General features: G+C 71.0%; 72 protein-coding genes, 2 tRNA genes and 1 pseudogene (1 of these 75 only partly in view). 35 read left to right on the forward strand and 40 right to left on the reverse strand.

The window, feature by feature from the left end; translation table 11 throughout:
• The 7 genes from MNY60_RS02440 to MNY60_RS02470 form a co-directional block, all read left to right on the forward strand.
• On the forward strand, positions 1 to 896 hold the 3' portion of the coding sequence (locus MNY60_RS02440) for a NapC/NirT family cytochrome c (RefSeq protein ID WP_242359969.1). Its footprint begins 157 nt before the window's first position; only the last 896 of its 1,053 coding nucleotides appear in the window; the start codon falls outside the window, past its left edge; its stop codon occupies positions 894 to 896.
• A gap of 126 nt (positions 897 to 1,022) precedes the next feature.
• Entirely contained in the window at positions 1,023 to 1,673 is a 651-nt protein-coding gene (locus MNY60_RS02445) for a hypothetical protein (protein ID WP_242359970.1), read from the forward strand.
• Positions 1,670 to 2,674, forward strand: a complete 1,005-nt coding sequence (locus MNY60_RS02450; protein WP_242359971.1) for an extracellular solute-binding protein — start codon at positions 1,670 to 1,672, stop codon at positions 2,672 to 2,674. Before MNY60_RS02445 ends, MNY60_RS02450 begins: the two co-directional genes overlap by 4 nt.
• The gene (locus MNY60_RS02455) at positions 2,647 to 4,233 is read left to right on the forward strand and encodes an iron ABC transporter permease (RefSeq protein ID WP_242359972.1); all 1,587 of its coding nucleotides are present in this window, start codon (positions 2,647 to 2,649) and stop codon (positions 4,231 to 4,233) included. The genes MNY60_RS02450 and MNY60_RS02455 overlap by 28 nt, the downstream gene beginning before the upstream one ends.
• On the forward strand, positions 4,230 to 4,964 hold the full coding sequence (locus tag MNY60_RS02460; RefSeq protein WP_242359973.1) for an ABC transporter ATP-binding protein: 735 nt from the start codon (positions 4,230 to 4,232) through the stop codon (positions 4,962 to 4,964). Before MNY60_RS02455 ends, MNY60_RS02460 begins: the two co-directional genes overlap by 4 nt.
• A gap of 186 nt (positions 4,965 to 5,150) precedes the next feature.
• The gene (locus MNY60_RS02465) at positions 5,151 to 6,302 is read left to right on the forward strand and encodes a dipeptidase (protein WP_242359974.1); all 1,152 of its coding nucleotides are present in this window, start codon (positions 5,151 to 5,153) and stop codon (positions 6,300 to 6,302) included.
• Positions 6,303 to 7,075: 773 nt separating this feature from the next.
• On the forward strand, positions 7,076 to 9,706 hold the full coding sequence (locus tag MNY60_RS02470; RefSeq protein ID WP_242359975.1) for a DUF4062 domain-containing protein: 2,631 nt from the start codon (positions 7,076 to 7,078) through the stop codon (positions 9,704 to 9,706).
• 42 nt (positions 9,707 to 9,748) lie between these two features.
• Here the strand turns inward: MNY60_RS02470 and MNY60_RS02475 are convergent, their stop codons facing one another.
• The 5 genes from MNY60_RS02475 to MNY60_RS02495 all read right to left on the reverse strand — a co-directional run bounded on the left by MNY60_RS02475 (position 9,749) and on the right by MNY60_RS02495 (position 15,452).
• Positions 9,749 to 11,077: a hypothetical protein gene (locus MNY60_RS02475; protein WP_242359976.1), complete on the reverse strand. Its 1,329-nt coding sequence runs from the start codon at positions 11,075 to 11,077 to the stop codon at positions 9,749 to 9,751.
• A gap of 11 nt (positions 11,078 to 11,088) precedes the next feature.
• Positions 11,089 to 12,696, reverse strand: coding sequence for a hypothetical protein (locus tag MNY60_RS02480; RefSeq protein ID WP_242359977.1), 1,608 nt, complete (start codon positions 12,694 to 12,696; stop codon positions 11,089 to 11,091).
• A 390-nt stretch (positions 12,697 to 13,086) separates the two neighbouring features.
• Positions 13,087 to 14,310 (reverse strand): RNA polymerase sigma factor, encoded by a 1,224-nt coding sequence (locus tag MNY60_RS02485; protein WP_277956811.1) that lies wholly within the window; start codon positions 14,308 to 14,310, stop codon positions 13,087 to 13,089.
• Between the two features lies 1 nt (position 14,311).
• On the reverse strand, positions 14,312 to 14,647 hold the full coding sequence (locus MNY60_RS02490; protein WP_242359979.1) for a YciI family protein: 336 nt from the start codon (positions 14,645 to 14,647) through the stop codon (positions 14,312 to 14,314).
• Between the two features lie 184 nt (positions 14,648 to 14,831).
• Positions 14,832 to 15,452 (reverse strand): cupin domain-containing protein, encoded by a 621-nt coding sequence (locus MNY60_RS02495; protein ID WP_242359980.1) that lies wholly within the window; start codon positions 15,450 to 15,452, stop codon positions 14,832 to 14,834.
• A 271-nt stretch (positions 15,453 to 15,723) separates the two neighbouring features.
• Here MNY60_RS02495 and MNY60_RS02500 point away from each other — a divergent pair, with 271 nt between their 5' ends.
• Positions 15,724 to 16,197 carry a VOC family protein gene (locus tag MNY60_RS02500; RefSeq protein WP_242359981.1) on the forward strand — a complete coding sequence of 158 codons (474 nt, stop codon included), beginning with the start codon at positions 15,724 to 15,726 and terminating at the stop codon, positions 16,195 to 16,197.
• A gap of 185 nt (positions 16,198 to 16,382) precedes the next feature.
• Here the strand turns inward: MNY60_RS02500 and MNY60_RS02505 are convergent, their stop codons facing one another.
• Positions 16,383 to 16,784: a hypothetical protein gene (locus MNY60_RS02505; protein WP_242359982.1), complete on the reverse strand. Its 402-nt coding sequence runs from the start codon at positions 16,782 to 16,784 to the stop codon at positions 16,383 to 16,385.
• Positions 16,785 to 16,926: 142 nt separating this feature from the next.
• Between MNY60_RS02505 and MNY60_RS02510 the strand changes: the two genes are divergently transcribed.
• Entirely contained in the window at positions 16,927 to 18,561 is a 1,635-nt protein-coding gene (locus MNY60_RS02510; protein ID WP_242359983.1) for a PLP-dependent aminotransferase family protein, read from the forward strand.
• A gap of 83 nt (positions 18,562 to 18,644) precedes the next feature.
• On the opposite strand, the gene MNY60_RS02515 is transcribed toward MNY60_RS02510, so the two are convergent.
• From MNY60_RS02515 to MNY60_RS02525, 3 genes are read right to left on the reverse strand one after another with little or no spacing between them, the layout of a single operon-like run.
• On the reverse strand, positions 18,645 to 19,955 hold the full coding sequence (locus MNY60_RS02515) for a DNA polymerase IV (RefSeq protein ID WP_242359984.1): 1,311 nt from the start codon (positions 19,953 to 19,955) through the stop codon (positions 18,645 to 18,647).
• Positions 19,956 to 20,004: 49 nt separating this feature from the next.
• Positions 20,005 to 21,003: a non-homologous end-joining DNA ligase gene (gene ligD, locus MNY60_RS02520; RefSeq protein ID WP_242359985.1), complete on the reverse strand. Its 999-nt coding sequence runs from the start codon at positions 21,001 to 21,003 to the stop codon at positions 20,005 to 20,007.
• Positions 21,004 to 21,052: 49 nt separating this feature from the next.
• Positions 21,053 to 21,667 carry a dihydrofolate reductase family protein gene (locus MNY60_RS02525; RefSeq protein ID WP_242333057.1) on the reverse strand — a complete coding sequence of 205 codons (615 nt, stop codon included), beginning with the start codon at positions 21,665 to 21,667 and terminating at the stop codon, positions 21,053 to 21,055.
• A 337-nt stretch (positions 21,668 to 22,004) separates the two neighbouring features.
• On the opposite strand from MNY60_RS02525, the gene MNY60_RS02530 reads away from it, so the two are divergent.
• The gene (locus MNY60_RS02530) at positions 22,005 to 23,291 is read left to right on the forward strand and encodes an SUMF1/EgtB/PvdO family nonheme iron enzyme (RefSeq protein WP_242359986.1); all 1,287 of its coding nucleotides are present in this window, start codon (positions 22,005 to 22,007) and stop codon (positions 23,289 to 23,291) included.
• Positions 23,292 to 23,299: 8 nt separating this feature from the next.
• Here the strand turns inward: MNY60_RS02530 and MNY60_RS02535 are convergent, their stop codons facing one another.
• Together MNY60_RS02535 and MNY60_RS02540 are read right to left on the reverse strand one after the other, a co-directional pair.
• Positions 23,300 to 24,274, reverse strand: a complete 975-nt coding sequence (locus MNY60_RS02535) for a hypothetical protein (RefSeq protein WP_242359987.1) — start codon at positions 24,272 to 24,274, stop codon at positions 23,300 to 23,302.
• Positions 24,275 to 24,704: 430 nt separating this feature from the next.
• Positions 24,705 to 25,733, reverse strand: coding sequence for a hypothetical protein (locus MNY60_RS02540; RefSeq protein WP_242333063.1), 1,029 nt, complete (start codon positions 25,731 to 25,733; stop codon positions 24,705 to 24,707).
• A gap of 298 nt (positions 25,734 to 26,031) precedes the next feature.
• On the opposite strand from MNY60_RS02540, the gene MNY60_RS02545 reads away from it, so the two are divergent.
• Together MNY60_RS02545 and MNY60_RS02550 are read left to right on the forward strand one after the other, a co-directional pair.
• Positions 26,032 to 26,376 carry a helix-turn-helix transcriptional regulator gene (locus MNY60_RS02545; RefSeq protein ID WP_242333065.1) on the forward strand — a complete coding sequence of 115 codons (345 nt, stop codon included), beginning with the start codon at positions 26,032 to 26,034 and terminating at the stop codon, positions 26,374 to 26,376.
• Complete coding sequence (locus tag MNY60_RS02550) at positions 26,373 to 26,888, forward strand: SRPBCC domain-containing protein (protein WP_242333067.1); 516 nt, start codon at positions 26,373 to 26,375, stop codon at positions 26,886 to 26,888. Before MNY60_RS02545 ends, MNY60_RS02550 begins: the two co-directional genes overlap by 4 nt.
• Before the next feature lie 19 nt (positions 26,889 to 26,907).
• On the opposite strand, the gene MNY60_RS24140 is transcribed toward MNY60_RS02550, so the two are convergent.
• The 4 genes from MNY60_RS24140 to MNY60_RS02565 form a co-directional block, all read right to left on the reverse strand.
• Positions 26,908 to 27,315: an aldo/keto reductase gene (locus tag MNY60_RS24140; protein ID WP_308197109.1), complete on the reverse strand. Its 408-nt coding sequence runs from the start codon at positions 27,313 to 27,315 to the stop codon at positions 26,908 to 26,910.
• Positions 27,242 to 27,889, reverse strand: a complete 648-nt coding sequence (locus MNY60_RS24145) for an aldo/keto reductase (RefSeq protein ID WP_308197110.1) — start codon at positions 27,887 to 27,889, stop codon at positions 27,242 to 27,244. Before MNY60_RS24145 ends, MNY60_RS24140 begins: the two co-directional genes overlap by 74 nt.
• Positions 27,890 to 28,068: 179 nt before the next feature.
• Complete coding sequence (locus MNY60_RS02560; RefSeq protein ID WP_242352338.1) at positions 28,069 to 28,830, reverse strand: SDR family oxidoreductase; 762 nt, start codon at positions 28,828 to 28,830, stop codon at positions 28,069 to 28,071.
• Between the two features lie 33 nt (positions 28,831 to 28,863).
• Positions 28,864 to 29,751, reverse strand: a complete 888-nt coding sequence (locus MNY60_RS02565; protein ID WP_242352340.1) for an aldo/keto reductase — start codon at positions 29,749 to 29,751, stop codon at positions 28,864 to 28,866.
• 212 nt (positions 29,752 to 29,963) lie between these two features.
• On the opposite strand from MNY60_RS02565, the gene MNY60_RS02570 reads away from it, so the two are divergent.
• The 3 genes from MNY60_RS02570 to MNY60_RS02580 all read left to right on the forward strand — a co-directional run bounded on the left by MNY60_RS02570 (position 29,964) and on the right by MNY60_RS02580 (position 32,138).
• Positions 29,964 to 30,869: a LysR family transcriptional regulator gene (locus MNY60_RS02570; RefSeq protein ID WP_242352342.1), complete on the forward strand. Its 906-nt coding sequence runs from the start codon at positions 29,964 to 29,966 to the stop codon at positions 30,867 to 30,869.
• A 78-nt stretch (positions 30,870 to 30,947) separates the two neighbouring features.
• A complete protein-coding gene (locus MNY60_RS02575) occupies positions 30,948 to 31,514 on the forward strand; it encodes a dihydrofolate reductase family protein (RefSeq protein WP_242352345.1) in 567 nt (188 codons plus the stop codon).
• 141 nt (positions 31,515 to 31,655) lie between these two features.
• Positions 31,656 to 32,138 (forward strand): cupin domain-containing protein, encoded by a 483-nt coding sequence (locus MNY60_RS02580; protein WP_242352347.1) that lies wholly within the window; start codon positions 31,656 to 31,658, stop codon positions 32,136 to 32,138.
• Between the two features lie 290 nt (positions 32,139 to 32,428).
• Here the strand turns inward: MNY60_RS02580 and MNY60_RS02585 are convergent, their stop codons facing one another.
• The 4 genes from MNY60_RS02585 to MNY60_RS24435 all read right to left on the reverse strand — a co-directional run bounded on the left by MNY60_RS02585 (position 32,429) and on the right by MNY60_RS24435 (position 36,603).
• Positions 32,429 to 33,352, reverse strand: coding sequence for a hypothetical protein (locus MNY60_RS02585; RefSeq protein WP_242352348.1), 924 nt, complete (start codon positions 33,350 to 33,352; stop codon positions 32,429 to 32,431).
• A gap of 30 nt (positions 33,353 to 33,382) precedes the next feature.
• Positions 33,383 to 34,789, reverse strand: a complete 1,407-nt coding sequence (locus MNY60_RS02590; RefSeq protein WP_242352350.1) for a UvrD-helicase domain-containing protein — start codon at positions 34,787 to 34,789, stop codon at positions 33,383 to 33,385.
• Complete coding sequence (locus MNY60_RS02595) at positions 34,782 to 36,191, reverse strand: AAA family ATPase (protein ID WP_242352352.1); 1,410 nt, start codon at positions 36,189 to 36,191, stop codon at positions 34,782 to 34,784. The genes MNY60_RS02590 and MNY60_RS02595 overlap by 8 nt, the downstream gene beginning before the upstream one ends.
• A gap of 91 nt (positions 36,192 to 36,282) precedes the next feature.
• Positions 36,283 to 36,603 carry an ATP-dependent endonuclease gene (locus tag MNY60_RS24435; RefSeq protein ID WP_374109393.1) on the reverse strand — a complete coding sequence of 107 codons (321 nt, stop codon included), beginning with the start codon at positions 36,601 to 36,603 and terminating at the stop codon, positions 36,283 to 36,285.
• 93 nt (positions 36,604 to 36,696) lie between these two features.
• Between MNY60_RS24435 and MNY60_RS02600 the strand changes: the two genes are divergently transcribed.
• Together MNY60_RS02600 and MNY60_RS02605 are read left to right on the forward strand one after the other, a co-directional pair.
• A complete protein-coding gene (locus MNY60_RS02600) occupies positions 36,697 to 37,326 on the forward strand; it encodes a hypothetical protein (RefSeq protein WP_242352354.1) in 630 nt (209 codons plus the stop codon).
• Positions 37,323 to 38,459 (forward strand): helix-turn-helix domain-containing protein, encoded by a 1,137-nt coding sequence (locus MNY60_RS02605; RefSeq protein WP_242352356.1) that lies wholly within the window; start codon positions 37,323 to 37,325, stop codon positions 38,457 to 38,459. The genes MNY60_RS02600 and MNY60_RS02605 overlap by 4 nt, the downstream gene beginning before the upstream one ends.
• Positions 38,460 to 38,599: 140 nt before the next feature.
• On the opposite strand, the gene MNY60_RS02610 is transcribed toward MNY60_RS02605, so the two are convergent.
• Complete coding sequence (locus MNY60_RS02610; protein WP_242352358.1) at positions 38,600 to 39,109, reverse strand: hypothetical protein; 510 nt, start codon at positions 39,107 to 39,109, stop codon at positions 38,600 to 38,602.
• A gap of 872 nt (positions 39,110 to 39,981) precedes the next feature.
• Here MNY60_RS02610 and MNY60_RS02615 point away from each other — a divergent pair.
• Complete coding sequence (locus MNY60_RS02615; protein WP_242352360.1) at positions 39,982 to 40,164, forward strand: hypothetical protein; 183 nt, start codon at positions 39,982 to 39,984, stop codon at positions 40,162 to 40,164.
• 508 nt (positions 40,165 to 40,672) lie between these two features.
• Here MNY60_RS02615 and MNY60_RS02620 read toward each other — a convergent pair.
• Positions 40,673 to 41,263, reverse strand: coding sequence for a recombinase family protein (locus tag MNY60_RS02620; RefSeq protein ID WP_242359988.1), 591 nt, complete (start codon positions 41,261 to 41,263; stop codon positions 40,673 to 40,675).
• Positions 41,264 to 41,609: 346 nt separating this feature from the next.
• On the opposite strand from MNY60_RS02620, the gene MNY60_RS02625 reads away from it, so the two are divergent.
• A complete protein-coding gene (locus MNY60_RS02625) occupies positions 41,610 to 42,731 on the forward strand; it encodes a site-specific integrase (protein ID WP_242352368.1) in 1,122 nt (373 codons plus the stop codon).
• 32 nt (positions 42,732 to 42,763) lie between these two features.
• Here the strand turns inward: MNY60_RS02625 and MNY60_RS02630 are convergent.
• From MNY60_RS02630 to MNY60_RS02640, 3 genes are all read right to left on the reverse strand, one after another.
• Positions 42,764 to 42,837 (reverse strand) — tRNA-Pro (locus tag MNY60_RS02630).
• Between the two features lie 128 nt (positions 42,838 to 42,965).
• A complete protein-coding gene (locus MNY60_RS02635) occupies positions 42,966 to 46,496 on the reverse strand; it encodes an Ig-like domain-containing protein (protein WP_242359989.1) in 3,531 nt (1,176 codons plus the stop codon).
• Positions 46,497 to 46,606: 110 nt separating this feature from the next.
• Positions 46,607 to 47,599 carry a hypothetical protein gene (locus MNY60_RS02640; RefSeq protein ID WP_242359990.1) on the reverse strand — a complete coding sequence of 331 codons (993 nt, stop codon included), beginning with the start codon at positions 47,597 to 47,599 and terminating at the stop codon, positions 46,607 to 46,609.
• Between the two features lie 33 nt (positions 47,600 to 47,632).
• On the opposite strand from MNY60_RS02640, the gene MNY60_RS02645 reads away from it, so the two are divergent.
• Positions 47,633 to 47,902 (forward strand): hypothetical protein, encoded by a 270-nt coding sequence (locus tag MNY60_RS02645; protein ID WP_242359991.1) that lies wholly within the window; start codon positions 47,633 to 47,635, stop codon positions 47,900 to 47,902.
• A 21-nt stretch (positions 47,903 to 47,923) separates the two neighbouring features.
• Here MNY60_RS02645 and MNY60_RS02650 read toward each other — a convergent pair whose 3' ends face one another.
• On the reverse strand, positions 47,924 to 49,243 hold the full coding sequence (locus MNY60_RS02650) for an aminopeptidase P N-terminal domain-containing protein (protein ID WP_242359992.1): 1,320 nt from the start codon (positions 49,241 to 49,243) through the stop codon (positions 47,924 to 47,926).
• 190 nt (positions 49,244 to 49,433) lie between these two features.
• Positions 49,434 to 51,179, reverse strand: a complete 1,746-nt coding sequence (locus MNY60_RS02655; RefSeq protein ID WP_242359993.1) for a M61 family metallopeptidase — start codon at positions 51,177 to 51,179, stop codon at positions 49,434 to 49,436.
• Positions 51,180 to 51,261: 82 nt separating this feature from the next.
• Between MNY60_RS02655 and MNY60_RS02660 the strand changes: the two genes are divergently transcribed.
• The 8 genes from MNY60_RS02660 to MNY60_RS02695 all read left to right on the forward strand — a co-directional run bounded on the left by MNY60_RS02660 (position 51,262) and on the right by MNY60_RS02695 (position 61,921).
• Positions 51,262 to 54,585 (forward strand): AAA family ATPase, encoded by a 3,324-nt coding sequence (locus tag MNY60_RS02660; protein ID WP_242359994.1) that lies wholly within the window; start codon positions 51,262 to 51,264, stop codon positions 54,583 to 54,585.
• A gap of 165 nt (positions 54,586 to 54,750) precedes the next feature.
• On the forward strand, positions 54,751 to 55,776 hold the full coding sequence (locus MNY60_RS02665; protein ID WP_242339542.1) for an L-erythro-3,5-diaminohexanoate dehydrogenase: 1,026 nt from the start codon (positions 54,751 to 54,753) through the stop codon (positions 55,774 to 55,776).
• Positions 55,777 to 55,955: 179 nt separating this feature from the next.
• Positions 55,956 to 56,588 (forward strand): DUF4129 domain-containing protein, encoded by a 633-nt coding sequence (locus tag MNY60_RS02670; protein ID WP_242339544.1) that lies wholly within the window; start codon positions 55,956 to 55,958, stop codon positions 56,586 to 56,588.
• Positions 56,585 to 57,853, forward strand: coding sequence for a DUF4350 domain-containing protein (locus MNY60_RS02675; protein ID WP_242339546.1), 1,269 nt, complete (start codon positions 56,585 to 56,587; stop codon positions 57,851 to 57,853). The genes MNY60_RS02670 and MNY60_RS02675 overlap by 4 nt, the downstream gene beginning before the upstream one ends.
• Positions 57,807 to 58,763, forward strand: coding sequence for a MoxR family ATPase (locus MNY60_RS02680; RefSeq protein ID WP_255821063.1), 957 nt, complete (start codon positions 57,807 to 57,809; stop codon positions 58,761 to 58,763). Before MNY60_RS02675 ends, MNY60_RS02680 begins: the two co-directional genes overlap by 47 nt.
• A 100-nt stretch (positions 58,764 to 58,863) precedes the next feature.
• Positions 58,864 to 60,072, forward strand: a complete 1,209-nt coding sequence (locus tag MNY60_RS02685) for a DUF58 domain-containing protein (RefSeq protein WP_242359995.1) — start codon at positions 58,864 to 58,866, stop codon at positions 60,070 to 60,072.
• Entirely contained in the window at positions 60,069 to 61,058 is a 990-nt protein-coding gene (locus MNY60_RS02690) for a stage II sporulation protein M (RefSeq protein WP_242339552.1), read from the forward strand. Before MNY60_RS02685 ends, MNY60_RS02690 begins: the two co-directional genes overlap by 4 nt.
• Positions 61,055 to 61,921, forward strand: a complete 867-nt coding sequence (locus MNY60_RS02695; protein ID WP_242339554.1) for an RDD family protein — start codon at positions 61,055 to 61,057, stop codon at positions 61,919 to 61,921. The genes MNY60_RS02690 and MNY60_RS02695 overlap by 4 nt, the downstream gene beginning before the upstream one ends.
• A 52-nt stretch (positions 61,922 to 61,973) precedes the next feature.
• On the opposite strand, the gene MNY60_RS02700 is transcribed toward MNY60_RS02695, so the two are convergent.
• The 8 genes and pseudogenes from MNY60_RS02700 to MNY60_RS02730 all read right to left on the reverse strand — a co-directional run bounded on the left by MNY60_RS02700 (position 61,974) and on the right by MNY60_RS02730 (position 69,999).
• On the reverse strand, positions 61,974 to 62,804 hold the full coding sequence (locus tag MNY60_RS02700) for a hypothetical protein (RefSeq protein WP_242339556.1): 831 nt from the start codon (positions 62,802 to 62,804) through the stop codon (positions 61,974 to 61,976).
• A 203-nt stretch (positions 62,805 to 63,007) separates the two neighbouring features.
• Entirely contained in the window at positions 63,008 to 63,787 is a 780-nt protein-coding gene (locus tag MNY60_RS02705) for an ABC transporter ATP-binding protein (RefSeq protein WP_242352771.1), read from the reverse strand.
• On the reverse strand, positions 63,784 to 64,701 hold the full coding sequence (locus MNY60_RS02710; RefSeq protein ID WP_242339559.1) for an ABC transporter permease: 918 nt from the start codon (positions 64,699 to 64,701) through the stop codon (positions 63,784 to 63,786). The genes MNY60_RS02705 and MNY60_RS02710 overlap by 4 nt, the downstream gene beginning before the upstream one ends.
• A 2-nt stretch (positions 64,702 to 64,703) precedes the next feature.
• Entirely contained in the window at positions 64,704 to 65,690 is a 987-nt protein-coding gene (locus MNY60_RS02715; protein WP_242352775.1) for an ABC transporter substrate-binding protein, read from the reverse strand.
• A gap of 2 nt (positions 65,691 to 65,692) precedes the next feature.
• Positions 65,693 to 67,192: a hypothetical protein gene (locus MNY60_RS02720; protein ID WP_308197111.1), complete on the reverse strand. Its 1,500-nt coding sequence runs from the start codon at positions 67,190 to 67,192 to the stop codon at positions 65,693 to 65,695.
• Positions 67,193 to 67,235: 43 nt separating this feature from the next.
• Positions 67,236 to 67,679 (reverse strand): annotated as a pseudogene (locus tag MNY60_RS24440) (hypothetical protein); the annotation flags it as partial.
• Positions 67,676 to 68,593, reverse strand: coding sequence for a cysteine synthase A (gene cysK / locus MNY60_RS02725; RefSeq protein WP_242339566.1), 918 nt, complete (start codon positions 68,591 to 68,593; stop codon positions 67,676 to 67,678). The gene cysK and the pseudogene MNY60_RS24440, both read right to left, overlap by 4 nt.
• 128 nt (positions 68,594 to 68,721) lie before the next feature.
• The gene (locus tag MNY60_RS02730; protein ID WP_242359996.1) at positions 68,722 to 69,999 is read right to left on the reverse strand and encodes a PLP-dependent aspartate aminotransferase family protein; all 1,278 of its coding nucleotides are present in this window, start codon (positions 69,997 to 69,999) and stop codon (positions 68,722 to 68,724) included.
• Between the two features lie 336 nt (positions 70,000 to 70,335).
• Between MNY60_RS02730 and MNY60_RS02735 the strand changes: the two genes are divergently transcribed.
• Positions 70,336 to 70,421, forward strand: a tRNA-Leu gene (locus tag MNY60_RS02735).
• A gap of 48 nt (positions 70,422 to 70,469) precedes the next feature.
• On the opposite strand, the gene MNY60_RS02740 is transcribed toward MNY60_RS02735, so the two are convergent.
• The gene (locus MNY60_RS02740) at positions 70,470 to 73,004 is read right to left on the reverse strand and encodes a PPC domain-containing protein (protein WP_242339569.1); all 2,535 of its coding nucleotides are present in this window, start codon (positions 73,002 to 73,004) and stop codon (positions 70,470 to 70,472) included.
• Positions 73,005 to 73,309: 305 nt separating this feature from the next.
• On the opposite strand from MNY60_RS02740, the gene MNY60_RS02745 reads away from it, so the two are divergent.
• The 3 genes from MNY60_RS02745 (at position 73,310) to MNY60_RS02755 (ending at position 76,166) form a co-directional block, all read left to right on the forward strand.
• Complete coding sequence (locus MNY60_RS02745) at positions 73,310 to 74,404, forward strand: hypothetical protein (RefSeq protein ID WP_242339571.1); 1,095 nt, start codon at positions 73,310 to 73,312, stop codon at positions 74,402 to 74,404.
• A gap of 198 nt (positions 74,405 to 74,602) precedes the next feature.
• Positions 74,603 to 75,487: an ATP-binding protein gene (locus MNY60_RS02750; protein ID WP_242339573.1), complete on the forward strand. Its 885-nt coding sequence runs from the start codon at positions 74,603 to 74,605 to the stop codon at positions 75,485 to 75,487.
• Positions 75,488 to 75,773: 286 nt separating this feature from the next.
• Positions 75,774 to 76,166, forward strand: a complete 393-nt coding sequence (locus MNY60_RS02755) for a response regulator (protein WP_242359997.1) — start codon at positions 75,774 to 75,776, stop codon at positions 76,164 to 76,166.
• Between the two features lie 26 nt (positions 76,167 to 76,192).
• On the opposite strand, the gene MNY60_RS02760 is transcribed toward MNY60_RS02755, so the two are convergent.
• A complete protein-coding gene (locus MNY60_RS02760) occupies positions 76,193 to 76,711 on the reverse strand; it encodes a hypothetical protein (RefSeq protein WP_242359998.1) in 519 nt (172 codons plus the stop codon).
• Between the two features lie 23 nt (positions 76,712 to 76,734).
• A complete protein-coding gene (locus MNY60_RS02765; protein ID WP_242359999.1) occupies positions 76,735 to 77,193 on the reverse strand; it encodes a DUF2203 domain-containing protein in 459 nt (152 codons plus the stop codon).
• Between the two features lie 44 nt (positions 77,194 to 77,237).
• Here MNY60_RS02765 and ffh point away from each other — a divergent pair, with 44 nt between their 5' ends.
• The 3 genes from ffh to MNY60_RS02780 all read left to right on the forward strand — a co-directional run bounded on the left by ffh (position 77,238) and on the right by MNY60_RS02780 (position 81,095).
• Positions 77,238 to 78,890 (forward strand): signal recognition particle protein, encoded by a 1,653-nt coding sequence (gene ffh, locus MNY60_RS02770; protein ID WP_242360000.1) that lies wholly within the window; start codon positions 77,238 to 77,240, stop codon positions 78,888 to 78,890.
• Positions 78,891 to 78,899: 9 nt separating this feature from the next.
• Positions 78,900 to 79,805, forward strand: a complete 906-nt coding sequence (amrB, locus tag MNY60_RS02775; protein ID WP_242360001.1) for an AmmeMemoRadiSam system protein B — start codon at positions 78,900 to 78,902, stop codon at positions 79,803 to 79,805.
• A gap of 168 nt (positions 79,806 to 79,973) precedes the next feature.
• On the forward strand, positions 79,974 to 81,095 hold the full coding sequence (locus tag MNY60_RS02780; RefSeq protein WP_242360002.1) for a hybrid sensor histidine kinase/response regulator: 1,122 nt from the start codon (positions 79,974 to 79,976) through the stop codon (positions 81,093 to 81,095).
• A 54-nt stretch (positions 81,096 to 81,149) separates the two neighbouring features.
• On the opposite strand, the gene MNY60_RS02785 is transcribed toward MNY60_RS02780, so the two are convergent.
• From MNY60_RS02785 to MNY60_RS02795, 3 genes are all read right to left on the reverse strand, one after another.
• Positions 81,150 to 81,335, reverse strand: a complete 186-nt coding sequence (locus MNY60_RS02785) for a hypothetical protein (RefSeq protein ID WP_242360003.1) — start codon at positions 81,333 to 81,335, stop codon at positions 81,150 to 81,152.
• The gene (locus tag MNY60_RS02790) at positions 81,332 to 82,384 is read right to left on the reverse strand and encodes a TIGR04552 family protein (protein ID WP_242360007.1); all 1,053 of its coding nucleotides are present in this window, start codon (positions 82,382 to 82,384) and stop codon (positions 81,332 to 81,334) included. Before MNY60_RS02790 ends, MNY60_RS02785 begins: the two co-directional genes overlap by 4 nt.
• 221 nt (positions 82,385 to 82,605) lie before the next feature.
• Positions 82,606 to 83,100, reverse strand: a 495-nt coding sequence (locus tag MNY60_RS02795; RefSeq protein WP_242360004.1) for an AgmX/PglI C-terminal domain-containing protein, incomplete at its 5' end; no start/stop codon positions are given.

An 83,100-nucleotide genomic window follows, 5' to 3' on the forward strand; every position in this document is an offset into this window, starting at 1 on the left:
TCTGCCACCTCCCGCAGCCGTTCGCGATTCCGGAGCGCACCGCGCTCGAGATCGTGAAGCCGGCACCCCGCGCTGAGGCGCAGGGCGAGGGCATCACCTGCGCCTCCTGCCACCTGACCCCCGAAGGGAAGATCCGGGGGCCGCACAAGGTCGACGCGCCGCACGCGACCCTCGCCGACGAGCGGATGTCGAGCTCGGAGATGTGCGCGTTCTGCCATTCCATGGGCAAGCGCGTCCCGGGCAAGCAGACCCAGACCTATCTCGAGTGGCGTGACGACTTCGCCGCGCCGGGTCTCGGTCGCCAGCAGTGCCAGGACTGCCACATGCCGCGGACGCAGCGAAAGACCGCCGAGGGCGCGGACGTCCCGGTGCGCGCGGTCGCGCGCCACCTCTGGACCGGCGGTCACTCCGGCCAGCGGCTCGGCAGTGCCCTTTCGCTCGTCATGCTGCAGCCGCAGCAGGACCGCGCGAACGTGGAGCTCCACGTGATCAACGTCGGCGCTGGGCACTCCGTCCCCACCGGCTCGAACCGGCGTGCCATCTACCTCCAGACGCGGGTCCTCGATCGCAAGGGGAAGGTCCTCGCCACGCGCGAGTGGATGTTCGCGCCCTGGTACGGCCCGCGCCCCGACGACCGGTCCTTCCTGGAGGAGGACAAGAAGCGTCCCGACCACATCGCCGCGACCCAGGCGGACGAGCAGGGCCCGCACGAGGCGCCTGTCCGGGCCGGCGAGGAGCGGGTCCTGACCTGGCAGCCCGAGCTCCGCGACGGCAGCTACGTCCTCGAGGCGAACCTCGTGTACGACCTCAACCGTTACAACGACCGGACGTTCAAGGAAGACCAGCGGGAGATCTCGCGGTTCACCTTGCCGCTTCAGGTGAAGGCGGGCCACTGAGGAACGACGGTCGTGAGAACGACATCGTGGATTCGGCGCGCTCTCCTTCTCTCCTGGTTCGCGCTCGCAGCGGCATGGCCACTCACGGCGAGCGCGTACCGACCGTTCAACTCGACGGACGCCGCGGTGGCAGCGAAGGGTGAGATGGAGATCGAGTTCGGTCCTCTCGGGTACCTGGTGCAGGGGCCCGACAAGACGCTGGTCGCGCCGAGCCTCATCCTCAACTGGGGCTTCGCGGATCGCTGGGAGGCGGTGCTCGAAGGGCGCCATCTCGTGCACCTCGGGAGCGACCTCCAGGAGCCGCGCTTGCGCGTCGAAGACACCGCCTTCTCGCTGAAGGGGGTCCTGCGCGAAGGCAGCCTCCAGCAGAAAAATGGGCTGAGCGTCGCGACGGAGATCTCCGCCCTGCTCCCCACCGTCAACGGCGACCCCGGCGTCGGGGCAGAGGGCGCGCTCGTCGTGTCGCAGCGCTGGCGTGATCTCACCGTCCACGTGAACGGCGCCGGCGCCTGGACCCGCGCGCACACCCCCGGCGTGTTCGGCGGCGTCATCCTCGAAGGTCACGCCGCCTGGCCCGTTCGCCCCGTCGCGGAAGCATTCGTGGAGTGGGGACGTGACGAACCGACGACGGTCTCCGGCCTCGTCGGATCGATCTGGCGCGTTTCGGACGGCCTCTCGCTCGATGCCGGCGTGCGACTCTCGCGCGCCGGCGGGATCGACATCACCGAGATCCGCGCCGGGCTGACCTGGGGTTTCAGCGTGGGAGTCCCGAGATGATTCAACGCCGATCGCTCTTCTGCCTCGCCCTCGCCTTGGCGGCCGCCGCCGGCTGCCGGAGCCGCTCGCGCGAGGTCGTCGTGTATCTGTCGATCGACCAGGTCTTCACGGAGCCCATCCTGCGCGACTTCGAGCGCCAGAGCGGCGTGAAGGTCCGGGCCGTCTTCGACACCGAGGAGACGAAGAGCACCGGGGTCCTCAACCGGATCATCGCCGAGGCGAGGAGCCCACAGGCCGACGTGTTCTGGTCGGGGGACCCCGTCCGACCGCAGCTGCTCGTGAAGCGGGGGCTCGCTCAGGCGTACGTCTCGCCGCAGGCCGCAGCGGTACCGCCGGCCTTCAAGGCAGCCGACGGGACCTGGACCGGTGGCGCCGCGAGGGCGCGCCTCCTCCTCGTGAACAAGACCCGCGTGAAGCCGGACGAGATGCCTCGATCCGTTCGTGACCTCGCGGACCCGAGGTGGAAGGGCCAGACGGCGATCGCGAACCCGCTCTTCGGCACGACCACCATGCACGTCGCCGCGCTCGCGGACGCATGGGGCGATGACGCGCTGAAGGCCTTCCTCACGCGGCTCAAGGCGAACGGGTGCCGGATCGCGAGCTCGAACGGCGAGGTGAAGCGCCTCGTCGCCTCGGGCGAGGTGGCCTTCGGCCTCGCCGACACCGACGATGCGGCCGAGGCGCTCCACGACGGCGCGCCGATCGAGATCGTCTACCCCGATCAGGATGGGATGGGCACCCTGCTGATGCCTACCGCGGTGGTGTCGCTCGCGGGGCCACACGCCGAGGAGGCGCGGAGGCTCGTCGATTACCTCCTCTCCGCTCCCGCCGAGCAGAAGCTCGTCGACGCCGCCGCGCACATCCCGCTGCGGGCCGGTGTCGACCCTGCGCCGGGTGGAAAGCGTGCGAGCGAGATCAAGACCATGCAGATCGACTACTCGAAGGTCGCCGACACGATGGAGCGGCTCCAGCCATGGCTCCGGGAATGGGCTGGGCTATAGCGCTACGGCGCCGGGAGGAGCCCCTCCTCCTCATCGCGGCCGGGATCACCCTCGCCGCGCTGGCGCTCGCGCCAATCGTGTTCCTGGGCTGCGAGCTCGCGAAGGGCGGCGCTCTCCGCCATGCGGCGCAAGCGCTCTCCGCGCACCGGACCTGGGGCCTCTTCCTGTCATCGTTCGGGCTCGCATCCGCAGTGACCGTCCTCTCGCTCGCGGTGGGGCTGCCGCTGGGGTTGCTGCTCGGCCGCGCGGACGTCCCGCTCCGGCGCGTCGCGCTCTGGCTGCATGCGTTCCCGCTGTTCGTGCCGCCCTTCCTGCTCGCGCTGGGGTGGTTCCATCTGTTCGGCCGCGGCGGCCTCGTCGGCTCCGACCTCGGCGCTCGCATCCTCTTTTCTGCGCCGGGGGCCGTCATCGTCCTGGCGCTCGCGCTCGCGCCAATCGCCACCTCGCTCGCCGCCGTCGCCCTGCAGGGCGTCGATCCGACGCTGGAGGAAGCGGCGCTCCTCGTCGCGGGACCCCGACGCGCCGCGACGTGGATCCTCCTCCCGCTCATCCGGCCGGCCGTCGCGCTCGCGGCACTGATCGTCTTCTCGCTCGCGTTCTCCGAGCTCGGCGTCCCGATGTTCCTGCGGGTGGCCGTCTACCCGGGAATGGTCTTCTCGCGGCTCGGAGGCGCCGACTACGCGCCCGGAGAGGCCTTCGCGCTGGCGCTGCCGCTCTTCGCGGTCGCCGTCGGGCTGCTCGTCTTCGAGCGACGCGTCGCCGGACGGCGATCCTTCGCGGTGCTGGGTGCGCGGAGCCGCGAGGTCCCCGAGCTGCATCTCGGCCGCTGGCGCCCCGCCGCGACCGTCTTCGTGACCGCCGCGGCGCTGCTGCCCCTCGCGCCCATCGCGGCGCTCGCCGCCCGGGCCGCCCGCGGCGGCGGCTTCGCGGAGCTGCCGCGGTGGATCGGAACGAGCGCGTGGAACAGCCTTCTCGATGCGCTGATCGCAGGGACGTTGGTCCTCGCGCTCGCCGTCGTGATCGGTCACGCCGCGGCGCGACGCCGCCGCTTCGGCGTGGGGCTCGACGCGCTCGCCGTGCTGGCGTTCGTGACGCCGGCTTCGGTGCTGGGCGTGGGCCTCATCGCCACCTGGAATCGCCCCTCCCTCCAGGCCGTCTACGGTACGAGCGCCATCGTCGCCCTGGCGTTCGCGGCGCGGTATGGCGCCGTGGGCCTCCGGACCACGGCGGTGTCCTTTTCGCAGGGGTCGGAGCACTACGAGGAGGCGGCGGCGATCGCCGGCGCGCGCTTCTTTCGCCGCCTGGGCCGGATCCTCGTACCGCTCCACGGGCGCGGGCTCGCAGCCGCGTGGCTCCTCGCCGTCGTCTTCTGCCTGCGAGACCTCGAGACGGCGGTCCTGCTCTATCCGGCGGGCCAGGAGCCGCTGACGGTCCGGATCTTCACGCTCGAGGCCAACGGGCCGGAGTCGGTCGTGGCGGCGTTGTCGTGCGTCCACGTGGCGATGACGGCCGCGGTGCTCGTCGCAGGATCCGTTCTTCTCTTTCGGAGGAAGGCGTGAGCACGTCCATCGAGCTCGACGGCGTCGCCGTGCTTCGCCAGGGTCGAAAGGTTCTCGACGAGGTCTCGTTGCGGGTGCCGGCCGGCGCGATCCTCTCGGTCCTCGGCAGCTCGGGGTCGGGGAAGACGACTCTCCTGAGAGTCGTGGCGGGCTTCGTCCGTCCGCAGTCGGGCGTCGTGCGCATCGGGGACGCGCTGGTGAGCGAGCCAGGGCGGATCGTGATCGCGCCCGAGGAGAGGGAGATCGCGATGGTCTTCCAGGACCTCGCCCTCTGGCCCCACCTCACGGTCCACGGGAATCTCGCCTTCGGGCTCGCTGGAAGAAACGTGACGCGAGCCGAGCGGGAGGACCGAATCGCCGCGATCCTCGCCCGCGTCGGCCTCTCCGCAAAGGAGCGTCGCCATCCCGGCGAGCTTTCAGGTGGCGAGCGCCAGCGCGTCGCCATCGCCCGGGCGCTCGTGCTCGACCCGCGCGCGGTCCTGCTCGACGAGCCGCTCTCGAACCTGGACGTCGGTCTCAAGCAAGAGCTGCTCTCGTTCTTTCGCGAGCTCCTCGGCGAACGCAAGGCCACCGCTCTCTACGTCACTCACGATCCGCGGGAGGCGCAGGCGCTCGGGGATCACACGGCGTTTCTCGACGAGGGGCGGATCGTCCACCTGGGCAGCCTGGACGGACTGCGCTCGCGGACGGACCTGCCATTCGCCAGGCAGATCCTGCAGGCGCTCGCGTAGTCACAGCGCGGCACGCCCGAGCACCTCGAGCTGGGGCGCGGGCGCACCGTGTCTCCGAAGACCGCTGGGATCGTGTACGCTGCGAGTCCGGATGGAGGCTCCATGTCCCGGATCTCCTGCCTGCTCGCGATGACCCTGTGCGCAGCATGCTCCGGCCCCCGCGCGCCCACGAGGCTCTCCCCGAGGGTGCCTGCGTCCGCCGAGGAGGTCCACCGCGACGCCCTCGTGATCGACCTGCACCTCGACACCCCGCAGCGGCTCCTCGACCGGCACTTCGACCTCGGCGAGCCGCTCCGCGATTTCGGCCAGGTGAATCTCGAGACGCTCCGCCGCGGGAACGTCGGCGCCGTCTTCTTCGTGCTCTGGCACGCGCCGGAGCTACCGGAGTCCGGCGCACACGCCCGCGCGCTCGCGCTCGCGGAGGCCGTCCGCGCCCAGGTGGCGCGCCACTCCGACGCGCTCGTCCTCGCGGGGAGCGCCGACGAGATCGTCGCCGCCCGGCGCGCCGGGAAGATCGCAGTGCTGCTCGGGCTCGAGGGCGGCGAGGCGCTCCGCGGAGACGTCGGCGAGCTCTCGCGGATGCACGCGCTCGGCGTCCGTTACGTCGGGCTCACCTGGAACGCGCACACCGCCTTCGCCGACGCGGGGAAGCCGGACACTCCCCGGCACGGTGGCCTCTCCGCTCTGGGCCGCGCCGCGATCGCCGAGATGAACCGGCTCGGCATCGCCGTCGATCTGTCCCACCTCTCGGACGCCTCGGCGGCCCAGGCGATCGCGGTGAGCAAGGCACCGGTCCTCGCGACGCACTCGTGCGCCCGCGCGCTCGCCGACCACCGCCGGAACCTACCCGACGACCTCGTCCGCGCCGTCGCCGCGAACGGCGGCGTCGTCGGCGTCAACTTCCACTCGGCCTTCCTGGACGCCGCATACGCCGCGCGCGTCGCCGCCGCCGAGAAGGCGCACGCGCCCGAGCTCGAGGCGCTCACCCGCTCGCTCGAGAACGCCGACCTCGTTACGAGGATGTGGTCTCCGTTCCTCTTCGAGATGCGCCTCGGCTACGAGCTGCCGCGCCCTCCGCTGTCGGTGCTCGTCGACCACGTCGAGCACCTCGTGAAGATGGCCGGCGTGGATCACGTCGCGATCGGGACCGACTTCGACGGCGGCATCGTCCCGCCCGCGGGCATCGACTCGCCGGCCGACCTGCCGGAGCTCACCGCCGCACTGCTCGACCGCGGCCACTCGCCCGACGACGTCCGCAAGATCCTGGGCGGCAACTTCCTGCGTGTGCTCCGCGACGTCGAGCGCGTCTCCCGCGAGCTGGGCGGAAGCGCGCGGTAGGCGCTCGAACGCGCAGGCGGCGCGAGCGACGCGCTCGCGGCGAAAACCGAGCTGGGGGAACGCGCCCGTGACGGGCGCGTCCCGCGGCGACTCAGGCGAAGTTCAGGACGAGGACGAGGACGACCGCGAGGATCCCTCCGATTCCGACCGTGAGCTTCGTCCCAAGCGACCAGGTGCTCCAAGAGTTGTTGGTTGTCATTTGACTCCTTCTCTCGCCGCAGTATCGCGGCTGTAACCACCATGTGCCTATTTCACGCGCGGCGATAGCCGCGTCGCGAGATGGTGGCCCGATGGGGCGGATGCGAGCGGCCGGTTCGAGCCGTTTGCGGCTCGGATCGGGAATCGCGCCTCGAGCGCCTCGAGCGCATTCGTGATGAGGAGGTCGAAGGTGTTGACGTTCGGTGTCGACTGCCGTCCGGATTCGCGTTGAGCGCATCGGTCGCCGTGACGACGTCGGAGACCGACGTGGACCTTGGCGCGACCCCCGCCGATCGCGTCGCCGCCGCGGCGGCCGCGCGAACGATAAGCGCCCGCTCTTCACGGGAGTGTGCTGCGAGGACTCGACTGCTCGCTCGGGAGCGGGTGGAGGCGCGCCCGCGGAGTGGAAGACCGCGCGCAGCCTCTGGCCTGCGTCCTCGAGGCATGCGCCGGCGAGCGCCGCCGCCTCCCCGCGCGGCAGCAGAACGCTCGCCAATCACTTGGGTCTCACCCGTCCGCGCTGTGCGGGTTTGGTAACGTGGTGCTGCGCAACCGGCGTCGGGACGGAGGGCGCAATGCGCACCGCGGTGTCACTGGGGCGAGGTGTCGCGCCGACCACGCCGATCCGGACGCCGGACCAGCGCCTGCGCGTCTTCATCAGCTCGACGCTCGATCTGCTGCCGGAGCGCAGGGCGGCGCGCGCCGCGGTGGAGCGGCTACACCTCGCGCCGGTGATGTTCGAGCTGGGGGCGAGGCCGTACCCGCCGCGTGCGCTCTACCGCGCATATCTCGAGCAGAGCGACGTGTTCGTGGGGATCTATGCGCGTCGCTACGGCTGGACCGCTCCCGACCAGACGGTGAGCGGGCTCGAGGACGAGTACGCGCTCTCAGGCGATCGTCCGAAGCTGCTCTACGTCGAGCGCGCAGGGGATCGCGAGCCGCCTCTCGACGCGCTGCTCGAGCGCATACGCCAGGAGGACCAGACCTCGTACAAGGAATTCGACAGCGCCGACGAGCTCGGGAGGGTGCTCGAGGACGACCTCGCGACGCTACTCAGCGAGCACTTCGACATCTCGGGCGCGACGCCGTCGCGCGAGGAGGAACCCGCCTCGCGCCTACCCGTCTCCTCCACCTCGTTCGTCGGGCGGGAGGACGCCATCCACGAGGTACGAGCGCTCCTGTGCGCCGGTCGGGCGCGGCTCGTGACGCTCACCGGGCCGGGCGGGATCGGCAAGACGCGCCTCGCGTTCGAGGCGGTGCGAGGGCTCTCGTGCCGCTACCGCGACGGCATCACCCCGGTGTTCCTCGAGGCGGTGGCCTACCCCGAGGAGGTGCTCGGGGCGATGGCGGAGGCGCTCGGGGTGGCGGACACCCCGGGCCTGTCGCGCCTCGAGATGCTGGTCGCCTATCTCCGCGACCGCAGGGTCCTGCTCGTGCTCGACAACTTCGAGCACGTCATCGACGCCGCGCCGCTGGTGGCGAAGCTCCTCGCCACGGCGCGCGGGCTGCGAGTCCTCGTCACGAGCCGTGAGCTCCTCAACGTGCGCGGCGAGCACGGGTACGAGGTGGGCCCCCTCAAGCTGCCGGACCCGAGCTGTGGGTGCGACCTCGGCGCGGTGCTCGGGTCGGAGTCGGTCCGGCTGTTCCGCGATCGCGCCTGCGCGGCGCTCCCCGGGTTCGCGCTGGACGAGCAGAACGCCGCGGCGGTCGTGGAGATCTGCAGGAGGCTCGAGGGGCTGCCGCTCGCGATCGAGCTCGCGGCCGCCCGGATCCGGATGCTGCGCGCGTGCGAGATCGCCTCCCGCCTCGATCGGCGCCTCGGCTTCCTCGTACACGGGCCGCGGGATCTGCCGGAGCGGCAGCGGACGCTGCGCGCCACCATCGCCTGGAGCCACGGCCTGCTGTCGCAGGAGGAGCGCCGCATCTTCTCGAGGCTCGGCGTGTTCCGCGGCGGGTTCACTCTGGATGCGGCCGACGTGGTGTGCGAGCCGAACTGCGACCTGCTCCAGGTGCTCTCGTCGCTGCTCGACAAGAGCCTCGTGCGCGGCGGCGACGGCCGCGCGGGGAGCGTCCGGTTCACGATGCTGGAGAGCATCCGGGAGTTCGCGCTCGAGCAGCTCGGCGCCGCGGGCGACGAGGAGCCGGTCCGGCGCCGGCACGCCGCTTGGTTCCGCGAGTGGGTCGAGCAGTGGTGGCTCGCGTTCGAGCGGGACCTGAGCCGCGAGCCGGAGCTCGCCGCGAGCGTGTCGGACGAGCTCGACAACGTCCGCGCCGCGGTGCGGTGGCACCTCGATGCGCACCAGCCCGGCGCCGCGGCCGCGATGGGTCTCGCCCTGTGGCCGTTCTGGTGGATCCGGAGCCATTTCACGGAGGCGCGGAGCTGGATGGAGGAGGTGCTCCGCTCGGAAGGCTTGGCCCCCCGGGATCGCGCGACCGCGCAGCTCGTCATCGGGCTCGCGGCCGTGGGGCAAAACGACTACGCGGCGGTGGCGCGGACGCTCCCGGCGGCGCGCGCGGGGCTGCTCGAGGTGGGGGACGAGATCGGAGCCGCCATCGCCTCTGTGCCCCTCGGCCTCGGGCGGTGCCTCGCGGGGGATGCCGCGGGAGGGGAAACCGCCATCCGGGAGGCGCTCGAGACGTTCGAGCGCTCGCGCCACCCGTTCGGCGTGTGCTTCGCCCTGATCGTGCTCGGTCGCGTGCTCATGCTCCAGGGCCGCCTCGAGGACGGCATCGCCGCCGACGAGAGCGCCGCCGCGCGCATGCGGAGCAAGGGCGAGCTCATGATCCGGAGCCTGAGCCTGCTCTCGCTCGCCTGGGCCTACGTCGGGAAGGCGCGCCTCGAGCGCGCGGCCGCCGCGGTGGACGAGGCGCTGGCGGTGCTCGCGTCCCTCCAGAACCCGGAGGGCATCGCGCGCGCGCTCGACGTGGCCGGGGCGGTCGCGTTCGAGAGGGGAGTCGCGCGGACCGCGGCGCTCCTGCTGGGCGCGGCGGAGGGCACGCGCCGGTCGGTGGGAGCGCGGCCATGGCTCCTCGACGATCCGGCTCGCTCCCGGCTCACCGCGGACGCCCGCGCGGCGCTCGGCGCGGCGGCCTTCGAGGCCGCCCACGCCGAGGGCCTGGTGCTCCGCGGGGCGCGCGCCGTCGCGGTCGGACGCGCCGCGATCGCGGGTGCCGGCGCGGCGGGGTCCCAGGTGGCGGCGGGGTGAGGAGAGCTCGCTGCGCCGGTCGCTCCGCGCCCGGGGTTCCCATCACTCCTTCAAACAGGCCCGGACTCCGCCAGCGACGAACGTCGACTTATCGCACCACGTTGCAACGGGGTAATAGTCGCCCATCACTTCCTGGGCACACTTCCCCGCTTCGTCCACGGAGGAACGGTCCAGAGTACCCGTCAACACGAGCGCGAACGTGCAAGGGGGATCGGCCGCGACGGCATCCTGGACGGAGTGGTGGAAGTCGGGGGAAGGCAGCATGTTTCGGAAGAACAGCATCTTGGGATACTGCTCGTCGCCCCACGGCAGCCAGCTGATGTTGGGCCTCAGCCAGGCCGGGCGCAGCAGATCGTCCGATATGACGATCGTGTAATAGCCGCCCACGACATCGGCGGTCAGGTCGGTCACGCAGCCCACCGTCGGCACCGGCAACGCAAGATCGGCCTCGCAGATCGACCAGTACCGCAGGTCGACGGTGCGAAAACCCCGTGCCGGAGTCGCGATCGACGATCCGTGGAAGGTGTCGGGAAACCCCGGAGCCTTTCCATGGATGACGATGATCCGCCCAGGCTGGTAGTCGCCCGGGAACATGCCCAGATACTTGTTCTCTGGATTTGGAAGCAGCGACGGTGGCGGGGCAATCGGCGCCGCAAACCAGAGCCGGTCGGAAGTTGGCGTGCCTTCGCTCACCGTCAGGTCGACCGGGAAGAGCCCTTGAAGAAGGGCGCTCACGTCGGTCAGCCTGTTGACCCGCGAGCATGGCTGCAATTGCTGACTCGCGCCGTTCCTCGTCACGGATACGGTGGGCAGTGGCACGCCGCCCATCAGGTTGTGACCGCCAACGGATGGATCCGCGTCCGGCACGTACATCCGCAAGAGCAGCCAGGCAAAGTCCGAGGAGACCGTGATCGTATTTCCGGGAGGCTGGCCGGCGCGCGAGATCACGACCGTATACGTACCGCTGGCGGCGCCGGGTTCGACGAACGGATTGACGCTGCCCGGATCAGGGGTGATCTGGGCGTCGTGGAGATCGCCATCGATGACGCCGGTCGGCGTCTTCTCGCTGTTCGTCTGGTAGGCGACGAACGAGAAGAAGCGGGCATGAGGATAGGTGCCCTCGAGCGTCATCGTGTCGTAGTTGGCGAAGGGCATGAGCCAGTATCGAGCGGCCGTGTCGGGTGACGTTGCATTACCGAATCCTTCCGGTGAAAGCTCGATCGGCCACGCACACTCTTCGACGTTCTGGCCGCGAGCGGCGCCGGGGCCGATCACGATCGCGCAAGTCACGAGAGCCGCGGGTATCCCCATTCGAGCGAGTACCTTCATGATTCCCTCCCCTTGATCGATTCGAGCGTTCGTCTCGGTCATGCGAAGCATGGCTACTCGGCGAGCCGGAACCAGATCGCGCGATCCGGGACGATGTCCTCGTGACGCGGGCCCGATCGCGTCACCGGGTTCAGGTAGGCGCGGTACCCGATCATCATGGAGTTCTCGAGGGGGATCCCATTCCCCGAGGGTTCCGGGAAGCCGTACGGGTTCGGGTCCGGCTCCGGCACGACGACGCGGTACGGATCCGTCCCGGCGGCCCGGGCCTTCCTCACGACGCGGACGGCGTAGAGGTAGCGCGCCATCGGGTCGCCGGGGAGGTACCGCTCGGCGCTGCCGGCGAAGTCGTGGCTGTTCATGGACGCGACGCCGTTCCAGATCGGGTCTCCACAGCCGTTGAGGTAGCGCGGTGCGGCTCCCGGGTCCGGACACGGGTAGCGCACCCAGTCGCCGTACACGGCGAAGCTCGAGTACGTCGCGACTCCGATCGCGGCATGGTTCACGCCGTACACGACGACCATGTCGTCGTCGCCGAGCGTGAAGTCGGACGGCGCGCCGTCCTCCGCGGTCCTGAAGTACGGGGTGTCGGAGCTCTCGCCGGCGACGAAGGCGCGGAACGCGGGAGACGCCGGATCGTCCTCCAGCACGTCCTTCGAGTCCGCGAACCAGCGGACAGACTCGAACTGCCGCGACGACGTCGCCGCCGTCTGATCGAGGATCGCTCCCCCGAGTCGATCCAGTGCCTCCAGCAATCCCGGCACCAGGACGGTCTCGTGAGTGAAGGTCCGGTCTCGCCACGCGGGCGTCGGGAACGGCTGCAGCGTGGGAGCCACCCTCGGCGTTACCCGGTACACCCTGGCCCAGGAGTCGTCGTGCAGGTAGTGCCTCCCCTCGGCCTCGCTGGTGAAGTTCGCCGTCCGCAGCAGGAAGAACAGGGTGTCGGCGTCCTCGCCGATGCCCATCCTCAGCTCCTCCCCGGGCAGCACGTACGAGTTCAGCATCGAGGCGGGATACCCAGCAGCGCAGGCGCTCTTCGCGACGCGCTCGTAGATCCCCTCGTCCGCCGTGAACACTACGATGGTGTTCTTGTGGAACGGGTTTCCGCTCCCTTCGGTACGGATCCGCAGGTCGTTCAGCGGATCGCGGAGCGACGCGAATACCCAGTCGCCGGTCGCCGTCACCCGGACGCCCGGGTACCTCGCCCAGAGCATCGGACAGAAGCTGAAGTAGTCGCCTCGCGGCGGGGTCCCACCCGCGTAAACGATCGCCTCGTTCGGCGCCAGCTTGAAGGCGTCCGACGCCTCGTCGATCCCGCCCCCCTGGTCCGGGTGGGCGGGGACCACGAATCGCTTGTAGTACTGGGGAAAGTTGAACCCCGACGCGGAGTCGATGGCGTGCTGGTCGAGGGCGTCGATGGGGTCCACGAATGTCGCCAGCCCATCCTGGACGATGAAGCCCTCGGCCTCGAGCGCGGCACGGAACGCCCTCGCCCGTCCGCCGTCGACGCCGTCCCGCTTCTCGCGGCTCTCCGCAACAGGAGGCGTCGCCGACTGCGCTCCGGTGGTGTTCGAGGGCTCCTCACCGCCCGAGGAGCAGCCAGTGACCCCGACTGCCACCGCGACGGCGGCGCCGATGCCGAGGAGCAGTTGCCTGGAAGCCATGGAAACTCCCTCGCGGAAGACCCGCGGCCGGGGGACAAGGCCGAGCGCGATCATCGTGAGTCCGCGAAGCGACCGCGTACATCGATTACGCGGGTTCTCGCGTTCGGGGCTACGTTCCCTTCGGCGAGTGCGAATCGCGTCCCCACGGGCGCGCATGCGGCACTTCGAGCGCGCCACGCCTCGTGCCCGAGGCTCGCTAAGGCGCGAGAAGTGTCCGGACGACGAGCTCGCCGGTCGAGCGTGCGCACGCGTGAGCGAGTGGCACGACGCGTCGCACCCGGGCTCCGCAAGCAATTGGACCGACCCCGAGATCGCCCCTCATGTCGGCGAGTGACGGGCGTGGCACGGCCTCTGCCTGCCGTCGCTCCGTCCACCCCGCCAGGCGCCTCATCATCTTCCCGACGAGGCCGATTCCTGGGCGGAGATCTCGTTCAGGCGCCGTTCGAGCAGGGCCTTCTCGGGATTCGTCGGTGCGGCCTCGAGGGCGCGCTTCGTATGCATGAGCGCGCGGTCGCGATGCCCGCACCTTCGATGAAGCTCGCCGAGCGTCGCGTCCCACAAGTAAAAACCAAGGAGCCAGCTCGGCGCCTCGAACGCCTCGAGCGCGGCGAGGCCCGCGTCGGGCCCCTTCCACGCGGCCAGCGCGATCGCGCGATTCAGGACGTTGAGCGGCGACGGAGCGACGCGCTCGAGCACCTCGTAGAGCCGAACGATCTCCTCCCAGTCGGTGTCGACATACGAGGGCGCTAGGCAGTGCTGCGCCGCAATGCCGGCCTCGACGTGATATCGCGAGACCGCCTCGCCGCGTGCGGATCGCATGAGGTGATCGAGCCCCCGCTCCACGAGCTCGCGATCCCAGTGCGAGCGATCCTGCTCCTCGAGGAGCAAGAGGCCTCCCCATCCGTCCACGCGAGCGTCGAAGCGCGCTCCGTGAAAGCACATGAGCGCGACGAGCGCGTCCGTCTCCGGGAGCGCTCCTGCGGGATCTCGCCTCAGCACGAGCGCCAATCGAAGCGCTTCGTCGCAGAGCTCGCGGCGGATCACGCGATCGGGCTGCGCGGAGCTGTAGCCCTCGTTGAAGAGCAGATAGAGCATGTGAAGGACGCCCTGCACACGCTCCGGATCGACGCCCTGCACCTCCGCGTGCTCGCGTAGCCGGGCGCGGGCGCGCTGCAATCGCTTGTGAACGGCGTCTTCGCTCTGGAACAACCGAAGCGCGATCTCCTCGGTGCTGAAGCCGCAGAGGGTCTTCAGCGCGAGCACGAGCTGCGACTCGGGCGGGATCGCAGGATCGGCGCACACGAAGAGCAGCCGAAGCACGTCGTCCTGGACCTCTTGCTGCGCGTAGTCGGCGTGGACTTCGGCGAGGTAGCGCTCACCTCGTTTCTCGCGACGAAGCTCGTCGAGCACGTAGTTGTGCGCGACCCGATAGAGCCACGCTTCTGGGTTGTCGGGCAGCTTCGACGACCACGATTGCGTCGCCTGGAGAAGAGCGGTCTGCGCGGCGTCTTCGCAGAGCTCCATGCGATCGACGCCGAATCGGCGCGAGAGAATTGAGACCAAGCGCCCGAGCTCCCGGCGGAACCAATGCTCTGGAAGCTCGGGCGTCGTCATGTCAGAACGACGTGATCTCGATGATCTCGACGCTCGGAAACATGGGAACTTCCTTGGCGATCTCGACCGCTCGCGCGAGCGACTCGACCTCGATGAACGACCAGCCTGCGACGATCTCCTTGCCTTCGACGTAGGGTCCGTCGGTCACGGCGCCGGCCTTGCACACTGCCGATGCGCCGCCCGGCTTGGGGCCCGAGCGCGCAGGGGGCTGTTCGAGGATCTCCTTCGTGTGCTTGGTCATCCAGGCCTTCCACTTCATGTAGCCAGCCTGCATGTCGGCGGGAGAAGGCTGATCGCCCGGATCGGGTGACTTTCGATAGAGAAACAGGAACTTCATCGTCGGACCTCCTGAATGACCTGCTCCATCGCAGGTCTGATCGGGTGACGTTGGGACGTCCTCGAATGGACACGCTGATTTCGCGCACCAGAGGCGCCGGATGGGTGCATGCCCGGCGTCCAGCTCCACGAGTGGCCCGGCCCCACGGGGTTGACTCGCCCCGAAGGCAGGCGCGCGTAGCGAGTCACCTCGACATCGCCCGGAGCTTCGCTGGCATGGGGCTACAGCCGCAGTTCTTCGCGTGCGCTCGGTGCCATTCGAGCCGCTGCTCGATCGTCGGGCGCTTCGGCATCGGATGACGTGCGTGCCAGGCGGCGTTCACGCGTGGCCGATTCGCGGCGACGGTCTCCGGGGACTTCGCTGACCTGGGTCGCGGCGGCGCGTTCGCCGTGCGGGACGCGGCGGGGGAACGCGCGCGGAACCAGTCGGCGATCTCTGCCATCTCGGGCTCGAAGTCGCCGGGCACCGAGAAGTTGAGCGCCCCCGCCGGCTTCGCGGTGCGGTTCTCGAAGTCGTGCGTCGTGCCTCCGGGCGCGATCACGAGCGAACCCTTCGGCGCGTCGATCCACGCGCCGCCCACGAAGAAGCTCATCGTCCCCTCGATCACGAAGAAGACGTCGTCCTCCTCATGCTCGTGCGCGCCCGGACCGCGCGTGTATGGCTCGAGCCACCACTCCGAGATCGAGTACCGCCTGCGCGTCTCTTCGCCGTCCGCCTTGAAGACGGCGTGCACCGGGCCCATCGCGTACGCGCGGCCTGCGCCCGGAGGGAGACGGATGGGAGCGCGCTTCTTCTCGCGTGGCATGACCCAGTGGTGTTAGCGCGGTGCCACGTTGCGCGCTACGAGGCCGCTGCGTGCCCCACGCTGATGCTTCGCGGTCCTCGGCGACACGGAGCGCGGCTTCAACGTGGAGTGGCGTCGCTTCCCGACGGTCGTCGCACCGAGGGGCGCTGGACGATTCCTGGTGCAGCGGGCGGCGGCTACGACTAGCACCTCACACGAATCGACTGCCCTCGTCATCTGGCCCACATGGCCCCAACCCAATAGCGACCGTTGCGAGACGGAGGAGGAGCACATGGCCAAGAACACGATCGTTCTGTGGTACGACAAGGACGCCGAAGCCGCGGCCCGCTTCTACGCCCAGACCTTCCCAGACAGCGCGATGGGTCGCGTCTTTCGCGCTCCCAGCGACTACCCCAGCGGCAAGAAGGGCGACGTGCTGACGGTCGAGTTCACCGTAGCCGGGGTGCATTGCATGGGCTTGAATGGTGGGCCCGAGTTCAAGCACAGCGAAGCGTTCTCTTTCCAGATCGCGACCGACGACCAAGCAGAGACCGATCGCTACTGGAACGCGATCGTCGGCAATGGTGGCCAGGAGAGCGCGTGCGGGTGGTGCAAGGACAGGTGGGGCGTGTCCTGGCAGATCACGCCGCGGGTCTTGACCGAAGCGCTCGCGGCAGGGGGTGAGGAAGCGAGGCGCGCTTTCCAAGCGATGATGCCCATGAAGAAGATCGACGTCGCCACGATCGAGGCTGCGAGGCGTGGCTGACGCTTCGACTCTCCTGTTCACGCGTCGGACCTGCTGAATGGGGAGCCGCGCTGGGCCTGCTGAGCCCAGGAGACCGCGTACGTCCCACTCCGCGAGGATGGGCACGCGCCGGTCAACTCATTTTGACGCGCGGTCCTCGGCCCCGAGTTGCCGGGCCTCTGGACCGCGCCGAGCAGCTCGCAGCTTCACCTTCCGCGCTCGTGTTCCCTCACCCGGTGATACCGCTCCAGCGAGAGCTCGGGATGGAGCGTCTCGACGTAGATGCGCTCCACGCTTCGCCCCATGCTCTTTCGCTTGACCCTCAGTGGACCGAGGGAGGCAGTGGAGACCGCGTGCGTGCCCCCGCAGGGAATGGTCACGCCGTCGCACCGCCAGTACCACGCCTCCGGTTCATCAGGGTGCGGGAAGACCTCGACCGGAAGGCTCTTCTCCACCGCGCGCGAGGTGAAGTCCGAGATGGCCTGCATCTCCTCAGGCGAGAAACGCTGGCGCGCGGCAAAGTCGAGCCGTGCAGATTCCTCCGCGATGTGGCAGCCGCAGATCACATCGGAGATGCCCGGGCGGAGCCGTTCGATCCCCATCAGCACGAGGTGCCTGTTCTACGAGGACCCGTTCCTCACGGAGTGCGCGGCCGTTGTCACCCACGTCTCGGCGTCACGCGTTGCTCCTCTCGGACGGTGAGGCAACGTCCCCGACCGCAGCAGCCAGGCTCAGTGCGCCCACTTCGCGATGAAGATACCAAGGAGCGTCAGCCCCATCCCCAAGCCCTCTGTCCACGAGAGCCTCTCGCCGAAGACCATCGCGCCTATCGCCCGCCGGGAACAGGTTCAGGAACGCGTCCGCCCGACCGGAACAGGCGATCTCGCTTGCCCGAAGCGGTATACTGAACGTATGGGTCTCAGCACGCGCCGCGTACCCCTGTACGAGCGACTCGCACGTCGGTACGCGCTGGCGATCGAGGCGGGCGCGCTGCGCGCCGGCGACAGGCTTCCGTCCATCCGCGCGTTGCGCGCCCAGGATGGCGTCTCCACCGCCACGGTGATTCAGGCGCTCGCGCGGCTGGAGTCGCTCGGGCTCGTCGAGGCTCGCCCGAGGCTCGGCACCTTCGTGCGCCCACACCGGGCGTTGCCGGCGCCCCAGCCCACTCGCCCGGACCAGGGCGCCTGCGCCGTGACCCACCCCGCGCTCATCGCGCGGGTGCTCACCGTCATCGGCGACGAGCGGCTCGTGCCTCTCGGGATCTCCAGCCCCTCGCCCTCGCTTCTCCCGGCGGAGCAGCTCGCGCGTGCGGCTTCGGCGGTGTTCCGCGGCACGGCCGGCGCGGCGCTGCGCTACGAGCCGGCCGCGGGGTGTCCGCAGCTCCGCCGCACCGTCGCCCGGCGTGCGCTCACCTGGGGATTCGCGGCGCGGCCAGAAGAGGTCATCATCACCGCCGGAGCGTCGGAGGCGATCCACCTGGCGCTGTCGGCCGTCGCCCGACCCGGCGACGCCGTAGCCATCGAGTCGCCGGCGCACTACACGACCTTCCAGGCCCTCGAGGCGCTGGACCTCAAGGCGATCGAGGTGCCGTGCCGTCCGGACACGGGGCTGGACCTCGATGCGCTCGGGCGCATCCTGCGGCGCCGCCGCGTCGCCGCCGTGCTGGCGGTCCCGAGCTACAGCAACCCGCTCGGCAGCTGCATGCCGGAGTCGGCCAAGCGACGGCTCGTGGCAATGCTGGCGGAGCGCGGCGTGCCGCTCGTCGAGGACGACGTCTACGGCGACGTCGGGTTCGCCAGACGGCCGCCCGCAGCGAAGGCCTTCGACCGCCAGGGGGAGGTGCTGCTCTGCGGCTCGTTCTCGAAGACCGTGGCGCCCGGATGGCGGGTCGGCTACGTGCTCGCGGGGCGCTATCACGAGGACGTGCTGCTGCGGAAGTTTGCCCTCAACGTCACCACCAGTTCCGGACCGCAGCGCGCCATCGCGCGCTTCCTCGACTCCGGCGCGTACGATCGCCACCTCCGGCGGCTGCGGACGGCGCTCTCCGAGTCGGCGACCCGGATGCGTCACGCCGTCGCGAGATCGTTTCCGGTCGGCACCCGCGTCTCCAAGCCCACCGGAGGCTACGGGCTGTGGGTGGAGTTGCCAAAGTCGGTCGACGCGCTCGCGCTGTACTCCGCGGCGGTCGAGGAAGGGGTCAGCCTCGTGCCGGGGCACCTCTTCGGCCTGCGCGACGCGTTCCGCAATTTCGTCCGGTTGAGCTACGGCCACCGGTGGTCCGACGAACTTCAGGTGGCCGTGCAGAAGATCGGGCGGATCGCCTGTCGGATGGCGCAGGCTGACGCTGACACCCCGCCCACGGCGACCGGCGGAACGGGGAGGTGACTGGCCCAGCCCCACGCTGCGCCCGTCGTGGACTCCAGCAGGTCGCGGTGGATCTGAGGAGTGGACGATGCGCGCACGCGGGCTCAACCCCCGCGCGTCCGTACGCATGCTCGCGGCCCGGAAGGCGCGCGCCTCGTCGGGCTGCCGCGCGCGGTCGCCAGCGAGACCGTCGAGAAGCCGAAGCGCTCCCGGATGCTGTCGACGACCGCGCCGACGCGATCGTTGCGATCGAAGAGCGGGAGCTGCTCGAACGTGCCGAGGTTCGAGAGCTGGAGGCCGAGCAGGCGGATCGCCAGCGACCGCGTACGCGCCGCCGCGAACATCTCCTTGACGATGGGATAGAGCTCGAGCTCCGAGTTGGTTGCCATCGTGGTGTGCGAACGCGTGAGCGTGTGGAAGTCGGCGTAACGCAGCTTGAGGGTCACCGTTCGCGCCTTGACGTGGCGCTTGCGCGCGCGCCAGCAGACCCGCTCGCACAGCCCGCACAGGACCGCCTCGATCGACGCCGGGTCGCTCACGTCCTCGCGGAAGGTCCGCTCGTTGGAGATGCTGCCGACGGTCTCGCCCTCGGGATCGTGCTCGGAGAACGCCGGGCGCTCGCGGCCGAGGTCGCCCGAGCCCAGGCCCTGCACGCCGCGCGAGATCGACGCCGCCCAAGCGCCGAAGATCTTCTGCAGATCCGCCACCGGCGCCTCGGCGACCGCGCCCAGCGTCTGGTAGCCGGCGGCGTGCAGCTTGGCCTCGGCGACGGGACCGATACCGGGGAACGATCGCACCGGCAGCGGCGCGAGCACGGCGCGCTCGACGCCCGCAGGCACCAGCATCACACCGCGTGGCTTGGCCAGCGCCGACGCCACCTTGGCCACGACCTTGCTCGTCGCGACCCCGGCGCTGGACGGCAGGCCGATCTCGTCGAAGACGGCCGTCGTCAACTGCAGCACCGCGCCCTCGATGACGGCGTCGCCAGCGCGGTCTTCGCCGCCGTTCCCGCAGGCGGGGTCGCCGGAGGCATAGAGACGCTCGCAGCCGGAGAAGTCGAGATACATCTCGTCGATGCTGGCGACCCGCACCGTGGGCGCGAAGCGACGCGCGAGCTCGCGCACGCGCTCGGCGTAGGTGCCGTAGATCTCGTGGCGTGTGGGCAGGTAGATCGCGTTCGGCGCGCGCTTGCCGGCCTCGACGAGCGACATGCCCGACTTCACGCCGAGGCGGCGCACCTCGTAACTGGCGGCGGTGACCACGCCGCGGCTTCCCGGCTTTCCCCCGACGACCACCGGTTTGCCTTCAAGCGTCGGATCGAGCAGCCGCTCGACGGACACGAAGAACGTATCGAGATCCAGGCAGCAGATGCGCGGCGCCGTGAGCGGCTGCGCGCGCGCGAGCTCCGATGCCATCCCCATGTGCCGGACGTTACCTGATCATCCGTTCAGGTACAAGTACAAGTCACCGCCTGGTCTTCGAGGGGGTGCTCCTGGTCGGCTTCAGGGCCTGCTTGCGCGGTGCCTTGCGCGACACCGGCCGCCGCGTCGACGCGGCCAGCGCCTCGCTCCGTTCCGCGTCGGTCAACATCGTTTGCAGCCTCGCCGTCGCGTCGCGCAGCGAGCACCGCCGATCGTCCAAGTCGGACCAGAGCTCGCCCACTTCACCGATGCGCGCCGCCATCGTGCGCAGCGTGAACGTGCGCGGGCCGGCGGTGCCTTCCTCGAGCTCGGCCCACGTGCACGGCGCCGAGATCGGCGCGCCCGGCCTGGCACGAACCGCGTAGACCGCGGCGAACGTCGCGCCCGGCAGGTTGCGCCCGGTGTCGACGAAGATGCGGTCGCCACGGTCGGCCTTGATGAACTCCTGGGTCAGGATGTGCGGGTGGCGCTTGACCAGCACCGCGCCAGCGTCGTGCGCAAACCGCCAGACGCTCTCCGCGTCGGCCTCGCCGTCGAGCGGGATCAGGATATGGAATCCCTTCGAGCCCGAGGTCTTCACGTACGACGGCAGCCCGAGCTCGTCGAGTAGCTCGCGCACCGCCAGCGCGGCCGTGCGCAGCGACTGCGGATCCTCCGCGGAGGGATCGAGATCGAACACGCACAGGTCCGGCTGATGGAGCTTCGGTACTCGCGAGATCCAGACGTGGGGCGTGACCGAGTTCTGGTTGGCGAGCCAGACCAGCGATCGCGCGTCGCCGACCAGCGGGTAGTGCACGGACTCGCCCGCCTTGCCGTCGCGCTTCTCGACCTCGACGCGCTCGAGCCAGCTCGGGAACCCCTTCGACACATCCTTCTGGATGAAGCCCTTCTTCTCGATGCCGGCGGGGAATCGCTCCATCGTGATGGGACGCCCGCGAATGTGCGGGATCATCAACGGCGCCACCGCGTCGTAGTACGCGCACAGCTCACCCTTGGTGATGGCGGAGTCGGGAAAGAGCACCTTCTCGGGGTGAGTGATCACGCTCGCTAAACTTGCCGTTGGCGCCCATTTGGGCGGGCCGTCGTAGCGATTAAGCGCCCATCCGCCCGTACTCCGGTTTCCCGCCGCGCTCGAACCGGTGGTACGTCGCGCCCTTGCTGCTCGTGACCGACTCCACCTGCTTGAGCGCCACCGGCACCGTGCCGCTACCGAAGAGCCGCTTGCCGGAGCCGAGCACCACCGGGAAGATGAACAGCCGGTACTCGTCGATCAGGTCGTTCTTCAGCAGCGTCTGGAGCAGCTCGGTGCTGCCCCAGGTGTGCACGGTCCGGCCGGGCTGCTGCCGGAGCTTCCGGAGCTCGGCGACCACGTCGCCCTTGATCAGGCTGGAATTGTTCCAGGTGACGCGATCGAGGCTGCGCGAGACCACGTACTTCGGCCGCGAGTTGAGCGCGGTCGCGATGGGGTCGTTGGGGTCGGTGACCTTGGGCCAGTAGTTGGCGAAGATGTCGTAGGTCTTTCGCCCGAGCAGGAAACCGTCGGCGTCCGTGATCCCCTCGGTGACCAGCCGTCCCATGACGTCCTCGACGTAGGGGGCCTGCCAGCCTCCGTGCGCGAACCCACCGTCGCGGTCCTCGTCGGGGCCGCCGGGAGCCTGCATGACGCCGTCCAGGGTCAGAAATGCATTCACGACGATCTTGGGCATACTCAAGTCCTCCACCAGGGCTATGACTCACGCCGGCCCGAGTCGACAGATTCGGCACAGAAGAGATGGTCTGCCGCCGAGCCGTTGGAAGCGGAACACACGCATTCGACCCGGCGGCCGGGAAACTCCATCGGTCGCGACCCAAGCGAGACGGCGCCGAGATCGACGCCAGCGTCGAGGACACCCGTGCGCGTGCCCCAGCGGCGAGACGCGGAGGCGAGGTGTTCGCGCTCGACGGGCTGACCGGTAACCTCAGCTCGTACCGCTCGGCGACGGGCGAACCCTGCGAGCAGGCGTTCATACGTGCCGTCGGCGCGGCCGACAGCGAGCTGACGGTTTGGCGACGGGCGCTGGTGCGCAGCGTGATCTTGGCAACCTCGTCCGCGCGTGGTCCTGTGCTGGAGCTCTCATGCGTCACCCTTCGCTCGCCCTCGCGACGGCGGCGCTCCTGATCGTCGTCGCCCTGCCGCTCGCGATCAGTCTCGCAGTGTTCGCGCGGATCGAGCGCCGCGCCCAGGACCGCGCGGATCGCCGGGCTCGGGGTGAGGTCGAGTTGCGCGTCTCGAACCCGGGCGCGGCCCGCCTCGCTCTGTACCGCGCGGGGCAGAACCAGGGAGAAGCGGTTCCCGTCGCTGTCGAGTCGTTCACCTCCGCCTGGCTTCCGCCGGCGCGGTACTTCCTCGAGGCGAACGGTCCGCAGGGACGCCTGCTCTATCCCGTCACGTTCGATCCCGAGCGACCGGGCCCCAACGGCGACGGTTCGCTCGACCTCGTGGTGAGACCGATGCCGCCCTATCCGACGCCGCCGACCGACGACGGTCCGGGCTTCGTCTACGTGCCGAGCGGACCATTCGAGATCGGGGATCGGAGCACTCCGCGCCTGGCGCACCACCCGTGGGTGGCGGGCTTCTTCATCGCGACGTTCGAGACGACGAACGGCGAGTTCCGGCGCTTCCTCGCGGACCCTGGCGGTTACGACGATCGGGCCAACTGGACCGACGCCGGGTGGGCCTGGCGCGCGCGGGCCGCTTCGCAGACGACGGCCCGGCTCACACCGAGCGACCCCCGGTTCCCGCGCTTCGGTCGCGACCCGCTCCCCGTCGTGCTCGTCACCTGGTACGAGGCGGACGCCTACTGCCGCTGGCTGACCCGGCGCTTCGGAGGTGGCCGGTTCTGGTACCGGCTGCCGACGGAGGGGGAATGGGAGAAGGCAGCGCGCGGTCCGGACGGCTTCGACTACGGCCTCGGCATGGCGCTGAGCGAACCGCAGGCGGCGCTCTACAACTGGAGGAAGAACCCGGATGCCGATCCTACCGTCGTCGGCGCGGGTGAGAGCCTCGAGCGGTACCGCGCCAATCGCTACGGCCTCTACCACATGTCCGGCAACGCGGCGGAGTGGACGGCGTCGCTCTATCGTCACTACAACGTCGAGCAACCCTACCGCGAGGACGATCGCAACGACCGGGCGCTGCCCGGCATGCGCGTGACGCGTGGCGGCTCCTGGTACAGCGCGGCCAACGTGCGGCTCAACCTCGCGTACCGGGAGGAGTTCCAGCCGGACATGAGCAGCGACGATCTCGGATTCCGCGTGGCCGCCGTGCCGCTGGTTGGACCGCTACGCTGAGGGCGTGTCTACAAACTCACCGAGTACGCGGCTTCCCTGAACACCAGGACGTTCGAGTGAATGGTCGGCATACCGTCGGGCAGATCAATATAGAACCCGGCCGGCCCTGACCCGTCCCCGATATAGGAAGTCGGGTGCACATAGGGTCCCAGGTTGTCCAAGATGCCATACGAACCGGCCGATTCAACGAAGACGACCGGGTAGTCGGGCGCTGTAATCTCAAGGGTGAATCCCGCCACGTCGGCGTTGATCAGGTCGACGGTGCCGACACCCAACAACGTAGGCGGAGTCACGGAAAAGTTGAGGTTGAGGTAACTCCGCCAAGAACCTGGGTCGAACGTAATGAGGCCGACGTCTCGCGGGGGCAAGGTGACCGTGACTTGCGTTGAGAAGTTCTCCGCCATTGTCGTCCCGCTGCTGGGCACGAAATTCGCCAGCCGAACCTGTGCACCGATGCCGTTGAGCGTGAAAGACAAGGAGTAGAGGCCGGAGGCGTCTCGGCTCAAGACGCCGGTGAAGGGAACGGCAAAGCCGGAGGCGGATCCGAAAATGCCCATGGCGAGCAGGGCGGCTTTGGGGTCGATCATGCCAACGCCCGCCCTGGGACACATGCCAATGAGGCTCTCGCCATCGAGGCCGACGGAAAGCCGACATGACAGGCCTCCGCAGTCTGCATCCGAGCAGCATTGTCCTGCGGAGACGTCATAGACGAAGTCTCCGTGGTTCCCGACGTGGCTCTTGACGGCGGCCTCGGGAAGCGTGAGGGGAACCCATCGCCCGCCGGCGCGGTGGCACACGGAGACCTTCGCCGCCGAGCTCGCGCGCACGGAATCCCGGTCCCATGCCGTCGAGCCGGTGCCAGGCTCGACGGCGTCCGGGGTCAACGCTGATGTCGCATGCGACCCGCTCACGGGATCGGCATCGCCCGGCGCCCCGCAAGCCAGCAACAAGCAACTGGCAATAGCCATCGCTGTTCGCTGCATAGAGTCTCCTCTCGTCGAGCAAGCCGATCATGCTCCGGGCTGCATGACCATCAGAACGGCTCCTGGGTAGGCCACTGCGGTGTACGTCTCACCGGTGTGACCGCCTGCCGCGTTCCTCTGGACCGGCCGCGCGCTGCCGCTCAGCGCTCGACGCGCTCCCCGGGTCCGTGGGCGAAGAGGAGCCGGGTCCGCGCCGCTCCGCCCGCCGCCCGCACGCCGAGCGCAGGGGCCGGCACTCGCCGCAGTGCCTCGGCGTGATGTGGGTGGTGAAGCAGGCCGACGACCGGACCCAGGCCTACTGCTCCGCATGCCGCGACGTCGAGGCGGTCATCTCAGGCCGACAGGATCGCTCTTCGGCGACCGGCGTCGCAGAGGCGTCGGATCGGGGCGGGCGCCCGGGCTGACCCCGAGGCCTTCGGTGCGAGCAGCCTCAACCGATGGAGACGGTCCCCGGCACGACCCCGGCGTTCACGTCGCCCGCGCGGAAGCGGAACTTCACGCGCGCGACGCCGCCGTTCACCTCGATCAGCTCCTCGTACTGGTACTCGCCGGGCGGGAGCGGCATCGTGATTCCGTCGCGGCGGATGGTCGTGAACTCGCGCGCGATCTGCTGGAACAGGGTCGCCACCTGGCTGCTGTCGGGGTTTGACACGAACCGGCCGTGCCCCGCCGTGGCGATCGCCGACAGCTCGGAGGCCTTGATGGTGTTCCCGAGACCGATGACGTGGACCTCGAGCTGCGGGAACGCGCTGAGCTTCTCGAGCAGGCCGTCGAGCGTCATGGGCGCCGTCCCCGCGCAGGAGAAGGAGCCGCCCGCCGCGGGGTAGCTGATCGCGGGCGCGGTGGAGTTGTCGTACCAGCTGTAATTGTCCCAGCCGTCGGTGAAGACCACCATCGCGAAGTGATCGGACGACCCCGGCGCCACGAGCGCGTCATACTGCTGCTTCATCCGATCGACCATCCGCGCCGTCGCCGCGAAGAGCTTCGTCGCGTCCCCCGGAACCGGCGCGGGGATGTCGAGGACCGCCGCGTCCGGCATCGCGGGCGACGGCTCGCAGACGTAACCGTCCTGGAACCAGTCGAGCAGCGACGAGAACGTCCCGGTGTTCCAGGTCGTGAACTGCTGGCGGATCGACGCCTGCGTGTCGAGCGCCGCCTGCTTCATGGGCTCGAACGCCGGCGGCTGCCATTGCGTCATCGAATAGCTGGCGTCGAGCACCATCCCGACGCGCAGGTTCGCCATCATCTTCGTGTCGCGGAAGTCGGGGACCGACTCGAGGTCGACCTCCTGGCCGTCGACGAGCCGCCGAATCTGCGCCGTCGTAGGGTCGATGGAGTTCCCCGAGGAGTCGCGCAGGACGAAGTCGAGGACGACGGTCGTCTTCCCGGTGGTGGGCTCGAAGATCGCGACCGGCGCGCCCCGCACCTCCACGCTCGGCCGCCGCGGCGGTGGCCCCATGGAAGCGCCCCCGCCGCACCCGGCGACGGAAATGGCGAGCGCGAGGGCCGTCCAGAACGAGGAACGATGCGGTTGGAGCGTCATTCTCCTGCCGTACCATGATCATGGGACCACGCAAGAAAAATCTCAGGGGTTCTTCGCGTTGTGGGAGTCCCGGACCGACAGTACCGCCGCGCGAACCGCCGACCATTTCCGCGGCCGTTCTTGGCTCCAGCCGCGCGCTCCATGGTGTTCCTGCACCCGCACGGGGAAGGGGCCTTGGCCCATGCCATATGCGTGTTCATGCATATGCACGGACATGCACCTCGACGCGTTTCAGGCCCTCGCGGATCCCACCCGGCGACGCATCGTCGAGGCGCTGAGCGTCGGGGAGCAGCAGGTCAACGACGTGGTCGGGAAGCTGGACATCCATCAATCCGGCGTGTCGCGGCACCTCCGGATCCTCCTGGAGGCGCGGTTCGTCCAGGTCCGTGCGGATGGGCCTCGCCGGCTCTACTCGCTACGTCCGGAGCCGTTTCAGGAGCTGGATGCCTGGCTGGAGGGCTACCGGAGCCTCTGGGACAGGCGGCTGGACCGCTTCGGCGAGGCGCTGCGGAAACGGCGCGCGGCTCGCGCCACCCACTCCAAGGAGAAGGCGAGATGAAGAACGAGAGCGCAGCACCGAACCCTCAGCCGGTCCGGTTCGAACGCACCTACGACGGCCCGGTAGACGACCTCTGGGACCTCTGGACCACGAAGGACGGCTTCGAGTCGTGGTGGGGTCCCGAGGGGTTCCGGGTCGAGGTGTCGAGGATCGAGCCACGCGTCGGCGGCAGGCTCGACTACGACATGATCGCGACCCGCGCCGAGGAGATCGCGTACATGCAGAAGGAAGGCTGGGCGGTCCGCCACGGGACGCACGGCACCTTCGTCGAGCTCGAGCCGAAGCGCCGGCTCAAGCTCCGCCATCGGATCGACTTCATCCCCGGCGTCGAGCCGTACGACAACGACATGGTGGTGGAGCTCGTTCCGGAAGGCGCACGCGTTCGCATGGTGGTCGAGATCGAGCCGCACCGGGACGAGCAGTGGACTCGCATGTCCGCTCAGGGCTTCGAGAGCCAGCTCACGAAGGTCCCCGCGGCGCTGGCGGCGCGCCGGAGCTCGTCGCTCAGCTGACGGCGCCTGGCCTTCCTACTCACTTCTTAAGAGGCGCCTCCACCCCCGAGAAGACCAGCACCTGATCCGGGAGCCGTGCGCCGCGGATCTGGACCGCCGACACCGCTCCATTCAGCTCGGCGAGCTCGCTCGACGTGAGCCGCACGTCAGCGGCGCCGATGTTCTCGAGCATGTGCGGCATCTGCGTCGTCCCGGGGATCGGCACGATCCAGGGCTTCTGCGCCATCACCCAGGCGAGCGCGATCTGTGCGGGCGTGGCACGCTTCCGCTCAGCCCAGCGCTCGAGCAGCTCGACCAGCGCCAGATTCTGCAGGAGGTTCTCTGGAGAAAAGCGCGACTCGACGCCGCGAATATCACCCTGAGCGAAACGCGTGTTCGCGTCGATCGCTCCCGTGAGGAACCCGACGCCGAGGGGGCTCCACGGCACGAAGCCGATTCCAAGCTCCTTCGCACGTGGGAATGACTTCCTTCTCGGGTCCGCGCCAGAGCATCGAGTACTCGTTCTGGACGGCGGTGACCGGCAGCGTCGCGTGCGCTCGGCGTAGCGTCTCGAGCCCCATCTCCGAGAGGCCCCAGTGCAGGACCTTGCCCTGCTGCCTCAGGTCCTTCACCGCCCCGGCGACGTCCTCGATCGGCACCTCGGGATCGACCCGGTGCTGGTACAGGAGGTCGATCCGGTCGGTCCGGAGGCGCTTCAGCATCCCTTCGACAGCGAGCTTGATGTGCTCGGGCTTGCTGTTGAGCCCGGGCCGCCGCTCTCCCGTCTGGAGGTCGATGTTCCAGCCGAACTTGGAGGTGATCACGACCTTGTCTCGGAACGGCGCGACGCCCTCGCCGAGGATGCGCTCGACCTCGTGAGGGCCGTACGCCTCGGCCGCATCGAAGAACGTGACGCCCCGGTCGAACGCGGTCCGGATGATGTTCAGCATTTCGCGTCGGGTCGGGATCGTCGTCTGGTAGGTGCGGCTCATGTTCTGGACGCCGAGCCCGACGCTCGACACCTCCAGCGAGCCCAGCCTTCGCCGTCCCGTCGCGTTCGGCGCAGGGGCGCTGCTCCGCGCCGCTTGCTTCGCAGGGGCTTGTATGGCGGCACCACCGAGGAGAGGCGCCGCAGCGAGGGCGCCGGCCGAAAGCAGGAAGGAGCGGCGTCCGAGGCCGTTCTTGCGATTCGAGGCGGTCATCACAGCTCCTGCCGCGTCGGGCGGAAGAGGATCTCGTTGATGTCGACGTCCTCGGGCTGCTCGATCGCGAACGCGACGGCGCGGGCGAACGACGACGCCGGGATCGCGTACTCCTCGTAGAACTGCGCGATGCCCTTCGCGATGTCAGGCTCCGTGATGCTCTGCGGCAGCTCCGTCGCGACTGCGCCCGGCGAGATGATCGTCGAGCGGATGTTCCAGGGCTTCACCTCCTGTCGCAGCCCCTCCGAGATCACGCGCACCGCGGTCTTCGTCGCCGAGTAGACCACTCCCGCCGGACGGACCTTGTGGCCGGCGACGGACGAGACGTTGATGAAGTGGCCGCTCTTCTGCCGCTGCATGTGGGGCAGCGCGGCGGCGATACCGTAGAGCACGCCCTTGATGTTGACGTCGATGGTCCGGTCCCAGTCGGCGATCTTGCGGCGCTCGAGGGGCGAATGCGGCATGAGCCCGGCGTTGTTGAGCATGACGTCGATGCGGCCGAACCGCTCCACGGCAGCATCGACGAGGCGTTGCACTTGCGCGGAGTCGGTGACGTCGGTGGCGAGGGCGAGCGCCTTGCCGCCGACCTTGGTGATCTCCCCCACCAGCGCATTCAGGCGGTCCACGCGACGAGCGCCGAGCACGACGATCGCGCCCCGCTCGGCGAGATGACGGGCGGTCGCCTCGCCCATGCCGCTGCTGGCGCCGGTGATGACGACGACCTTGCCCGAGATGTTGGTGCCGTTCATGTGTCCGTTCATGTTCACGCTCCTGTCGCTGATGTCGCTGTGGGCTCACGCCTCGGGGATCGGCCTGCCGTAGCTCTCGAGGGTGATGCTGCCGGGCTCCGGTCCGCCGCGGACGCCGGTGTCGAGCGCGTCGATGGCGGCGAGCTGCTCCCGCGTGAGCTCGAAGTCGAAGACGGCGAAGTTCTCGGCGATGCGGGCGGGTTTCACCGACTTCGGAATCGCCGAACGGCCCTGCTGCAGATGCCACCGCAGCATCACCTGGGCGGCCGACTTGCCATGCTGGCGCGCGATCTCGAGCAGCGTCGGGTCCGCGAACGACGTCTTCTCGAGGCCTCGGTAGGCGGTGATGCCGCCGATCGGCGACCAGGCCTGCGTGGCGATGCCGTGCTCCGCGTGTACACGCTGGAGCGCCGTCTGCTGAAAGTACGGATGCACCTCGATCTGGTTCACGGTCGGTACAACGGACGCGGTGCTCAACAGCCGCTCGAGGTGCTCGGGCATGAAGTTGCTCACGCCGATCGCGCGCACCCTGCCGTCTGCCAGGAGCTTCTCGAGCGCCCGGTACGCTTCGAGGGTGCGGTCGAACACGGACGGCAGCGGCTGATGCAGGAGCAGCAGGTCGAGCCGGTCGACGCCGAGCTTGCGGGCGCTCTTGTCGAACGCGTGCAGCGTGGCGTCGTAGCCGTAGTCGCTGATCCAGACCTTCGTCTCAATGAACACCTGGTCGCGGGGAAGCCCGGAGCGACGGAGGCCCTCGCCGACCTCGCGCTCGTTGGCGTACGCGGCGGCGGTGTCGATGAGCCGGTACCCGGTCGCGAGGGCGGTCTCCACGGCTCGCGCGGTCTCGGCCGGCGGGCTCTGGAACACGCCGAGCCCGAGCGCCGGCATCTGGACGCCGTTGTTGAGGGTGATGGAGGGGCTCTTCGCGGTCATGGTCGAACTTCCTTCGGGTGGGATTCCGTCTCTGGCCGGTTCGGCACCCCTCCGCACCGGTCGGAAGGGAAACTAGCGGCCTCGCGAGCCGCGCAGTAGGCGCCGAGTCCGCAATGGGCCTTTAAGCTGTGCTTGAAGATCGATCCCCGCTGACGCGCTACGCTCTACGGGGCGAGGAGGCGGGCTCCCCTCCCCCACCTCCGAGCCTCTCGATGAAGACGACACTTCTCCCGCAGCTCCAGACCTTCCTCGTGGCGGCCCGGCGGAAGAGCTTCAGCGCGGCGGCGCGCGAGCTCGGCGTCTCACCGGCGGCCGTGAGCCAGTCCGTGCGTCAGCTCGAGGAGCAGCTGCGCGTCGTGCTCTTCACCCGAACCACGCGTACCGTGGCGCTCACGGATGCGGGACGGCGGCTCTTGGAGGGCGCGGGACCGGGCCTCGGCCAGGCGCTCGCCTCGCTGCAAGAGGTGTCAGCGCAGCCTGGGGAGGCAGTGGGTCGGCTGAAGCTGACCGTGCCGGAGGTCGCGGTTCCGTACGTGGTCACGCCCGTGCTGGCCGCTTTCCGCGCCCGCCACCCGCGCGTCGAGGTCGAGGTCGTCGTCGAGAACCGCTTTGTGGACATCGTCGCGGAGGGTTATGACGCCGGCGTGCGCCTGCACGAGGCCATCGAGCGGGACATGGTGCAGGTGCGCCTCACCGACGCCTTCCGCTTCGTGGTGGTGGGGGCGCCCTCGTATCTCGAGCGTCAGGACGCACCGCGGCGCCCCGAGGACCTGCTGCGGCACGAGTGCTTCACGTTCCGCGTCCCGTCGAGCGGCGCGCTGTACGCGTGGGAGCTGGAGCGTGGCCGGAGGAACTGGCGGGTGCCGGTGCGAGGCAGCGTCGTGACGAACGACCGCCGGTTGACGCTGGCGCTGGTGGAGCAGGGGCTGGGGCTCGCGTACGCCTTCGAGCCCGCCGTGAAGGAGGAGCTGCGCACGGGGCGGCTCGTGCCCGTGCTTGAGGAGTACGCGCCGACCGTGCCCGGGTTCTTCCTCTACTTCCCGAGCCGGGCGCAGCGCTCGGGCCCCTTGCGCCTCTTCATCGAGGTCGCCAAGGAGTGTGCGACGAAGGCGCCTTGAAGCGGCGGGGCACCCGGCGCGGCGCCGGTGCTGTGTTCGCTTCAAGCGTCTCGTTGCGTATCTCGAACGGAGGACACCATGGGCAAGCTGATCTACATCGCGAACATCTCGCTCGATGGCTACGTCGCCGACCGCGCCGGAAACATCGGCTTCACCGTCCCGACACCCGAGGTGTTCTCGACGATTCTCGAGCTCGTGCGAGGCGCCGGCACGTACGTGTACGGCCGCAAGATGTACGAAGTCATGGCGGCGTGGGAGACGGCGCACCTGACGCCCGATGCACCGTCGTTCGTGCCCGGCCTGGGCGATCTCGAGCGCGACTTCGCGAACGTGTGGCGCGGGGCCGACAAGCTCGTGATCTCGACGACGCTAGCCACCGCGACGACGCAACGAACGCGCATCCTGCCCTCCTTCGACGCCGACGCGATCCGCCACCTGAAGCGCGACCAGACGCTCACGGTGGGCGGACCGCACCTCGCCGCCGCGATGCTGAACGCCGATCTCGTCGACGAGCTTCACGCCTTCGTCAGTCCGATCATTCTCGGAGGCGGGAATCCCTGGCTCCCGCCAGACCTCCGACGAACCCTCACGCTCGTGGGCGAGCGCCGGATGGGCGGCGTCGTGCACCTCCACTACGCGCAGTAGCGGATCCCGGACTCCGGTGCAGGCGTTGAGTCATAGGCACCCGCCGCGACGCGGCCCGAGGACAAAGATCCCCTGCCGCCTTGCGGCGACCGGGGCCACGGCGCGGCGCTCCTGCGCTAGGCTGGGGGAGGAGGACGCCACATGCCCGAACCCACGAGCGCACCGATAGCCGTCGACGCGACCGCCGTCCCGCCACGCCGCGGGGCCGCGTTCGTTCCCGAGCCGTTCCGGACCATGCTCGCCGGCCGTGTGAAGCACCCGCTCGGCGATCACTTCGGCCTGAAGGCCTTCGGCGTGAACCTCGCCCGGTTGGCCCCGGGCGACCGCTCCGCCCTCCACCACCGGCACTCCGTGCAGGACGAGTTCGTCTACGTGCTCGACGGGCACCCGACCCTCGTCACCGACGCGGGCGAGGTGACGCTCTCCCCGGGCATGTGCGCGGGCTTCCCAGCAGGCGGAACGGCCCACCACGTCGAGAACCGCACCGGCCGCGAGGTCGTGTTCCTCGAGGTCGGGGACCGCGGCACGGGCGACCAGGTGGTCTGGCCGAACGACGACCTCGCGCTCGTCACCGGACCCGACGGGAAGCGGCGGTTCACGCACAAGGACGGGACGCCGTACTGACTCACGAAACGCGAAGCTCCGGTCGCCGCCAAGGTGACCGGAGCTCCGGATGGTTGCGGGGGCCTGCAAGCCTGGGTGCAGCAAAGTCCCCGCCCAGTGTTTACGGGGCTTCTGGCGAGGTACCGTGCGGCGCTCGCCCCCTCGTAGCCTCAGGTCGGGTCGATCGGATACAGCGGCTGGAAGCCGCTCGTGCCCCGGGTGAACGAGCGCGCGCGGAGACAAGGTTCCGTGCCCGTGACTCGACCGCGGCGCCGGAAAGGGCACGCTCCGTACCCTGCCGTCGGCGCGCACTACGACCAACTCGCCTGAAGGGCCGCGCGCGCCATGTACTGCAGCAGTAGCGAATCGCGCGCTTGTTCACCTAGGTCGAGCAGGTGGTCGTACTCCAGCGCGACCCTGTCTGCGTGTGCAGCAGGCCCACGTCGCTGCCAATACAGTGCGTCGAGCGCAGACCTCGCTGAGGTGTGGATACTGATGAGACGCTTCTGCTGCCGCAGGGCCTCTCGTCGAAGTCCCGCAGTCGCATTCACCCACCGCCCCTCATCAAGAGCGAAGCGGTCCACGCCCCAGAGCGGCGCGACCTTCGCTCTTGCGAGGTTCTCGAACAGCGCGTATCGCTCGTCTTTCGCTGTCACGGCCTCCATCGCGCGCCAGAAGTTCAGGATGCGGCCAGGGAAAGCGACCGACATCAGACCCGACCAGTACGCGGTCAACCCTCGCCACGTCTTCTCCTGCGTAGGCATGGGCAGGAAGGCCTCCGGTGGCGTATCGAGAATCAGGTCGTACGGAGACCGGACGAACATGTCTCCGATCGTCTCAGCGACGCCCGCTAGGGCCTGCAGATATCCCGTTAGCTCACCGCGAAGAACACGCCGCATCGTCCGTTTGAAGTACTTTGCGTTCGTCGCGCCGAGCCATCCAGGCGCGCCCTCCGGATGCGTCGGGAGTACCGGCGAATCGACGACGAACGCCAGCAGAGCACAGAGCCGCAGCGCAAGTTCGAGGGTCAGTGGTTCACTCGCCCTCGAGCCAGCTAGCCAAGTACCCCGGTGCAGAGCGACGACAAGGTAGCGATCACCGATAGAGAGCAGTGTGTCTTGCTGTACACAGTCTGTGATGCGCAAGAACCTCCACCCGGGCTGCCGGACGTACGGGGCCTTCTTCGGCCGAAGGTTCGCGGGAACGGGGCGGCTTACAATCTTGTAGGCCATCATCACGGTTCGCCGGCGGCGCCGGCTGTCGCGTCACGTCGCGGCGCGAACGAACGGAGAGCTTGATACGACCGTCAACGACTGGCACCCGCGGGTCAGTGCCACGTAGAGATTCCTGCGGTCAAACGTCCTGCCCCTCGGGTCGATAACCACGATTGCGTGGTCGAACTCCAGCCCCTTGATTCGGAGCGTCGTTCCGATTCCAAGCCGAGGGACCTGCGCACCACCACCACGAGCGCGATTGCGAACTCGCCGGGCTGCTTCCCGATAGCTCACCTCCGCATCAGCCCGCTTCTGCTGCAGAGTCCTACGAAACGCTCTCAACGCATCTCGCCGAAAGACCGTACGGTCTGCGCAGAGCGCGTCGACTGCTGCCAGCGCGGAATCCGGAGTACAGCTGCTCTCGAGTTCACGGAGCGCGGCCAGGCTGGGCTGCAGGTCAAGCGGGAGCGGCTTCCGAGTCTTCCCGGCGATCGCACGGACGATTCGGCTTCGCACCTCAGTCGTCAGCCCTGTCACGCACCCAGCAACGTAGTCCAACACGGCTGCTGCAGCGACGGTGCCCTTCGCGGCATCGAGAATCTTTGCGACCTCGACCAAGTCTTCAAGCTCAACGGTCTCGATCACGGAGAACGTCCCGGTGAGACGTCGGGCAGTGTTAGCGCATTGCTGCGGGTAGCAGCGAACGATGACCGTTGTCCCCTGCCGATTCGCCGCGCTGTAGTAGAGCCGAACCTGCTCCTTCTCGTTATCGACCGGCACCCACCGCACCGGTGTTCCCGGTCCGATCTTCAGGACCTCATCTGCTTCTATCGCCGTTCTCGCGGCCCCCACCCACTCGCCCAGCGAGGGGTTCCGGCTCTTCCAGCGGTACGCCACCCTAGGCGTGCCGACCAGGGCGAACTCGCGGAAGACGTGCTGGTCCCAGTCGATCGATGGTTCGTCTCGGAAGTCGAAGATTCCTTGTAGTGGGTCTCCCAGAACGCGGCAGGGAAGGACATCGGCGAGAGCCAGCACCATCTCGTGCTGTCGTACGGTGCAGTCTTGATACTCGTCGACGTACGCGCCCGCGTAGCTCGCACGCACAACCGCACGAAGCGCAGGAGCCCGTAGGGCACGTGCCGCCGCGTCGTACACTTCGTTCCATCCAGCGCCCACCGGGTCGGTGTCGAGGAGGCGAGATGTTCGCGGATACGCGCTCGCCAAGGCCAGCCCCCAGCCCGCAATCGTATCCAGTCGGTACGCGTTGGCGGGCACCCCGAGCAGATTCATGCGGCGTCGGATTGCGTGAACGCCAGCGTGGGTGTGAGTCAGAACGAGTTGCGGCTTCCCGGATTCCTGCCGAACGGCAAGCGCGATCAGTTGCGTCTTGCCGCAGCCAGCCGGCGCGACCACATGACCGCGAGGCGACCCCGAGAGCCCCGCGGCGAGGTCACGCATCCCTGTGGACCTCTGACTTCACCGCGCCGATCGTTTGCGCCAGCCCACTCTGCGGGATGGAGGCCAGGTTCGCGACGATCACATCCCCAAACCGCTCGCCCAGGTCCACTCGCTTGAACCAACCCGGCTTTGACTCCTTGGCGGCCTTTCCCAGCGCAACGCGCAGACTCTGCTCCGCTGCTGCTTGCGGCCACCTTGCGGGATTCAGGTCCAGTGCATTGTCAGGGATCTTGAGCCGCGACGCGATCGCCGACCGCACCTGTTCTGCAGTTCGCTCTTCAAGAACGATCTGCAGCGCCTGAACGACGGCTGCCCACGGAAGGTCGGCAAACGCACGCTCCTCGATGGCAACGCCGCCTTCCCACTGCAGGACTCTTACGCCAGCAGCGCAGAGGGCCTTGTCGTCGGGGGTACAGGGTTGGTCAGAGTCACGCACGAGAAGGGTCGGGAACCCCGCCAGCGCCAAGGTCTCGGCGCGCCGCGCGGCGTTCGAGCCTCCGCCATCCACAAGAGCAACTCCCCGGTACGCGAAGGATGAGCCTGTCGTCTCGTCCCAGGCACGATCGAGTGCGCGTAATACGCCGATCTCGGTCTTTCCTTCGCAGACGATCACTCGGGCACTGAGAAATGCCTCGGGGACGGCCCGCAAGACGTCACGTAGGTCAGGCGCGAGTGTGTGGATCGCGACCGTTCCATCCGCCGAGCGCCGGACGATCGCCAGCTCGTTCGTCTCGAGCTCCTGAATCGCGACGGGCGAGTGGCTCGTCATTATGAGATGCGTCGATCCACGATGCCCCCCAGCGTGATCGGCTGGCTTCGCGTCGACTTGCGCGACCGGCTTCGATGCGGAGCGTCGCAGAAACCGCAGCAGTTGGCGAAGTCGATGCGGCTCAAGCGCGGCTTCAACTTCGTCAACCAAGGTCACACCGTCCGGGCGTGCGCCGTCGGCCTGCATCGCCATCGCGAGAAGCCTTCGCGTCCCCTGCCCCAGGCGTCGCACCGGAATCGCACCGTCGTGGAGCGAGATTCCGCCAGCGCTCAAACTGACCGAGAGTGGGTCGAGATCAGGCCGATATCCAGAGGCAGGCTTCACCCCGATCCCGCGGGCCATAGTCTCGGCGTCCGCCGCGGCCTTTCGCAGCGCGCTGCACTCGACACCACGGAACGCCTCCCGGGCTGCGCGAGATGCTGCGGAGATGATCGCTGGGACCTCATCGAGGTCGCCGGTGAGCCGAGACAGCGCAGCGCCTCGACCCCAGCTCAGGTGACGGTCAGAGAAGCGACCGATCGCAATCACACCAAACCGTTCACGGTCCTTAGCGGACAGTCGGTGCTGCTGCTCTTTGGCGTCCACAACGAACCACTGGGGCTCGAGGCCGCTGTCCACGAGGAGCCGAACCACGAGAACGCCCTCGTCGTCTTCGGGTTCGGGGACGAGTTCGCCCTTGCTCCAGCCGCGTAGCCGATAGCCGAACCGATCTACGTTCAGCAGCTCACTCGGGAGTTGGGCCGAGCACGCCAGTGATCGAGATGGGCTGCGAGGTGTCTGCGCCGAGGAAGTCGGAGTCGTCAAACGCAGCGTTCCAGCGAGGAGCGAGCAGCAGGTCGATCGCGTCCAGGATTGTCGTCTTCCCAGAGTCACCGGGCCCAACAAGACACGCCACCCCCCCGCCCGGCGACCAGCGTAGGTGTCGGATTCCGCGGAAACGCTCGATCTCTACTCGGTAGAGGCGCACGGACCAGGAGTCTACAGGCGGTACTGACGCGGGCCGTACCGGCAGGTGGCGCCCGCACGACCTGCGGCCGTTTGCCACGCAAGGCGGGGAGCGGCCCGGTTACCGTCGCCGTGTCCGAGTCGGTTACATTTTCCGTTGACTATTCTCGCCGACCGTCTAGGCTTGGAGGGCATGAACGAGCCCAGCCAGTTCCACCCCGCGTTTACGGCCGAACGCCTGAAGGCGCTGGCCAGCGTCATCGTCCGCGTGCGCCGCGCCGCGCTCGATCTCCACGACGCCGAGTCCGGAGAGAGGAACCTCAGCCTTGGCACGCGCACCTTCGAGCGCGGATGCGAGGCGTTCCGCCGACTGGCGGGCGAGGTGGAATGGCTGAAGTACTACGAGAGCGGCAACTACTTCCTCCTGCTCGTCGAGGGTGTCCCGGTCAAGTTTCACCGTACCGACCCCGACGACCCGAACCCGCGGACCACGCGGGAGCTCCAGCCTGAGATGGTGCTGAAGCAGAAGGCGTTCGTCTTCATGGAAACGTTGGAGCCGCAGCGCGCCCCGGGCGACATGCTCGGGTCCGCCCTGCGGCTCTACTTTCAGGACGACCCGCTGACGAAGGAGGTCTTCCGCGTCGCCTTCGCCCGCGTCGGCCCCGACGGGAAGACGCTGCAGTCTTGGGACATCGACCTCACCGACGTCGTGACGCCGCTCGCGCCCCTCGGTGGTGACCTCCCCGAGGCACCGGACCTCGACCAGCCGAACGTCGGGCCGAAGCCCCCGGCGGCCCGCAAGACCGAGACGGAAGACGAATGATGCCGAGTAGCACCCAAGCATTTTCGGGCGACCGCCTGCGACTGGCTCGCGTGTTCGGCGGGTTGAGCCAGTCTGAGCTAGGAGCCCGCGTCGAGGTCACACACGCGTCAATCTCGCAGGCCGAGAACGGTGTGCGGCAGCCGAGCGACACCATCGTCGAGAAGATGGCGCAGGTGCTCGGGTTCGACGTGTCATTCTTCTACGCCCCCGCTCCCACCGAGTTCCGCGACGACGAGTGCTACTTCCGCAGGCGCAAGACGACGCCGATGGGGGTGCGCAACAAGGTTCTGGCGTCCGGCACCTTGTTCAACGAGTTGGTCGGGCTACTCGACGCGTCGGTGCGGTTGCCGCCCTACGACGTGCCCTCGATTCGGGTGAAGACCGTCGAGGACATCGAGACGGCGGCCGAGCGAGTGCGCGAGCACTGGAAGCTACGGCTCGACACGCCTATCAAGAACGTGACCCGCGTGCTGGAGCGCGCCGGCATTGTCATCGCCCGATTCGCCGCGAGCGCTGGCAAGATTGACGCCTTCTCCCGGGCGGGCGACCGCGGCGTCATCGTGCTCAACACGGACAAGGGCAGCACGTCGCGCTCACGCCACGACAAGGGCCACGAGTGCGGGCACTTGGTGATGCATGGCGGGCTTGACCACGGGTCCTACGAGGAGGAGGCGCAGGCAGATCGATTCGCCAGCGCATTCTTGATGCCTCGCGCAGCGTTCAGCCGTGAGTTCCCGCGGCCGGGCGCCGGGCGCGTGCGGTTAGAGGCGCTGATTCCGATGAAGATGCGATGGCAGTCGAGTATCGCGGCCATCGTGCGGCGAGCATATGACCTTCGCCTGATCTCGCCGGCGCAGTACCAAGCTGCCTTTAAGCAGTATTACTCGCGGGGGATGCACCGCGGTGAGACAGCGGAGCCGCCCGACGAGGTGCCCGAAATCGTATCGCTGGCGTTCAAGGTCCTCGAGGACCAAGGCGTCACACGCGAGGACGTCGTGCGTCGGCTCGGGTGGACAGATGAGGTGCTGGCGAAGATCGCCCCGGATTTGGCGCCACCGACCATCACCGGGCCGACCAATGTCATTCCGTTCGCCCAGGTCAAGACCCGGCGCCCGGTGCGCCCGCCGGAGTAGCGCGGGACGATACGAGTTCGCGCCGCATGCGACGAGGGGGCGTGCGCCCTCCCGAGCGGTGCGAGCGAACCTGAACAGCGGCTCAGAACGAGCGAAGTACGGTGCCGATCGTCACGATGAGTGACGGCAGACCGGACGACTCAGACTTCAACGACGCGACCGGGTGGCCGTATGCCCGACCCGTGCGACTCGGCGGACGGTCGCTGGTCCGCATGCGTCGTGTCCTGCGCTTCGTCCTCGGGGGGCACGGGGGCGCTGCCGGCGGCGGCATCCAGCTTCTTCGTGTACAGCGCCCAGATGCCGTCGTTCACCCTTCCCTGCCGGCGCAGTCGCATCATCGCGATGTGAGGATGAATGAGCCCGATCGCGGCGATGTCGTGGACTGCGTCCGAGAACACCTTGATGAAGCCAAGTCGCTCCAGGTGACGGACGCGCTCGCGCCATGAGCGCGTCCGATTTTTCGCGAAGCCCGAAAGCCACGCTGCCTCGGCTTCATCGGGAATCTCGATCAACCCCTCGTCGAACGTTCGCGTCCAGAGGTCAACGTAGACGCGCGAAAGATCCACCGCCCCTCGCACGTCGCGGTCCTGCAGCGCGCACAGGACAACGGACAGCGTCCGAGGGACAGCGCTCCACCCCTTCTCCTTCATGGGGCCGCGCCACATCTCGCGGCCACCATCGGGCCAGAGTTCCTTCCGAAGCCCTTCGCGGCGTCGGGCGCTCCTAACTTTCGCCACGCGAACCTCCGAGCGATCGAGTCGCAGGCATTCTGACGTTAGCTAGCACTCCCGTCAACATGCTTGGCGCTTATCTGCTTCTGTGTGGACACACGTACATCGCAAGATCAACCTGTTAGCTCGCTTAACCGTTTCCCACGTATCCGGTTTCCAGATTTCCTGTTTCCGAGGGTCCGAGGTTCCGCCGCCGGGAATGCGGGCGGAGGTATGGGGGCGATGCGGCCATCCCCATGCGTGACATCACGTAAGTAGCCGGTTTTACGGAGTCCGCCAGGCTGCACAGCGGACGGGCTTGCGCCCAGCGATGCCATCGGCTAGCGTCCTACCTGCCCGGCCGCCCCGCGAAGTACAGGTCGGACGGGTGAGAGGCAGAAAGCCGAAGAGGCCCACCGGCGCGCCAACGCCGATGAGCCCCTTCTTCAAGACAACCAAGAGGCCCCTTGGGGGGGCACCGGGTCCTGAACCAACCCGCATTGTGCCTCTCGAACCGCCTCGTTGCAAGCCGGCCGCGCAGGGGGCGGCTGCTTGCGAGGAGGCATCCCATGCAGCCCCCGTAACGTGAGCGCCTGAGCACGCCGAGTTCTGCTCCGTCCCGGGCACCGCCGCCGCGCGGTCCCGGGACGTTTCATTTTCGGGCGGAGACTCGCCTTAGGCTCGAGGACCTCCGGCAGATAGGCGATGTGGCTCGCCGCCACTCTGCTCCACGACGGGAGCGCAGACTGCTAACCCGTGATGTTCGCCTTCGCCTCGCCAGATTCTGGTGTGACCGCTACGATCTCGAGTTCGTGGATGAACACGGTCCCATCATCGACGGTCAGCGTTCCTCTGTTGCCGATGAACAGCTTCAGCCTCTGGGCATTCTCGTACGTCAGTCGAATGTGGCACGTCGTCCCAAGATCGCGATGGTCGAGGACGTCGAAGAATCCTCCTTCGCCCTCGATCTCGAGGAGAAGCGTGCGATCGGCTGAACCGACTCGTCCCTCAGGCTGCGCAGTCGACATCCCGGTTTCCTCCTGTTGAGAGCAGAATTTTCACGAACCGCGGACGTACCATCCTGCGGTCGGCAGACGAAGGAACCCTGTTCCGTTTGCCGCCGCCCGGCCGGGCGTTGATCTCCAGCCGATGACGACCGCCGTGTTGCTGCGCGGGTTCGCTGCGTACACCGACTCCGCGGCCGGACCTTCGACAAGGACGGGAAGCTCATCCCCTGCAATTGCGGCCTCGACGAGCTGCTGGCCCTCGCTCGGCGCGACACGGACCAACAGTAACATGGGTCTGGAGTCGAACCGCCATCCGGACGAGGGTCATCGGGCATGCCGGGCCCGTTCCTGGGCCGTACCAGGGGTCTCGTCGCCCAGCAGGATCGAGGAAGGGGGGCGGCCGAGGCGTTCGCGGGCTGTCATGCGCGAGAGCCCTACGCAGCGAGGGCCATGGCCCGCACGATGGCGAGCGCGTGGCCCTCGTGATCTGCGACGCTCACCAGTTCTTGGAGGCGAGGCGGACCGTGTCCGCATTGACGTCGAGCGCCGCGCCGACCTCGACCCACGTCGCCCCCTTCGCCCGCATCCCCTTCGCCTTCTCCACGTCGCAGGGCAGCATCACCGACGGGCGGCCCAGCTTCTTGTTCTCGCGGCGCGCGCGGGCGATGCCTGCCTTCGTGCGCTCGATGAGGACTCGGCGTTCCTGCTCGGCGACCCACCCGAACACGCTCACGAGTAGGCCGCGCGTCGGCCCCGAGGTGTCGGTCCAAGGCTCGCGCACAGAGATGACGGCACATCCGACGCGGTCCAGCTCGGCGACGCGAGCGACGATCGCGACGTGGTCCCTGTCGATGCGGTCGAGCGCGACGACGACCAAGGCACGCACCTCGCCACGGCGCGCGCGGTCCATGACGGCGTCGAGGGCGGGCCGCCGCTTGACCGCGGAGCCCGTCTCCTCAACGACCTCAACGCGGTAGCCCCGAGCCCCGGCGAGGCGCACGACCTCCTCCCGCTGGTTGGCCGTGGTCTGCTCGGCGGTGGACACCCGCAGGTACGCGACGGCGAGGGGCTTGGCGGTGGCGGTCACGACCGAGGAATATGACTCATTCCTCCGCTCCATGTCGGACGCGGCGCTACGGATGTGGCGCGGAGAGGTCGCACGCTGCGACTCGCCCGATTGCCACCCTGACGCCTGCTTCACTCTTAGACGGGGCGACTTCAGCGCGATGGACGTTTGCCGCGCACACCTGGAGGAAATGGTTGAGCTGGTCGAGCGGGTTTGCAGGCAGGTCGGCCTCGAAACGTGCGTCGCCGTGAGCGAGGTGCTGCCGTGAAGCCGAAGACAATGCGGATGGACACGCGCCCGGAGTGGGCGAAGGCTGTTGAGCGGGAAGCCCGAGAGCGTGCGTCGTCGCCGGAGAGGACAGCCGACGATGGTGCGAATCAAGGAGTGGAAGAGAAACGGGAAGCAGGGATTCGAAGTGGACATCCGCATCACCATGCCCGACGGAACTCGCGTGCGAGAGCGCGTGAAGTCCCCCGTCACGTCGAAGAGCGGCACCCTTCGATGGGCGCAGCAGCGCGAGGCAGAAGTCCTCGCGCGAGGCGGGAGGAGGAGCACAGAAGAGACACCGCGCGCGGCCGTCCCGACGTTCGAGGAGTTCCGCGCGCGGTACATCGAGGAGCACTGTGAGGCGAGCCGCCTCAAGCCGTCGACCATCGCTCAGAAGAAGGCGGTCCTCGACTTGTACGTGAAGCCGAGGTTCGGGGACCGCAGGCTCGACGACGTTCGCGATTCGGACGTGGCGAAGCTCAAGGCCGACCTGAAGCACCTGAGCCCGAAGACGGTCAACAACGTCCTCGTCACGCTCAGCACGATGCTCAAGGCCGCGAAGGAATGGGGCGTCATCTCCGCCCTTCCCTGCTCGATCAAGCTGCTGAAGACGACCGTTCCGACGGTCGACTTCTACGAGTCCTGCGACTACGAGCAGCTCGTCGAGACGGCACGCAAGGTCGACCCCCGTATCGAGCTGCTCGTGCTCCTGGCCGGCGATGCCGGCCTTCGCCGCGGAGAGATCATCGGCCTGGAGCAGAACGACTGCGACACGAAGAGGGGCACCCAGCACGTGCGCCGGTCGGAGTGGAAGGGCCAGGTGACGCTCCCGAAGGGCGGCCGCGAGCGCCAGGTCAACATGACCGAGCGGCTCAGGGACGCGCTAGTCGCGAACCGCCACCTTCGCGGCGACCGAGTCCTCTGGCGCGACGACGGCCACGAGAAGGTGACCGGCGTCCTCCTGGCGAAGTGGATGCGGCGGGCTCAGAGGCACGCCGGGCTCAAGGTGACGGGAGGGCTGCATATCCTCCGCCACACCTTCTGCTCTCGGCTCGCGATGGCTGGCGCTCCGACGCTCGCCATCAAGGAACTGGCCGGCCACACCAGCGTGACGACGACGATGCGCTACATGCACCTGTCGCCGTCGGCCAAGTCTGCAGCCATTGAGCTGCTGAACCGGGAAGCGCGGGGAGCCGTAAGGGAGACGGCCCAGGGGTCCTAGAAGAACCCCTGAGCCGTCAGGTACTTAAAGAGTCGGGGAGACAGGATTTGAACCTGCGACCCCTTGGTCCCGAACCAAGTGCTCTACCAGGCTGAGCCACTCCCCGATGATGCGCTCCGTCGGACGGATTCCAGGCCCCGGGAAGACCTCGGACCGACGTAAGGCGGCGTAGATACTGGAGTGCCGAGAGGGTGTCAAGGGGGAAGCGCGGGCCGGCTCGGCCCGCCGCTCCCGCTAGAAAACCGTCACCTCCGCGGACTCCGTCTTGCCGTCGAGCCGGGCCTCGATGCGCACGGTTCCGGCGCGCTTCGCGGAGAGCTTTCCGGGCGCCGCAGGGTCGAATTCGACGATCGTCGGGTCGGCGCTCGACCACGTCGCGCGGCTCGACACGTCAAGCGACGCGCCGTCCGCGAAACGGGCGGTCGCGCGGAACCGGTAGCTCGAGCCGACGGGTACCGTGGGCGCGACGCCCGCGAGCTCCAGGCGATCGAGGGGGGAGCTCGACACCGTCATGGGCAAGGGCCACACCTGCAGCCCGGAGGCAGCGGTGACGATCGCGGTGCCCGGGGCGACCGCTTCGACGACCCCGGGCGCGACCACCTTCACCACCGCCGGGTTCGACGAGGCCCACGCCAGCGTCTTCTCGAGCTCGGCGAAGCCCACATTCTCGTAGGTGTTGAGGTACAGGCGCTCGTACGGGTGGAGCCCGAGGGGCCCGCTGTCCGGCGCGAACAGCCCGAACTCGCCGACGGTGTGCGTGACGTTCACGATCGCCGTCGCCGTCTGCCCGCCCCACGTGGCGGTGACGACCGCGCTCCCGAGCTTCTGGCCGGTGATGGTGCCGTAGGAGCCGGAGTACGTCGCCGTGGCGACGTCCGCGGGCGACACGGTGATCTGCGCGCCGGTCGCGGTGACGGTGCCGCCGCTCGAGAGCGTCGCGCGGAGCTGCATCGTCAGGCTTCCGCCCACGGGGAGCTCGTAGGTCGGAGGATCGAAGCGCAGGCTCACCGCCGCCGGCTCCGCTGCGGCGCCGACCACCGGGACGCTGTCCGTCCCGACGAAACCGCTCCAGCTCGCGTCGAGCGTCGCCATCCCCTCGGCGATCGCCTGCAGGTCGGGCGCCGTGCCCGGCGTCCACGTGAGCGACGCGACGGCGGGAGTCGAGCACGCCCAGGTCGAGAGCTTGGTCACGTCCACGTAGTCGCCGCTGTCGAGCTCCAGGAAGGCGCCCGGCGCCGTCTTGTCGCCCACCGTGAGCTGGTACGGGAGCGCCACGAAGAGGGCCTTCGGCGCCGCCGGCACGACGGTGCCCTGCGCCACGACCGTCACGTCGTCGAGGCGCGCGCGGAGCTCGACCGAGCCGAGCTTCCGCGCGACCACCGTCGACCCGCGCACCTCGAGGACCGACGGATCGCTCGACTCGAAGGTCGCGAACGACGTCGCCGAGGCGGTGCTGGTCGCGAGCGGCACGGCCAGGCGGAGCGCCGCCGAGCCACCGAGCGGGACCGTGACCGGCGCGAGCTCGAGGGGCGCCGTGGGCGTCACGACCGAGAGCTGCGTCGACGCCTGCATCGGCAGGCCCGACGGACTCGTCGTGGCGGCCCGCACGTAGACGCTGCCGGCGGCGAGCGCATGGACCCGGCCCGGGTTCGCGGGATCGTCGAACGCGGCGACCGCGGGCGACTCGCTCGTCCACGTCACCTCGCCCTGCACCGGGACTTCCACGTTCCAGCCGCCGACCGAGTACACGTACATGGCCCGGAGCTGTCCGGTGTGCCCCACCGGCAGCTTGTCCCCGTACGCGACCGCGGGGCGGATGACGAGCCCGCCGAACTGGGACGGCTCGCGCACGACCGTCGCGGTCGCGGAGCCGAAGACGTCGCCGATCGCGGCGGTGATCTCGCCCGTGCCGGGGCTCGACGACCAGAAGCTGCCGCCGTTCACCGAGCCGATGACGCGGTCGCAGCGCCAGGTGACGAGGGTCGTCGCGTCGGTGGTGCGGCCGTCGGCGAGGCGGGCCGTCGCGCTCAGCTGGCGGGTGACGCCCGACGGCACGAGGAGCGACGCCGGGGAGATGGTGATCGAGGCGAGCGGCCCGAGCACCGTCACCGTCTTCGTCGCCGTCATCCCGCCGAAGGACGCGGACAGCGTCGTGCTCCCGGAGCCGACCACCGTGGCGGTGCCCTTCGTGCCGGGCGCGTTCGAGATGGCGATCACCGCCGGGTCGCTCGAGGACCACTCGGCGTAGCTCGACACGTCCTCCGTCTCGACGACGTACTTCCCCTGCACGCGGGTCTGCGCCTTCACCCTCCAGCTCACGCCCGCCGGCACCGACGCGGGAGCGTCGAGGGCGAACGACAGCGGCGCGGTCACCTGGACGCTCGCCGTGGCGGAGAGCCCCGCGTAGCGCGCCTCCAGGGTGGTCGTCCCGAGGCCCACGGCCCGGACGACGGTATCGCCCCACCATCCCTTCTCCACGATGCCGACGGCCGGATCGACGACCGAGAACGTCGCCGCGCTCGAGACGTCGTAGCTCGAGCCATTCGCGTAGCTCAGCGTCACGTTGGGCGGTGGCCAGGTGTAGTCGCCGAGGCCCATGGCGATGGCGGTCGTGTCGATCGCGAGCCCTGTCGGCGCGTCGCCGGTGACGGTCACGGCCGCGCGCCCGACTGCGCCTCCGTAGCTCGCGCTCACGACGGCGACCCCGCCCGCGACCATCGTTGCGACTCCGCCCGCGGCCACGGTCACGACGCTCGAGTCGGAGGACCAGGTCGCGAGCGCGGTCACGTCGGCGGTGGTGCCGTCCGCGTGGAGCGCGGTGGCGCGGAGCGGGTAGCCGATGCCGACCGGCAGCGGCGAGGGCACCGGCTGGACGAGGACGAAGATCACGGAGTCGGAGGCGACGGTGAGCTCCGCCGAGGCGGTCTTGCCGCCGAAGGAGGCCGTGATCGTCGCCGCGCCGGCCGCGAGCGCGTCGAGGCGCCCCGCGGTCTGGGCGACGCTCGACACCGCGGCCGTCGCCGGCGCGCTCGAGGACCAGTCCGCGAGGAGCGTCACGTCGCGCAGGCCACCGTTCGAGTAGACGGCGAACACGCGCACGTCGAGCGCGTCGCCCGCGGCGAGGGTGAACGTCGGGGGCACGCCGAGGAGGAGCGACGCGAGCGACGCCGCCTCCACGGTGACGTGCGCCTGCGCGGAGAACCCGGCGTAGGTGGCGCGCACGTCCGTGCCGCCGACCTTCACGCCCGAGACGACGCCGCGCGAGACCGTGGCGACGAGCGGATCGGCGCTCGTCCACACGGCGGCCGCGGTCACGTCGATCTCCGTCCCGCCGTCGGTGATGCCGAGGCAGCGGAGCGAGGCGGACTGGCCCGCGGAGATCACCGCGCTCACGGGATCCATCCGCACGGAGACGAACGTCGGCGTGTCCACGGTGACGAGCGCCGTCCCCTGGATGGTCCCGATCGCGGCGGTGATGGTCGCGGTCCCCGCGGTGATCCCCGTCACGACGCCCGCCGACACCTGCGCGGTGCCGCCGTTCAGCGAGGTCCAGCTCGCCTCGGCGGTCACGTCGCGCTTGCTGCCGTCGTCGTAGGCGCCGGTCGCGGTGAGCTTCACGGTCGCGCCCGCCACGGTCACCGCCGTCGCCGGCGTCACCGCGATGGAGACGAGGGTCGCCGCCGGCTTCGCGCCGCCGCCACCGCTGCCGCCGCTGCACGCCGCCGCGAGCACGGCCGCGAGGCCGAGCGCCGAGATCCGCCGCATGTTCCCCTCCCCGCGCCGGCAACGGCGCGCGTCCCGGCGTTCACGCTGGGATACGGCGCGCGAGGGTACACAGCGGGTCAACGAGCGGCAAGGCTGCGACCGCACCTACATCAGAACCGTCCTGCCACCCCCGCCGAGAACCCGCCACCCTCGAGCCGCGCCACCATCGGCGCCGCCATCGCACCCTCGGCGCGCGCGGCGGCCGCCTGGTCCGGATCTTCGTCCCAGCCGCGCGAGAGGTACGCCCCCGCGGCGAGCCCGACCGCCATCCCGGCGAGGCCCGCCGCGCCGATCGCGTGACCGTTCTCCGCGTTGGCGAACGCCGGCACCGACACGCCGGCGAGCGTGCCGAGGAGCCCGCCCGCGTCGATGAGGAGTGACCGGCCGCGGCTCATCTCGACGCGTCGCGCGACGAGCGCCATCGCGAGCAGGCCGGCGTCGGTGGTGGCGAGCAGCACGCCCTGGGCGGTCGTGGCGCTCGCGTCGTCCAGGATCGCGAGCGTGAGCCCGCCCGTCACGAGCCCCCAGATGCCGCCGCTGTTCGTGAGCGCCACGGCGCCCGAGGACGGGCTCCGGTCGCGCGTCAGGAGCACCGTGGTGCCGAGCGCGGCGAGGCCCGTGCCGAGCGTCGCGCCGACGACCCCCTTCCCGTCCGCGTCAGCGAGCGCGGCGATGAGGCCGCCGTTGAACGTCCCCCAGCTCGTGGCGGACTCGATCGCCTGGGCGCGGCCCTCGGGCATCGCGGCGTGGCGGGTGGGCAGGATCGCGAGCGTGAGCCCGCCCACGCCGCCGGCGATGGCGAGCGCGAGGTAGGCGCGGCCGTCGTCGGCCTCGGCGAGGAGGCCGGTCGCGACGCCGGTCCAGATGCCGTAGGTCGTGCCGAAGAACGCGAGCTCGGCGCGGCCGCTCCGGTCCAGACGGGCGGGACGCCGGCGCTCGAGGCGCGGCTCCTGGAGCTCGAAGTGCCCGCGAGCGGCGAGCGCGCGGCTCACCTCGGCGAGCGTGCGCGCGCGGTCGGCGAGTGGGCCGGCGCCGGGGGTGGCCGCCACCGCGTCGAACGCGCGCGCGGCCTCCTCGAGCTTGCCGTCGAGGAGCAGCGCCATGGCGGCGTCGTAGCGGGCCGAAGGGTCCGTCCCTTGGGCTTCGACAGGCTCGGTCCGAGCGGCCGGGGCCGGTTGCGCGACCGGCCGGGCGGGCTGGGCCGGCTGCGCGGCCACGGGCACGACCGGCTGTGCCGGCCGGGCGGCCACGAGCTGGACCCGCTGCCCGGACTGGACGGGCTGCGCGGCGGCGAGGAGGACGGCGGCGGCGAGCGTCAGCATTGCGGCGGCTCCGTCGCTCCCGGTGAAGGGTCCTGGGAGCAGCCGGAGCCTACCGCATGGGCGGCGCGGCGCGAGTTCGCGTGAACGCGTGACGCGGTGCCACCGCTACCGCACGCACACCGCCTCGACCTCCGCGACCTCCTTCGGCACCGCGGCGGTCAGGTTATCGTGGCCCTCGGGCGTCACGAGCACGTCGTCCTCGATGCGGATGCCGACGCCGCGCAGCTCTTCCGGCGCGCTCTCGTCGTCCGCGGAGACGTAGATGCCCGGCTCGATGGTGAGCACCATCCCCGGCACCAGCGCCCGCGGCTTGCCGTCCACGTAGTAGTCGCCGACGTCGTGCACGTCCATGCCGAGCCAGTGGCTGGTCCGGTGCATGTAGTACTTGCGGAACGCCTTGTCGGCGATCCGCTCGTCGGCGCTGCCCTGCAACAGGCCCAGCGAGATGAAGCCCTCGGTGAGCTTCCGCACCGCGAGGTCGTGGATCGCGTCGAGGTTCGTGCCCGGCTTCACCGCCTCGATGGCCTGCTTCTGCACGTCGAGGCAGAGCTCGTAGAGCTCGCGCTGCGCCTTCGTGAACTCGCCCGACACCGGGAACGTGCGCGTCACGTCCGCCGTGTAGAGCTCGTACTCGCCGCCCGCGTCCACCAGGCACACGTCGCCGTCCTTCAGGAGCTCGGGGCCGGCGCGGTAGTGGAGGATGGTCGAGTTCGCGCCGGCGGCCACGATCGTCCCGTAGCCGGGGCCCGACCCGCCGCGGCGGCGGAACGCGTACTCGATCTCCGCCTGCACCTGGTGCTCGCGCCGGCCGGGCTGCCCGTCGCGCATGGCCGCCATGTGCGCCTCGGCGGTGATCTCGGCGGCCTTGCGGAGCCGCCGGAGCTCGTCGGGCCCCTTCACGAGGCGCTGCTCGTGGAGGATGCGGCCGGGGTCCACGATGGCGCGCGGCGGGCGCTTGCCGAGGCGCGCGCCCTTCCGCAGCTCGTTGAGGACGCGCGCGAGCCGCGCGTCCCACGGCGCATCCTGGCCGACGCGGAACCAGAGCGTCTCCGCGCCCTCGACGAGCGCCGGCAGCCTCGCCTCCAGCTCCGCGACCGGGTACGCCTCGTCGGCGCCGTACTGCTCCTTCGCGCCCTCGACCCCGGCGCGGCGGCCGTTCCAGATCTCCTTCTCGCGGTCGCGCGGCCGCACGAACAGGACGAGCTTCGCCTCGCCCGCAGGCGACGCCACGAGGACCGCGCAGCCCTCCGGCTCGTCGAGGCCGACGAGGTAGTGGTAGTCGCTGTCCTGGCGGAAGAGGTACTCGGTGTCCGCGTTCCGGAGCTTCTCTTCGGCGGCCGGGAGGAGCATCACGCCGCCCCCCTGGCGTGCCATCTGCTCGGCGGCCGCCCGGCGGCGCTCGGCGAAGGTCGAGTTGGAGTCCATGCCCGCCCATATAGCGCACTCCCGCCGGGAGCGCGGGCGCGCCGCCGTCGCGGGGCGGGAGGGCCTCGCCGGGGGCGACGGACCTTGCCGGAACGTGGCCTCGAGCGCGCGGCGGCCGCGCTCGGACGGCGTCGGGCCCGCGCGCGCTCGGGGCGCAAAATCGAACGTGATTCCCGGACGATGAAGCGGGCTACTTCCCCGGCCAGCGCGTCCCCGACCACTCCTCGAACGCCGTCCGCTGCGCCTCGCTCGCACCCTCCACCGGCTCGAGCCAGACGGTGTCCTCGGGCCACGGGGCGAGCGGCACGGTCACCTCGACGAACTCGTCCCGCCGGAACACGGTGAGGCGGAGCGAGCCGCCCGGCCCCCTCTCGCCGAGCCGGTCCCACAGCGCGGCGCGGTCCAGCCGGAACCCGCCCTCGGCGACGAGCTCGTCCTCGGCGTAGAGGCCGGCCCGGTGCGCCGGGCTCCCCTCCTGCACCGACGCCACCGCGAGCTTCGGCCCCTGGGCGAGCTCGAAGCCGGCCCAGCCGGGCGCGGGACGCTCGTCGCCGTTCTTCGGAGGCGTGCCGCCCTTGTCGTCGAGCCCCTGGGCCGCGCGGCGCCGGAGCCGCAGGCCGACGAGCTCGAGGTCGAGGTCGAGCGGCTCCGTGCCGCGCACCTGGCGATCGAAGAAGCGCCGCGCCGCGTCCGCGCCGAGGAGCTCCGCCGCCGCCTGCTCGACGCCGTCCTCCGGCAGGCCGCGCCCCTCGTGACGCGCGTAGAGCGCGCGCAGGAGCGCGTCGAGCGACGACCCCGCCCGGCGCAGCGCGAGGTCGAGCGCGAGCGCGACGAGCTCGCCCTTCAGGTAGTAGGAGATGGCGCTGTTCCCGCTGTTCTCGTCCGGCCGGTAGTGCTTCACCCACGCGAGGAAGCTCGCCTCCTGGACGCTCATCTTTCTCGCCCCGGGCGTGCGCTCGAGCTGGGTGAGCGCGCGGCCGAGGTTCCGGAGATACCGCCCCGCGTCGAGGAGGCCGGCGCGCGCGAGCGCGAGCCCCTCGTAGTAGGACGTGGCGCCCTCGAACCACCACAGGAGCCGCGTGTACTGCTCGCGCCCGTAGTCGAACGGCACGAGCGCCGCGGGCCGCATGCGCTTCACGTTCCAGAGGTGGAAGAACTCGTGCGCGAAGAGGCCCAGCGTCTCCTCGTACGCGTCGCGCGGGAAGAACTGCATCCGGCCCACGTTGAGCGTCGTCGAGCTCGCGTGCTCGAGGCCGCCGCGCCGCTTCTCGGTGAGGTGGAGGATGAACAGGTAGCGCTCGTAGGGGAGCCCGCCCATGAGCCCCCCGAGCGTCTCGACGATTCGCCGGGTGTCCTCCGCGAGCTTCGCCTCCTCGACGTTCCCCCGCCCCCAGATGGCGATCTCGTGCGGCTTGCCGAGGGCGGTGAACGGCACGACGCGGTGGCGGCCGATCTCCACCGGGGAGTCGGCGAGCTCGTCGTAGTCACGCGCCGTGAACGTCGTCGGCCCGCCCGGGAGCGCCGTCGCGACCGACCAGCCCTCCGGCGGCGAGATCTCGAGGACGTGCGGCTCGCGCTCGCGCCCCGGCGCGTAGAGGAACACCGCCGCGCCGTTCAGGTAGCCGTGCGTCCCGTCCAGGTGGCAGGTCCGCACCGTGAGCTCGTTCGCGTAGACCCGGTAGCGCACCACCACCCGCTCCGCCCCGCCCGCGTCCACGCGAAAGCGTTGCTTGTCGAGTCGCTCGATCGTGAGACGGCGGCCCTGGCCGTCGTCGGCCTCCACGCCCTCGAGGTGGCGCGCGAACTCGCGCACCAGGTAGCTGCCGGGCGTCCAGACCGGGAGCGCGAGCTCGGGCGTGGCGCCGGGCCGCTCGAGGATCGCCTCGACGTGGAAGAGATGGGAGTGCGGTTCGGGGAGCGAGAGCCGGTAGCGCATGCGGTCACAATCTAGCCGGGGATCAACCGCGTGCCCCGGAGTTCTGTTAGCCTCTCGGCCCCAGGGGGTTCTCGCAGTGTCGATGCTGAAGCTCCACCTCCTCGGGCGGTTCGAGGTGGTCCGCGCGGACGCGCCCATCCCCGCCCAGGCGTGGCGACGGCGGCGGCCGGCCGACCTGCTGAAGCTCGTCGCGCTCGCGCCGGGCCGCGCCCTGAGTCGCGACGCGGCCATCGAGGCGCTCTGGCCCGACAAGGACCCCGCGAGCGGCGCGAACAACCTTCACCGCGCGCTCTACGACCTCCGCCAGATCCTCGGCGGCCGCTGGGTGGACATCGAGCGCGGCCAGCTCGCGCTCCGGCCGGACGTCTGGGTGGACGTGGACGCGTTCGAGGAGGCGGCCGCCGCGGGCGGTCCCGAGCGCTGGGCGCAGGCTGTCGCGCTCTACCGCGGGGATCTCTCGCCGGAGGATCTCGACTCTCCGTGGCTGCAGGGGCGGCGCGCGGAGCTCCGGAGCCGCTTCGTGGACGTGGCGCTGCCGCTCGCGCGCGACGCCGCCGGGCGGGGAGACGCCGGCGCCGCCGTCCCGCTCCTCCGCCGCGTGCTCGAGGTGGATCCCGCCGCCGAGGAGGCGCACCGGCTCGTCATGCGCCTCCTCGCCGAGACCGGCCGGCGGGCGGAGGCGCTCCGCCAGTACGACGCGTGCGACAGCGCGCTGCGCGCCGCGGGGCGGTCCGGCGCGTCGGACGAGACCCGCGCGCTGTGGACCGCGATCCAGCACGGCGAGGTCGGGCCGACCCAGGCGCGGCCGGCGCTCGACGGCGCGCGCCGCGCCGCCCGGCGGCTGCTCGGGACGACCGACCCGCCCCCGGTGCGCGGGCGCGGGCCGGTGGTGCTGCTCCTCGAGTCGCTGCTCGAGCAGGGCTCGGGGACGCTCATGCTCCTCGGGGAGCGCGGGGTCGGGAAGACGCGGCTCGCGGTGGAGGGCGCCCGGCTCGCCCAGGCCCGCGGGGCGGCGGTGCTGTGCGGCATCGCCACCGGCGGCGGCGCGCCGTACGGTCTCTTCGCCGACGCGTTCGCCGAGGAGGCCCGCGCGAACCCCGCCTTCGCGAACCCGCTCGCGGGGGCGGCGCCGGGGCCGGGGATCGCCGGCGAGGAGGTGCGGCTCCGCATCTTCGAGGCGGTGGAGCAGGCGCTCGGGGCGGTCGCGGAGGGGCGCCCCATCTACCTCCTCCTCGACGACGTGCACGCGGCGGACGAGTCGTCGCTGAACGTCCTCCACCTCCTCGCCCGCGACGCGCGCGCGCTGAGGCTCATGATCGTCGCCACCTGCAACGAGGCGGCGATCCACGCCGGGACGCCCATCCAGATGGCGCTCGCGCACCTCGACTGCGCGCGCCTGGCTCGCGGCGTCCGCATCCCGCGCCTCGGGCTCGCCGCCACGCGGGAGCAGGTGGCGGACCTGCTCGGCGAGCCGCCGCCCGAGGCGACCGTCGCGCAGCTCTATCGGATCACGGACGGCTCGCCGCTCCTCACCGAGGAGGTCGTGCGGGCGCAGCGCGAGTCGGGCGGGCCGTCGCTCCCCACCGATCCCTCCGCGGCCATCCGCACCCGCGTCGAGCGGCTCGGCGCGCGCGCGGAGGCGCTGCTCGCCGCCGCCGCCGTGGCGGGGGCGCGCTTCGACTTCGAGCTCGTGCGGCCCGTCTCCGGCCTCACGGCGCACGAGGCGCTCACCGCGCTCGACGGCTGCCTCGAGGCGCGCCTCCTCGACGAGGACGGCGCGGGGTACCGCTTCCACCACGCGCTCGTGCGCGACGCCGTCTACGACGGCCTCTCCCCCGCGCGCCGCGCGGCGCTGCACGGCGCGCTCGCCGACGGGCTGGAGGCGGCGCTCCCCGCGGGCGGCGAGCTCCCCTCCGAGGCGCTCGCCTGGCACCGCCGCCGCGCCGGCGATCCCGACCGCGCCGTCGTCCACCTCGTCGCCGCCGGCCACCGCGCCGCGGCGCGCGCCGGGCTCCGCGAGGCGCTCGCCTTCTACACCGAGGCGCTCGACCTGCTCGAGCGCTCCGGCGCGGACGGGCCGCAGGAGCTCGAGCTCCTCGACGCGGTCGGCCGCGTCCAGCTCGGCCTCGGCGAGCTCGCCGGAGCGGCGCGCTCCTTCTCCGGCGCGGCCCACCTCGAGGACGGAGGCGGCTTCCGCCCCAGCCCCGAGCAGCGGGCCCGCGCCCACCGCCTCGCGGCGATCTCGCTCGCCTCCGCGGGCCTGCTCCGCGCGGCGAACGCCGAGCTCGAGGACGGCCTCCACGCGGTGGACGCGCAGGGCGAGGAGGCGGCGGCGCTCCTGCACGTGCGCGCGCAGCTCTTCTGGCACGAGCGCCGCCCCGCCGACGCGCTCGCGGCCGCCCAGGGGTGCCTCGAGCGCGCCAGCGACACGGGCGACGCGGACCTCGCCGCCCGCGCCGCCGACCTCGTGGCCCTCGCCCGCGCGACGCTCGGCGACCCGCTGCGCCCGCCCGACGACGCGACCGGCGACAGCGCGCGCTCCTCCCGCCAGGACCTCGCCCCGGAGCACCCCGTCCCGCTCCACCTCGTCCTCTGGGATCGCGACCTGCTCTGCGACGCGACGGCCGGCGAGGTGGGCCACGCGGCCGCGCTCCTCGCGCAGCGCGCCCGCCAGCGCGGGGCCGCAGGCTCCGTCGCGGCGGGCCGTCACGGCGAGGGCGTCGCCGCGCTCGCCGGGGGGGACCTCGACCTCGCCGAGGCCGCCCTGCGCGACGCGCTCGAGCGCCACCGCGCGGGTGGCTCTGCCATCGGCGAGGCGCTCGCCCTCGAGCGGCTCGCCTGCCTCCTCACGCTGCGCGGCCGCCTGGACGAGGCGCTCGCCCTCGTGGACCTCGGCATCGTGGTCGCGGAGCGCGCGGGGCTCCGCCGCCACGCCCTCACGCGGCTCCACGCGACCGAAGCCCGCAACCGCCTCGCCGCGGGCGCGCTGTACGCGGCGGAGGACGCCGTGCGGGAGGCGAGCGAGACGGCGGCGCGCCACGGCGACTGCGCCGCGTGCGACGCGGTGTTCCGGCCCGAGGCGGTGCGCGTCGCGCTGGCGCGCGGGCGGCTCGGGGAGGCCGAGGCGGAGGCCGAGGCGCTCGAGGAGATCGCGCGGCAGCGCGGCGGCCGGGTGCTCGTCGCGACCGCCCGGCTCACCCGCGCCCGCGTCCTCGCGGCGCACGGGCGCACGGACGACGCCCTCGCGGCGCTCGCCAACGCGCGCGCGGGCTTCCTCGCCGCGGGGCACCGGCACGAGGCGGGCCGCACCGTCCGCCTCGAGGCGCGGCTGCGCGGGGCCGGCTGGGCCATGCCCGACGAGCTGCGCGCGCTCGACGCGCTCGTCCAGGTCGACACGGACGCCTGAGAGGACGGCCTCGGGCGGCCCGGAGCGCACGGGCGAGCGGCGGCGGCCCCGCACGCCGGGATCCCGGTGACGCGCGACGCGGGCCCGGCGGGCGCCGGCCGGGCCTCACCCCGCCCCGCCTCGTCCCTGGCGCACCGCTCGCCCTCCCCCTAAGCTCTCGCGCCCATGGATCCCTACGGGCTTCGCCGCGTGGTCTCGCCCAGGGGCGCGCTCCCCCAGCGCGCCGACGTCCTCGATCCCACCCTCCCGCTCGGCGAGGACGAGCTCTCCATCGAGGTCGAGGCGCTCAACGTGGACGCCGCGAGCTTCCGGCAGATCGAGGGCGCCGTGGGGCGCGACCCGGAGCGCATCGCGGCCGAGGTGCTGCGCATCGTGGGCGCGCGCGGGAAGCTCCAGAACCCGGTCACCGGCTCGGGCGGAATGCTCATCGGCCGCGTGCGCGCGGTGGGGCCGCGCCACCCGGCCGCCGCGTCGCTCCGTCCGGGCGACCGCGTCGCGACGCTCGTGTCGCTCTCCCTCACGCCGCTGCGGCTCGATCGGATCCGCGCCGTCCGGCCGGAGATCGACCGCGTCGAGTGCGACGGCGAGGCGATCCTGTTCGCGAGCGGGCTTTGGGCCCGGCTGCCGGCCGATCTTCCCGAGACGCTCGCCCTCGCGGCGCTCGACGTGTGCGGGGCCCCGGCGCTCGCCGCGCGCCTCGTCCGGCCCGGCGCGCGGGTCCTCGTGCTCGGCGCGGGCAAGTCGGGCCTGCTCGTCGCGGCGCACGCCCGCGAGCTCCTCCCCGGCACGGGCGGCGAGGTGGTGGCGGCCGATCGCTCCGAGGCGGCGCTCGCTGCCATCCGCGGCGCGGGCGCGTGCGACCGGACGATCGCCCTCGACGCCACCGACGCCGTCGCCGCGCTCGCCGCGGTCGAGGCCGCGGGCGGACCGTTCGACCTCGTCGTGAACTGCGCGAGCGTCGCGGGCACCGAGATGGCCTCCATCCTCGCGGTGAAGGACGGCGGCACGGTGCTCTTCTTCTCGATGGCGACGAGCTTCACCGCCGCCGCGCTCGGCGCCGAGGGCGTCGGCAAGGACGCGACGCTCCTCATAGGGAACGGCTACGTGCCCGGCCACGCCGAGCTCACGCTCGACCTGCTCCGCCGGAACGCGAAGCTCCGCGCGCTCTTCGAGGAGCGGTACGCGCGCTGAAGGTCGGGCGAGGTCGGACCCCGACGGCGTCCATCGGCCCGTCGAAGCTCCCGGAGGAGACCCGCGGCCGACGCCGACACCCACCTCCGCCGCCGTCCGGCGCACCTCCGCCTCGGCGTCGGTCGGGTCCGGGCGAGCCCATCCTTGTGGAGCCCGCCCGCCCGTTCTACTCTCGGGAAATGCCGCTCCTCGCCGGGCTCGTGGCCGCCCTGCTCGCTGCCACGCCCGCGCTTGCGCCCGCGTCGCCGCCGCCGGCCCCGCGTTCCGCCGAGTCGATCGAGGCGCGTGCAGGCGAGATCCTCGCGCGCGGCGACGTCCAGACGTCCCTCCCGTCCGAGTGGAAGCCGGTCGAGCTGCCCGACCTCCTCGCGACCGTGCTGCGGGTGCTCGTCTTCGCGGGGATCGCGCTGCTCGCGGCGCTCGCCGGCACCTGGCTCTTCCGGCGGCTCCGCGCTCGCTCCCGGGATCCCGAGGTCGAGGGTGGGTCCGGGACGGAGGCCGGCCCGGAGCCGATCCCCATCCTGTCCGCGGAGGCAGCCGCCGCGGCGGGCCGGTACGGCGAGGCGATTCATGCGCTGCTGCTCGACACGCTCGCGGCCCTCTCGCGCGCGGCGCGCCTCGCGCCGTCGCTCACCTCGCGCGAGATCGTGGGGCGCGTCCGGCTGGCGCCCCCGGCGCGCGAGGCGCTCGCAGGCCTCGTGACCGCGGTGGAGCTCTCTCACTTCGGCGGCGCGGTGCCGGGCGAGGCGGACTACCGCGCCTGCCTCGACCGGTTCCACGTCTTCCTCCAGAGCTTCCGGGGCACGACGTGAGCGGGCCCTTCTCCCGCCGCGGCGCCACGTGGCTCGCCCTCGCCGCGACCGCCTCGCTCGCAGCCGCCGCCTTCCTGGGCGTCTTCGGGGACGAGCTCTCCGAGCCGCCGTCCGTCGCGCCCGGCGCGTACAGCCGGTCCGCCATCGGCCACCGCGCGTTCGTCACGCTCCTCCGCGAGCTCGGGATCCCGACGCTCGTCTCGCGCCACCGGACCGCGGACAAGGCCGCCGACGGCGCGCTGGTCGTCCTCGCCGAGCCGGCGCTCGAGCCGGCCGACGAGAGGGGCCGGCGGACCGTGACCCTGGAGGAGATCGCCTCGGACGCCTCGCGGCTGCTCGTCGTGCTCCCGAAGCGGTCCGGGTTCCCCGATCCCAACCGGCCGCGCTGGCTCGGCGGCGCGAGCCTCCTGCCGCTCGCGGAGGTCCGGCGTGCCCTCGAGGTCCTCGAGCTCGACGCCGAGGTGGTCCGGCCGAGGCAGCTCACCGCCGCGTCCTGCGGGACGCTGCCGGCGGGGGCGGTGCTGGACGCCCCGCAGCTCCTGCGCTCCGACGCGCTCGTGCCCCTCGTCTCCTATGCGGAGGGCATGCTCGCCGGCGAGGTCGTGGACGAGGAGACGGGCCGCCGGATCGTGGTGCTCGCCGACCCGGACGTCCTCGCCAACCACGGCCTCGGGCGCGGCGAGAACGCGGCCCTCGCGCTGTGGCTCGTCGAGCGCCTCGGCGGGGGCGAGGTGCCCGTGGTGATCGACGAGACGCTCCATGGGCTGGACCTCCAGCCGTCCGTGGCCCGCGAGCTGTTCAGGTTTCCTCTCGTCCTCGCCACGGCGCAGGCGGCGCTCCTCGCGGCGCTCGCCGTCTGGGCCGGGCTCGTGCGCTTCGGCCGGCCGCGCCCGCCCGACGCGCTCCTCGCGCCCGGCAAGGCGTTCCTCGTCGAGAACACCGCGTCCCTGCTCCGCCACGGCGGGCACGTCGCGCACGTGCTCGGCGCGTACCTGCGCGCGGCGAAGGACGAGGTGGCGCGGAGGTCGCGGGCGCCCGGCGACCGGGCCGAGGCCCAGGACGCCTGGATCGCGCGGCTCGCCGCGGCGCGCGGCCGGAGCGACGCGCTCGCCCGGGCCGAGGCGCGCGTCCGCGCGCTCGAGGGGCGGGGGCGCGGGGCGGAGGAGGACGCGCTGCGGACGGCGCTGGAGATCCACACCTGGCGGGAGGAGATGACGCATGGAGCTGACGGCGATTCGAGACGTGACCGAGCGACTCCGGGCTGAGGTCCACCGGGTGGTCCTGGGCCAGGACGCCGCCCTCGACCTCATGCTCGTGGCGCTGCTCTCCGACGGGCACGTCCTGCTCGAGGGCGTCCCGGGCACGGCGAAGACCTTGCTCGCCCGCGCCTTCGCGGCCGCGCTCGGCATCGGCTTCAACCGCATCCAGTTCACGCCGGATCTCATGCCCGGCGACGTCGTCGGTACGAACATCTTCAACTTCCAGACGAGCGCGTTCGTGCTGACGCGCGGCCCCGTGTTCACCGACGTGCTCGTGGCCGACGAGATCAACCGCACGCCTCCGAAGACGCAGGCGGCCTTGCTCCAGGCGATGCAGGAGCGGGCCGTCACCATCGACGGCACCACCCATTCGCTCTCGCCGGGCTTCATGGTGCTCGCGACGCAGAACCCGATCGAGCAGGAGGGGACCTACCCGCTCCCGGAGGCCCAGCTCGACCGCTTCCTCTTCAAGGTGAGCGTGGGCTACCCGTCGCGCGACGAGGAGCGCGCGATGGTGCGCGTGCACGGCCACCGTACGGCGACGCCGCCCATCTCGGAGTTCGCGATCTCCTCGGTCGCCTCGCTCGAGGACCTCGTCGCCATGCGCGCGGCGGTCGCCGCCATCCGCCTGTCGGACGAGATCGTCGACTACGTCGTGGACCTCGTGCGCGCGACGCGCGCGCGGGCGCAGCTCCTGTGCGGCGCCTCGCCGCGCGCCGCCAACATGCTCGCGACGGCCGCGCGGGCGCTGGCCGCCACGCAGGGGCGGGCGTTCGTCATCCCCGACGACGTGAAGGCCCTCGCGCGGCCCGTGCTCCGGCACCGCATCGTCCTCGCGCCGGGCGCCGAGATCGAGGGCTCCACGCCGGACGCGGCGGTCGCGAGCGTCCTCGAGGAGGTGGAGGCCCCCCGGTGATCCACCCGACCCGCCGCGCCCTCCTGCTCGTGGCCGCAGGCTTTCCGGTCGCGCTCCTGCCCGCGCTCGTGCACCCGGGCTGTGGGGTGTCTGGCTCGTCGTGGCCGCCCTCACGCTCGCCGCCATCGGGGCCGACGCGATCCTGGCGCTGACGCCGGGGGCGCTCGCCGCGTCGATGGAGGTCCCCGAGTCGCTGTTCGTCGGCGAGGCGGGCGCAGCGCGCGTCGTCCTCTCGGCGGCGCGCGGGGCCGCGACGGTGGAGGTCCTCGCCGATCTGCACGCGGACCTCGACCCGCAGCCGCCGGCAGAGCTCCGCGTTCGCGCGGGCGAGCCGGCGGCGCTCGAGATCGCGCTCCGCGCACGCCGGCGCGGCAGGCCCACCGTGGACGCGATCTGGCTCCGCTGGCCGGGCCCGCTCGGCCTCGCCGCGCGGCGCAAGCGCGTCGCGATCGACCGCGCGGTGGCGGTGCTGCCGAACCTGCGCCCTGTCCGCGCCGCGGCCTTCCGCTACTTCGGCGCGCGGGAGCTCTCCGCCGGCGTGCAGGTCGAGCGGTTCCTGGGCGACGGCTCGGAGTTCGACGCGCTGCGCGAGTGGGTGCCCGGGCTCGACCCGCGGGCCATCAGCTGGAAGGCGACCGCGCGCCACCGCAAGCTCCTCGCCCAGGAGTTCCGCGCCGAGCGAAACCACCAGGTGGTCCTCGCGCTCGACACCGGTCACCTCATGGCCGAGCCGCTCGAGGGCGTGCCGCGCCTCGACCACGCCGTGACCTCGGCCCTCCTCCTCGGCTACGTGTCCCTCCGCCTCGGCGACCGCGTGGGGCTCTACGGCTTCGATCGCGCGGCGCGCGCCTGGACGGAGCCGCAGGGCGGGCTGGGAGCGTTCCCGCGCCTGCAGGCCGCCTCCGCCGGCCTCGCCTACTCGACCGAGGAGACGAACTTCACCGTCGGCCTCGCCGAGCTGTCGGCGCGCCTGCGCCGTCGCTCGCTCGTCGTGGTGTTCACCGAGTTCGTGGACACCGTGACCGCGGAGCTCATGCTCGAGAACCTCTCCCGGCTGGCGCGGCGGCAGCTCGTGGTGTTCGTGTCGCTGCGCGACCCGGGCGTCGAGGGGCTCGCGGGGGCCGCCGCGCGGCGGCTCGGGGACGTCTACCGCGCCGTGGTCGCCTCGGAGCTCGTGCGCGAGCGGGAGCGCGTCCTCGCGCGGCTGCGCCGCATGGGCGTCCACTGCGTGGACGCGCCGCCCGCCGCCGTCTCGACGCGCCTCGTGAACCGCTACCTCGACATCAAGCGCCGGGAGCTCATCGCGTGACCCTTGTCTTGAAGAGCGCGGCGTTCCGCGCCGAGCGGGAGCCCTCGTGGCGCGAGCTCGAGGGTCTCCTGGATCGGGTCGAGCGCCACGGCCTGCCCGGCCTCGCCTCCTCCGAGATCGCGCGGCTGCCGGCGCTCTACCGCGCCGCGCTCTCCTCCCTCTCCGTCGCGCGCGCGATCTCCCTCGATCGCAACGTCCTCGACTACCTGGAGACGCTCTCGGCGCGGGCGTACCTGGTCGTCTACGGGACGCGGCGGCACCTCAGGGACGCGCTCCGGGACTTCTTCGTCCACAGGTTCCCGGGCGCGGTCCGCGCCCACCGGCGCCACCTCGCGCTCGCGCTCGCCCTCATCGCGCTCGGCGCGGTGGTCGGTCACGCGCTGACGGCGCGCGACGCCGAGCGGTTCTACGCGTTCGTCGATCCCGCGATGGCGCAGGGGCGCGGGCCGACCTCCTCGACCGCCTCGCTCCGCGAGGCCCTGTACGCGCCGAGGGACGCCGCGCAGCTGCTCAAGACCTTCGCGATGTTCCTGTTCCAGCACAACGCGACCATCGGCCTGCTCGCGTTCGCGGTCGGGTTCGCGGGCGGCGTGCCGTCGGCGCTCCTGCTCTTCACGAACGGGCTCGTCCTCGGGGCGTTCGGCGCGCTCTACCGCTCGCGCGGCCTCGCGCTCGAGTTCTGGGGGTGGGTGCTGCCGCACGGCGTGACCGAGCTCCTCGCGGTGGCGCTCTGCGGTGCGGCGGGCCTCGCGCTCGGGCAGGCCGTGGTGTTCCCCGGCCGCGAGGAGCGGCTCGCCGGGCTCGCGCGCCGCGGGCGGGAGGCTGGCGTCCTCGCGGTCGGGGCCGTCGCCCTGTTCTTCGTCGCCGCCCTGGTGGAGGGGCTCTTCCGGCAGCTCGTCCACTCCGTCCCGATCCGCTACGGCGTCGCCGCCGCCACGTTCCTCTTCTGGACCGTCTACCTCGCTCGCGCAGGGAGGCGGGCGTGACCGCCGGCGGCGCGCGCACGCGCGAGGTCGTGACCCCCGACGGCGTGCCGCTGCGCTTCGCGATCGCGCTCGCGGGCGACCGCGCGGGTGCGTTCCTGCTCGACTACCTCCTCGTGCTCGCCGCGGTGCTCGTCTCGGTGCTCGCGATCTTCTTCCTGGTGGGGTGGGCGGGCGGCGCGGATCTCGCCCTGGCCGGCGCGCTGCTGGCGCTGTTCCTCGTCCGCACCTTCTACTTCACCTTCTTCGAGCTCTCGTGGCGGGGCCAGACACCGGGGAAGCGCAAGCTCGGGATCCGCGTCATCGACGCGCGCGGCGGTCCGCTCACGGCGGAGGCGATCATCACGCGGAACCTCACCCGCGAGCTGGAGGTGTTCCTGCCCATGACGGCGCTCGCCGGGCCCGACGCGGTCTACCCCGGCGCGCCGGCGGGCGTCGCCCTCGCGGCGCTCGCGTGGATGCTGCTGTTCGGGCTCCTGCCGCTCTTCAACCGCGATCGCCTCCGCGTGGGTGACCTCGTGGCGGGGACGATCGTCGTGCGCGCGCCCGACGCGCGATTGCTCGACGAGCTCGTCGCCGCGCCCGCGTCGCGAGCGGCGGACGGCTTCGCCTTCTCGCTGGAGCAGCTCGACGTGTACGGTGAGTACGAGCTGCACGTCCTCGAGGGGCTGCTCCGCGATGGGCCCGCCGCGCGCCCGGACGCGCTCGCGGCCGTCGCGGCGCGGATCCAGGAGAAGATCGGGTGGGACGCCCCGGCGCCGGACGACCGCGCGTTCCTGCGCGCCTACTACACGGCGCTGCGCGGCCGGCTCGAGCGGCGCCTCCTCCTGGGGAGGCGGCGGGCCCACAAGCTCGACCGCTCCTGAAAAAGGGCGGCGCGATCCGCGCGTCGCGGATCGCGCCCGCCGGCGGTCGGTGCTACCCGAAGACCTTCACGAGCGAGGCGGTGTCCACGCCCTCCTTCTCCGCGCGCAGGTCGTGGTACGCGACCGCGGGCGCGATCGCGCCGAGCGACCCGATGGCGAGGCTCACCACCGTGGAGATCACCATGCCGACGATGCCGGTGATCTGGCCGCCGAGCGCGGCGAGGGCCGGGAACACCAGGTTCACGAACGCGCTCACCCCCATGAACACCGCGAAGAACACCAGGAACGCGGCGAAGATGGCGAGGCGCCGGCCCTTCGTGAGCTGGAAGCTGCGCCTCACCGAGCCGAAGATCCCGTTGCGCTCGACGACGGCCACGGGCACCGACACGCTCACGGCCGTCAGCACGATGAGTCCCGGGACGATGAGCAGGACGAACCCGAGCACCGACGCGAGGTAGCAGATCACGCCCACGCCGAGCACGACAGGCGCGCGGCGCAGGCCCGCGCGGAGGAGATCCCCGAGCTGGACCGGCTGGCCGGCCAGGCTCTGGATCGCCCCGTAGGTGAGCGCCGCCATCTGGACGAGGAGGAGCGCCATCGCGACGAGCCAGACGACGGCGAACGCCCCCATGGCCCCCGAGATCGCCGCCGGGTCCACCTGCGCACCTGGCGTCCGGAAGAAGAGGTTTCCGACGCCGAGCGCGACGGCGACCACCATCATCGGCACGTAGACGACGAGCGCGAGGACGAAGAACTTGCCGAGGTTGCTCCACCAGATCGAGAACGAGCGCGAGAGCAGGTTGCCGACGGTGAAGCGCCGCTCCGCGCCGACGGCGAGCGGTGCGGGCGGCGGCGCTGCGGGGATCGTTGCGGGAAGGTTCATCTCGTGACCTCCAGGAGAGAGGCGGCGAGCATAGTTTGCACCACCCGTGACGTCGAGGATCCACCGTGTGTGCGGGCTTCGCCCACAGCTCTTCGCCGCGCCGCGTTGTCCCGGAGTCACTCGACCCGCGGGCCGCGGGGCGAGCGGACGTGACCCGGCTTCCGGGCAGCGCTCGAGCCCGACGCTCGACGAGCACACGCCCGTCAGATCTCGAAATCCGGCTTCGAATCGTGAACGAGCTCCAGCTCCGCGTACACCCGACGCCGCAGCTCGTCGAACTCGGGGCTCGTCCGGGAACGGGGGCGCGGCAGCGGCACGGGGATGACGGTCTTCACCCGTCCTGGGTTCGTCGCCATCACGAGGATGCGATCGGCGAGGAACACGGACTCCTCGATGTCGTGGGTCACGCAGATGATGGTCTTCCGCTTCTCTTCCCAGATCCGCGCCAGCTCCTCCTGGAGCTTGATGCGCGTGATCGCGTCCAGCGCGCCGAACGGCTCGTCCATGAGGATGCACTCGGGATCCACGGCGAGCGCGCGCGCCAGCGCGATGCGCTGCTGCATGCCGCCCGAGAGCTCGTGCGGATGATGCTCGGCGAACGAGGACAGGCCGACGAGGTCGAGACACTGCATCGCTTGATCGCGGCGCTGGCGCCGGGGAACCCCGGACACCTCGAGCCCGTACTCGACGTTGCGCAGCACGCTGCGCCAGGGGAACAGGCCGTAGCTCTGGAACAGGGTCACGACCCGGCGCTGCGGCCCGTCCACGATCGCGCCGTCGATCTCCACGGAGCCTCGCGACGGGAAGTCGAACCCCGCGAGGATGTTGAGGAGCGTGGACTTCCCGCAGCCGCTGGGGCCCACCAGGCACACGAGCTCGCCCCCCCGGATCTCGAGGTCGACCGCGGCCAGCGCGACCGTCGTCCCGCTCCGGGTCGCGAAGCGCTTCTCGACCGAGCGCAGCACGATGCGCGCCTGCTTCATGTCACGTCCCCGGGCGCCGGCACCGCGCCCCACGCCCGGTAGATGCGGCGCTCGGCGGCGCCGATGGCCTTGTCGAGCGCGAGCCCCACGACGCCGATGACGAGGACCGCGAAGAGGAGCAGGTCCGTCCGCAGGAAGTTGCGCGCATCCATGACGAGGAAGCCGAGGCCCGAGCGCGCCCCCAGCATCTCTCCGGCCACGAGGTAGACCCACGCCGCGCCGAGCGCGATGTGGAGCCCGACGGCCACCTGGGGGAAGGCCGCGGGCACGACCACCTTCAGCACGATGTCCCGCTCGCTCGACCCGAAGTTCCGGGCGATCCGCAGCAGGAGCGGATCGACCCGGCGCACCGCGGCGACCGTGCTGAGGAGCGCCGGGAAGAACGACGCGAGGAAGATGATGGCGATGGCGGGCACGTCTCCGATCCCGAGCCACAGCACGGCCAGGGGGAACCAGGCGATCGGCGACACCGGGCGCAACAGCTGGACCACGGGGTCGAACGCCCGCCAGAGCCGCTCGCGCCAGCCGAAGACGAGCCCCAGCGTCACCCCGAGCGTCCCTGCGAGAGCGTAGGCGACGAGGAAGCGGGCCAGGCTCGCGCCGACGTGCACGAACAGCGTCCCGTCCGCCAGGATCTGGGCGCCGGCGCCCAGCACCGCGATGGGGCCGGGGAGCTGCTCGGCCGTCCACCGCCCGGACCACGCCGCCGCCTCCCAGGCGAGGACGAGCGCCGCGATCCCCGAGACCGGCACGAGCCAGCGATCGAGCGCGCGCGTCACCTGCGACGCCGTGACGGACGACGCGCGCCGGGAGGCGAGGGCCGGCAGGGCGATCGCGTCCGAGGCCTCGCCCTCGGCCGGCCTGGCGGGCTGCGGCGCCGGACCCGGGTCCGCGGCGTACGGTGGGGCGCCCATGCTCACCTCGCGTAGGCGTGCCTGGCGAACCGGTCGTCCAGGAACGCCCCCAGCTCCACCCGCGAGGTCGCGATGTCGAACCTGAGCATGTCCGCCTGCGTGACTTCCAGGTCATTCAGCTCCGGCAGGAGGTTGTCGTAGGTCACGCGGTCATGCGGATGCGTCAGGACGTGGCGGATGATCTCCGGCTTCTGTCCGAGGTACCGCGTCGACAGCTCCGCGGCCTCGTCCCGGTGCTCACCCACGAACCGGCCCGCCGCGACGAGCCCGTCGACGAGCTCCTGGACGACCTGTGCGTGCGCCGCGATGAGGTCCTCTCGGACGAGGAGCGCGCAGCAGACGTGGTTCGGCCAGACGTCCTTCGACAGCGTGAGGACCTTCCCGACGTTTTGCAGCTCGGCCTGGGCCCCGAACGGCTCAGCGACGATGAACCCGCCGATGCGGTCCGTCGCGAGCGCCTGGACCATCTCCGGCGGCGGCATCTCCACGATCTGCACGTCGCGGCCCGCCTCGAGCCCCTCGCCGGCGAGGATCCGCCGCAGCAGGATGTGGTGCGTCGAGAACCGGCTCGGGATCGCGATCGTCTTCCCTTTCAGATCCGCGATCGACGAGACCGCACCGCCCGCCTTCACCGTCAGCGCGCTGCCGTTGCGATGCCCGAGCAGCACGAGCTTCACCGGGACCCCCTTTGCGCGGAGGGTCAGCCCGATGGGCGTGAGGGCGAACGCAGCCTCGACCCGGCCGCCCTTCACCGCCTCCGCCAGCTCGGGCCAGCTCGCGAACTTGACGGGCTCCAGGGTGAACGTCCTGAAGCTCGTCCTCGCGCCCGCGATCACGGTCAGGTGATCCGTGAGCGGCAGGTACCCCAGCCGGACGGTGGGCTTCGAGCTCGACTGGCTCCGGCATGCGGGGACGAGGGCGCCGCACGCCACGGCGGCGCCGCCTGTCCCGACGAGCTTCAGGAGGTCCCTTCGCGTGATCGGTCGCATGCTCATTGCCCCATGGAGTGTTGGCCAGCCCAGCCGAGCGCGAGGCGCTTGCGGCGGAGGTGCATCCGGACGAGCTGCGCGCCGAGCCGCGGCTCGGGCTCCGTGTAGATCTTGGCGCCCACGAGCTTCAAGACGCCTTCGGTCCCGGCCAGGAAGTCGATGACGTCGTTGCTGCCGCGCTCCAGCTCGCCCGGCTCGCCCGGCTTCGGGCGCGGGATGGCGGGTGGAATGGGGCCCGGGAAGCCGACCAGATTGCTCACGCCGTGCACGAGGAACGTGAGCCCCTGCCCCACCGTCTTCTCGTTCCCCGGCTCGGGCCCGATGAACATGAACGGGAGGTCCTTCACCGCGACGCCGGCCGCGCGCGAAACCTCGGCGAAGAGGCGGAGCGTCCGCGTGTTGTCGACGCACCCGCCCACCGCCAGCACGGGCGGGATGCCGAGCTGACGGCAAAGGCGCCCGAGGCCGGGGCCCGCCTGGCCCGCGGCGTCCGGTCCGCAGAGGCCGTCGTTGAGGAGCGCGTGGGCGCAGCACCCCGTCGTGAGGAGGAGCACGTCGGAGCGAATGAGCTCGCGCGCGAGCGTCACGTGGTTGTGCTCGTACGGCACCTTGGGCGTGTTGCAGCCGACGATGGTGGCGATGCCCTTGAGCGTCCCGCTCCGGAGGAGCTCGACGATGCGCTCCGCGCCGCCGAGCGTGTCGAGGATGTTCTCGTAGCTCCACCCGACCTGGGCGGCGGTGGTGACCTGCGGGATGTGGATCTTCGAGCGGTCGCGCCTCGCGAAGGCTTCGACGGCCGCGCGGGCCACCCGCTCGGCGTCCGCCTGGAGCTGCTCCGGCTCCTCGGGATCGAACGGGACGTGGAGCGCTCCGGGGATCCGGTTCGACTTGCAGGTCGTGATGATCTGCGTCCCGAAGCAGTCGGCCAGGATCTTCGCCCCGGGGATGACGCACTGCATGTCCACGACCACCGCGTCGACGGCGCCGGTCCCGAGCACGAGCTCCTGGCCGCCGATGTTCGTGACGGTCGAGACGCCGTGTCGCGCGAGCAGCTCCTCGCCCGAGCAGCAGAGCCCGCCCACCACGATCCCCGCCGCGCCGGCCGCGCTCGCGAGCTGCTGGATCTCCGGGCTCCGGAGCTTCTCCAGGATCACCTCGACCATCACCGGAGAGTGGCCGTGCATGAGCACGTTCACGTGGTCGGCCTTCAGGATCCCGTAGTTCACGGTCGTGATCCGCTGCTGCGGCAGGCCGAACAGCATCTCGGTCGCGAACGAGGACCCGAAGAGCGTGCTGTAGCAGTAGGCCAGCGCGGCCCGCAGCTCCTGCGCGGCGAGCGCCGTCCAGTCCGTGCAGCCGCCGAGCGTGGTCATGTGGAGCGCTTCCATGACCTCGTAGGAAGCGCTGCGGGGGAGGATGCCGAGCCCCCTCCACGTCTCCTGCCGCTCCGGCGGGGCGAACGCTTCGAGGGTTAAGGGGGGACGCGTCGAGCCTGCCGAGATCCTCGAGGAGGATCCGGGTCACCTCGCGCGCCACGTCCGCGATCGGCCGGCCTTCGGCCGGGACGCCGAAGCGGCCCGCCAGCTCGAGCACGCGCGCCTCGCCCTTGATCGCGAGGTGTGCCTTGCCGTCCGCGGCGGCGAGCACCGAGAACATCGCCTCGTGCGCGTGACGCCCGTGCGCCGAGAGCCCGGCGACGAGCGCGCGCAGCACGTTGCCGATGACCATCGCGTTCTGGTCCTTGCCGCAGATGCCGCGCTCGGCGCGCGGGCCGATCCGGCACGGCCCCCACTGGCACATCCGGCAGCATCGACCGGTGAGGCCGAACGTGCACTGCGGCTTCTGCTGCTCGAACCGGTCGAAGAGCGTCTCGACCCCGAGCGCCTCGAGCCGCTGCAGGAGCTCGCGGGACGCGGGGTTCGGCGTCGACGCGACGTGCTCGGCCTTGTCCGGCACCTCGACGTTGAGGACGGGCAGGTGCTGCTTCATGAGAAGACCCTCGTCGACAGGTAGCGCTCGCCGGTGTCGGGCAGGAGGACGACGACGAGCTTCCCTTCGTTCTCGCGCCGCCGTGCGACCTCGATCGCGGCGTGCGCGGCCGCGCCCGCCGAGATCCCGACGAGCAGGCCCTCCTCGCGCGCCAGCCGCTGCGTCACCGCGAAGGCCTGCTCCGTGGAGACGCGAACGATCTCGTCGATGACGTCGACGTTGAGTACCTCGGGGATGAACCCTGCCCCGATCCCCTGCAGGTGGTGCGGCCCCGGCATGCCGCCCGAGAGCACCGGCGAGTCGTCGGGCTCCACGGCGACGATGCGCACACCCTCCTTGCGCGCCTTGAGCACCTCGCCCACTCCCGTGATCGTGCCGCCGGTGCCCACCCCCGACACGAAGACGTCCACGCCGCCGTCCGTGTCGTCCCAGATCTCGACCGCCGTGGTGCGCCGATGTGCGGCGGCGTTCGCGGGGTTCGCGAACTGCTGGGGTACGAAGGCGTCGGCGTTCTCGCGCGCAAGCTCGGCCGCCTTGCGCACTGCGCCACGCATCCCTTGCGCACCCGGCGTGAGCACCAGCTCCGCGCCATAGGCGGCGAGCAGCTTCCTGCGCTCGACGCTCATCGTCTCCGGCATCGTGAGGATCAGCCGATAGCCCCGGGCCGCGGCGACCAGCGCCAGGCCGATCCCGGTGTTGCCCGACGTCGGCTCGATGAGCGTGGTGCGCCCCGGAGCGATGCGCCCCTCGCGCTCTGCGGCGAGGATCATCTCGAGGGCGACGCGATCCTTGACGCTCCCGCCCGGATTGAACGACTCGAGCTTTGCGGCGACCGCCGCGACCTGACCGGGCTGCGGCTTCAGGCGCAGCAACGGGGTTCGCCCCACGAGGGCGAGGATGTCGTCGTGGATCATGCGCGCAAACTTAGCGGAGGAACTTCCGTTATCTCGGCCACGTCCGTCATGGTAGCAAAACGTCTGCCACGCCGGATGGGGACGCGCTCTGGGGGGCCGGTGCGCGGTGCGGCCCGCCGCGGCGACGGTCAGGCCGGGAGCGTGCGCAGGGCCGCGTCCAGGTCGGCGATCAGATCCGCGGGCTCCTCGATCCCGACGGAGAGCCGGATCACGCCATCGGTGATGCCGGCGCGCTGGCGGGCCTCGGGCGACATGGACGCGTGCGTCATCGACGCGGGGTGCGCGACCAGGCTCTCCACACCGCCCAGGCTCTCCGCGAGCGTGAACCAGCGCAGGGTCCTCAGCACGTGGTCGACACGATCACGCCGGCCGTCGGCCAGCTCGAAGCTCACCATGCCGCCGAAGCCGGTCTGCTGCTGCCGCGCGAGCGCGTGCTGCGGGTGGCTCGCGAGCCCCGGATAGTGCACCTTCGCGACCGCTGGGTGCGCGGCGAGGAAATCGGCGACGGCCCGGCCCCCGGCCTCGTGCGCGCGCATGCGGAGCTGCAGCGTCTTGAGGCCGCGCAGGACGAGGAAGCAATCGTGCGGACTCTGCGACGTGCCTAGCAGGTTGTTGACGCTCTGGATCCGCTGGACCAGCAGGTTCTTGCCGGGCGCGGCCACGACCGCGCCGCCCACCACGTCGCTGTGTCCGTTCAGGTACTTCGTCGTGGAGTGGACCACGAGATCGGCGCCGCGCCGGAACGGCTGCTGGGAGGCCGGCGAGAGGAACGTGTTGTCGACGACGGTGAGCGCGTCGTGGCGTCGCGCGAGCGCGGCGACCGCGGCGACGTCGGTCAGGCGCAGGAGCGGATTCGAGGGGGTCTCGATCCAGACCATGCGCGTGTTCGGCCGGAAGGCGGCGGCGACCGCGTCGAGGTCGGCGAGGTCGAGGTACGTGACCTCGAGACCGTAGGCGGCCTTCGCGTGCTCCAGTGCGCGGAAGGTGCCTCCGTAGCAGTCCACGGTGCAGAGGAGATGGCTGCCGTGCGGGAGGAGGTTCAGCGCGACGATCACCGCGCTCATGCCCGTGCTCGTACAGGTGGCGCCCGAGCCGCCCTCCAGGACCGCGAGCGCCTCCTCCAGCGCCGCGCGCGTCGGGTTGCCGCTGCGCGTGTAGTCGTAGCCGGCGTTCGTGCACACGTCGCGGAACGCGAACGTGGACGACTGGTAGATCGGCGGCATCACCGCGCCGTACGTGGGATCGGGCTGCACGCCGGCATGGACGCACGTGCCCAGGCGAGCGCCGGGCACGAGCGCGGCGCGCCCCGCCCAGCCGGCCTTCGCAGGCGACCCCGGCGGCACGATGGTGAAGTGGTACGCGGGGTTCCCGGGGATGTTCGGGTCCAGATGAGCTTCGTCGGACATGCAACCTCCCCGCGCCGCTGCGATCGAGCAGTGCGTAGCGTTTGCGGTTGTATCTGGGCCAGGGTCCTGCGGCAGCGGCGACATCCGTCATACCGGATGGACGTCTCGGATGCAAGATGGGGTGCCGCCCTGCTCGTGCCGGCCGATCGTCATCCCGTACCCATCCTCACGCATTGGAGAGCGGTCTCTCCGAAGCGGCGGCACGGATCGAGTGGCGGCGTGTGGCTCTCTCGTCCCATGAAGAGGGCTGAACTGGTACGGTTGGTTGCGCCTCGAACTGGTACGGTTGGTTACGCCATGGTTACGCGCGACGCGCGAGGTGGCGTAGGTGCTCCTGGGGCCGTGGCGGAACTGGCAGACGCGGCGGACTTAAAATCCGCTGCCGCGGAAGCGGCGTCCCGGTTCGATCCCGGGCGGCCCTACTCTCCCATCCTTGGTCGAGCCGTCGCGCGACGCGCGCTCGCGTCGCGCTACTGCTCGATGGCCCCGACGTCCGCCAGCCCGCCGCTGCGCGTCGCCCCCGTCTGGTCGGTCGGCTCGCGCAGGTACGTCTGGGTCACCCGCTCGACGGTGAGGGACACGTTGCCGAGCGGCCCGGTCACGAACGTTCCCCAGAAGTCGTCACCGAGGCGGACCATCCCGAGCCTGTCGCCGATCGCGACGTCGAGATCGCGCCAGAACTTGATCCAGGGCGCGTTCCGCGGGTCGGAAGGCCAGGTGACGGGGTGCTCGTACCAGGTGGTCCCGGTCAGGTCCCCGAACCCGCTCCCGAAGTCGCTGCCCAGCTCGGACCCGTACTCCTGTCTGAGCTGCAGGATCACGTGGTTCAGGAAGTCGTCCGTCGGGACACCGTAGCCCGTGTATCGGCCGTTCACATACGTGAGCGGGTACGGGGCGGCCGGGATCTTGTCGGCGGCCGCCGTGCCCGGCGGGTACCAGAGGAGCGCAGGCCCGCCGGCGTCCGTGCCGGCGGACACGATCGACTCATGGAAGCGCGCCCCTGCGACGTCGAGCGCGGCGCCGAGCGCGACGCCCTCCTGGTCGCCCAGCTTCGGCCAGCGCCTCCGGTTCAGGTGCCCCCAGGCCGGCACCGGGACCAGGATCTGGCTGAAGTCGATCCGCCCCACGACGTTGTAGCCAGCGCTGCGGAAGTCGAGGATCGAGCCCGGGAACCAGTCCTCGGCGACACCGTTGAGCGTGTTCCCCACGACGATCGAGTTCTGCAGCCACACGTACTCGACGGTGTGCGCGTTCCCGATGGTGGCAGCCACGCCTCCGCCGCCGACGTTCGGCCTGCCGCTGAAGATCGCGGCCGGGCCGTCGACGGCGTTCTCGGCGATGGTGCTCGCGACGACCGAGAGCGATCCGCCGCCCATGTACACGCCGCTGCCGCGGTAGTAATACTGCCCGTCCTGGGGCAGGGCGTCGTTGTCCTCCACCAGGTTCCTCGCCACCGTGCTGTTCTTGATCTCCATCGTGGCGAGGTTGTTCGGCCCGCCGGAGAGGGTGAAGATGCCGCCGCCGTACGCGTGCTGGGCACGGACGAGATTGCCGCTGACCGTGCAGCGGTCGAGGAACGTGTTGTTGCCGCGCCCCGACGTGCTGTCGGCGCCGCCGACCGAGTAGACGCCGCCTCCCGCGGCCCCGTATCCGATCGCCGCGTTCCCGCTCACGACGACGCCGCGCAGGACGAGGCCGTTGGCGTAGATCCCGCCGCCGTAGCTGCCGCGGTCACGGGAGGCCTGGGTGTCGCCCACGACCGTGTTGCCCGCGATCGTGCACCGCTCGAGCGTGGCGGTGCCCCACACCGCCAGGCCGCCGCCCCTGGCCAGCGTGAACGGTTGGGTGGAGCCGGAGATGGGTTCGGCAACCGAGGAACCCGACGAGATCATGACGTTGTTCATCGCCAGGTTGCCGTAGACCGCGAGCACGCGCGCGTGGCTGGTGTCGCCGCCGTTCCAGCGCAGGGTGATGCCGTTCGGCAGCATCGAGGCGTCGATGACGACGTCCTTGCGCGCGTACAGCGCCGAGCGCCCATAGTCGCGCTCCTGGTATCCGGAGAACGCGCCCGCCGCGTACACCTCGCCCTTCAGCACCGTGTGCTCGTCCCCCACGATCGACAGCAGGATCGTCCCGCCGTCGAGCGAGCGGTCGAACGTGATCCGCTCGCCCGAGGCGGCGGCCGCGAGCGCCGACCTCAGCGTCACCGCGCGGCCCGTCGGGCTCGCCACGTCCTCGAGACTATTGACGACGAGTGACCCGCTCGGCTGCGCGGCGTAGGTCGCCGTGAGCGCGACGCCGGAGTAGGCCTTGTCCGCGTCGAGCACCACGTACCAGGCCCCGGCGGAGGGGTTGGGGATCGTGCACGACTCGTCGTTGGTCCTCGCCGCGCTCCGGCAGTCGTACGTCCTCGTGGTGGGCACCCAGCCCTGACGGACGTACAGGTTGGCGTTCCCCGTCCCTCCCGCCGTGGAGACCACGAGGGAGCTCTGACCGGCGGGCACGCCGATCGCGAAGCAGGGCTGCTCACCTTGCGCCGCCGAGAGCCCCGTCGAGGCGACGCCTTCCTGGAGCGGGGTACAGGTCGCGCCCTCGTGCGCGGCGACGAGGGTCGCGCCGGAGAACGCGGTCCGCGCGTAGAGCATCACGAACCAGGTGCCGGGCGCGGGGTCGGCGATCGTGCACCTGTCGCCGCCGGTCCTCGCGCTGCTCCGGCAGTCGTACTCCCTGAGCGTCGGCATTGCGCCGAACCGGACGTAGAGATCGGCGTTGCCGGTCAGCTGGGTCACGTCCACTGTCAGTGATCGCTGGCCGGCGGGCACGGTGAGGCCGAAGCAGCGCTGCTGGCCTTGCGCCGCCCAGAGGTTGGTGATCGGCACTCCGTCCTGGAGCTGGACACACGTGCTCAGGCTCGTGAGCTCCTGCGCGGCGGTGTGGGAGCTGCCGTGCGCGACCGTCGCAGCCGCGACGACCGCGAAGACGATCCGGATCGCGTGTGCGTGCATGGTCCCCTCGTCACGCCTGCAATGGCGCGAATTGCTCACGCGCACTCTAGGCGTGTCGCGCGAATACCAGCCTCGACCACTGCGGGGCTGCGGCACGCAGGCGGCGCGCGCGGCCGGAGAGCGAGTGCCCGGGCCAGGGCATGAGCGTTGTCGGCGCAGGCAGGGTCGCAAGCGCGTCCTGCGGGCGCACCCGCAGGTCATAGGAGCCACGGGTCACACGATGATTCGCGCCGAGCCTCGCGAATCGGGGCGCATCCTCGTCCCGTCACTCGAGCTGCATCGCGTCGAGAGATGAGGAGGCGGACATGAAACGGTTGGTCTCGCTCACGACGGCGCTGCTCGTCGGTCTGGCTCCGGCGGCGGCGGTCGCCTATTCGAATCAGTATTTCACGTGGACGAACGGCGCCGGTATCGAGCAGGGTCCCGTGGTGTTGGGCACCACGCAGAGGTTCGTGCTCAGAACCTTGAAGGACGGAACCCCGGCCTACCCCGCGGGCTACAGCGTGGAGGGCTGGTACGACGCCTTCACCGGCCCCTATCCCAACGCATCAGGCACCTGCGGCGTCACCGAACCTTCCTTCAACGTCAACTCCATCGTCGTCGACTTCGTGGACCTGACCTTCTCGCAGGAGGGCTACTACACGGTGTGCCTGCATCTAATCCACGCGACCGAGCCCGAGATCTGGGACAACGCCGCCGTCTATGTGAGGCCGAACCAGGCTCCGCACGTCCAGGAGGTTCAGCTCGACCCTCGTCTTCCCGTCGTCGGTTACGAGACGAGTGCGGTTGCGTCGCTCTGGAGCAATGACGACGCGATCGAGTCGTGCACGGTCGACTACGGCGACGGCGGGGGCCCCGAGACTGGCGAGGTCCTGACCCTGTTCCCGACGCCCGACCCCACGCCCGAAATGCAGGCCCTCGGGAACGTAGACATCATCTGCCAGGGGCCCCCGCACACCTATGACGCGTCCGGGTCCTACACGGTGACCGTCGCGGCGACCGACGCCGGCGGCCTTCAGGGAACGGCTGAAACCTACGTGACGCCGTCAACCGAACCGTACATGTACGTCGCTTTCATCGACTTCTCTTACGGGGCCATCCGGTCCGGCCGTCTGTGGAACTACACGGCGGCGGTCAACATCCGCCACTTCACCGGTGTGGACCTGAGCAGGGCGACCGTCACGGCCGAATGGCGGGTGTTGTATGGCCCGACGATGCTCACGCAGAGGGTCACGACCAATAGAGAGGGCATCGCGAAGTTCGCCCTGCGCGCGTTCCCGTACGGCGAGTACGACCTGTGCGTCACGAACGTCGAGAAGTCGGGCCTGACGTTCCGGTATGACGAGGGGTGGCCCCCGCTGTGCGCGAGCGATTACTCCAAACCGATGGAGTCGCCGTAGACCGGGCGACGCCTGATCGCGTGCTGACCTGATCCGGCCGTCCAGCGGCCCCGGCGCTCCCGCACCGGGGCCGTTCCATCGGTTCAGCGCGGCGCTCGCGAGCGTGCCGAGGCTCGTCACACCGCGGCCGGACGCCTCGAGCGCGTGGGCCGGGGGGACGCCTCGCGAGGCGCGCGCCGCGGGTGCTATCGTTTCCCGATGCCGCTCGACCCGGACGTCCAAGACCAGCTGCGCCGCGTCCTCTCGTCGATGGAGCTCCTGCTCCCGAAGCCCATCGAGAAGATCGACTGGGGCAGGACCCACGCGGCGAACTGGAGGCGCCACTCGTTCGCCGGCTACCTCGAGGCCGTCTCGAGCGTCGAGGGGATCCAGCTCTCGGACCTGCTCGGCATCGAGGAGCAGAAGCGCATCGTCGAGGCGAACACGCGCCAGTTCCTCGCCGGCTTCCCCGCGAACAACGTCCTGCTGTGGGGGACGCGCGGGACCGGGAAGTCGTCGCTCGTGCGGGCGCTCCTCCGCGCGTACGCGTCCGAGGGCCTGCGCATCATCCAGGTCGACAAGGACGACCTGGTGAGCCTCCCGGCCATCGTGGACGAGGTCGCCGGGCAGCCGTATCGCTTCCTCCTCTTCTCGGACGACGTCTCGTTCGAGGTGGGCGAGTCGAGCTACAAGATGTTGAAGAGCGCGCTCGACGGCTCCGTGTACGCGCCGCCCGAGAACGTCCTCATCTACGTCACCTCCAACCGGCGCCACCTCATCCCGGAGTTCGAGACGGACAACCTCGGGGCGCTGCTCGTCAAGAACGAGATCCACCACGGCGAGGCGGTCGAGGAGAAGATCTCGCTGTCGGGGCGGTTCGGCCTCTGGGTCGGGTTCCACGCCTTCTCGCAGGACGAGTACGTGGCCGTGGCGAGGCAGTGGGTCACGAAGCTCTGCGAGAGGGCGGGCGCCGAGCCGGCGTGGAATCGGCAGGCGGCGGAGGCGGCCGTCGCCTGGTCGAATCAGAAGGGCGATCGCAGCGGGCGCATCGCCTACCAGTTCGCGAGCGACTGGGTGGGCCAGAGCATGCTGCGCTCGCGCTAGCGGACGCCCGAGCGGTCATCCGGCAGCACCGACGACCGGCACGAGGCCCGCTCGCACGCCCGTCAACGACGCAGTGCGTCCCAGAAGTGGCGCGGCGCGAGATTCAGGGCGCTTCCCGGAACGATCGCTTCAGGCAACGCGTTTGCACCGTCAGCGACCTCGCGAGGCTCGGGCTACGCCCTGCGACGTCCTCCGTGTCGATACGGCACGGTGGCGTGGCGGCGGGTTCACGGGCTCGGCGGGGGACACGAAGATGGCATTCATCCCAGCTCAGGCACACCCACTCATGTCCTCTCGCGCACGCCGCATGCGGTCGCGCGGCGCCGTCCTCGTCGTCGAGGACGATCCCGACATCCGCGAGGCGCTCGCCGAGGCTCTCGGCAGCGAGGGCTACGACGTCGCGCTCGCCGAGAACGGGCAGGACGCGCTCGACGTGCTGCGCGACTGCCCGCGACCGGATGTCATCCTCCTCGACCTCCTCATGCCCGTCATGAGCGGGTGGCAGTTCCGCCAGGAGCAGCTCGCGGACCCAGCCCTGGCGGGCATCCCGGTGGTCGTCGTCTCTGCCTCGCCGCCTGGCGACGCGCAGCCGGACCGGTACCTGCCGAAGCCGTTCAGCATCGACGACCTGCTCTCGACGGTCGCCGAGCTCTCCGCGGACGCCGCCGAGCGGATCTGACCGCTCGGCGACGAGCGCGCGCCGTCTCACGCCCGCCGCGGCGGCGCCCGGGCCGCCTCCGGCACGAGCTGGTGGAACAGGCTCGACTCCCGCTTGAAGAAGCCCTCGGTGTGGAACGACCACTCGAGCCCGAGCACCTCGAGGTCGAGGTGGTGCACGAGCTCGTGGAGGAGCGTTCGAAGGAACGTGCGGAACGCGACCACGCGCGCGTGGCGGGCGGTGCGCATCCAGACGCGGATGCAGGGCGGCTCGTCGGGATCGGGGGTGTAGAGGCCGTGCAGCTCGCCAAAGTCCGCGCTCGGCCGGACCGCGTGGATCTCGAGCTTCGGCGTGCGCGCGCCGAGCGCCCGGGAGATCCCCGCGCACAGCGCGAAGGCGGCGCGCGCCACCGCCTCGCCGTCGTCGCGCGCGAGAGCCTCCCGCAGCGCCTCGACCTGCGGGTGCAGCGAGGCGACGCCCGGCACCGGGATGGCCGGGACCGCGTCGCTGGCGCGGTAGATCGCCTTCTCCCGGGGTGACAGGCGCGCGTAGTACGCGAACGGCACGGCGGCGGCGCGGGGCGCCCTCCTCAGTTCCGGAACGTGGGCGGCCGGACGCTCACCCCGGCGATCTCCTCGCGGGCCGCGAAGCCTCCCTCGAGCGGGTGCCAGTGGCTCACGGCCGGCTCGCCGAACTGCCAGCAGAGGAACGCCGGCTCGCCCTCGACCACGGCGTAGAAGTCCACGAGCCCCGCCTCGACGTCCTTCACGAGGCAGCCCATGCCGTTCACGCGCTCGATGACGCGGGTGATCTCACCGGCCAGCCGCTCGAGCCGAGCGGCGTCCGCCTCCCTGCCCTCCGGGGGGCCGTCTCCCCGGAGGAGGGCCACCGCGACGTCGGCGCCGCCGAGCGACTCGACGAGCGGGCCGAGCTCGGCGCGGGCGGCCGCGAGGCGCCCGAAATCGAGCTCCAGCTCGGCCACGAGCGCGTTGGCCTCCTCGACGGTGAAGAAGCGCGGACCCTCGTCCACGGGCGGATTCCCAGACATCTCCGTGTTATAAGCGCGGGCCTGGCGGAGGCACCCGGAGTCCCATGCTCGAGACCGTATCCAAGGGGTTCAAGGCAGCGCGGAACAAGCTGAAGGGGCGGACGGAGATCACCCCCGAGGTGGTCGACGACGCGCTGCGCGACATCCGCGTCTCGCTGCTCGAGGCGGACGTCTCCTTCGAGGTCGTGAAGCGCTTCGTCGCGCGCGTGCGCGAGAAGGCCATCGGCGAGGTCGTCGAGACCAAGGTCAAGACGGAGAAGGGCGTCGTTCGGGTCACGCCCCAGGACCACTTCGTCAAGATCTGCCACGACGAGCTCGAGGCGCTCATGGGCCCGGTCGACACCTCGCTCCGCGACGCGGCGCGGGGGCGTCCGACCGGCGTGATGATGGTCGGCCTGCAGGGCTCCGGCAAGACGACCACCGCCGGCAAGATCGCGAACAAGCTCCTCAAGGAGGGGAAGAAGCCCCTCCTCGTCGCCGCCGACGTGTACCGCCCCGCCGCCGTCGATCAGCTCAAGGTCCTCGGCGAGCGCCTCGGCGTGCCGGTGTTCCACGAGCCGGGCGTGTCGCCGCCGGAGATGTGCCTGCACGCCTTCGAGGCGGCGCAGCGCGAGAAGGCGAACGTCGTCATCTACGACACCGCGGGCCGCCTCGCCGTCGACGAGGAGCTCATGGTGGAGCTCGAGGACATCAAGCGGAACGTCGCGCCGGAGAACATCCTCCTCGTCGCCGACGCCATGATCGGCCAGGACGCGGTGAAGACCGCCTCCGAGTTCGACCGCCGCCTCTCGCTCGACGGCTTCATCCTCACGAAGCTCGACGGCGACGCGCGCGGCGGCGCCGCGCTCTCCATCAAGGAGGTCACCGGCAAGCCCATCAAGTTCCTCGGCATGGGCGAGTCGCTCGACCGGCTCGAGGAGTTCCGCCCCGAGGGGCTCGCCTCCCGCATCCTCGGGTTCGGCGACATCGTCGGGCTCGTCAAGGACTTCGAGCAGCACGTCGACGAGGAGACGGCGGAGGCCGAGGCGCAGAAGATCCTCTCGGGCGACTTCACGCTCGAGGACTTCGTGAACCAGATCCGGCTCGTCCGGAAGATGGGTCCTCTCGGCGACCTGATGGAGAAGTTCCCGCTCTTCGGCGACCTGCCGGAGGGCTTCCAGTTCGACGACCAGGCGCTCACCAAGATCGTCGCCATGGTCGACTCGATGACGAAGGTCGAGCGCCAGCGCCCCGACGTCATCAACGACGCGCGCCTCAAGCGGATCGCGCGCGGCTCGGGGCGCGGAGAGAAGGAGGTCCGCGACCTCCTCAAGCAGTACAACTCCATGCGCGGGGTGATGAAGCAGATCGGCTCCGCCCCCGGCCTGCTCTCGCGCCTCCCCGGCGTGAAGCAGCTCATGAGCCTGCGCAAGCTGCAGGGCAAGGGCATGGAGGACGTGCTCGGCGCCGACGCGCAGGCGGTGGAGCGCGCGCTCTCGGGCGGGCTCGTGCCGGACGCGGCGATGGCGCAGCAGATGGGGCTGCCGAAGGGCTACACGCCGCCCATGTCCGCCGGCGCGATGGCGCGGGCGCGGCTCATGGGCTACGCGCCCGAGCCGATCGCGCTCGAGTCCAAGAAGGACCGCGACGCGCGCAACAAGAAGCGCAAGGCGGAGCGCCAGGCGCGCAAGAAGGCGCGCAAGCGCGGCCGCAAGTAGGAGCGGGCGGTGGGAGACGCGAGCGACGGCGAGACCTCCGGCGCGCTCTCGAGCTTCCGCGCCCTCCCCTTCCGCCCTGCCGCCTGGGCGGGCGCGGTCTACCCCGACGACCCGATCGCGCTCCGCCGCGCGCTCGACGGCTGGCTCCGCGACGGGGTCGCGCCCCCGCCGTGCGAGCCCGTCCGCCTCCTCGTCGCGCCGCACATCGACTACCCGCGCGGCGCCGCCGGCTACGCCCGCGCGTACCGCGCGCTCGCCGCGACCGACGCCGACCTGTTCGTCGTCTTCGGCACGGCGCACGCGACGCCGCCGCACCTCTTCACCCTCACCCGCCTCGACTACGCCACGCCGCTCGGCGCGGTGCCGACCGATCGCGCGGCGGTGGAGGCCATCGCCGCCCGCCTCGGCGCGGAGGAGGTGCTCGCGGACGAGCTCTGCCACGCGGGCGAGCACTCGGTGGAGCTCCAGGTCGTGGTGCTGCGCCACCTCCTCCGGCGTCCGTTCACGGTCCTGCCGGTGCTCTGCTCGAGCATCTCCCACCTCGCCGCGCCCGCCGAGGCGACACGCCCGTTCCTGGCGGCGCTCGCCCGCGCGACCTCCGGCCGGCGAGTCTGCTTCGTCGCCGCGGCCGATCTCGCGCACGTCGGCCCGCTCTACGGCGACCCGCGCCCGCCCACTGCGGCCGAGCTCGCGGCCCACGCCGCCGCCGACCGGCGCACCCTCTCGTACCTCGCTGCCGGAGACGCGGACGGGTTCCACCGCGACGCGGTCCGCGAGGACGCACGGCGGAGGCTCTGCGGGGTTGCCCCCATCTACGCGGCGCTGCGCGCGAGCGGGCGCGCCGCGCGGCTCCTCCACTACGCGCAGTGGACCGACGGGACGGACTCGGTGAGCTTCGCCGCCGCCGCCGGCTGAGGCGCCGGAGCGGGCGAGCGCCCGGGCGCCCCGCCGAGGGCACCCCGGTGAAAAGGCGCTGCCTCGGACGAGCGCGCCGGGTCGTTCGCGCATAATGTCCTACTGCGCCTCGCGCGCGCCTCACGGCGGCGGGGAGGCCCCGACACCTCGCGAGAGACCCCCGCCTCGATGCCGCCGCCCAGGATCCTCAACGTCAACGACCGTGCCGCCGCCCGCTATCTCGTCACCCGGATGCTCTCCGCGGTCGCCTTCGAGGTGGACGAGGCCGAGTCGGGGGAGGACGCCCTCGCGGCCGTGGAGGCCACGCCGTTCGACGCCGTGGTGCTCGACGTGCGGCTCCCGGGGATCGACGGGTACGAGGTCTGCCGCCGGCTGAAGGGCTCCGAGGCCACCTCCTCCATCCCCGTGCTCCTCACCTCCGCCGCGCTGGTGGAGACCGGCGACCGGGTCCACGGGCTCGAGGCCGGCGCCGACGCCTACCTCGTCCAGCCGTTCGAGGCAGCCGAGCTCGTCGCGCTCCTGCGCGCGCTGCTCCGCACCCACGCCGCGGAGCGGCGGGCGCACGCCCTCGCGGGAGAGCTCGCCGAGGCGGTGCGGGTGCGCGACGAGTTCATGGCGGTCGCCTCGCACGAGCTCAAGACGCCGCTCACGAGCCTGCAGCTCCGGCTCGAGGCGCTCGGCCGCGAGCTCGAGGGCTGCGACGCGCGGCTCGCGGGGAAGCTCGACGCGGCGCTCCGTCAGACCGGACGCCTGGTCGGCCTCGTGGACGGCCTCCTCGACGTGTCGCGGATCGCCTCCGGACGCATGCGCCTCTCCCGCGAGGAGCTCGACCTCGCCCGGCTCTCGCGGGAGCTCGGCGCGCGCTTCGCGCCCGACGCGTCTCGCGCCGGCTGCGTCCTGTCCGTCGCCGCCCCCGCCCCGGTCGTCGGCCGGTTCGACCGGCTCCGCCTCGAGCAGCTCCTCACGAACCTGCTCTCGAACGCCCTCAAGTACGGCGCCGGCAAGCCCGTCCACGTCGACGTGACGGCGGCCGGGGGCGTCGCCCGCCTCGAGGTGCGCGACGAGGGCATCGGCATCGACCCCGGGGACGTCGACCGCGTCTTCGGCCGCTTCGAGCGGGCGGTCTCGCCGCGCAACTACGGCGGGCTCGGCCTGGGCCTCTTCATCGCCCGCCAGATCGCGGAGGCGCACGGGGGCGGCATCGCCCTCTACAGCCGGCCGGGCGAGGGAGCCCGGTTCACGGTCGAGCTGCCGCTCGAGGCGGAGGCCCTGCTCGAGTCGGGGACCTGACGCCTCCCGCCGCTCCGCGACGGCGCGCGCCGGAGGCCTCGTCCCGGCGCGGGCCTACGGCTCGTCCTCGTCGGCCGCGGCCGCCTCGCCGTACTCGATGGCGCAGCGCGCGCAGAACTCGTTCGGCGGCGGCGCGGACGGCACCGCGATGGTCTTCCCCTCGGCCCCGCAGACCTGGCACCGGCCGGGCAGCTCCACCTCGCCGCGGTCCAACGGGCTCTCCTTCGTCGTCTCCCTCATCCCCCACCTCGCTTCCCCTTCTTCGGGACGACCAGCCCGCGCGAGAGCCGCCGCAGCACGCGATGGTGCTGCCGGCGCTTGTAGCGCTCGTGCGACGAGTCCCCCTCCTCGTTCCGCGCGGCGGTCGCCGCGTCCACCACCTGGAACTCGACGAGGGAGAACACGATCCGGCCGAGCTCGTCCGCCATGGGATCGAGCGGCGGCATGAGGTCGTCGATCCGGACCGGCAGGTCGACGACGAAGTTGAGCACCCGGAAGTCGCGGCCGCTGAACTCGTTGCGCTTGGCGGCGGGATCGCGCCGCTCGAGGTCCGCCGGGAGCTGCAGCTCCGAGGCGATCGCCGAGCCGCGCGGGTGGCTCGCGAGCAGCTCCTGGAAGCGGACCAGGCTGTTCTGCGTCTGGCCGGGCACCGCGTAGTTGAACGGGAACAGCGTCTGGGTGAGGTGCCACACGACCGGCGCGATCTGGTCGGTGCGCTCGGTCACGATCCGGTAGCGGACCCGGTCGAACACCTGCGCCGCGACGGACTCCTTCTTGGCGAGCAGCTTCGTGACGAGCGAGTCGCGCGACTTGGAGTTGCCGGCGAACTCGATCACGGGCAGGCCCGCCGCGCGCATCCGGTCCGCCTCGGCCATGATCCGCCGGTGCGCGCGCTGCGCGAGGTCGGACTCGCGGAGCGGCGTGCGGAACAGGAGCTCGCGCGCCTCGAGGTGGTGGATCACGTGCATCACCTTGAGCACGACGCAGGCGATCCGCCGGAAGCGCCGGGGCTCGAGCGTCCCCGAGGCGAAGAGGAACAGATCGCGGACGTCCTCGGGCTCCGCGACGGGCACCGCGACGCGGTAGCCGAAGACGGAGCGGAGGTACTCGACGGCCTGGGCGAGGATGGCGCGCAGCCGCCGCACGTCGCGGAGGTCCTCGTGGTCGAACTGGTTCAGGCGGAGGTAGCCCTCGACCTCCTCCCGATCACGGAAGTTGAGCCGCCGCCAGTCGATGACGGAGCCGCCGCGGAGGATCACGCGCAGCGCCTCGAGCTCGGCGATCCCCATCCGCTCGAGAGGTCGGTACCCGCCGGCCGGCACCGGCGCGAGCTTCGTGTGCAACGCCACCTCTCCTCGTCCTCGGGGTCCGCGGGACAGTGGCAGCGGCGCGCCCTCCGGTCAAGCCGACCCGGCGGGCCGTCCGATCGCCCGCCCGCTCGTTCGCGGTGGGCGGCGCGGCGTCGTGCCGCGGGGGCGCGCGACGCGCCGCCCGCGGCGACGGGCCGGGATCAGAACCGGAACGGGAAGGTGACCTCCTGGCCGGTCGTCGTGGAGCGCGGGAACTTGATGCTCTTCACGACGCCCGCGAGGCACTGGGCGAACTGACCGCTCGCGAACTCGGGCGTGAGGCACTTCACCTCGCGCACCGAGCCGTCCGCGTTGATGATCCAGCGCATCCTGAGCGTGCCGGTGGCCTCGGCGTCGCGCGCCTTCTGCTCCGACATGCAGCGCTGGAGGCCGTCCATCCGCTGCGCGACCGACTCGTTGATCTGCCCCGAGCTCAGCTTCGCGGGCACCTCGCCGCCGGGGCGCGGCGGGACGTAGACGGACCGGCGGGCGGAGCCCGAGCCGCCGCCCAGCGCGTCGTCGAGCGCCGCGTCGTTCGACTCGAAGTCGAGGACGTCCTTCTTGCGGGCCGGGGCAGGTGCGGGCGCAGGGCTCGGCGCCGGGGGCGGCGGCGTCGCCTGGGCGACGCGCGTCTCGCGCGGCCGCGGCGCGGGCTC

The organism is Anaeromyxobacter sp. SG17, from assembly GCF_022690695.1.
Taxonomy (GTDB): Bacteria; Myxococcota; Myxococcia; order Myxococcales; family Anaeromyxobacteraceae; genus Anaeromyxobacter; species Anaeromyxobacter soli.

What these genes read in the sequence shown, in the direction of transcription:
- MNY60_RS02610 (WP_242352358.1), bottom strand. Translation starts at nt 39,109, where the DNA reads ATGAAGGAGAAGGGGTGGAGCGCTGTCCCTCGGACGCTGTCCGTTGTC.
- MNY60_RS02535 (WP_242359987.1), bottom strand. Translation starts at nt 24,274, where the DNA reads ATGCAGCGAACAGCGATGGCTATTGCCAGTTGCTTGTTGCTGGCTTGC.
- MNY60_RS02650 (WP_242359992.1), bottom strand. Translation starts at nt 49,243, where the DNA reads ATGGACTCCAACTCGACCTTCGCCGAGCGCCGCCGGGCGGCCGCCGAG.
- MNY60_RS02715 (WP_242352775.1), bottom strand. Translation starts at nt 65,690, where the DNA reads ATGCGACCGATCACGCGAAGGGACCTCCTGAAGCTCGTCGGGACAGGC.
- MNY60_RS02680 (WP_255821063.1), top strand. Translation starts at nt 57,807, where the DNA reads ATGGAGCTGACGGCGATTCGAGACGTGACCGAGCGACTCCGGGCTGAG.
- MNY60_RS02585 (WP_242352348.1), bottom strand. Translation starts at nt 33,352, where the DNA reads ATGATGGCCTACAAGATTGTAAGCCGCCCCGTTCCCGCGAACCTTCGG.
- MNY60_RS02605 (WP_242352356.1), top strand. Translation starts at nt 37,323, where the DNA reads ATGATGCCGAGTAGCACCCAAGCATTTTCGGGCGACCGCCTGCGACTG.
- MNY60_RS02635 (WP_242359989.1), bottom strand. Translation starts at nt 46,496, where the DNA reads ATGCGGCGGATCTCGGCGCTCGGCCTCGCGGCCGTGCTCGCGGCGGCG.
- MNY60_RS02525 (WP_242333057.1), bottom strand. Translation starts at nt 21,667, where the DNA reads ATGCCCAAGATCGTCGTGAATGCATTTCTGACCCTGGACGGCGTCATG.
- MNY60_RS02600 (WP_242352354.1), top strand. Translation starts at nt 36,697, where the DNA reads ATGAACGAGCCCAGCCAGTTCCACCCCGCGTTTACGGCCGAACGCCTG.
- MNY60_RS02545 (WP_242333065.1), top strand. Translation starts at nt 26,032, where the DNA reads ATGCACCTCGACGCGTTTCAGGCCCTCGCGGATCCCACCCGGCGACGC.
- MNY60_RS02550 (WP_242333067.1), top strand. Translation starts at nt 26,373, where the DNA reads ATGAAGAACGAGAGCGCAGCACCGAACCCTCAGCCGGTCCGGTTCGAA.
- MNY60_RS02730 (WP_242359996.1), bottom strand. Translation starts at nt 69,999, where the DNA reads ATGTCCGACGAAGCTCATCTGGACCCGAACATCCCCGGGAACCCCGCG.
- MNY60_RS02590 (WP_242352350.1), bottom strand. Translation starts at nt 34,789, where the DNA reads ATGCGTGACCTCGCCGCGGGGCTCTCGGGGTCGCCTCGCGGTCATGTG.
- MNY60_RS02640 (WP_242359990.1), bottom strand. Translation starts at nt 47,599, where the DNA reads ATGGCGCTGCTCCTCGACGGCAAGCTCGAGGAGGCCGCGCGCGCGTTC.
- ffh (WP_242360000.1), top strand. Translation starts at nt 77,238, where the DNA reads ATGCTCGAGACCGTATCCAAGGGGTTCAAGGCAGCGCGGAACAAGCTG.
- MNY60_RS02560 (WP_242352338.1), bottom strand. Translation starts at nt 28,830, where the DNA reads ATGAACGGACACATGAACGGCACCAACATCTCGGGCAAGGTCGTCGTC.
- MNY60_RS02515 (WP_242359984.1), bottom strand. Translation starts at nt 19,955, where the DNA reads ATGGCATCGGAGCTCGCGCGCGCGCAGCCGCTCACGGCGCCGCGCATC.
- MNY60_RS02510 (WP_242359983.1), top strand. Translation starts at nt 16,927, where the DNA reads ATGAAGATACCAAGGAGCGTCAGCCCCATCCCCAAGCCCTCTGTCCAC.
- MNY60_RS02705 (WP_242352771.1), bottom strand. Translation starts at nt 63,787, where the DNA reads ATGAAGCAGGCGCGCATCGTGCTGCGCTCGGTCGAGAAGCGCTTCGCG.
- MNY60_RS02450 (WP_242359971.1), top strand. Translation starts at nt 1,670, where the DNA reads ATGATTCAACGCCGATCGCTCTTCTGCCTCGCCCTCGCCTTGGCGGCC.
- MNY60_RS02500 (WP_242359981.1), top strand. Translation starts at nt 15,724, where the DNA reads ATGGCCAAGAACACGATCGTTCTGTGGTACGACAAGGACGCCGAAGCC.
- MNY60_RS02755 (WP_242359997.1), top strand. Translation starts at nt 75,774, where the DNA reads ATGTCCTCTCGCGCACGCCGCATGCGGTCGCGCGGCGCCGTCCTCGTC.
- MNY60_RS02470 (WP_242359975.1), top strand. Translation starts at nt 7,076, where the DNA reads ATGCGCACCGCGGTGTCACTGGGGCGAGGTGTCGCGCCGACCACGCCG.
- MNY60_RS02540 (WP_242333063.1), bottom strand. Translation starts at nt 25,733, where the DNA reads ATGGGGCCACCGCCGCGGCGGCCGAGCGTGGAGGTGCGGGGCGCGCCG.
- MNY60_RS02670 (WP_242339544.1), top strand. Translation starts at nt 55,956, where the DNA reads ATGCCGCTCCTCGCCGGGCTCGTGGCCGCCCTGCTCGCTGCCACGCCC.
- MNY60_RS02740 (WP_242339569.1), bottom strand. Translation starts at nt 73,004, where the DNA reads ATGCACGCACACGCGATCCGGATCGTCTTCGCGGTCGTCGCGGCTGCG.
- MNY60_RS02485 (WP_277956811.1), bottom strand. Translation starts at nt 14,310, where the DNA reads ATGACGACGCCCGAGCTTCCAGAGCATTGGTTCCGCCGGGAGCTCGGG.
- MNY60_RS02625 (WP_242352368.1), top strand. Translation starts at nt 41,610, where the DNA reads ATGGTGCGAATCAAGGAGTGGAAGAGAAACGGGAAGCAGGGATTCGAA.
- MNY60_RS02570 (WP_242352342.1), top strand. Translation starts at nt 29,964, where the DNA reads ATGAAGACGACACTTCTCCCGCAGCTCCAGACCTTCCTCGTGGCGGCC.
- MNY60_RS02785 (WP_242360003.1), bottom strand. Translation starts at nt 81,335, where the DNA reads ATGAGGGAGACGACGAAGGAGAGCCCGTTGGACCGCGGCGAGGTGGAG.
- MNY60_RS02745 (WP_242339571.1), top strand. Translation starts at nt 73,310, where the DNA reads ATGAAACGGTTGGTCTCGCTCACGACGGCGCTGCTCGTCGGTCTGGCT.
- MNY60_RS02710 (WP_242339559.1), bottom strand. Translation starts at nt 64,701, where the DNA reads ATGGGCGCCCCACCGTACGCCGCGGACCCGGGTCCGGCGCCGCAGCCC.
- MNY60_RS02580 (WP_242352347.1), top strand. Translation starts at nt 31,656, where the DNA reads ATGCCCGAACCCACGAGCGCACCGATAGCCGTCGACGCGACCGCCGTC.
- MNY60_RS02660 (WP_242359994.1), top strand. Translation starts at nt 51,262, where the DNA reads ATGCTGAAGCTCCACCTCCTCGGGCGGTTCGAGGTGGTCCGCGCGGAC.
- MNY60_RS02475 (WP_242359976.1), bottom strand. Translation starts at nt 11,077, where the DNA reads ATGACCGAGACGAACGCTCGAATCGATCAAGGGGAGGGAATCATGAAG.
- MNY60_RS02790 (WP_242360007.1), bottom strand. Translation starts at nt 82,384, where the DNA reads ATGGGGATCGCCGAGCTCGAGGCGCTGCGCGTGATCCTCCGCGGCGGC.
- MNY60_RS02490 (WP_242359979.1), bottom strand. Translation starts at nt 14,647, where the DNA reads ATGAAGTTCCTGTTTCTCTATCGAAAGTCACCCGATCCGGGCGATCAG.
- MNY60_RS02495 (WP_242359980.1), bottom strand. Translation starts at nt 15,452, where the DNA reads ATGCCACGCGAGAAGAAGCGCGCTCCCATCCGTCTCCCTCCGGGCGCA.
- MNY60_RS02655 (WP_242359993.1), bottom strand. Translation starts at nt 51,179, where the DNA reads ATGCGCTACCGGCTCTCGCTCCCCGAACCGCACTCCCATCTCTTCCAC.
- MNY60_RS02665 (WP_242339542.1), top strand. Translation starts at nt 54,751, where the DNA reads ATGGATCCCTACGGGCTTCGCCGCGTGGTCTCGCCCAGGGGCGCGCTC.
- MNY60_RS02780 (WP_242360002.1), top strand. Translation starts at nt 79,974, where the DNA reads ATGCCGCCGCCCAGGATCCTCAACGTCAACGACCGTGCCGCCGCCCGC.
- MNY60_RS02575 (WP_242352345.1), top strand. Translation starts at nt 30,948, where the DNA reads ATGGGCAAGCTGATCTACATCGCGAACATCTCGCTCGATGGCTACGTC.
- MNY60_RS02765 (WP_242359999.1), bottom strand. Translation starts at nt 77,193, where the DNA reads ATGTCTGGGAATCCGCCCGTGGACGAGGGTCCGCGCTTCTTCACCGTC.
- MNY60_RS02565 (WP_242352340.1), bottom strand. Translation starts at nt 29,751, where the DNA reads ATGACCGCGAAGAGCCCCTCCATCACCCTCAACAACGGCGTCCAGATG.
- MNY60_RS02750 (WP_242339573.1), top strand. Translation starts at nt 74,603, where the DNA reads ATGCCGCTCGACCCGGACGTCCAAGACCAGCTGCGCCGCGTCCTCTCG.
- cysK (WP_242339566.1), bottom strand. Translation starts at nt 68,593, where the DNA reads ATGATCCACGACGACATCCTCGCCCTCGTGGGGCGAACCCCGTTGCTG.
- MNY60_RS02480 (WP_242359977.1), bottom strand. Translation starts at nt 12,696, where the DNA reads ATGGCTTCCAGGCAACTGCTCCTCGGCATCGGCGCCGCCGTCGCGGTG.
- MNY60_RS02455 (WP_242359972.1), top strand. Translation starts at nt 2,647, where the DNA reads ATGGCTCCGGGAATGGGCTGGGCTATAGCGCTACGGCGCCGGGAGGAG.
- MNY60_RS02700 (WP_242339556.1), bottom strand. Translation starts at nt 62,804, where the DNA reads ATGAACCTTCCCGCAACGATCCCCGCAGCGCCGCCGCCCGCACCGCTC.